The 92,151-nt window shown below is 71.5% G+C and carries 92 protein-coding genes (1 of these 92 running past the window's edge); 66 read left to right on the top strand and 26 right to left on the bottom strand.

What is annotated here, in order from left to right; all coding sequences use genetic code 11:
* The first annotated feature begins 325 nt into the window (after positions 1-325).
* The 3 genes from AB0F04_RS32275 to AB0F04_RS32265 all read left to right on the top strand — a co-directional run bounded on the left by AB0F04_RS32275 (position 326) and on the right by AB0F04_RS32265 (position 3,670).
* Positions 326-1,831 (top strand): site-2 protease family protein, encoded by a 1,506-nt coding sequence (locus tag AB0F04_RS32275; RefSeq protein ID WP_362048117.1) that lies wholly within the window; start codon positions 326-328, stop codon positions 1,829-1,831.
* Positions 1,832-1,870: 39 nt separating this feature from the next.
* Positions 1,871-2,773 (top strand): tRNA (adenine-N1)-methyltransferase, encoded by a 903-nt coding sequence (locus tag AB0F04_RS32270; RefSeq protein WP_031141913.1) that lies wholly within the window; start codon positions 1,871-1,873, stop codon positions 2,771-2,773.
* A 318-nt stretch (positions 2,774-3,091) separates the two neighbouring features.
* Positions 3,092-3,670, top strand: a complete 579-nt coding sequence (locus AB0F04_RS32265) for a hypothetical protein (protein WP_362048083.1) — start codon at positions 3,092-3,094, stop codon at positions 3,668-3,670.
* A 59-nt stretch (positions 3,671-3,729) separates the two neighbouring features.
* On the opposite strand, the gene AB0F04_RS32260 is transcribed toward AB0F04_RS32265, so the two are convergent.
* Complete coding sequence (locus AB0F04_RS32260) at positions 3,730-4,035, bottom strand: ferredoxin (protein ID WP_362048080.1); 306 nt, start codon at positions 4,033-4,035, stop codon at positions 3,730-3,732.
* Between the two features lie 245 nt (positions 4,036-4,280).
* On the opposite strand from AB0F04_RS32260, the gene arc reads away from it, so the two are divergent.
* The 6 genes from arc (at position 4,281) to prcA (ending at position 10,431) form a co-directional block, all read left to right on the top strand.
* Positions 4,281-6,047 (top strand): proteasome ATPase, encoded by a 1,767-nt coding sequence (gene arc, locus AB0F04_RS32255; protein ID WP_053673879.1) that lies wholly within the window; start codon positions 4,281-4,283, stop codon positions 6,045-6,047.
* Between the two features lie 234 nt (positions 6,048-6,281).
* Positions 6,282-7,793: a depupylase/deamidase Dop gene (gene dop / locus AB0F04_RS32250; protein ID WP_362048077.1), complete on the top strand. Its 1,512-nt coding sequence runs from the start codon at positions 6,282-6,284 to the stop codon at positions 7,791-7,793.
* A 178-nt stretch (positions 7,794-7,971) separates the two neighbouring features.
* A complete protein-coding gene (locus tag AB0F04_RS32245) occupies positions 7,972-8,190 on the top strand; it encodes a ubiquitin-like protein Pup (RefSeq protein ID WP_016325855.1) in 219 nt (72 codons plus the stop codon).
* Positions 8,191-8,214: 24 nt separating this feature from the next.
* Entirely contained in the window at positions 8,215-8,817 is a 603-nt protein-coding gene (locus AB0F04_RS32240; protein ID WP_362048074.1) for an endonuclease VII domain-containing protein, read from the top strand.
* Positions 8,769-9,614, top strand: a complete 846-nt coding sequence (prcB, locus tag AB0F04_RS32235; protein WP_362048071.1) for a proteasome subunit beta — start codon at positions 8,769-8,771, stop codon at positions 9,612-9,614. The genes AB0F04_RS32240 and prcB overlap by 49 nt, the downstream gene beginning before the upstream one ends.
* Before the next feature lie 67 nt (positions 9,615-9,681).
* Positions 9,682-10,431 (top strand): proteasome subunit alpha, encoded by a 750-nt coding sequence (gene prcA, locus AB0F04_RS32230; RefSeq protein ID WP_362048068.1) that lies wholly within the window; start codon positions 9,682-9,684, stop codon positions 10,429-10,431.
* A 354-nt stretch (positions 10,432-10,785) separates the two neighbouring features.
* Here the strand turns inward: prcA and AB0F04_RS32225 are convergent, their stop codons facing one another.
* The gene (locus tag AB0F04_RS32225) at positions 10,786-11,838 is read right to left on the bottom strand and encodes a LacI family DNA-binding transcriptional regulator (RefSeq protein ID WP_362048065.1); all 1,053 of its coding nucleotides are present in this window, start codon (positions 11,836-11,838) and stop codon (positions 10,786-10,788) included.
* Between the two features lie 46 nt (positions 11,839-11,884).
* Here AB0F04_RS32225 and AB0F04_RS32220 point away from each other — a divergent pair, with 46 nt between their 5' ends.
* The 17 genes from AB0F04_RS32220 (at position 11,885) to AB0F04_RS32140 (ending at position 29,011) form a co-directional block, all read left to right on the top strand.
* Positions 11,885-13,144, top strand: a complete 1,260-nt coding sequence (locus AB0F04_RS32220; protein WP_362048062.1) for an MFS transporter — start codon at positions 11,885-11,887, stop codon at positions 13,142-13,144.
* 9 nt (positions 13,145-13,153) lie between these two features.
* Positions 13,154-14,515, top strand: coding sequence for a Pup--protein ligase (pafA, locus tag AB0F04_RS32215; protein ID WP_104778656.1), 1,362 nt, complete (start codon positions 13,154-13,156; stop codon positions 14,513-14,515).
* 189 nt (positions 14,516-14,704) lie between these two features.
* Positions 14,705-15,685 (top strand): FKBP-type peptidyl-prolyl cis-trans isomerase, encoded by a 981-nt coding sequence (locus tag AB0F04_RS32210; protein ID WP_362048059.1) that lies wholly within the window; start codon positions 14,705-14,707, stop codon positions 15,683-15,685.
* A gap of 56 nt (positions 15,686-15,741) precedes the next feature.
* Positions 15,742-16,113, top strand: a complete 372-nt coding sequence (locus AB0F04_RS32205; protein WP_030243994.1) for an FKBP-type peptidyl-prolyl cis-trans isomerase — start codon at positions 15,742-15,744, stop codon at positions 16,111-16,113.
* A 129-nt stretch (positions 16,114-16,242) separates the two neighbouring features.
* The gene (locus tag AB0F04_RS32200) at positions 16,243-17,220 is read left to right on the top strand and encodes a WYL domain-containing protein (RefSeq protein ID WP_362048056.1); all 978 of its coding nucleotides are present in this window, start codon (positions 16,243-16,245) and stop codon (positions 17,218-17,220) included.
* A 17-nt stretch (positions 17,221-17,237) separates the two neighbouring features.
* Positions 17,238-18,311, top strand: coding sequence for a WYL domain-containing protein (locus tag AB0F04_RS32195; RefSeq protein WP_362048053.1), 1,074 nt, complete (start codon positions 17,238-17,240; stop codon positions 18,309-18,311).
* A gap of 89 nt (positions 18,312-18,400) precedes the next feature.
* Entirely contained in the window at positions 18,401-18,697 is a 297-nt protein-coding gene (locus AB0F04_RS32190; protein ID WP_199825721.1) for a hypothetical protein, read from the top strand.
* Positions 18,698-18,742: 45 nt separating this feature from the next.
* On the top strand, positions 18,743-18,937 hold the full coding sequence (locus AB0F04_RS32185; RefSeq protein ID WP_362048050.1) for a hypothetical protein: 195 nt from the start codon (positions 18,743-18,745) through the stop codon (positions 18,935-18,937).
* Positions 18,938-19,197: 260 nt separating this feature from the next.
* Positions 19,198-19,479: a Sec-independent protein translocase subunit TatA gene (gene tatA, locus AB0F04_RS32180; protein WP_033311911.1), complete on the top strand. Its 282-nt coding sequence runs from the start codon at positions 19,198-19,200 to the stop codon at positions 19,477-19,479.
* A 47-nt stretch (positions 19,480-19,526) separates the two neighbouring features.
* Positions 19,527-20,480 carry a twin-arginine translocase subunit TatC gene (gene tatC, locus AB0F04_RS32175; protein WP_362048048.1) on the top strand — a complete coding sequence of 318 codons (954 nt, stop codon included), beginning with the start codon at positions 19,527-19,529 and terminating at the stop codon, positions 20,478-20,480.
* Positions 20,481-20,682: 202 nt separating this feature from the next.
* Positions 20,683-21,072: a hypothetical protein gene (locus AB0F04_RS32170; protein ID WP_362048045.1), complete on the top strand. Its 390-nt coding sequence runs from the start codon at positions 20,683-20,685 to the stop codon at positions 21,070-21,072.
* A 120-nt stretch (positions 21,073-21,192) separates the two neighbouring features.
* Positions 21,193-23,997 (top strand): DEAD/DEAH box helicase, encoded by a 2,805-nt coding sequence (locus tag AB0F04_RS32165; RefSeq protein ID WP_362048042.1) that lies wholly within the window; start codon positions 21,193-21,195, stop codon positions 23,995-23,997.
* A 397-nt stretch (positions 23,998-24,394) separates the two neighbouring features.
* Positions 24,395-26,038: an ATP-binding protein gene (locus AB0F04_RS32160; RefSeq protein ID WP_362048039.1), complete on the top strand. Its 1,644-nt coding sequence runs from the start codon at positions 24,395-24,397 to the stop codon at positions 26,036-26,038.
* Positions 26,035-26,442, top strand: coding sequence for a roadblock/LC7 domain-containing protein (locus AB0F04_RS32155; RefSeq protein ID WP_104778667.1), 408 nt, complete (start codon positions 26,035-26,037; stop codon positions 26,440-26,442). Before AB0F04_RS32160 ends, AB0F04_RS32155 begins: the two co-directional genes overlap by 4 nt.
* Positions 26,439-26,837, top strand: a complete 399-nt coding sequence (locus tag AB0F04_RS32150) for a DUF742 domain-containing protein (protein WP_362048037.1) — start codon at positions 26,439-26,441, stop codon at positions 26,835-26,837. Before AB0F04_RS32155 ends, AB0F04_RS32150 begins: the two co-directional genes overlap by 4 nt.
* A complete protein-coding gene (locus AB0F04_RS32145; protein WP_362048035.1) occupies positions 26,818-27,438 on the top strand; it encodes an ATP/GTP-binding protein in 621 nt (206 codons plus the stop codon). Before AB0F04_RS32150 ends, AB0F04_RS32145 begins: the two co-directional genes overlap by 20 nt.
* A gap of 55 nt (positions 27,439-27,493) precedes the next feature.
* On the top strand, positions 27,494-29,011 hold the full coding sequence (locus AB0F04_RS32140; RefSeq protein ID WP_362048033.1) for a cytochrome P450: 1,518 nt from the start codon (positions 27,494-27,496) through the stop codon (positions 29,009-29,011).
* Here AB0F04_RS32140 and AB0F04_RS32135 read toward each other — a convergent pair.
* Positions 29,005-30,006, bottom strand: a complete 1,002-nt coding sequence (locus AB0F04_RS32135; RefSeq protein ID WP_362048030.1) for an RluA family pseudouridine synthase — start codon at positions 30,004-30,006, stop codon at positions 29,005-29,007. The two genes, AB0F04_RS32140 and AB0F04_RS32135, sit on opposite strands and share 7 nt — an antisense overlap.
* 80 nt (positions 30,007-30,086) lie before the next feature.
* On the opposite strand from AB0F04_RS32135, the gene AB0F04_RS32130 reads away from it, so the two are divergent.
* Positions 30,087-30,668 (top strand): GNAT family N-acetyltransferase, encoded by a 582-nt coding sequence (locus tag AB0F04_RS32130; RefSeq protein WP_362048028.1) that lies wholly within the window; start codon positions 30,087-30,089, stop codon positions 30,666-30,668.
* 35 nt (positions 30,669-30,703) lie between these two features.
* Here AB0F04_RS32130 and AB0F04_RS32125 read toward each other — a convergent pair whose 3' ends face one another.
* Positions 30,704-31,546, bottom strand: coding sequence for a siderophore-interacting protein (locus tag AB0F04_RS32125; RefSeq protein ID WP_362048026.1), 843 nt, complete (start codon positions 31,544-31,546; stop codon positions 30,704-30,706).
* A gap of 113 nt (positions 31,547-31,659) precedes the next feature.
* Positions 31,660-32,589 (bottom strand): 5'-3' exonuclease, encoded by a 930-nt coding sequence (locus tag AB0F04_RS32120; protein WP_362048114.1) that lies wholly within the window; start codon positions 32,587-32,589, stop codon positions 31,660-31,662.
* A 98-nt stretch (positions 32,590-32,687) separates the two neighbouring features.
* Here AB0F04_RS32120 and AB0F04_RS32115 point away from each other — a divergent pair, with 98 nt between their 5' ends.
* From AB0F04_RS32115 to AB0F04_RS32105, 3 genes are all read left to right on the top strand, one after another.
* Positions 32,688-32,831 (top strand): hypothetical protein, encoded by a 144-nt coding sequence (locus tag AB0F04_RS32115; RefSeq protein ID WP_362048024.1) that lies wholly within the window; start codon positions 32,688-32,690, stop codon positions 32,829-32,831.
* A 332-nt stretch (positions 32,832-33,163) separates the two neighbouring features.
* Positions 33,164-33,733, top strand: coding sequence for an XRE family transcriptional regulator (locus AB0F04_RS32110; protein ID WP_362048022.1), 570 nt, complete (start codon positions 33,164-33,166; stop codon positions 33,731-33,733).
* A complete protein-coding gene (locus AB0F04_RS32105; protein ID WP_362048020.1) occupies positions 33,730-34,449 on the top strand; it encodes a helical backbone metal receptor in 720 nt (239 codons plus the stop codon). Before AB0F04_RS32110 ends, AB0F04_RS32105 begins: the two co-directional genes overlap by 4 nt.
* On the opposite strand, the gene AB0F04_RS32100 is transcribed toward AB0F04_RS32105, so the two are convergent.
* The gene (locus AB0F04_RS32100; RefSeq protein ID WP_362048017.1) at positions 34,361-35,512 is read right to left on the bottom strand and encodes a TDT family transporter; all 1,152 of its coding nucleotides are present in this window, start codon (positions 35,510-35,512) and stop codon (positions 34,361-34,363) included. The genes AB0F04_RS32105 and AB0F04_RS32100 overlap by 89 nt on opposite strands.
* A 70-nt stretch (positions 35,513-35,582) precedes the next feature.
* On the opposite strand from AB0F04_RS32100, the gene AB0F04_RS32095 reads away from it, so the two are divergent.
* Positions 35,583-36,512 (top strand): LysR family transcriptional regulator, encoded by a 930-nt coding sequence (locus AB0F04_RS32095; protein ID WP_362048014.1) that lies wholly within the window; start codon positions 35,583-35,585, stop codon positions 36,510-36,512.
* Positions 36,513-36,630: 118 nt separating this feature from the next.
* Here the strand turns inward: AB0F04_RS32095 and AB0F04_RS32090 are convergent, their stop codons facing one another.
* The 3 genes from AB0F04_RS32090 to AB0F04_RS32080 form a co-directional block, all read right to left on the bottom strand.
* Complete coding sequence (locus tag AB0F04_RS32090) at positions 36,631-37,305, bottom strand: gamma-glutamyl-gamma-aminobutyrate hydrolase family protein (RefSeq protein ID WP_362048111.1); 675 nt, start codon at positions 37,303-37,305, stop codon at positions 36,631-36,633.
* A 39-nt stretch (positions 37,306-37,344) separates the two neighbouring features.
* A complete protein-coding gene (gene eat, locus AB0F04_RS32085) occupies positions 37,345-38,790 on the bottom strand; it encodes an ethanolamine permease (protein WP_362048011.1) in 1,446 nt (481 codons plus the stop codon).
* Between the two features lie 155 nt (positions 38,791-38,945).
* The gene (locus AB0F04_RS32080) at positions 38,946-39,686 is read right to left on the bottom strand and encodes an FCD domain-containing protein (protein WP_362048008.1); all 741 of its coding nucleotides are present in this window, start codon (positions 39,684-39,686) and stop codon (positions 38,946-38,948) included.
* 98 nt (positions 39,687-39,784) lie between these two features.
* Here AB0F04_RS32080 and AB0F04_RS32075 point away from each other — a divergent pair, with 98 nt between their 5' ends.
* Genes AB0F04_RS32075 through AB0F04_RS32065 form a run of 3 tightly spaced genes read left to right on the top strand, consistent with a single transcriptional unit; the run spans position 39,785 to position 43,313 of the window.
* Positions 39,785-41,149 carry a glutamine synthetase family protein gene (locus AB0F04_RS32075; RefSeq protein ID WP_362048005.1) on the top strand — a complete coding sequence of 455 codons (1,365 nt, stop codon included), beginning with the start codon at positions 39,785-39,787 and terminating at the stop codon, positions 41,147-41,149.
* An 8-nt stretch (positions 41,150-41,157) separates the two neighbouring features.
* Positions 41,158-42,531, top strand: coding sequence for an aldehyde dehydrogenase family protein (locus AB0F04_RS32070; RefSeq protein ID WP_362048002.1), 1,374 nt, complete (start codon positions 41,158-41,160; stop codon positions 42,529-42,531).
* Positions 42,528-43,313, top strand: a complete 786-nt coding sequence (locus AB0F04_RS32065) for a 3-oxoacyl-ACP reductase (RefSeq protein ID WP_362047999.1) — start codon at positions 42,528-42,530, stop codon at positions 43,311-43,313. The genes AB0F04_RS32070 and AB0F04_RS32065 overlap by 4 nt, the downstream gene beginning before the upstream one ends.
* 190 nt (positions 43,314-43,503) lie before the next feature.
* On the opposite strand, the gene AB0F04_RS32060 is transcribed toward AB0F04_RS32065, so the two are convergent.
* Positions 43,504-44,706 carry an amino acid deaminase/aldolase gene (locus tag AB0F04_RS32060; RefSeq protein ID WP_362047996.1) on the bottom strand — a complete coding sequence of 401 codons (1,203 nt, stop codon included), beginning with the start codon at positions 44,704-44,706 and terminating at the stop codon, positions 43,504-43,506.
* 1,275 nt (positions 44,707-45,981) lie between these two features.
* On the opposite strand from AB0F04_RS32060, the gene AB0F04_RS32055 reads away from it, so the two are divergent.
* The 3 genes from AB0F04_RS32055 to AB0F04_RS32045 are packed head-to-tail and all read left to right on the top strand — an operon-like array spanning position 45,982 to position 48,776.
* Positions 45,982-46,794 (top strand): hypothetical protein, encoded by an 813-nt coding sequence (locus AB0F04_RS32055; RefSeq protein ID WP_362047993.1) that lies wholly within the window; start codon positions 45,982-45,984, stop codon positions 46,792-46,794.
* Positions 46,791-48,005, top strand: coding sequence for a type VII secretion-associated serine protease mycosin (mycP, locus tag AB0F04_RS32050; RefSeq protein ID WP_362047990.1), 1,215 nt, complete (start codon positions 46,791-46,793; stop codon positions 48,003-48,005). Before AB0F04_RS32055 ends, mycP begins: the two co-directional genes overlap by 4 nt.
* A gap of 42 nt (positions 48,006-48,047) precedes the next feature.
* Entirely contained in the window at positions 48,048-48,776 is a 729-nt protein-coding gene (locus tag AB0F04_RS32045) for an SseB family protein (RefSeq protein WP_362047987.1), read from the top strand.
* A gap of 8 nt (positions 48,777-48,784) precedes the next feature.
* Here AB0F04_RS32045 and AB0F04_RS32040 read toward each other — a convergent pair whose 3' ends face one another.
* Positions 48,785-49,141 (bottom strand): DUF1844 domain-containing protein, encoded by a 357-nt coding sequence (locus AB0F04_RS32040; RefSeq protein ID WP_062925865.1) that lies wholly within the window; start codon positions 49,139-49,141, stop codon positions 48,785-48,787.
* Positions 49,142-49,537: 396 nt separating this feature from the next.
* Between AB0F04_RS32040 and infC the strand changes: the two genes are divergently transcribed.
* The 10 genes from infC (at position 49,538) to AB0F04_RS31990 (ending at position 60,410) form a co-directional block, all read left to right on the top strand.
* A complete protein-coding gene (gene infC / locus AB0F04_RS32035) occupies positions 49,538-50,176 on the top strand; it encodes a translation initiation factor IF-3 (protein ID WP_218829481.1) in 639 nt (212 codons plus the stop codon).
* A 108-nt stretch (positions 50,177-50,284) separates the two neighbouring features.
* Positions 50,285-50,479 carry a 50S ribosomal protein L35 gene (gene rpmI / locus AB0F04_RS32030; protein ID WP_003977225.1) on the top strand — a complete coding sequence of 65 codons (195 nt, stop codon included), beginning with the start codon at positions 50,285-50,287 and terminating at the stop codon, positions 50,477-50,479.
* A gap of 98 nt (positions 50,480-50,577) precedes the next feature.
* On the top strand, positions 50,578-50,961 hold the full coding sequence (gene rplT, locus AB0F04_RS32025; RefSeq protein ID WP_003989074.1) for a 50S ribosomal protein L20: 384 nt from the start codon (positions 50,578-50,580) through the stop codon (positions 50,959-50,961).
* Positions 50,962-51,048: 87 nt separating this feature from the next.
* Entirely contained in the window at positions 51,049-51,909 is an 861-nt protein-coding gene (locus tag AB0F04_RS32020) for an RNA methyltransferase (protein ID WP_362047983.1), read from the top strand.
* Positions 51,910-51,962: 53 nt separating this feature from the next.
* Entirely contained in the window at positions 51,963-53,105 is a 1,143-nt protein-coding gene (locus AB0F04_RS32015; protein ID WP_362047980.1) for an ATP-binding protein, read from the top strand.
* A gap of 166 nt (positions 53,106-53,271) precedes the next feature.
* A complete protein-coding gene (gene pheS / locus AB0F04_RS32010; RefSeq protein ID WP_362047977.1) occupies positions 53,272-54,399 on the top strand; it encodes a phenylalanine--tRNA ligase subunit alpha in 1,128 nt (375 codons plus the stop codon).
* Positions 54,399-56,912, top strand: coding sequence for a phenylalanine--tRNA ligase subunit beta (pheT, locus tag AB0F04_RS32005; protein WP_362047975.1), 2,514 nt, complete (start codon positions 54,399-54,401; stop codon positions 56,910-56,912). Before pheS ends, pheT begins: the two co-directional genes overlap by 1 nt.
* 341 nt (positions 56,913-57,253) lie before the next feature.
* A complete protein-coding gene (locus AB0F04_RS32000; protein ID WP_362047972.1) occupies positions 57,254-58,150 on the top strand; it encodes a PP2C family protein-serine/threonine phosphatase in 897 nt (298 codons plus the stop codon).
* A 267-nt stretch (positions 58,151-58,417) separates the two neighbouring features.
* A complete protein-coding gene (locus tag AB0F04_RS31995; protein WP_362047969.1) occupies positions 58,418-59,758 on the top strand; it encodes a transcriptional regulator in 1,341 nt (446 codons plus the stop codon).
* A 106-nt stretch (positions 59,759-59,864) separates the two neighbouring features.
* Complete coding sequence (locus AB0F04_RS31990) at positions 59,865-60,410, top strand: NUDIX hydrolase (protein WP_355848794.1); 546 nt, start codon at positions 59,865-59,867, stop codon at positions 60,408-60,410.
* 7 nt (positions 60,411-60,417) lie between these two features.
* On the opposite strand, the gene AB0F04_RS31985 is transcribed toward AB0F04_RS31990, so the two are convergent.
* Positions 60,418-60,675 (bottom strand): hypothetical protein, encoded by a 258-nt coding sequence (locus tag AB0F04_RS31985; protein ID WP_053668213.1) that lies wholly within the window; start codon positions 60,673-60,675, stop codon positions 60,418-60,420.
* A gap of 220 nt (positions 60,676-60,895) precedes the next feature.
* Between AB0F04_RS31985 and AB0F04_RS31980 the strand changes: the two genes are divergently transcribed.
* Positions 60,896-61,123, top strand: coding sequence for a hypothetical protein (locus tag AB0F04_RS31980; RefSeq protein ID WP_362047965.1), 228 nt, complete (start codon positions 60,896-60,898; stop codon positions 61,121-61,123).
* Between the two features lie 22 nt (positions 61,124-61,145).
* Here AB0F04_RS31980 and AB0F04_RS31975 read toward each other — a convergent pair whose 3' ends face one another.
* Positions 61,146-62,021 (bottom strand): 3-hydroxybutyryl-CoA dehydrogenase, encoded by an 876-nt coding sequence (locus AB0F04_RS31975; protein ID WP_078955784.1) that lies wholly within the window; start codon positions 62,019-62,021, stop codon positions 61,146-61,148.
* A gap of 174 nt (positions 62,022-62,195) precedes the next feature.
* Here AB0F04_RS31975 and AB0F04_RS31970 point away from each other — a divergent pair, with 174 nt between their 5' ends.
* Positions 62,196-63,431: a family 10 glycosylhydrolase gene (locus AB0F04_RS31970; RefSeq protein ID WP_362047962.1), complete on the top strand. Its 1,236-nt coding sequence runs from the start codon at positions 62,196-62,198 to the stop codon at positions 63,429-63,431.
* A 120-nt stretch (positions 63,432-63,551) separates the two neighbouring features.
* Here the strand turns inward: AB0F04_RS31970 and AB0F04_RS31965 are convergent, their stop codons facing one another.
* Together AB0F04_RS31965 and AB0F04_RS31960 are read right to left on the bottom strand one after the other, a co-directional pair.
* On the bottom strand, positions 63,552-63,752 hold the full coding sequence (locus AB0F04_RS31965) for a DUF1918 domain-containing protein (RefSeq protein WP_010045242.1): 201 nt from the start codon (positions 63,750-63,752) through the stop codon (positions 63,552-63,554).
* 93 nt (positions 63,753-63,845) lie between these two features.
* Complete coding sequence (locus tag AB0F04_RS31960; RefSeq protein ID WP_362047959.1) at positions 63,846-64,766, bottom strand: DMT family transporter; 921 nt, start codon at positions 64,764-64,766, stop codon at positions 63,846-63,848.
* On the opposite strand from AB0F04_RS31960, the gene AB0F04_RS31955 reads away from it, so the two are divergent.
* The 3 genes from AB0F04_RS31955 to AB0F04_RS31945 all read left to right on the top strand — a co-directional run bounded on the left by AB0F04_RS31955 (position 64,765) and on the right by AB0F04_RS31945 (position 67,352).
* Positions 64,765-66,201: a PLP-dependent aminotransferase family protein gene (locus AB0F04_RS31955; RefSeq protein ID WP_362047956.1), complete on the top strand. Its 1,437-nt coding sequence runs from the start codon at positions 64,765-64,767 to the stop codon at positions 66,199-66,201. The genes AB0F04_RS31960 and AB0F04_RS31955 overlap by 2 nt on opposite strands.
* Before the next feature lie 40 nt (positions 66,202-66,241).
* A complete protein-coding gene (locus AB0F04_RS31950) occupies positions 66,242-66,682 on the top strand; it encodes a GNAT family N-acetyltransferase (RefSeq protein WP_362047953.1) in 441 nt (146 codons plus the stop codon).
* Between the two features lie 73 nt (positions 66,683-66,755).
* Positions 66,756-67,352: a histidine phosphatase family protein gene (locus AB0F04_RS31945; RefSeq protein WP_362047950.1), complete on the top strand. Its 597-nt coding sequence runs from the start codon at positions 66,756-66,758 to the stop codon at positions 67,350-67,352.
* Here AB0F04_RS31945 and AB0F04_RS31940 read toward each other — a convergent pair.
* Positions 67,334-67,780: a DUF6314 family protein gene (locus AB0F04_RS31940; protein WP_362047947.1), complete on the bottom strand. Its 447-nt coding sequence runs from the start codon at positions 67,778-67,780 to the stop codon at positions 67,334-67,336. The two genes, AB0F04_RS31945 and AB0F04_RS31940, sit on opposite strands and share 19 nt — an antisense overlap.
* A 140-nt stretch (positions 67,781-67,920) precedes the next feature.
* On the opposite strand from AB0F04_RS31940, the gene AB0F04_RS31935 reads away from it, so the two are divergent.
* On the top strand, positions 67,921-70,407 hold the full coding sequence (locus AB0F04_RS31935) for an alpha-L-arabinofuranosidase C-terminal domain-containing protein (RefSeq protein ID WP_362047944.1): 2,487 nt from the start codon (positions 67,921-67,923) through the stop codon (positions 70,405-70,407).
* 63 nt (positions 70,408-70,470) lie between these two features.
* On the opposite strand, the gene AB0F04_RS31930 is transcribed toward AB0F04_RS31935, so the two are convergent.
* Positions 70,471-71,148 carry a DUF6215 domain-containing protein gene (locus AB0F04_RS31930; RefSeq protein ID WP_362047941.1) on the bottom strand — a complete coding sequence of 226 codons (678 nt, stop codon included), beginning with the start codon at positions 71,146-71,148 and terminating at the stop codon, positions 70,471-70,473.
* Positions 71,149-71,320: 172 nt separating this feature from the next.
* On the opposite strand from AB0F04_RS31930, the gene argC reads away from it, so the two are divergent.
* From argC to AB0F04_RS31905, 5 genes are read left to right on the top strand one after another with little or no spacing between them, the layout of a single operon-like run.
* Positions 71,321-72,349, top strand: a complete 1,029-nt coding sequence (argC, locus tag AB0F04_RS31925; protein ID WP_362047938.1) for an N-acetyl-gamma-glutamyl-phosphate reductase — start codon at positions 71,321-71,323, stop codon at positions 72,347-72,349.
* Entirely contained in the window at positions 72,346-73,497 is a 1,152-nt protein-coding gene (gene argJ / locus AB0F04_RS31920; protein WP_362047936.1) for a bifunctional glutamate N-acetyltransferase/amino-acid acetyltransferase ArgJ, read from the top strand. The genes argC and argJ overlap by 4 nt, the downstream gene beginning before the upstream one ends.
* Entirely contained in the window at positions 73,494-74,405 is a 912-nt protein-coding gene (gene argB, locus AB0F04_RS31915; protein ID WP_362047933.1) for an acetylglutamate kinase, read from the top strand. The genes argJ and argB overlap by 4 nt, the downstream gene beginning before the upstream one ends.
* Complete coding sequence (locus AB0F04_RS31910; RefSeq protein WP_362047930.1) at positions 74,402-75,601, top strand: acetylornithine transaminase; 1,200 nt, start codon at positions 74,402-74,404, stop codon at positions 75,599-75,601. The genes argB and AB0F04_RS31910 overlap by 4 nt, the downstream gene beginning before the upstream one ends.
* Positions 75,602-75,608: 7 nt before the next feature.
* Entirely contained in the window at positions 75,609-76,154 is a 546-nt protein-coding gene (locus AB0F04_RS31905) for an arginine repressor (protein WP_184561750.1), read from the top strand.
* 156 nt (positions 76,155-76,310) lie between these two features.
* On the opposite strand, the gene AB0F04_RS31900 is transcribed toward AB0F04_RS31905, so the two are convergent.
* From AB0F04_RS31900 to AB0F04_RS31875, 6 genes are all read right to left on the bottom strand, one after another.
* Positions 76,311-77,114, bottom strand: coding sequence for an FAD:protein FMN transferase (locus tag AB0F04_RS31900; RefSeq protein ID WP_362047927.1), 804 nt, complete (start codon positions 77,112-77,114; stop codon positions 76,311-76,313).
* The gene (locus tag AB0F04_RS31895; protein ID WP_362047924.1) at positions 77,107-78,162 is read right to left on the bottom strand and encodes an FMN-binding protein; all 1,056 of its coding nucleotides are present in this window, start codon (positions 78,160-78,162) and stop codon (positions 77,107-77,109) included. The genes AB0F04_RS31900 and AB0F04_RS31895 overlap by 8 nt, the downstream gene beginning before the upstream one ends.
* A gap of 43 nt (positions 78,163-78,205) precedes the next feature.
* Positions 78,206-79,588 carry a ferredoxin reductase family protein gene (locus AB0F04_RS31890; protein WP_362047921.1) on the bottom strand — a complete coding sequence of 461 codons (1,383 nt, stop codon included), beginning with the start codon at positions 79,586-79,588 and terminating at the stop codon, positions 78,206-78,208.
* A 125-nt stretch (positions 79,589-79,713) separates the two neighbouring features.
* Positions 79,714-80,412, bottom strand: coding sequence for a L,D-transpeptidase family protein (locus AB0F04_RS31885; protein WP_362047918.1), 699 nt, complete (start codon positions 80,410-80,412; stop codon positions 79,714-79,716).
* A gap of 3 nt (positions 80,413-80,415) precedes the next feature.
* Positions 80,416-81,003, bottom strand: a complete 588-nt coding sequence (locus AB0F04_RS31880) for a pyridoxamine 5'-phosphate oxidase family protein (RefSeq protein WP_362047915.1) — start codon at positions 81,001-81,003, stop codon at positions 80,416-80,418.
* Between the two features lie 139 nt (positions 81,004-81,142).
* Positions 81,143-82,003 carry a hypothetical protein gene (locus AB0F04_RS31875; RefSeq protein WP_362047912.1) on the bottom strand — a complete coding sequence of 287 codons (861 nt, stop codon included), beginning with the start codon at positions 82,001-82,003 and terminating at the stop codon, positions 81,143-81,145.
* 225 nt (positions 82,004-82,228) lie between these two features.
* Between AB0F04_RS31875 and argH the strand changes: the two genes are divergently transcribed.
* The 4 genes from argH to AB0F04_RS31855 all read left to right on the top strand — a co-directional run bounded on the left by argH (position 82,229) and on the right by AB0F04_RS31855 (position 86,950).
* Positions 82,229-83,665 (top strand): argininosuccinate lyase, encoded by a 1,437-nt coding sequence (argH, locus tag AB0F04_RS31870; protein WP_362047909.1) that lies wholly within the window; start codon positions 82,229-82,231, stop codon positions 83,663-83,665.
* A gap of 144 nt (positions 83,666-83,809) precedes the next feature.
* Positions 83,810-84,781 carry an aldo/keto reductase gene (locus tag AB0F04_RS31865; RefSeq protein WP_362047906.1) on the top strand — a complete coding sequence of 324 codons (972 nt, stop codon included), beginning with the start codon at positions 83,810-83,812 and terminating at the stop codon, positions 84,779-84,781.
* Between the two features lie 88 nt (positions 84,782-84,869).
* On the top strand, positions 84,870-85,421 hold the full coding sequence (locus AB0F04_RS31860; protein ID WP_362047903.1) for a helix-turn-helix domain-containing protein: 552 nt from the start codon (positions 84,870-84,872) through the stop codon (positions 85,419-85,421).
* Positions 85,418-86,950 carry an MFS transporter gene (locus AB0F04_RS31855; protein ID WP_362047900.1) on the top strand — a complete coding sequence of 511 codons (1,533 nt, stop codon included), beginning with the start codon at positions 85,418-85,420 and terminating at the stop codon, positions 86,948-86,950. The genes AB0F04_RS31860 and AB0F04_RS31855 overlap by 4 nt, the downstream gene beginning before the upstream one ends.
* A gap of 369 nt (positions 86,951-87,319) precedes the next feature.
* Here the strand turns inward: AB0F04_RS31855 and AB0F04_RS31850 are convergent, their stop codons facing one another.
* A complete protein-coding gene (locus tag AB0F04_RS31850; RefSeq protein WP_362047897.1) occupies positions 87,320-87,994 on the bottom strand; it encodes a lysophospholipid acyltransferase family protein in 675 nt (224 codons plus the stop codon).
* A gap of 387 nt (positions 87,995-88,381) precedes the next feature.
* Here AB0F04_RS31850 and AB0F04_RS31845 point away from each other — a divergent pair, with 387 nt between their 5' ends.
* From AB0F04_RS31845 to AB0F04_RS31835, 3 genes are all read left to right on the top strand, one after another.
* The gene (locus AB0F04_RS31845) at positions 88,382-89,554 is read left to right on the top strand and encodes a glycerophosphodiester phosphodiesterase (protein WP_362047894.1); all 1,173 of its coding nucleotides are present in this window, start codon (positions 88,382-88,384) and stop codon (positions 89,552-89,554) included.
* Between the two features lie 91 nt (positions 89,555-89,645).
* Positions 89,646-90,140 (top strand): sigma-70 family RNA polymerase sigma factor, encoded by a 495-nt coding sequence (locus AB0F04_RS31840; RefSeq protein WP_362047891.1) that lies wholly within the window; start codon positions 89,646-89,648, stop codon positions 90,138-90,140.
* 56 nt (positions 90,141-90,196) lie between these two features.
* The gene (locus AB0F04_RS31835) at positions 90,197-90,694 is read left to right on the top strand and encodes a GNAT family N-acetyltransferase (protein WP_362048107.1); all 498 of its coding nucleotides are present in this window, start codon (positions 90,197-90,199) and stop codon (positions 90,692-90,694) included.
* Between the two features lie 75 nt (positions 90,695-90,769).
* On the opposite strand, the gene AB0F04_RS31830 is transcribed toward AB0F04_RS31835, so the two are convergent.
* Both AB0F04_RS31830 and AB0F04_RS31825 read right to left on the bottom strand, forming a co-directional pair.
* The gene (locus AB0F04_RS31830; protein WP_362047888.1) at positions 90,770-91,201 is read right to left on the bottom strand and encodes a hypothetical protein; all 432 of its coding nucleotides are present in this window, start codon (positions 91,199-91,201) and stop codon (positions 90,770-90,772) included.
* On the bottom strand, positions 91,182-91,541 hold the full coding sequence (locus AB0F04_RS31825; protein WP_362047885.1) for a hypothetical protein: 360 nt from the start codon (positions 91,539-91,541) through the stop codon (positions 91,182-91,184). Before AB0F04_RS31825 ends, AB0F04_RS31830 begins: the two co-directional genes overlap by 20 nt.
* 69 nt (positions 91,542-91,610) lie before the next feature.
* On the opposite strand from AB0F04_RS31825, the gene AB0F04_RS31820 reads away from it, so the two are divergent.
* Positions 91,611-92,151, top strand: the 5' portion of a protein-coding gene (locus AB0F04_RS31820) for an HAD family hydrolase (protein ID WP_362047882.1). The gene runs 110 nt beyond the window's last position; the window shows 541 of its 651 coding nt (coding positions 1-541); its start codon is at positions 91,611-91,613; the stop codon falls past the right edge of the window.

Raw genomic sequence — 92,151 nt, 5'->3', positions numbered from 1 at the left:
TACGGCACCGGAGCAGCCCGCTGAGGCCCCGGCGACCAGCCCTGTGGCACCGGAGCAGCCCGCAGAGGCCCCGGCGACCAGCCCTGTGGCACCGGAGCAGCCCGCAGAGGCCCCGGCGACCAGCCCTGTGGCACCGGAGCGGCCCGCTGAGGCCCAGAGGCCTGCCCCTGCGGCGTCGGACCAGCCCGCTGAGGCCCCGGCGACCAGCCCCTCGGCAGCGGACCAGCCCGCTGGTGCCACGGGACGGGCCGCTGAGGCCCCGAAGCCGGCCTCCCCGGCGACGCCCGCCGGTACCTCTCCGGCCGACGCGCCGGCGACCCGGCCGATCGCGTCGGACGGCCCTGAGAACGACTCGTGGGAGGACGAGGCCCCCACCGTCGGCCCCGCACCGGACCCGCGGACCCCGGACGCCACCGCCCCCGCCCCCGCGGAACCCGACGCCGGCCGTCCGCACCAGGGCGGCGGCATCCACCCCGACCGCGCCTACGCGAGTGGTCCCCACTCGGCGCCTTCCGCCGGCCGGCCCGAGGCGGACCGGCGGGGCCGGGCCCCGGACGCGGGCGATCAGGACCGTCCGCAGACCGCGGGCCCCGCCCCCGCCCCCGGCCACTCGAGCCACCACGGCGACCGCCCCCTCGCGCACTCCGCCGACGGCAAGGGCCCCGCCCCCCAGCGGCCCGAGCCCCGGGGCGGGCTGCTCATGGGGCGGCCCTTCGGAGTGCCCGTCTACGTCGCGCCGAGCTGGTTCCTCGTCGCCGCGCTGATCACCTGGGTGTTCGGCGGCCAGCTGGAGCGCGTGCTGCCCGAACTCGGCGCCGCCCGCTACCTGGTCTCCCTCTTCTTCGCGGTCGCCTTCTACGCATCCGTACTGGTCCACGAACTGGCCCACACGGTCGCCGCCCTCCGCTTCAAGCTCCCGGTCCGCCGCATCCAGCTCCAGTTCTTCGGCGGCGTCTCCGAGATCGAGAAGGAGGCCGAGACCCCCGGCCGCGAGTTCGTGCTCGCCTTCGTCGGGCCCCTGCTCTCCCTGGCCCTCGCCGGGGTCTTCTACGCCGCCCTGCTGGCCGTGGAACCCGGCACGGTCCCCGGCGTCCTGCTCGCCGGCCTGATGATCTCCAACCTCATCGTGGCCGCGTTCAACCTCCTGCCCGGCCTGCCCCTCGACGGCGGCCGCATGCTCCGGGCCGTGGTCTGGAAGATCACCGGCAAGCCGATGACCGGCACCATCGCCGCCGCCTGGGTCGGCCGCGCCCTCGCCGTCTCCGTCCTGATCGGCCTCCCGCTGCTGACCCAGTCCGGCGCCCTCGGCACCGACGCCGTCGACAACGTCGGCATGGACACCGTCCTCGACGCCCTGCTCGCCGCCATCCTCGCCGCGATCATCTGGACCGGCGCCGGCAACAGCCTGCGCATGGCCCGCCTGCGCGAGCACCTCCCCGAACTGCGCGCCCGGGCCCTCACCCGCCGCGCGGTCCCCGTCGAGACCGACACCCCCCTCTCCGAGGCCCTGCGCCGCGCCAACGCCGCCGGCGCCCGCGCCCTGGTCGTCGTCGACGCCGACGGCAAGCCCCTCTCGCTCGTCCGCGAGGCCGCCATCGTCGGCGTACCCGAGCACCGCCGCCCCTGGGTCGCCGTCGGCGGCCTCGCCCAGGACCTCACCGACGGCATGCGCGTCTCCGCGGAACTGTCGGGCGAGGAACTCCTCGACGCGCTCCGGGCGACCCCCGCGACCGAGTACCTCGTCGTGGAGGAGACGGGCGAGATCTACGGCGTGCTGTCGGCGGCCGACGTGGAACGGGCCTTCGTGAAGGCGATGGCCAGGCCCAGCTGAGTGGTCGGAGCCCCCTCCCGGGACCGGTAGGCTGGTCACATGTCCGAACCGACCGGTGCCGCCCGCAGGCGCGGGCCCTTCAAGGTCGGGGACCAGGTTCAGCTGACCGACCCCAAGGGCCGCCACTACACGTTCACGCTCGAGGCCGGGAAGAACTTCCACACCCACAAGGGTTCCTTCCCGCACGACGAACTGATCGGCGCTCCCGAGGGCAGCGTTGTCCGCACCACGGGGAACGTCGCCTACCTCGCGCTGCGCCCCCTGCTCCCCGACTACGTCCTGTCCATGCCCCGCGGCGCCGCCGTGGTCTACCCCAAGGACGCGGGGCAGATCCTCGCCTTCGCCGACATCTTCCCCGGCGCGCGCGTCGTGGAAGCGGGCGTCGGCTCCGGCTCGCTCAGCAGCTTCCTGCTGCGGGCCATCGGCGACCAGGGCATGCTGCACAGCTACGAGCGCCGCGCCGACTTCGCCGAAATCGCCCAGGCGAACGTGGAGCGCTACTTCGGCGGCCCGCACCCCGCCTGGCAGCTCACCGTCGGCGACCTCCAGGACAACCTGTCCGACGCCGACGTCGACCGCGTCATCCTCGACATGCTCGCCCCCTGGGAGTGCCTGGAGGCCGTCTCCAAGGCGCTCGTCCCCGGCGGCATCCTGTGCTGCTACGTGGCGACCACCACCCAGCTCGCCCGGACCGTGGAGTCCATCCGCGAGATCGGCTGCTTCAACGAGCCGACCTCCTGGGAGACGATGATCCGCAACTGGCACATCGAGGGCCTGGCCGTCCGCCCGGACCACCGGATGATCGGCCACACCGGCTTCCTGCTCACCGCCCGCCGCCTCGCCGACGGCGTCGAGCCGCCCATGCGCCGCCGCCGCCCCGCCAAGGGCGCCTACGGCGAGGACTACGCGGGGCCCAACGCCGACGGCGGCACCGCCCGCTGAAACAGCCCGTCACCGCGTCCAACGCATCGGCGCCGTGGCGGAGTTCCCCGATCCATACCGGAACTCCGCCACGGCGCCCTTTCGTTGCCGCCCCGGGTGAATGCTCCTCCGACGCCGTTGACCTGCCGCAAGAGCCCTCACGGCCCCGGGCGCGCCACAGCGCGGGCGAGGCTGCCGCGGTCCGCTGACACGGCGGCAGGAACCGTAACCCTTCCGACTTCCCCGGCACAGGACACGCACACCCCGCCGTTCCCACGGACTGTGACGTGTGGCACCATGCTGGCCACCCCACCGGCACAGCCTCAGGAGACCCTCCTAGTGCAGTCTTCCGCCGTCCCGGAGCTCGCCCACACCCACACCCGCCCCATCCACTGGCTCGCCACCGCCACGGCCGTCGCCGGCGTCGTGGCCTTCTCGTCGGTCCTGCAGCCCGGCGCGGCGACGGCCGCCCAGCCAGCCGCCCCCGAGACCAAGAGCGCTCCGGCGCACCTGACTCCGCCCGACCCGGCCACGGTGGCGTTCCCGATCGAGTGCGGCCCGGTGAAGGCCGTCGTGAAGAAACGGGCCTCCGCAGACCTCGACGGCGACGGCCGCCCCGAGACGGTGGCCGTGGTGCACTGCGACTCCCCGATGGGCACCCCGCCGGACGGCGTGTACGTCCTGACGCGCGACGCCGACGGCGCCAAGCCGCGCGTCGTGGCCACCCTGCTCGACCCCGAGGACGGCACCACGGTCACCGACTTCGCCGTACGCGACGGCGCCGTCAGGGCCACGCTCCTCGGCTACTCGTCGGCCGACGTGCCGCGTTGCTGCCCCGACGTGAAGACCGACGCGAAATGGCGTTGGCAGAACGGCTCGTTCGTCCGCTCCACGCCGGCCGGAGCGCGCAGCGTGTGAAGCATGGGCGACGGCGTGTGTGAGATATCAGACAGCAGTCACGCAACGTGCAGAAGTAGTCACTGCGCGTCCGGTCCGTACACCTCGGCCCTGTCCGAAACCCGGCGCACATGGATGCACTCGCCCGGACACTCCTTCGCGGAGTCGATCACGTCCGTGAGAAGTGGCAGCGGAACGGGCGTTGTCGCTCCCTTGTCCTGGAGCAACTCGTCGCCGGCGCTCTTCACATAGGCCAGACCGTCGATGTCCAGCTCGAACACCTCGGGCGCGTACTGGGCGCAGATGCCGTCGCCGGTACACAGGTCCTGGTCGATCCAGACCTCCAGCTCCTCGCCTTCCGCCCCGGCCACCTGCTGCACGCTCATCTCTCCTGCCGTTTCTCCGCCGGGCCGGGTCGGGAATCCGGCCAGCTCCGGCGGGTGTTGAACAGTTCGACCCTACCCTCGCCTGGGTTCCAATCATGTTCGCTGGGTATTCCCCTGGCGTGAGGGAGAGCGCAAGGGTGAAGATCGGACACACCCCGACCGTCTTTGTGATCTAGGGGTTTCAATCGACACCCGCCCAGGTAGGGTCTGGAAGCGTCCAGCTCCCCTTGGAGGAGGTGAGGACCGTGGCAGCCCACGACGACGACATGAACCGCGGCATCCGCCCGGGACGCGGGTCCGACGACCCGGCCGGGCAGATTGCCTACCTTGAGCAGGAGATCGCCGTCCTGCGACGCAAGCTCGCCGACTCTCCGCGACACACGAGGATTCTCGAAGAGCGGATCGTCGAGCTGCAGACCAATCTGGCCGGCGTGTCCGCACAGAACGAACGACTCGCCAACACGCTCCGTGAGGCCCGTGACCAGATCGTGGCCCTCAAGGAGGAGGTCGACCGGCTCGCGCAGCCGCCGGCCGGCTTCGGGGTCTTCCTGACGGCGAACGAGGACGGCACCGCCGACATCTTCACCGGCGGCCGCAAGCTCAGGGTGAACGTCAGCCCCAGCGTCGAGCTCGACGAGCTCCGGCGCGGCCAGGAAGTAATGCTCAACGAAGCGCTCAACGTGGTCGAGGCCATGGAGTTCGAGCGCGTCGGTGACATCGTCACCCTCAAGGAGATCCTCGAGGACGGCGAGCGGGCCCTCGTGCTCGGACACACCGACGAGGAGCGGGTGGTACGGCTCGCCGAGCCGCTGCTGGACGTGAACATCCGGCCCGGCGACGCCCTGCTGCTCGAACCCCGCTCGGGCTACGTCTACGAGATCGTCCCGAAGAGCGAGGTCGAGGAACTCGTCCTCGAAGAAGTCCCCGACATCGGCTACGAACAGATCGGCGGCCTCGGCGGCCAGATCGAGGCCATCCGCGACGCGGTCGAGCTGCCGTACCTCTACCCCGACCTGTTCAAGGAGCACGAGCTGAGGCCGCCGAAGGGCGTCCTGCTGTACGGGCCCCCCGGATGCGGCAAGACGCTCATCGCCAAGGCCGTGGCCAACTCACTCGCCAAGAAGGTCGCCGAGGTGACCGGCCAGGCCGCCGGCAAGAGCTTCTTCCTCAACATCAAGGGCCCCGAGCTCCTGAACAAGTACGTCGGTGAGACGGAGCGGCAGATCCGCCTCGTCTTCCAGCGGGCCCGTGAGAAGGCCAGCGAGGGCACGCCCGTCATCGTCTTCTTCGACGAGATGGAGTCCCTCTTCCGCACCCGCGGCTCCGGTGTCAGCTCGGACGTGGAGAACACCATCGTCCCGCAGCTGCTCGCCGAGATCGACGGTGTGGAGGGCCTGCAGAACGTGGTCGTGATCGGCGCCTCCAACCGCGAGGACATGATCGACCCCGCCATCCTGCGGCCCGGTCGGCTCGACGTGAAGATCAAGATCGAGCGTCCGGACGCCGAGGCGGCCAAGGACATCTTCGGCAAGTACCTCACGGAGCGCCTCCCGCTGCACGGCGACGACCTCGGCGAGCACGCCGGCGACAAGGGCGCCACGGTCCAGAACATGATCCAGACGGCCGTGGAGCACATGTACGCCGAATCCGAGGAGAACCGCTTCCTGGAGGTCACCTACGCCAACGGTGACAAGGAAGTCCTCTATTTCAAGGACTTCAACTCCGGCGCCATGATCGAGAACATCGTCGGCCGCGCCAAGAAGATGGCGATCAAGGACTTCCTCGAGAAGAACCAGAAGGGCCTCCGCGTCTCCCACCTCCTCCAGGCCTGCGTGGACGAGTTCAAGGAGAACGAGGACCTGCCGAACACCACCAACCCGGACGACTGGGCCCGCATCTCCGGAAAGAAGGGCGAACGGATCGTGTACATCCGTACGCTCATCACCGGAAAGCAGGGCGCGGACACCGGACGCTCCATCGACACGGTGGCGAATACCGGTCAGTACCTGTAAAAGGCAGGGCGGCTGCGGGTGCCCTCGACGGGTACCCGCAGCCGACTGTTTTTCGGGCCACGGCTGGAGCAACGCAATGACGCAAATGATCTCCCCACCAGCGCAAAGGCGTTCTAGGCTCTTGCGTACCGCCGAGTCGCGCAGTGCGGGGACGGGCACCGCACACGCAACCGAGCGCCAGCGGTATCTGAGCGGCGCCCACGACCGAGGGTGCCGCCGGGCAAGGAGGGCCGCATGACCGTACGGCGAGTAATGGGCATCGAGACGGAGTACGGGATCTCCGTCCCCGGCCACCCCAACGCCAATGCCATGCTCACCTCGTCCCAGATCGTGAACGCCTACGCGGCTGCGATGCACCGGGCCCGCCGGGCTCGCTGGGACTTCGAGGAGGAGAACCCGCTGCGGGACGCGCGAGGCTTCGACCTCGCCCGCGAGGCCGCCGACTCCAGCCAGCTCACCGACGAGGACATCGGCCTGGCCAACGTGATCCTCACCAACGGTGCACGGCTCTACGTCGACCACGCGCACCCCGAGTACAGCTCCCCGGAGGTGACCAACCCCCGGGACGCCGTCCTCTGGGACAAGGCCGGCGAGCGGATCATGGCCGAGGCCGCCGAACGGGCCGCGCAGCTGCCCGGGGCCCAGCCGATCCACCTGTACAAGAACAACACCGACAACAAGGGCGCGTCCTACGGCACGCACGAGAACTACCTGATGAAGCGGGAGACCCCCTTCTCGGACATCGTGCGCCACCTGACGCCCTTCTTCGTCTCCCGCCAGGTCTTCGCCGGAGCAGGGCGCGTCGGCATCGGCCAGGACGGACACGAACACGGCTTCCAGCTCAGCCAGCGGGCCGACTACTTCGAGGTCGAGGTCGGCCTCGAGACGACGCTCAAGCGCCCGATCATCAACACCCGCGACGAGCCGCACGCGGACGCCGAGAAGTACCGGCGCCTGCACGTGATCATCGGCGACGCGAACCTGTCGGAGATCTCGACCTACCTCAAGCTGGGCACGACCGCGCTGGTCCTGTCGATGATCGAGGACGGTTTCATCGCCGTCGACCTGGCCGTCGACCAGCCCGTCCGCACCCTCCACCAGGTCTCGCACGACCCCTCGCTGAAGCGCCTGGTCACCCTCCGCAGCGGCCGCACGCTCACCGCGGTCCAGCTGCAGATGGAGTACTACGAACTGGCGCGCAAGTACGTGGAGGAGCGGTTCGGGGCCGACGCCGACGAACAGACCAAGGACGTCCTGTCCCGCTGGGAGGACACCCTCACCCGTCTGGAGCACGACCCGATGAGTCTGGCCGGAGAGCTCGACTGGGTCGCCAAGCGGGAGCTGATGGAGGGCTACCGGCGCCGGGACAGCCTCGACTGGGACGCGGCGCGCCTGCACCTGGTCGACCTCCAGTACGCCGACGTACGGCCCGAGAAGGGCCTGTACAACCGTCTGGTGGCCCGCGGGCGCATGAAGCGGCTGCTGGCCGACGCGGACGTGGAGCGGGCCCGCACGGTGCCGCCTGAGGACACCCGGGCCTACTTCCGCGGCCGCTGCCTGGAGCAGTACGCGGACGACGTCGCCGCGGCCTCCTGGGACTCGGTGATCTTCGACCTGCCGGGCCGGGACTCGCTGCAGCGCGTCCCAACCCTGGAACCGCTTCGCGGAACGCGTAATCACGTCAAGGAGCTCCTCGACCGCTGCCGCACCGCGGAAGACCTGGTCAGGGTCCTGTCGGGCGGGTGACCCCGATGAACGGGTACTCGTCCGTAACCAGCCGGACAGGGTGGAAAGTCCCTGGTCCGGGAATCATCGAGGTGGTCCCCGTACGTTGGAGCAACTGCGGGGCCATTGTCAGACCCGGCGAGTAGGGTCTGATCTTGACCGAGCAACTGTGTCGGGCGAACCGAGCGGGGTGAGGGATATGGCGACCAAGGACACCGGCGGCGGACAGCAGAAGGCCACCCGGTCCACGGAGGAGGTCGAGGAGCAGGCGCAGGACGCGCAGGCTTCGGAGGACCTCAAGGAGCGTCAGGAGAAGCTGAGCGACGACGTGGACTCGGTTCTGGACGAGATCGACGACGTACTCGAGGAGAACGCAGAGGACTTCGTTCGGAGTTTCGTTCAGAAAGGCGGCCAGTAGCCTTCGAATCGAAGGTTGCGGGGGATGTTCGGCTTGGTGAATGAAGAGGGCGTGAGACGCTGCTCGCGGTGCAAGGAGCAGAAGCCGCGAGCAGCGTTCGCCAAGAACAAGTCCATGCGTGACGGCTTGCAGGCTTACTGCCGGGAATGTGCGGCCGCTTACCACCAGCAGAGGCAGGTGGCCAAGGGGCGCAACATTCGACCCAGGGTGGAGGTGCCCGAAGGGCACAAGTACTGCCGCACCTGTAGTGAGATCAAGCCGCACAGTGAGTGGACGCGGAACAGTAGCGCTTCGGACGGCCTGGCGACCCTCTGTAAGGCCTGCAAGGCGGTGAAGGGTCGTGCAGGTCACCTGAAGCGCCATTACGGCCTCACCGAAGCCGAGCGGGACGAGATGGTCGCCTCCCAGATGGGGCTCTGCGTCATCTGCCTAAAGGCCCCAGCCGCCCATGTGGATCACTGCCACAAGACGGGTAGGGTCCGTGGCGTACTGTGCTTCAACTGCAATTCGGCCATCGGCAAGTTGGGAGACGACCCCGACGCCGTCCGCCGGGCCGCCGCTTACTTGGAAGGAATCGCGTGGAAGCCAACACTCGTAGCACCGGGCGTCTACCGGCTGCCTTCCTGACGCCAGGGTCTTCCTCCTTCATGGACTTCCTGTCGGAACACCAGCCGGAGATCCTGCCGGGCAACCGGCAACTGCCTCCCACCCAGGGCGTGATCGAGGCACCGCACGGGACCACGATCGTCGCCGTGACGTTCCCCGGCGGTGTGGTCCTCGCCGGTGACCGGCGGGCCACCATGGGCAATGTCATCGCGCAGCGGGACATCGAGAAGGTCTTCCCGGCCGACGAGTACTCGGCGGTGGGCATCGCCGGTACGGCGGGCCTGGCCGTGGAGATGGTGAAGCTGTTCCAGCTGGAGCTGGAGCACTTCGAGAAGGTCGAGGGTGCGCAGCTGTCCCTGGAGGGCAAGGCGAACCGGCTGTCGACGATGATCCGCTCCAACCTCGGCATGGCCATGCAGGGCCTGGCCGTGGTGCCGCTGTTCGCGGGGTACGACGTGGACCGTGACAGGGGCCGCATCTTCTCCTACGACGTCACCGGCGGCCGCTCCGAGGAGCACAACTACGCGGCCACCGGTTCCGGGTCGATCTTCGCGCGCGGCGCGATGAAGAAGCTCTTCCGGGACGACCTCAGCGAGGCCGAGGCCACGACGCTCGTGGTGCAGGCGCTCTACGACGCGGCAGACGACGACTCGGCGACCGGTGGTCCCGATGTCGCCCGCCGGATCTATCCCATCGTCACCGTGATCACCGATGACGGCTTCCGCCGGCTGACCGAGGACGAGGCGTCCGAGATCGCGCGCTCGGTCCTTGAGCGGCGGCTGGAGCAGCCCGACGGGCCGCGGGCCGCGCTGCTGTAGCGGCGATCGTCTTCGTGAGGGTGGTCCAGTGAACCGACGGAATCTTCCAGAGAGGGACGGATAACCGGTGTCGACGCCGTTCTATGTCTCACCCCAGCAGCAGATGGCCGACCGGGCGGAGTACGCCCGCAAGGGCATCGCTCGTGGTCGCAGCCTGGTCGTGCTGCAGTTCGCCGACGGCATCGTGTTCGTCGGGGAGAACCCGTCCCGTGCGCTGCACAAGTTCAGCGAGATCTACGACCGGATCGGCTTCGCGGCCGCCGGCAAGTACAACGAGTACGAGAACCTGCGGATCGGGGGCGTGCGGTACGCCGACCTGCGGGGTTACACCTACGACCGGGACGATGTGACGGCCCGGGGCCTGGCGAACGTGTACGCGCAGACGCTGGGCACGATCTTCTCGAGTGTCGGGGAGAAGCCGTACGAGGTGGAGCTGGTCGTGGCCGAGGTCGGGGAGACCACGGAGCAGGACCAGATCTACCGGCTGCCGCACGACGGCTCCATCGTGGACGAGCACGGCTCGGTCGCGGTGGGGGGCAACGCGGAGCAGATCAGCAGCTACCTGGACCAGCGTCACCGGGACGACATGACGTTGGCCGAGGCGCTGAAGCTGGCGGTGCAGTCCCTGTCCCGCGACACCAACGGCAGTGAGCGGGAGATCCCCGCGGAGCGGCTGGAAGTGGCCGTGCTGGACCGTACGCGCCCGCAGAAGCGCAAGTTCAAGCGGATCAGCGGGCGGCAGTTGTCGCGGCTGCTGGGTGCGGACGCGGGCGCGGACGCCGCGCAGGAGGCGACGTCGGAGGACGAGGCCGAGTAGTTCTGACGTGTGTGGCGCGCCCCGGCCGGAGTGATCGTGGCCGGGGCGCGTCGCCGTGCGCGGGTGCGTGGCCGGTTCGCCTTGCGTGGGGTGGTGGGTCGGGGCCGCGCCGGGGGGTGTCCGTCCTCGGAACGTCGCGATGGGGTTGCGTGCCGACTGACTGTGTGTTGACGCGACAACCGCTGCGGGCGGACACCCCCCGACACGGCCCCTTCTCGCCGTACGCGGGTGCGGGAGCGTCTCGGCTCAGCCTGCGGGCAGTCGTGCCGCTGGGGCGGCACGGGTGGGCGCAGGCGGCACCCCGCTCCGCCGGGTTGGGGTCCCACCCGGCTCCAGCCCCCACGACCGGCACGGCTAGCGAGGCGGTGCCGTAGAGCCCCGTACGACCAGCTGGACCGGGATGTCCCCGCTCTCGGGCTCGTGGCCCTCCAGCACGGCCAGGAGGGCCCGCATGCCCCGCTCTCCGAACAGCTCCGCGTCCAGGCGGACCGTCGTCAGCTCCGGGTCGATGGCTGTGGCCAGGGCGAGATCGTCCAGGCCCGTGACCGACAGGTCGTCGGGGATGCGCAGGCCCAGGCGGCGGGCCGCCTTGTAGGCCCCGGCGGCGAGTTTGTCGTCGTCACAGACGACGGCGGTGGGGCGGACGCCCGACTCCGAGAGGGCGGTCTGCGTGGCGGCCTGGGCGCCCTCGATGGAGATGGGGGCCCGGGCCGTGCGCATCGACGTGCCCGGTACCGCCGACAGGCGGGCCGTCAGCTCCCGGGCGCGTACCTCGAAGGTCCAGGAGGGGACGTCCGCCGCCAGGTGGAGGAAGTGGCGGTGGCCCAGGGACAGCAGGTGCTCCGTGGCCTGGCGGACGCCGTCGGCGATGTCCAGGTTCACCGTCGCCGCCCCCAGACTGCCGTGCGGGTCGCTGTCCAGCATCACCAGCGGCAGTGCCTCGCCGCGGATCGCGGTCAGGGCGTCCGCGGCCATGGACGAGGCGATCACGCCGTCCAGTGCGGTCTGCGCGGAGGCGAAGGGGTCGCGGGCCGGGCCGATGCCTTCGGGGGAGGGGTAGAGGACCACGCCGAAGCCGTGCTGGGCGGCGACGCGGGCGGCGCCCGTGTAGACGCCGGCGAAGAATTCCGTGGTGAGGGCGGGGACGACCAGGAGGACCGTGCGGGTGCGGCCCAGGCGCAGGTTGCGGGCGGCCAGGTTCGGGCGGTAGCCCAGGTCGCGGGCGGCCTCCCGGACGCGCTCCGCCGTGGCCTCGGAGACCCGGCCGCGCCATTTGTCGCCGAGGACCAGGGACACGGCCGCCTGGGAGACGCCGGCGGCCTGGGCGACGTCCCGGCTCGTGGGGCGTGTGCTGCCTCGTACCACCGTCGGCCTGCTCCTTCGTCTGGACCCGTGAACAGCGGCCATGGTACGTATGGAGTCCGACGTTATACGTAAAACCTAGGGGCGGGACATGGCCACGGGATACCTGGAAATCCTTCGGGCGCGACATGCCGCCCGGCTGCTCGTCGGCACGCTGGTGGGCAGGCTGCCCAACGCCACGGCCGCCATCGCGATCCTGCTGTTCGTCCGGGCGGAGGGCGGCACCTACAGCCTGGCGGGGGCGCTGGCGGCCGTGTACGGCGTCGCCAACGCCGTCGGGCAGCCCGTGCTGGGCCGGATCGTGGACCTGCGGGGGCAGCCGCGGGTGCAGCTGCCGGCCGCGGTCCTGTCCGGGCTGTCGATGGCCCTCTTCGCCTTCGCCGGTATCGGGTCGCTGCCGCTCGCGTACGCCGCCGTGGCCGGTGCCGGGCTCTTCACGCCGCCGCTGGAGGGCGGGCTGCGGGCGCTGTGGCCCTCCGTGCTGCGCAGGGAGGACCAGGTGCACACGGCGTACGCCATGGACGCCGTGGCCCAGGAGGTGATGTTCACCGTCGGGCCGCTGCTCGTGACGCTGTGCGTGTCCCTGTGGTCCACCCAGGCCGCGTTGCTCGTGATCAACGCCGTCGGCGTGCTCGGGGCGCTGTCCGTGGTGGTCTCGGAGCCCTCGCGCACCTGGCGGTCCGCGCCGCGCGAGGCGCACTGGCTGGGCGCGCTGCGCTCGCCCGGGCTGCTCGCGCTGCTGGCGGCCTTCCTGTTCATCGGGATGGCCCTCGGGTCCATCACGGTGGCCTCCGTGCCCTATGCGGACGAGCACGGCGGGGACGCCGTCTACGGCTGGCTGATGGCGGCCTTGGGCTTCGGCGCGCTGGTCGGCGGCACCGTGTACGGCGCCCGGCAGTGGGCCGGTGAGCCCGCGCGGCGACTGCGGGTGCTGGTGGCCCTTCTGGTGGTGTGTTATCTGCCGCTGATGCTGATGCCGGACGCGGTTCCCATGGTCGCGCTGACCGCGCTCGCCGGGGTCTTCCTCGCGCCCGCCATCGCCTGCGCGTTCGTCCTCGTCGACCGGCACGCCCCGCGCGGCACCGTCACCGAGGCGTTCTCCTGGCTGGTGACGACGTTCACCGTGGGCCACTCGGCCGGAACGGGCGTAGCGGGGCCCGTCGTCGAGCTGGGCGGTGCCCTGTGGGGCTTCGCCGTGCCGGCCGTCGCGGGCGGCGTGTCCCTGCTGGTTTTGGCCGCCACAGGACGGGTAGTCGCAGCTCCCGGCCGGGGAGCGGTTGTTGCGACCGGTTCGGAAAATGATCCGAACCGTGCCGTCGAACCCCGTTTCAGTTCGGGGGATCGGGCGTAATGTTCCCTCATGGACCGCCGCATTTTCGGGCTGGAGAACGAGTACGGCGTCACGTGCACGTTCAGGGGACAGCGCCGCCTGTCTCCTGACGAGGTGGCGCGGTACCTCTTCCGCCGTGTCGTGTCATGGGGCCGAAGCAGCAACGTCTTTCTGCGAAACGGCGCCCGCCTCTATCTCGACGTGGGATCGCATCCGGAATACGCGACACCGGAATGCGACAACGTGACCGAACTGGTCACCCACGACAAAGCGGGCGAGCGCATTCTCGAAGGACTCCTGGTGGACGCCGAACGACGCCTGCACGAGGAGGGAATCGCGGGCGACGTCTACCTCTTCAAGAACAACACCGACTCGGCGGGCAACTCCTACGGCTGCCACGAGAACTATCTGGTGGCGCGGCACGGGGAGTTCTCCCGACTCGCGGACATTCTCATTCCGTTCCTGGTCACCCGCCAGCTGCTGTGCGGTGCGGGCAAGGTGCTGCAGACACCGCGCGGCGCCGTGTACTGCGTCAGCCAGCGCGCCGAGCACATCTGGGAGGGCGTCTCCTCGGCGACGACCCGTTCCCGGCCCATCATCAACACGCGTGACGAGCCGCACGCGGACGCCGAGCGCTACCGTCGCCTGCACGTCATCGTGGGCGACTCCAACATGTCCGAGACGACCATGCTGCTCAAGGTCGGTGCCACCGACCTGGTGCTGCGCATGATCGAGGCGGGCACGGTGATGCGGGACCTGACCCTGGAGAACCCCATCCGGGCGATCCGCGAGGTCAGCCACGACATCACCGGCCGCCGCAAGGTGCGCCTGGCCAGCGGACGCGAGGCCTCCGCCCTGGAGGTGCAGCGCGAGTACTACGAGAAGGCCCTGGACTTCTGCGAGCGCCGGGGCATCCGCACCGGCACCGTCGAGCAGGTCCTGGAGCTGTGGGGCCGCACGCTGGACGCGATCGAGTCCGAGGACCTCGACCGCATCGGCACCGAGATCGACTGGGTCATGAAGTACAAGCTCATCGAGCGGTACCGCGCCAAGCACAACATGACCATGTCGCATCCGAGGGTCGCGCAGATAGACCTCGCCTACCACGACATCCACCGGCGTCGTGGCCTGTACTACCTGCTCGAGAAGAAGGGCCAGGCGGCGCGTATCTGCAACGACCTGAAGATCTTCGAGGGCAAGTCCGTCCCGCCGCAGACCACGCGCGCCCGGCTGCGCGGGGACTTCATCCGGCGGGCCCAGGAACAGCGCCGGGACTTCACGGTCGACTGGGTCCACCTGAAGCTCAACGACCAGGCTCAGCGGACCGTGCTGTGCAAGGACCCGTTCCGTTCGGTGGACGACCGGGTGGAAAAGCTGATCGCCGGAATGTGAGCCGGATCCGGCCCGTCCGGGAAGCCGATGCCCGAGGGTTTTCGTGCCTTCGGGCATCGGTGTTTTTCCGCCGTCTCCGCCTGTGCGGGAGCGGCCGTGGCGGCGTCGTGTCGCGTGATGTGGGGAGTGTGGAGCGGCTACGCCGTAGAGTGGCGGGCATTGCCCCCACCTCCGATCCCAGTTGGACTGATGAACTACAACACGAAACGACTCGTGGCCGCGCTGCTGGCCGTTCCCGCCCTGTTGTTCACCGCCGCGTGCGGATCGGACGACGGCAACAACGGTGATGCGGCGGGAGGCGTCGCCGAGGTCAAGGGGAAGGTCGGGGCGAAGCCCGAGATCTCCGTCCCCAAGGACGGCAAGCCGTCCGACAAGACCGTGGTCAAGACGCTCTCGGCGGGCACCGGAACGCCGATCAAGGGCTCGGACTTCGTCCGTCTGGACTGGACCGTCGAGAAGTGGGGCGGTGACCAGGAGCTCGGCGGCACCTGGGCCGCGGGGTCGACGGGTGACAAGGCGCCCCGGCGGCAGTCCATCGAGCAGGTCGGCAAGCAGAGCCAGCAGCTTCCCGCCAAGGTCCTCGACGCGGTGAAGGGCAAGAAGCCCGGCAGCCGTGTCCTGGTGCAGGGCACCGCGGGTGATCTGATCGGCCAGAGCCTGAACACGTCCTCCGGGATCTCCGCGAAGGACGTGCTGATCTGGGTGGTCGACCCGGTGGGTGCCGCGAGCGTCGACGCCAAGGCCGAGGCCAAGGGCGAGCAGGCGCCTTCAGAGCCGGGCATGCCCGAGGTGAAGTCGCCGTCGCAGAAGGCCGCGGTCATCACCGTCCCCAAGGGTGAGAAGGCTCCCAAGGACCTCAAGGAGCAGGTGCTGATCAAGGGCGACGGCAAGAAGGTCGAGGCCGGCCAGGGCCTCATCGCCCAGTACACCGGGGTCAAGTGGGAGGACGGCAAGAAGTTCGACTCCTCCTGGGACCACGGCGGCGCCACCGCCTTCCAGATCGGCAACGGGTCCGTGGTGGCAGGCTGGGACAAGGGCCTCGTCGGCAAGCACGTGGGCGACCGGGTGCTGCTGGTGATTCCGCCCTCGCTCGGCTACGGCGCCAGCCCGAGCAGCGAGCTGGCCAAGAACACTCTGGTCTTCACGGTGGACATCCTCGGCACGGTCTGACCCGGCCGGTCTGTGAGACTGTTCCCGACGCAGGTCACGTAACAAGGAGAGATGAAGTGAGCATCGACAAGCCCGAGATCGACTTCCCGGGCGGCGAGCCCCCGGCGGACCTCGAGATCAAGGACATCTGGGAGGGCGACGGCCCGGTCGCGCAGGCCGGCCAGACCGTCACCGTGCACTACGTGGGTGTCTCCTTCAGCACCGGCGAGGAGTTCGACGCCAGCTGGAACCGCGGCACCCCGTTCCGCTTCCCGCTGGGTGGCGGCCGGGTCATCAAGGGCTGGGACCAGGGCGTGCAGGGCATGAAGGTCGGCGGCCGCCGCCAGCTGACCATCCCCGCGCACCTCGCCTACGGCAACCAGAGCCCGACCCCGGCGATCAAGCCCGGCGAGACGCTGATCTTCGTGGTCGACCTGCTCGGAGTCTGAGCAGGCTTCGAACAGACTCGATCATGTGGGGCCCATGCCTGCTCGGGCATGGGCCCTCGGCTTTTGCCGTGCCACCGTGTGGCGGTACGGTCATCGCTCGTAAGCACCATAGGGAGGCGAAGCGCGTCGATGGCCATTGCCAAGGCAGAGCGGCTGATGAATCTGGCGCTGTGTCTGCTCGGGACGCGGCGCCCGCTCAGCAAGCGTGAGCTGCGTGACTCCATCGAGGCCTACGTCGAGGCCTTCGGGCCGGGCAGCGGCACGACCGGCTCCGATGATTCCTTCAACCGTATGTTCGAGCGCGACAAGGACGACCTGCGCGAGCTGGGGCTGGTCATCGAGACGGTCGAGAGCCTCGACGGCGAGATCGGCTACATGGCCCGCCGTGACAGCAACCGCCTGCCGCCCATCACCCTGGACGCCGAGGAGGCCGCCGCCCTCGGGCTGGCCGCCAAGGTGTGGCAGCAGGCCCGGCTCGCCGGCGCGGCCAGCGGGGCCCTGCAGAAACTGCGCGCGGCCGGGCTCCCCGAGGACGTCGACCCGTACGGGTCGCACGGCGCGCTGGAGCCGCGCATCCCGGTGCACGAGGCCGCGTTCGAGCCGCTGATGCTGGCCTGCCGGGACCGCAGGCCCGTCGTCTTCGACTACCGCAAGGCCACCGCCGCCCGCCCCGAGCAGCGGCACGTGGAGCCGTGGGCGCTGGAGTGCTGGCGGGGTCACTGGTACCTGGCGGGCTGGGACCGCGACCGGGGTGCCGAGCGGGTCTTCCGGCTGTCCCGGATCACCGGCAAGGTCCGCTCGCGCGGCGGCCGTTACACCGCCGAGGTGCCGGACGTCGTCACCGTCCGGGAGACCGTCGCGAGCTGGGCCGGGGAGGTCGCCGACCGTTCGGCGCGGATCCGGCTGCGTGCCGGGGCGGGGTACCCCCTTCGGGCGAGGGCCACCTCCGTCCGGGAACTCGGCGACGGCTGGGACGAGTTGGAGATTCCGTACGGTCACGGGCTGGACGCCTGGCTGGTGGAGTTCGGGCCGGACGTGGTCGTCCTGGAGCCCGCCGAGCTGCGGGCCGACGTGGTGGACCGGCTGCGGGCCGTGGCCAAGGGCTGAGGGGGAGCGGAAAGACAGTGGCAGGCAAACCGGTCAGGCCCGTGAACGCCATCGACCAGACGCGGCGGATGCTCTCGCTGGTGACGTATCTGAAGGAGCGTCCCGGAGCCCGGGTCGAGGACGTCGCGCGCGCCTTCGGCATCAGCGAGGACGAGCTGGTCTCCGACCTGGACGTGCTGCCCATGTGCGGCACCAGTTTCCGCGGCGGCGACCTGCTCGACATCGACACCGACGGCGAGCGCATCTGGTGGCACAACCCGGCAGCGCTCGCGGCGGAGGCCGCCGAGCCGCTCAGACTCGCCGCCGACGAGGCCACCGCCCTGCTCGTCGCCGCCCGGGCGGTGGCCACGCTGCCCGGACTGCGCGAGAGCGACCGGCAGGCGCTGCTGCGGGCGACGGCCAAGGTGGAGACCGCGGCCGGCGAGGCGGCGGGCGCCAGCTCGCGCCTGTCGGTGACCTTCGAGTCCGAGGGCGGCGTCTTCGCGGACGTCGACCGCGCGATCGCCGAGCGCCGCCGGTTGTGGATCCGCTACTACTCGCCCGCGCGCGACGAGGTCACCGAACGGGAGATCGATCCCATCCGCCTGGTCAGCGTCGGGCACACGTATGTCGAGGCCTGGTGCCGCCGCTCCGAGGCGCGCCGCACCTTCCGGCTCGACCGGGTCGCCGAGATCAAGATCCTGGACGAGCCGTCGGCGCCGCCCGAGATCGAGCTGCGCGACCTCTCGGAGGCGCTGGTGCAGCCGGCTGCCGAGGACCCCGAGGTCGTGATCGAGGTCGGGCCCGGTGGCCGCTGGGTCGCGGAGTACTACCCGCACGACAGTGCGGATGAGCTCCCGGACGGTGGGCTGCGTATCACTCTGCGGACCCCCGACCCGGCGTCGCTGCGGCGCCTGGCCCTGCGGCTCGGGCGGGACGGCCGGATCGTCTCGCCGCCGGAGCTCGCCGACAGCGCCCGGCAGGCGGCCCGGGGGGCGCTGGCGGCGTACGACGGGATCGAGGCGGCGGGGACGGCCGGCGTCCCGGAGGACCTGCGCGGGCGGCACGCGGTGGGGGCGGTTGTGGACGGGCCGGGCGACGGGCCGGAGTGAGTCACGGACGCCCTCCGGGGTCCACGGCCGGACCGCGACACCGGTCGTGCGCCGCGGAGGCGTACGACCCGAGGAAGAGGAGCGAGGGCTTGAGCGAGTCGGTGACGTCCGGTGGTGCCGGGGGCATGACGGTGGAGTCCGCGTTCGCGGGGATGAGAAGCGTGACCCCGGTCGTCTTCCGGGCGGGCTGCCCCGACTGCCGGGAGCACTGCGAGCTCGCCGCGGGCGCGCTGCGCCTGGCCATCGGCGCCACGAGCCGCACCACCTTCTACTCCTTCACCTGCCCGGAGTGCGGCGCGTCCGTCCGCAAGCCCGCGGGGGAGCGGATCGTGGAGCTGCTCACCGGTGGCGGCGTGCGGACCCTGCGCCTGCACTCCACCGTCTAGCGGGCCGGGCGTCGCGGCGGTTCGGGAAGGTCTAGGCTCGGCGTCATGTTCTGGCCGATGTTCGCGGTTGCGGTGGGTTTTGTTGGTCTCGTGGTGCTCGGGGTGCTCGCCGTGCGGGTTTTCGTGGAGACCCAGCGCCTGGGCAGGCAGGTCACGGACTCGGCGCGCCGTATCAGCCGCGCCGCCGAGGACCTGGAGCGGTCGGCGCAGAGCGCGGCCCGTTCCGTCGACGCTCTGTGAGGTGTCCGGTCGGCGGCTGTGAGTTGCGTTTCGGGACACTTCGCCCTGTCACGTCGGCGGTTCGTGCAGGTACGCTGCTGGTCGCGGCCCGGTTAACGAGGCACTGGTCGCGGACGGGAGTGCGCGCAAGGGATGCAGAGGGATTGCCTCACGTTTACCCCCGAGCGTTACGATCGCTGCCAGCACGATCGTTCGGACACATGTCCGACCGGTCGGACAGCACCCCCACCACAGCCGCCTCGGTGAGAAGGTAAAGACTTATGTTCGGAAGGCTCGGAGCCCCCGAGATCATTCTCATCCTCGTCGTCATCATCCTGCTGTTCGGCGCGAAGAAGCTTCCGGACATGGCTCGGTCGCTCGGCAAGTCGGCCCGCATCCTCAAGAGCGAGGCCAAGGCGATGAAGGACGAGAACAAGTCGTCCACGACCCCGGCCGGCCCGCCCAACAACGACGAGCCCTCGCAGCGCACCATCCAGGCAGCGCCCGGAGATGTGACCAGCTCGCGCCCGGTCAACGAGCCCACGGACACGACCAAGCGCTGACGCAGGGCCGGTGACCTCCGGCCCGCCGCACGAGATGGGAACGTGGGTTGCTGAAGTCTGCCCGCAAGCAGGAGAGGGATCCCGAGGGGCGCATGCCCCTCGCGGAGCACCTTCGCGAGCTCCGCAACCGGCTCGCCAAGGCGATGCTGGCGATCGTCCTCGTCACGGTCGTCGCCGCCTTCTTCTATTACGACATCATCAACTTCATCACTGAGCCGATCCTCAGCAAGGTCGGCTGCAACATGACCTTCGAGGAACTGTCGAAGTCCTCGAAGGAGCAGTGCGCGCAGATCACTGTGAACGGCCTGCTGATGCCGTTCACGCTGGCGCTGAAAGTGTCCCTGATGGCCGGCGTTGTGCTCGCCTCACCGGTCTGGCTCTACCAGCTGTGGGCTTTCGTCGCGCCCGGCCTGCACAAGCACGAGAAGAAGTACGCGTACGCCTTTGTCGGGATGGGTGCCCCGCTCTTCCTGGGCGGCGCCTTCTTCGCCTATAAGGTGCTGCCCACCACGGCGAAAGTGCTCCTCGACTTCACGCCGTCCGGTGTCTCCAACCTGTTGCCGCTGGATGACCTGCTCGATCTCGTCACGCGCATGGTCCTTGTGTTCGGCCTCTCCTTCGAACTGCCTCTGCTGCTCATCTTCCTCAATCTCACGGGAATGATCACCGGCAAGCGCATGCTCGGTTGGTGGCGCGCGATGATCATGGGTATCACTCTGTTCGCGGCCTTTGCGACGCCGAGCACGGATCCGCTGAGCATGCTGGCGCTTGCCGGGCCCATCTGGGTGCTGTACTTCGGTGCGGTCGTCTTCTCCCTGCTCAACGACCGTCGGCGCAGCCGCCGTGAGGCGCTGGGCCCCGCCGACGACGAGGCCTCCGAGCTGGATCTCACGCCGGAGGATATCGGCGGGATCGAGCCCGTGGCCGCCAACCGCGTCGCCCTGCCCGAGCAGGCGAGCTCGGACAGCTCGCGAGTGAACGGGTACGACGACTACACGTAACCGCCTCTGTGATCACACGTGCAAGGTGCCTCCCCTGGCCGCAGGGGAGGCACCTTGCACGTGTGCTCCTTGACCGACGGTGCGCGAGGTGATCACGACAAGGTAACGATGAGAAAAAAGCAAAGATCAGTTCACCTGCTTGAATGATAAAGTCGGATCTTGAAAGCTTCCGTCGGTTTTTCTTGAAGTTGGGGGAGAAATGTTGAGACGACCGATCTTGGGTGGGGCGCTGGCCGTGGCATCCGCGGCGGGGATGATCGTCGGATTCTCCGGGTCGGCCCAGGCGGCGACCTGCTACTGCTCGTACAACAGCAACAACACCGTCGTGGGCCAGGTCACGTTCAATGACGACGCTGACCGGTTCTACGTCTGGGACACTCACGCGGACGGCCACGGCGTGCGGGGCTACCTCCTGAACTCGAACTTCAAGGTTCTGGACACCGCATACGACGGTTCGGGTGCGGACTCGACCATCGCGAGCTTCCAGTACGACGTCAAGGAAGGCGTGACGTACTGGATCAAGGTCGGCACGGTCGACGGAGCCTCGGACACCACCACGTCGAACACCTACGAGTACAACTTCTACGAGTGATCGATCGCGCCGCCTCGGTGACCGGAGGCTGTGCCGTCCGGTCACCGAGGCGGTCGCGCCGGAGATGAAGAATAAAGATCGAGTCCACTGTCAGTGCGGCCCGGTACGCTCGAAAGCACGATGACAGAGGACCTCTCCCCGGCCGAGCGGTACGCGGCAGCCCGCAAGCGCGCTGCCGAGCAGGCCACCGCGCTCGCCTCCTTCCGCGAGATGTACGACTTCGGCCTCGACCCTTTCCAGATCGAGTCCTGCCAGGCGCTCGAGGCCGGCAAGGGCGTGCTCGTCGCCGCGCCCACCGGCTCCGGCAAGACGATCGTCGGCGAGTTCGCCGTCCACCTCGCCCTCCAGCAGGGCAAGAAGTGCTTCTACACGACACCCATCAAGGCCCTGTCGAACCAGAAGTACGCCGACCTGTGCCGCCGCTACGGCACGGACAAGGTGGGCCTGCTCACCGGCGACAACAGCGTCAATTCCGAAGCGCCGGTGGTGGTGATGACCACCGAGGTGCTGAGGAACATGCTGTACGCCGGTTCCCAGACCCTCCTCGGTCTCGGCTACGTGGTCATGGACGAGGTGCACTACCTCTCCGACCGGTTCCGCGGAGCCGTGTGGGAAGAGGTGATCATTCACCTCCCCGAGTCGGTCACGCTGGTCTCGCTCTCGGCGACCGTGTCCAACGCCGAGGAGTTCGGCGACTGGCTGGACACGGTCCGCGGCGACACCGAGGTGATCGTCTCCGAGCACCGGCCCGTCCCGCTGTTCCAGCACGTGCTGGCAGGGCGGCGGATGTACGACCTGTTCGAGGAGGGCGAGGGCCACCGGAAGGCCGTCAACCCCGACCTCACGCGCATGGCGCGCATGGAGGCGAGCCGGCCGTCGTACCAGGACCGCCGGCGTGGCCGGGCCATGCGCGAGGCCGACCGTGAGCGCGAGCGCCGTCAGCGGTCCCGGATCTGGACGCCGAGCCGGCCCGAGGTCATCGAGCGGCTCGACGCCGAGGGGCTGTTGCCCGCCATCACCTTCATCTTCAGCCGTGCCGCCTGTGAGGCCGCCGTCCAGCAGTGCCTGTACGCGGGGCTCAGGCTCAACGACGACGAGGCCCGGGAGCGGGTGCGCTCCCTGGTCGAGGAGCGCACGGCGTCGATCCCGACCGAGGACCTGCACGTCCTCGGTTACTACGAGTGGCTGGAGGGCCTGGAGCGCGGCATCGCGGCCCACCACGCGGGCATGCTGCCGACCTTCAAGGAGGTCGTCGAGGAACTCTTCGTACGCGGCCTGGTCAAGGCCGTGTTCGCGACCGAGACCCTCGCCCTCGGCATCAACATGCCCGCCCGCTCGGTGGTGCTGGAGAAGCTCGTCAAGTGGAACGGCGAACAGCACGCGGACATCACCGCGGGCGAGTTCACCCAGCTGACGGGCCGTGCCGGACGGCGCGGCATCGACGTCGAGGGCCACGCCGTGGTGCTCTGGCAGCGCGGCATGAGCCCCGAGCACCTCGCGGGCCTGGCCGGCACGCGCACCTACCCGCTGCGCTCCAGCTTCAAGCCGTCGTACAACATGGCGGTCAACCTGGTCGAGCAGTTCGGGCGGCACCGCTCGCGCGAACTGCTGGAGACGTCGTTCGCGCAGTTCCAGGCGGACAAGTCGGTGGTCGGCATCTCCCGGCAGGTGCAGCGCAACGAGGAGGGTCTCGAGGGCTACAAGGCCTCCATGACCTGTCACCTCGGCGACTTCGAGGAGTACGCACGGCTGCGCCGCGAACTGAAGGACCGGGAGAACGAGATCGCCCGGCAGGGCGTGGCGCAGCGGCGTGCGGAGGCCGCCGTCGCGCTGGAGAAGCTGAAGCCCGGTGACGTCATCCACGTCCCCACCGGCAAGTACGCGGGCCTGGCGCTGGTGCTGGACCCGGGCCTGCCGGCGGGCCGTTCGAACGGTCACCGCGGCTTCGACCACCACGACGGGCCGCGCCCGCTGGTGCTGACCGCCGAGCGGCAGGTGAAGCGGCTGGCGTCGATGGACTTCCCGGTGCCGGTCGAACCGCTGGAGCGGATGCGGATCCCGAAGTCCTTCAACCCCCGCTCCCCGCAGTCCCGTCGGGACCTCGCCTCCGCGCTGCGCACCAAGGCCGGGCACATCCCGGCCGAGCGGCACCGCAAGCGGCGCTCCCAGGCGGCCGACGACCGTGAGATCGCCCGGCTGCGGACCGCGCTGCGCGCGCACCCCTGCCACGGCTGCAACGACCGTGAGGACCATGCCCGCTGGGCCGAGCGGTACCACCGGCTGCTGCGCGACACCTCGCAGCTGGAGCGGCGGATCGAGGGCCGTACGAACACGATCGCCCGGACGTTCGACCGCATCGTCGCGCTGCTGACGGAGCTGGACTACCTGCGCGCCGACGAGGTCACCGAGCACGGCAAGCGGCTCGCGCGGCTGTACGGCGAGCTGGACCTGCTCGCCAGCGAGTGTCTGCGCGAGGGTGTCTGGGAGGGCCTGGGCCCTGCCGAACTGGCGGCGTGTGTCTCGGCGCTGGTGTTCGAGTCCCGGGTCGCGGACGACGCGATGGCGCCGAAGGTGCCGTCCGGCAAGGCCAAGGCCGCGCTGGGCGAGATGGTGCGGATCTGGGGGCGGCTCGACGCGCTGGAGGAGGAGTTCCGGATCACCCAGACCGAGGGGGTCGGGCAGCGCGAGCCCGATCTCGGCTTCGCCTGGGCCGCGTACGAGTGGGCTTCCGGGAAGGGGCTCGACGAGGTGCTGCGTGAGGCGGAGATGCCGGCGGGGGACTTCGTGCGGTGGTGCAAGCAGGTCATCGACGTGCTGGGGCAGATCGCGGCGGCCGCTCCGCAGGGTTCCACCGTGGTGAAGAACGCGCGTAAGGCCGTTGATCTGTTGCTGCGGGGAGTGGTCGCCTACTCGTCTGTGGGGTGATCGTCTGAGGCGCGGGTGCCGCTGGTTCCTGGTTGCTCGCGCCCACGCGGCGGAGCCGCACTTGGACACAGCCCCGCGCCCCTTAGGGGCACTGTTCCGAGGGTCCCTCACCCGTGAAGGTGGGGGACTTTCGTACGCCCGTACGCCGTCACGTTGTGCATTCGAACGATGTCGCAGCGTGTAAACGGGTGAGCGTACTATCCCTTCGCGTCCGGTTTCCGGTAGTCGCTGAATATGACACAGCGATGATCCGGTCGGACTAAGCTCGCCCGCAGCGCACCGGCTTGAGATGAATTCGTGCGCTTGTTCCCCAATGTGCGGAAGATCCCGACAGCTTCATGACATACCCCCCGGCAAGTCCCCCCGAACCTCAGTCGACTCCTGTCAGAAGGCCCACATGGTGAGTGTTCAGTCCCCGCCCGGTCGCCGTGAACTCCCCTACACGCGCGTGCTGTTGCTCCCGGCCATAGTCATGGCCGCGGCAACCGGAGCCGCCGTCGCGCTGGTGACGGAGCCGGCCCGGGGTGCCGTCGGCTGGTGCGGCGGCATCGCCACCGCGCTGGTGCTCGCCACGGCGGCCGAGGCGGTGCGCCGCGGCCGCGCGCTGCGCAACCAGCGTGCCGAGCACGCCCGGCACAGCGCGCATCTGGAACAGCGGATCGCCGCCCACGAGAACGAGATGGTCCGCTTCTCGAGGGAGATCATCCCCGCCGCGCTCGACCTGCTGCGGACCGGAGCATCCCCCAGAGAGGTGATCCGCAAGCTCGGCCTCGCCAGCCCGGAGTTCCGTGATCTCCCCGAGCCGCAGGCGGAGACCCTGCTGAGGGTGCTCAAGATCGTCGACTACGAAGTGACGATGCGCGACGCCGCCGCGCGCTCCTTCGTCAGCGTCGCCCGCCGTGTCCAGGCGATCATCCATCAGCAGGCCGAGGAACTCAGGGAGATGGAGGAGGACCACGGCCGCAACCCCGAGGTCTTCGACGACCTCCTGCGCATCGACCACGGCAACGCCCTGATCGGCCGCCTGGCCGACTCCGTCTCCGTCCTCGGCGGCGGCCGCCCCGGACGGCAGTGGCCCGCTCCGGTGTCCCTCTACAGCACCCTGCGCGGCGCCATGTCCCGCATCCTCGAGTACCGGCGCATCCAGCTGTCCTCCATCGCGAAGATCAGCGTCAAGGGCATCTACGTCGAGCCGGTCATCCACGCCGCCGCCGAACTCCTCGACAACGCCACGCGCTACTCGCCGCCGCAGACCAAGGTGCACGTCACCGCCACCGAGGTGCAGACCGGCGTCTGCATCGAGATCGAGGACGGCGGTGTCAACCTCAACGAGGAGGCACGTGCCCGGATCGAGGGCATGCTGGAGGCCGCCAAGGCGGGCGTCGACCTCCAGGACATCGGCGAACACCCGCGCCTCGGCCTGGCCGTCGTGGGCCGCCTGTGCACGGCGTACAACATGCAGGTCTCGCTGCGCGCCTCCGCGTACGGCGGCGTCCGCGCCATCCTCATCGTGCCGAGCGAGATGATCACCCACGAGCCCGGTGTCGGACTCGCCCACGGCATCGGCGCCACCGGCATCCCCATGACGGTCGGCATCCCCGAGGGCCCCAAGCGGGCGCCCAAGAGGCGACGCCCCACCAGCCCGAAGATCCCCGCCACGGTCTCCCTGGAGGACGACGACGTCCCCGAGGTCACCGAGTGGACCTCGAACGGCCTGCCGCAGCGCCGCAGCAAGGTGAAGATGCCGCTCGCCGAGCGCCTCGCCCAGCAGGCCGCCAACGAGAAGGCCGACCGGGAGGCAGCCGAGCGCGGCGAGTACAACCCCTGGGCGGCCGCGCAGGAGCCCGAGACCAAGCCCTTGCGCGACATGTCGGCGCCCGACGCCCCCGGCAAGGGCCTGGAGGCCTTCTGGGAGGGGCTCAAGCAGGGCATCGAACCCGGCACCCACCCGACCGACTTCATTCGCAACCCGCACAAGTACCTGCACCTGATCAACGATCCGGCTCCCACCGAGGCCGACGACGAGGGGGACCTCAAGTGATTCAGCAGCGAGGCAACTTCGACTGGATGCTCAAGCAGCTCGCCGACGGCGTGCCGGGCATCGAGATGATCGTGGTGCTCTCCGCCGACGGCCTGCGCATCGCCCGCTACGGCGGCGAGCCGGACGCGGCCGACCGGGTCGCCGCGGCCTGCGCCGGCCTGCAGTCCCTCGCGGGCAGCGTGTGTCAGGAACTCACCGTGGGCGACGGCGAGATGAAGCTCGTCATGATCGAGATCGACCAGGGCTACTTCTACCTCATGGACGCCGGTGCCAACGCCTTCCTCGCGGTGCTCTCCGACGTCCGGTGCGAACCCGGCCGGATGAGCGCCATGATGCGCGACCTGGTCGTCCGGATCGGCGGCCACCTCACCAGCCCGCCCCGGCGGAACGGGCAGATCGTATGACGCCTCCGCAACGCCAGAGGCGCGACCTGGTCCCGGAGCCGCCCACGCCGCCTCAGGGCGAGGACAAACCCGGGAACCCGGAGCGGATGTACGTGGTGGCCGGCCCGGACGGCGAACGGGCCGAGCTCGACCTGGTGACGTTAATCGTGGCGCGGGCCACGGACCCGCCGCCCTCCGCCTCCCCCGAGCAGGCGGCGCTGCTCCGGCTCTGCGCCGCCCCCCTGTCCGTGGCCGAACTGTCGGCCTACCTCCACCTGCCGTTCAGCGCGATGGGCGTGCTGCTCACCGAGTTGCTGACGGCGGACCTGGTGCAGGCGCGCGCCCCGATCGTCCGCAAGGCGCGCTCCGACCGTTCCCTCCTCGAAGCGGTGATGAATGGACTTCAACGGCTCTGACACCCTCCCCGGCCCCCGGGCCGAGGACCAGCTGCCCCACACGGCGCAGGCCGCGGCCAAGATCGTGATCGTGGGTGGCTTCGGCGTCGGCAAGACGACCATGGTCGGCTCCGTCAGCGAGATCACACCGCTGACCACCGAGGAGACCATGACGCAGGCCGGCATCGGTGTCGACGACAACTTCGGTTCCGCGTCCAAGACGGCCACCACCGTCGCCATGGACTTCGGCCGGATCAGCATCACCGACCAGCTCGTGCTGTACCTCTTCGGCACGCCCGGCCAGCAACGCTTCTGGTTCCTGTGGAACGGCCTGTTCGAGGGCGCGCTCGGCGCGGTGGTGCTGGTCGACACCCGGCGGCTGGAGGTCAGCTTCGACGTCATGGGACGTCTGGAGGAGCGCGGCGTGCCGTTCGTGGTCGCCGTCAACTCCTTCCCCGACGCCCCCCGTTACGCCATCGACGAACTGCGCACGGCCCTCGACCTCACGCCGGACATCCCGATCATGGAGTGCGACGCGCGGCGCCGGGCCTCCAGCCGCGACGTGCTGATGACCCTCATGCGCTTCCTGCACTCGCTCGCCATGACGGGCTCCCGCGTCTGACCCGTGCGACCCCTCCCCCCCCCGGCCCCCTGGAACCACCTCCGGAGCGATCACTGTGACGCCTGAATCCCACGCCCCGACGACCACGGACGACCTCCCGTCCGGCCCGCCCCCCGGCTGCCCCGCGCACGGGCTCGGGCCCGGGGGACTGCACCGGCTGCACGAGGCGGAGGACCTGGGAGCGCTGTACGAGCAACTGCGGGACCAGCACGGTCCCGTGGCGCCCGTGCTGCTCCACGACGACGTGCCGATGTGGATCGTCCTCGGCCACGCCGAGAACCTGCACATGGTGCGCTCACCCTCCCAGTTCTGCCGGGACAGCCGTATCTGGACCCCGCTCAGGGAGGGCCTCGTCAAGCCCGACCACCCGCTGATGCCGCACATCGCCTGGCAGCCCATCGCCTCGCACGCCGAGGGCGACGAGCACAAGCGGTTGCGCGGCGCGGTCATGGGCGCCATCTCCACCATCGACTTCCGCAGCCTGCGCCGCTACATCAACCGCAGCACGCAGACGATCGTCAACCGGTTCTGCGAGGCGGGCGAGGCGGACCTCGTCGGCCAGTTCACCGAGCACCTGCCGATGGCGGTGATGTGCGAGATCCTCGGCATGCCCGAGGAGTACAGCGACCGGCTCGTCGAGGCCGCCCGCGACGCCCTCAAGGGCACCGACACCTCGCTCGCCAGCCACTCCTACGTCATGGACGCCCTGAGCCGGCTCACCGCCACCCGCCGCGCCCGGCCGGAGGAGGACCTCGCCAGCTACCTGATCACGCACCCGGCGCGACTGAGCGACGACGAGGTCAGGGAGCACCTGCGCCTGGTGCTCTTCGCCGCCTACGAGGCCACCACCAACCTGCTGTCCAACGTGCTGCTGACGGTGCTGATCGACCCGCGCTTCCGGGCCCAGCTCAACGGGGGCCAGATGACGGTGCCGGAGGCGGTGGAGCAGTCCCTGTGGAACGAGCCGCCCTTCAGCACGGTCTTCGCCTACTTCGCCAAGCAGGAGACCGAGCTGGGCGGGCAGCGCATCCGCCGGGGTGACGGGCTGCTCTTCGCGCCGCTGCCGGCCAACGTCGACCCGCGGGTACGGCCGGACCTGAAGGCCAGCATGCAGGGCAACCGTTCCCACCTCGCCTTCGGCGGCGGCCCGCACGAGTGCCCCGGGCAGGACATCGGCCGCTCCATCGCCGACGTGGGCGTCGACGCGCTGCTGATGCGGCTGCCGGACGTGGAACTGGACTGCGATCAGGAGGAGTTGCGCTGGACGGCGTCCATCGCCTCCCGGCACCTGGTGGAGCTGCCGGTGCAGTTCGCGCCCAGGCCGCCGCAGGACGTGCAGGAGGTACCGAACCACAAGCCGGTCGCCGCGCAGCGCTCGGACTGGCAGATCGGCAGCGCGCAGCCCCCGGCCGCCGCTCCGGCCGTGGCGCAGTCGCCGCCGGTCGCCGCGCAGCCGCAGCCGGCCCAGGTGCAGCCCCAGCCCCAGCCGGTGCCGCCGCAGCCGGCCGTCGCAGAAGCGCCCCGTCGCAGGGGTGTGTGGCAGCGGTTCCTGAGCTGGTGGCGCGGTTACTGACCGTCTGACGGGTCGTCGTACGTCCCGTCGGCCCACCGGTCGTACGACGCCCAGGCCGTGAGGGTCCGGCCGCTGCGGAACCGGTGCTCCTCGCCCGTGACCGGGTCGGTGAACTCCAAGGACCGCGCCAGCAGTTGCAGCGGCCGGCGGAAGTCGCCGGCCGGTACGGGGGCGGTCACCTCCGGGTAGAGCGGGTCGCCGAGGATCGGTACCCCCAGCGCGGTCATGTGGACACGCAGCTGGTGCGTCTGCCCGGTGGCGGGCGCGAGCCGGTACCGGGCGAGCCCGCCGGGGCCGTCCTGCCCGCCGGGGCGGTCGCGGTGTTCGACGACCTCGATGCGGCTCACGGCGTTGGGCTCGCCCGCCACCTCCCGGGCGGTGAGCACTCCGCGATCCTTCACGATCCGGCTGCGAACCGTCCGGGGCAGGGCGAGGCCGGCGGCGAAGGGGGCGACGGCTTCGTACTCCTTGCGGACCCGGCGGTCGCGGAACAGCGTCTGGTAGGCGCCGCGCTCCTCGGGGCGCACCGTGAACAGCACGAGTCCCGCGGTGAGCCGGTCGAGCCGGTGTGCGGCGCTGAGCGTCGGAAGGTCCAGCTCGCGGCGGAGCCGGGCCAGCGCCGTCTCGGCGACATGGCCGCCGCGCGGGGTGGTGGCGAGGAAGTGGGGCTTGTCGGCGACGACGATGTGCTCGTCCCGGTGCACGACCTCCAGCGGGAAGGGCACCGGCACCTCGTCGGGCAGGTCCCGGTGGAACCACACGAACATCCCGGGCTCGAAGGGGGCGTCCGCCGCGACGGGCCGTCCGTCCGCCCCGACGATCCGGCCCGCGTCGAACATGCCCTCGACGACTCCGGCGCCGGCTCCGGAGAGCCGCTCCACCAGGTGTTCGCGCACCGTCCCCCAGGTGCCGGTGGCGGGCAGCCGCACCCGCGCCGGATCCACGCCCCGGCGCTGCGGCAGAGGAGAGGGCGGGATGCGGGTCTTGCGTCTCATCGCGGCCCAGCGTACGAGGCCGGTGCGGCGGGGCGGAAAACCACTGGGAGTGTCCTGAGGGCGCTTGCCAGGATGCGGGCATGCCGTTTCTCATCAGCCCTGTTCTGACCGCCGGGACCCTCGCGGGTCGTCCCCAGCCCACTCTCCCCGCCGACGGCGGACTCGTCCTGCGCCCGTGGCGGGAGGGGGACGCGCCCGCGGTGTACGAGGTCTTCCAGGATCCGGTGATGCACCAGTGGCACGCCCGGTCCGCCGATTCCGTCGCGGAGGCCGGTGACTGGATCCGCGCGTGGCACCAGGCGTGGGAGGGCGAGCGGGAGGCGCACTGGGCCGTGGCCGACGCGGATTCCGGTGCGCTGGTGGGCCGGGTGGCGCTGCGTGAGCTCCGGCTCGACGACGGGACGGCGGAGGTGGCGTACTGGACCGTCCCCGAGGCCCGGGGCCGGGGCGTGGCCGGCCGTGCCACGACCGCGCTCACCCGCTGGGCCCTCGACGAGACCGGCTTCCACCGCCTGGAGCTCCTGCACGCGGTGCGCAACGAGGCGTCCTGCCGCGTCGCCGCCAGGACCGGCTTCGGCCTGGAGGGCACCAAGCGCAGTGCGGTCATGCAGCCGGACGGATGGCACGACATGCATCTGCACGCCCGGGTGCGGGGGGACTGAGGCGGCGTCCGCGCCCTTGACCGCAGGTCGGTCGCTCAAGCCGCCGGCACGCTCTCCTGCTCCGCCTCGATCCGGGCGCTCCACTCGCGCTTCGACGCCTGCCAGCCGTCCTCGTTGTGGCCGCGGCGCCAGTAGCCGGAGATCGACAGGGCCTCGCGCGGGACGTGGCGTTCGACGCGGAGGAGATGGCGCAGCTGCTTGACGAAATGGGCCTCGCCGTGGACGAAGGCGTGCACGCGGCCCTCGGGGAACTCCAGGTTCCGCACGGCGTCGACCAGCGTCTCGCCGAGGGGCCGGGCCCCGCGGTGCAGCCAGACGACCTCCACGGCCGCATCGATCTTCAGCTCCTCCTCGGGGCCGGAGATCTCCACGAAGGCGTACGCCCGGGCGCCGCGCGGCAGCGCCTCCAGGGCGCAGGCGATCGCGGGCAGCGCGCTCTCGTCCCCCGCGAGCAGGTGCCAGTCGGCGGCAGGGTCGGGCGCGTACGCCCCACCGGGGCCCATGAAGCGCACGGTCTCGCCCGGCCGGACCCGCACGGCCCACGGGCCGGCGAGGCCCTCGTCGCCGTGGATGACGAAGTCCAGCGTCAGTTCGCGGTGCTCGGCGTCCCACTGACGGACGGTGTAGGTCCGGGTCACCGGCCACTGCTCACGCGGCAGCTCGGCCCGTACGCGTTCCAGGTCGAAGGGCTCGGGATAGGTGACGCCCACCGGCGGGAACAGCAGCTTCACGTAGTGGTCGGTGCAGGTGCCGGCCACGAAGTCGGCGAGGCCCTCGCCGCCGAGCACCACGCGCTGCATGTGCGGGGTCAGCCGCTCGGTGCGGACGACCTGCGCGGAGTGGACCCTGCGCGGCTGGCGTCCCGGTCGCTCTGCCATGAGGACCTCCCTGTCTCACATAGTTAGGGTTACCTAAGTTAGCACCTTGTTCTCACTTCACACCTCTCGTGCGGGAAGGTCCCGGCGTTGTCTTACCAACTCTTAAGGAAAGATCAGCCCGCGAGCGTCGTCAGCAGGCGCTCCAGGGAGCCGCCCAGTCCCCAGCGGGCCGCCAGAGCCTCCAGGGCCGCCGGGTCGCGAGGGGCGCGCGGCAGTGCCGTGGAGACGTCCGGCAGGGGTACGTCGTCCGCGACCCGGACCACCTTCGGAGCGACCGCGAGGTAAGGGCGCGCCTCGTCGAGCCGCCTGCGCTGCGTCGGCGTCAGCTTCGACCCCCGGTCCTCGATCGCCGCCATGATCCCGGCCAGATCCCCGAACTGGGCCAGCAGCTTGGCGGCCGTCTTCTCACCGATGCCCGGCACGCCCGGCAGGCCGTCGCTGGGGTCGCCGCGCAGCAGAGCCAGATCCGCGTACCCGCTGCCGTCGACCCCATACTTCTCCCGCAGCACCGCCTCATCGGTGTGCTGCAGGGTGCCCACGCCCTTCAGCGGGTACAGCACGCGCACCCCGCGTGCGTCGTCCACCAGCTGGTACAGGTCGCGGTCGCCCGTCACGATGTCCACCGGCCCCTTCGCCCGGGCGGTGAACGTGCCGATCACGTCGTCCGCCTCGTACCCGGCGACGCCCACGCGCGCGATGCCCACCGCGTCCAGCACCGCCTCGATCACCGGCACCTGCGGCGACAGCGTGTCGGGCACCTCCTCCTCGTCCGGGCCGACCGCGTGCTCCTCGGCGACGCGGTGGGCCTTGTAGGACGGGATCAGCTCCACCCGCCACTGCGGCCGCCAGTCGGCGTCCATGCACGCCACGAGGAGGTCCGGCCGGTGGTCCCTGACCAGACGGTCGATGAAGTCGAGCAGTCCGCGCACGGCGTTCACCGGCGTGCCGTCCGGGGCCCGGACCGAGTCCGGAACGCCGAAGTAGGCGCGGAAGTACAGGGAAGCGGTGTCGAGGAGCATCAGTCGTCCGGTCACGCCACGCATCATGCCGTACGCCACCGACAGGAACTCGCCTCGAATGTGACGCGCCACACCCGCGATCCCGGCCGGGCCGAAGCGCGCCTACGCCGGCACGGAGCCCGATGGCCGTCACCCCCCGGTCGTCGCCGCACCGGGCGTACAGCGAGAGCGAGATCAAGGACCGCGGCCCGGGGCATGAGGAGGAGGCCGTGGCCGACTGGCTCGAGCAGCACCCGGACATGGTGCGGAGGATGACTCCGCAGTAGGGTTCCGGGGTGGGACGCGCGACACGCCGCGTCCCGCCCCGGCCCCGGTCACACGAGCGGGATCCGGACAACCACAGAGTGCTACGCCACCCCCTGAACTCCCTCCCTCCGCCTGTTCCCGCAGTGGGCGGGCCGCCTGCCCCGTCCCCTTCGGCTGCGGATCGCCTGGCGCGAAGTGTGAGGTGTCGAGGTGTCCCGTATGACAGCGATGTGACGGCCGCCTGAAACGGTTTGCCGAACATGCGTAGGGTGCAGACAACTCAACAGAAGCAGTGCGCGCGGACACCGCCGCACGGGGAGCGGATCGACGGGCGAAGGAGGGAGCCGGAGCGATGGGCGACCACAAAGAGCAACCCCTTCGGGTGGGCGCGGCCGTGCGCCGGCGGCGCCGCGCCCTCGAGCTCACCCTCGCCGTCGTGTCCGCGCGCAGCGGCCTGTCGGTTCCGTTCCTGAGCCAGATCGAGAACGACCGGGCGCGGCCCAGCACCAGTTCCCTGGAGAAGGTCGCCGACGCCCTGCGCACCACGGCCGTGGAGCTCCTCGCCGCGGCCGACCCGGCGTGCAGCGTGGACGTCGTCCGCGCCGACGGCATCGAGCCGCAGCCCTTGCCCCGGGCCCGCTCCCTGGTCCGCGGCCACCACCAGATGCACGCCTCCGAGTTCACCGGCGACCATGACGCCGGCCGTGAATTCCAGTACCGGAACGACCAGTTGATGTACGTCGCCGACGGCGCCGTGGAGATCGAGGCGGAGGGCCGCGCCTACCGCCTGGGCCGTGGCGACACGCTGTACCTGACCGGCGGGGTCCGGCACCGCTGGCGGGCGGCGGAATCGGACACCCGTGTGATCGTCGTCGCCGTGGCGGAGCACATCGAGGCGGTCCGGGCCCGGCCACGCCGGTGAGGGTCGTCTCGCTGGTCCCCTCGCTGACCGAGGCCGTGGCCCGCTCCGCGCCCGGCATCCTGGCCGGCGCCACCGACTGGTGCACACACCCCCCGGACCTGGACGTCGTACGGGTCGGCGGCACCAAGAACCCGAAGACCGACCGGATCCGCTCCCTCGCGCCCGACCTGGTGATCGCCAACGAGGAGGAGAACCGCGCACCCGACCTGGCGGCTCTGCGCGCGGCGGGCGTCGAGGTCCTGGTGACGGAGATCCGCGACGTGCCGCAGGCCTTCCGGGAACTGGCCCGGGTGCTGGACGCCTGCCGGGTGGCGTCCCGTCCGCGCTGGCTGGACGAGGCGGAGGAGGCCTGGGCGGCCCTGCCGGAGCCCGCGACGCGGCTGACGGCCGTGGTACCGATCTGGCGCCGTCCGTGGATGGTCCTCGGCCGGGACACCTTCGCGGGAGACGTCCTCGCCCGTCTCGGCGTGGACCACGTGCACGCGACGCACCCCGAGCGCTACCCGCGCGTCCCGCTGGAGGAACTCCGCGCCGCGGCCCCCGGCGTCGTGGTGCTGCCGGACGAGCCGTACCGCTTCACCGCCGGCGACGGCCCCGAGGCCTTCCCCGGTCTGCCCTGCGCGCTCGTCAGCGGACGGCACCTGACGTGGTACGGACCGTCACTGGCCGAGGCACCGCGGGTGCTGGGGCGGGCGCTGCGAGCAGCTCGCCCCTGAGCAGTCCGCGCACGGTGCCCACGACGGCCGTGCCCCACGCCGGGACCAGCACCGCGTACAGCAGCACCGCCGGGCCCGCGAAGACGACGAGCCCGGTGTGCCGGCCCAGCGCCTCGGTGCCCGTGACACAGGTCCCGACCGGGAAGGTGAACGACCACCAGGTCATCGAGAACCGCATCCCGTGCCGCCGGGCGCGCAGCACATGGGCGGCGGCCAGGCAGGCCCACAGCAGCGCGAACCCCATCACCGGCACGCCGTAGAGCACGGCGAGGATCCCGAAGCCCTCGCTGTACGGCTCCGGGACGACGCCGGGCGCGACGTCCGCGAAGGCGCCGACGGCGGTGGTGGACTGCCCGAGGGGGCCGAGTACCAGGAACAGGGCGGGGGTCAGGGCGAGGGGCAGCGGTCCGCCGGTGAGCGTCCGGGCGAAGACCAGCGGCAGCATGACCAGGGTCGCGAGCAGGCTGAGCCCGAACAGCGCCAAGCAGGCGAGGAGAAGCGTCTCGCGGGCCTGACCGGGCGGCAGATGCGGCACCAGCTGCGGTCCGACGGCGGCCGACACCATGGGCGCGACGAGCGGCAGCAGCCAGACCGGCGTGGCCTGTCCCGGCTCGACCCGGTGGCGTACGGCCATCAGATACGGCACCGCGACGGCCGCTGCGAGGCCGATCAGCGTGCCCGCGGTGAACAGCACCGCGTCGAGCGTCACGGCCGCCCGCAGGCCGATCCAGTCCCGGCCGACGGTGAGGGCGCCGCCGCCCACCGCCAGCAGGGCCATGGCGAGGCAGCCGTAGAAGGGCGCCGTCGCCGGATCGAGGAGATGGGCGCGGGCCTGGTCCCGGTGCCGTGTCCAGTGCACGGCCCGCGCGCCGAGCAGGGTCACGAGCAGCGCGAGCGAGAGCGCCCACACGGCCGCGAGCACGCCGCGCAGCCCCGTGACGTGCGGTGCGAGGGCGGCCCCGGCGGTGGCGACGACGGCGGTGCCCATCACGGTGGCGTACCAGTTGGGTCCGAGATGACGGACGGAGAGCGGGTACACGAGGGGCTGGGCTGCGGTGACCATGACCCCACGATGGGTCCGGGCCGAGCGCACCACCAGGGACCATGCCTCTATGGCGGCATAAGCTGGGTTTATGAGCAACGCGGATGAGCAGGCCGGGCCGGAGGGCGGCGGGTCCCTGGCGCACCGGGTGCCGGATCTGGGCGCCCTGGAGCTGCTGCTGGCGGTGGCGCGGCTCGGCAGTCTCGGCGGGGCGGCGCGGGAACTCGGCATCACCCAGCCCGCGGCCAGCAGCCGCGTCCGGTCGATGGAGCGGCAGCTCGGCGTGGCGCTGGTCGACCGCTCACCCCGCGGGTCCCGGCTCACGGACGCCGGTGCCCTGGTGACGGACTGGGCGCGGCGGATCGTGGAGGCGGCGGAGGCGTTCGACGTGGGGGCGCAGGCGCTGCGCGTCCGCCGCGACTCCCGGCTGCGGGTGGCCGCGAGCATGACGATCGCGGAGTATCTGCTGCCCGGCTGGCTGCTCGCGCTGCGTGCGCAGCGGCCCGACACGGCGGTGTCGCTGCACGCGGGGAACTCGACGGTGGTGGCGGAGCGTCTGCTGTCGGACGAGGCGGATCTGGGGTTCGTGGAGGGGCTGTCGGTGCCGGCCGGACTCGACTCCGCGGTGATCGCCCATGACCGGCTGATCGTGGTGACCGCGCCGGGGCACGCGTGGGCCCGGCGACGGAAGGCGCTGGCAGCGGGGGAGCTGGCGTCGACGCCGTTGATCCTCCGCGAGAAGGGCTCGGGGACACGGCAGGTGCTGGACGCGGCGCTGGGCGGGCTGGCCCGGCCACTGATCGAGTTGTCGTCCACGACGGCGGTCAAAGCGGCGGCGGTGAGCGGTGCGGGCCCGGCGGTGCTGAGCGAACTGGCGGTGGGGGAGGAGCTCGCGATGCGGCGGCTGGTGCCGGTGCCGGTGGAGGGGGTCGCCCTGGCGCGGGACCTGAGGGCGGTGTGGCCGACGGGGCATCGCCCCACCGGTCCGGCGCGGGACCTGCTGTCGCTGACGCGGGGATAGTGGTGCGCCGTAACCAGGGGGCTCCGCCCCCTGGATCCCCGGCCTGTGCCCGCCCACCACCCGAATCGGTGGGCCAGGAGGCCCGGCTCGCGGGCCGTGGGCCGAAGCCCTCCGGAGGTCACCCGCCGGAAGCCGCCTCCACCAACGCCCCCATCACCCGCACGTCCTCTCCCATCTCCGGGTGCCACTGCACCCCCAGCACCCAGTCGGCCGACGGCAGTTCCACCGCCTCCACCGTGCCGTCCGCCGCGTACGCCGACGGGACGAGGCCCTCGCCCAGCCGGTCCACGGCCTGGTGGTGATAGGTCGGCACGAAGGTCTCCTCCGGCACCACACCGGCGTACAGACTGCCCGGCACCGGCTTCACCTCGTGCCCGCCGAAGACGCCCACGACCTCCGCGTGGCCGTCGATGTGCTGCAGGAGCGTCCCCCCGAGCGCCACGTTCAGCAGCTGCATGCCCCGGCAGATCCCCAGCAGCGGCAGCCCCGCCATCAGCGCGGCCTCGATCAGTGCCAGCTCCCACGCGTCCCGCTCGGGGGCCGGCGGGCCCGTCCGCGGCTCGCGCTCGGCCCCGTAGCGCACGGGCTCCACGTCCGGACCGCCCGCGATGACCAGCCCGTCCAGCCGGGCCACGGCAGCCGCGGCGTGCCGCGGGTCGTCCGGCGGCAGCATCGCGGCCAGGCCGCCCGCCCGCTGCACCAGCCGGGGGTAGCCGACCGGCAGCAGCGCGGCCTCCAGCTCCCACACGCCCCAGCGCGCACCGGATTCCAGGTAGGTGCTGACACCGATCAACGGCCTGGTCACGACGACTCCCTCACGCTCTCGGACGACTCAGTCCCTTGCCAACTCTGCCTCGGCGGCCGCCAGCGCCGCGAACTCCTCCTCCGGCGCCTTCGCCACCAGGTGCTTGCGGCTGTACAGGCCGAAGTAGGCGACGGCCACGGCGTACACCAGCAGGGCGATCAGCGCCGCCGTCACGTCCACCAGGAACGTCGCCACCAGCGCGGCGCACGCCAGCACCAGGGCGACCGACGACGTCACGACCCCGCCCGGCGTGCGGTACGGCCGCTCCAGCTCCGGCTCCCTGCGGCGCAGCACGATGTGCGACAGGGACATCAGCGCGTAGGAGATGGTCGCCCCGAAGACCGCGATGTTCAGCATCCGCGCGCCGTTGCCGGAGACCGCCGCCAGCAGGAAGCCGATCGTGCCGGGCACCAGCAGGCCCAGGTAGGGCGCCTTGCGGCGGCTGGTGAGCGACAGGAACCGGGGCAGGTAGCCCGCGCGGGACAGGGCGAACAGCTGGCGCGATCCCGCGTAGATCAGGGAGAAGAACGACGCCACCAGGCCGGCGAGGCCCGCGTAGTTCACGATCCGGCTCAGGGTCGTCGCCTCGCCGTTCGGCTGGAGCGCCTCCACCAGCGGGTTGCCCGCCTCCTGGACCGCTGCGGAGCCGCGCGCCCCGGCCGCCGCGAAGAACGTGACCACCGCCAGCACCACCAGGATGCCCATCGACCAGCGGATCGCCTTCGGCAGCGTACGCGCCGGGTCCCTGGTCTCCTCGGCGGCCAGCGGCACGCCCTCGACACCGAGGAAGAACCACATGCCGAAGGGGAACGCCGCCCAGACGCCCAGCAGACCGAACGGCAGCCAGGAGCTCGACCCCGCCGCGGAGGTGTCGACCGGGATGTCGTCCAGCGACGCGAAGGAGAAGTCGGGCAGCGCCGCCAGCGCGAACACGATCAGGGCCACCACGGCGATGCCGGTGACGACGAAGCTGAAGCGCAGCGCCTCTCCGACGCCCCACAGGTGGATGCCGAGGAAGATCACGAAGCAGACCAGGTACACCGGCCAGCCGGACTCCAGGCCGAACAGCCCCAGCGACTCGACGTAGTCGCCGATGAAGATGACGATGGCGGCGGGCGCGAGGACGTACTCGATCAGGATCGCCGTGCCGGTCAGGAAGCCGCCCCAGGGGCCGAGCGCCCGCCGGGCGAAGCCGTAGCCGCCGCCCGCCGTGGGCAGGATCGAGGACAGCTCGGCGAGGGCGAAGACCATGCACGCGTACATCGCGCCCATGAGCACCATGGCGATCGCCAGGCCCCCGAAGCCGCCCTCGGCCAGGCCGAAGTTCCAGCCGGAGTAGTCGCCGGAGACGACGTAGGCGACGCCGAGGCCGGTCAGCAGCACCCAGCCGGCGCTGCCGCGGCGCAGTGCTCTGCGCTCCAGATAGTCGTCGCCCTCCGGGGCGGCGGGTGTGACGGTGGGTTCCTGGGACATGGGCTGACTCCCGACAGGGCGGCGGCGGTCACGGGACCGAGCAGGCTCCGACTCAATGGAATGGAGCCATACCTTTGCGGGCCGACCGGGGGATGGCAATACCCGTGCGTTAATCGCCCGTAAATCCTCACCGGGCTACGACATCCCCGCCCGGCTCAGCCGAGGAAGCCCCGCAGCAGTGCCGCCGTGCCCCCGCAGTGCTCGCGCATGATCTCCCGCGCCTGATCGGCCTCGCCCTCGATCACCGCCTCCACCAGGGCGGTGTGCTGCCGCTGGGAATGCTCCAGGTTGCGCACCAGCAGCGGGATGCAGTCGAGCAGATCGTTCACCGTCGCGCGGACGGCCGCGTACTGGGCGGTGAGCGTCGGGGAACCGGACAGCTCGGCGAGCGTGAGGTGCAGCAGCGTGTCCAGGCGGCGGTACTCGGCGAGCGGCGCGTCGTGCGTGCGCGCCAGGGCCTCGCGCAGCCGGTCCGCCTGCTTCTCGTCCAGCCCGTGCGCCGCGCACAGCCCGGCCGCGCCCACCTCCAGCACCTCCCGGAACCGCAGCACGTCCTCGATGTCGACCTCGGCCACCCGGCGCCGCAGCTCGTCCTCGCCGACCGCGTCGGCGCGCGGCAGCACGAACGTTCCGCCGTACCGGCCGCGCCGCGACTCGACCAGGCCCTGGTCCTGGAGCACCTTCAGCACCTCGCGCAGCGTGACCCGGCTGATCCCCAGCCGCTCCGCGAGCTCCCGCTCGGCCGGCAGCCGCTCGCCCCCCGGCACCAGACCCAGCCGTACGACCTGCAGGATCTGTTCCAGCGCCTCCTCGAAGCCGTTGCCCGCGCGCACCGGCCGCAGCACCGGCGTCAGCCCGTCGCGCTCCACCTCGCCGCCCCCAGCTTCCTCCGGCATGTGGCCGTACCCCCTTCCCAAGCAATGGTTCTCGGCAATACCTTATGGCTCCCGGCGGATCCAAGGCAGCGGATCCAAGGAGCCTAGGAGGCCTTCCCGTGGCAGACCGCACACCCCCGCTGAGCGTCGAGGAACTGCACGCCCTCGTCGCCGGCGGTGAGATCGACACTGTCGTCCTGGCCTTCCCCGACATGCAAGGGCGACTCCAGGGCAAGCGGTTCGCCGCACGTTTCTTCCTCGACGAGGTCCTCCGGCACGGCACCGAGGGCTGCAACTACCTGCTCGCCGTCGACACCGAGATGAACACCGTCGACGGCTACGCGATGTCCTCCTGGGACCGCGGCTACGGCGACTTCGCCATGCATCCGGACCTGACCACCCTGCGCCGGGTCCCCTGGAACGAGGGCACGGCCATGCTCCACGCCGACCTCGCCTGGAACGACGGCTCCCCGGTCGTCGCGGCCCCCCGCCAGATCCTGCGCCGCCAGCTGGAACGCCTCGCCGAACTCGGCTACACCGCCCAGGTCGGCACCGAGCTGGAGTTCATCGTCTTCAAGGACACCTACGAACAGGCCTGGGACGCCGGCTACCAGGGCCTGACCCCGGCCAACCAGTACAACATCGACTACTCGGTCCTCGGCACCGGCCGCATCGAGCCTCTGCTGCGCCGCATCCGCAACGAGATGGCCGGCGCCGGCCTCACCGTGGAGTCCGCCAAGGGCGAGTGCAACCCCGGCCAGCACGAGATCGCCTTCCGCTACGACGAGGCCCTGGTCACCTGCGACCAGCACTCCGTCTACAAGACCGGCGCCAAGGAGATCGCCGCCCAGGAGGGCATGTCGATCACCTTCATGGCCAAGTACAACGAGCGCGAGGGCAACTCCTGCCACATCCACCTCTCGCTCGCCGACGCCGACGGCACCAACGCCATGGCCGGGGACGGCGAAGGCGGCATGTCGGACGTCATGCGGCACTTCCTCGCCGGCCAGCTCGCCGCCCTGCGCGACTTCTCCCTGCTCTACGCCCCCAACATCAACTCCTACAAGCGGTTCCAGCCCGGCTCCTTCGCCCCGACCGCCGTCGCCTGGGGCCAGGACAACCGCACGTGCGCGCTGCGCGTGGTCGGCCACGGCCGCTCCCTGCGCTTCGAGAACCGCCTGCCCGGCGGTGACGTCAACCCCTACCTCGCCGTCGCCGGACTTGTCGCGGCCGGACTGCACGGCATCGAACAGAAACTGGAACTGCCCGAACCCTGCCCCGGCAACGCCTACGCCGCCGACCTCGACCACGTCCCCACCACCCTGCGCGAGGCCGCCGAGCTCTGGGAGAACAGCCCCATCGCCCGGGCCGCCTTCGGCGACGAGGTCGTCGCGCACTACCGCAACATGGCGCGCGTCGAACTGGACGCCTACGACGCCGCGGTGACCGACTGGGAGCTGCGCCGCTCCTTCGAACGCATGTGAGGTCCTTCGTGTCTTCCGAGCACCTTCTGGAAGTACTGAACCCCGCGACCGAGGAGGTCGTCGCCGCCGTCGCCGGGGCGAGTCCGGCCGACGTCGACGCGGCCGTCACCCACGCCGCCAGGGCACAGCGGATCTGGGCCGCACTGCCCCCCGCGGACCGCGCCCGGCTGCTGCGCCGCTTCGCGGCCACCGTCGAGACACACCTGGAGGAACTGGCCCGCCTGGAGGTCCGCGAGGCAGGCCACCTCATCGGCAACGCCCGCTGGGAGGCCGGAAACGTCCGTGACCTGCTGGACTACGCGGCCGGGGGAGTGGAGCGGCTCACCGGCCGGCAGATCCCGGTGCCCGGCGGCCTGAACGTCACGATCCTCGAACCGCTCGGCGTCGTCGGCGTGATCGCCCCCTGGAACTTCCCCATGCCGATCGCCGCCTGGGGCACCGCCCCCGCCCTCGCGGCCGGCAACGCCGTCATCCTCAAGCCGGCCGAGACCACCCCGCTCACCGCGCTGCGCCTCGCCGAACTCGCCCTGGAGGCCGGGCTGCCGGAGCACCTCTTCCAGGTGCTTCCGGGACGCGGCGACATCACGGGCGACGCCCTGGTCCGCCACCCCGGAGTCGCCAAGATCGTCTTCACCGGCTCCACCCGGACCGGGACGCGCGTCGCCGCCCTCGGCGCCGAGCAGGTCAAGCCCGTCACCCTCGAACTCGGCGGGAAGAGCCCCAACATCGTCTTCGCCGACGCCGACCTCAAGACCGCCGTCGACCCCTTCTCCTTCCTCGACAACTCCGGCCAGGACTGCTGCGCCCGCACCCGCGTGCTGGTCCAGGAGAGCGTCTACGACGAGGTCCGCGAGCTGCTCGCCGAGGCGCTGGACGCCGTGGTGGTGGGCGACCCGGCCGACGAGAAGACCCAGATGGGCCCGCTGATCTCCCGGCAGCAGCTCGACCGGGTCCGCGGCTTCGTGCCCGACGACGCCCCGGCCCTGCGCGGCAGCGCGCCCGAGGGCCCCGGCTTCTGGTTCCCGCCGACCGTCCTCACCGGCGAGAGCCCCGATTCGCCCGCGGCCTGCGAAGAGATCTTCGGCCCCGTCGCCGTCCTCCTGCCCTTCACCGACGAGCAGGACGCGATCCGGCTGGCCAACGACACCCCCTACGGCCTCTCCGGCTCCATCTGGACCCGCGACGTCGGCCGCGCCCTGCGCGTCTCCCAGGGCGTCCGCGCCGGCAACCTGTCCGTCAACTCCCACGCCAGCGTCCGCTACTGGACCCCGTTCGGCGGCTACAAGCAGTCCGGCGTCGGGCGCGAGCTCGGCCCCGACGCCCTGGCCGCCTTCACCGAAACCAAGAACGTCTTCATCAGCACGGAGGGCCCCGCACAGTGACTGCCCAGGAAAACATCTGCCGCCGCCTGGTCGGCCGTACCGCCGTCGTCACCGGAGCAGGCAGCGGCATCGGCCTCGCCGCCGCCCGCCGCCTCGCGTCCGAGGGCGCCCACGTCGTCTGCGGCGACGTCGACGACACCCGCGGCAAGGCCGCCGCCGAGGAGACCGGCGGCACCTTCGTGAAGGTCGACGTCACCGACCCCGACGAGGTCGAGGCCCTCTTCAGGACCGCCTACGACACCTACGGCAGCGTCGACATCGCCTTCAACAACGCCGGCATCTCCCCGCCCGACGACGACTCCATCCTGGAGACCGGCCTGGAGGCCTGGAAGCGGGTCCAGGAGGTCAACCTCACCTCCGTCTACCTGTGCTGCAAGGCCGCCATCCCCTACATGCGGCGCCAGGGCCGGGGCTCGATCATCAACACGGCGTCCTTCGTCGCCCGGATGGGCGCGGCGACCTCCCAGATCTCCTACACGGCCTCCAAGGGCGGCGTCCTCGCCATGTCCCGGGAACTGGGCGTGCAGTTCGCCCGCGAGGGCATCCGCGTGAACGCCCTCTGCCCGGGACCGGTCAACACCCCGCTCCTGCAGGAACTGTTCGCCAAGGACCCCGAGCGCGCCGCACGCCGCCTGGTGCACATCCCGCTGGGCCGGTTCGCCGAGGCCGAGGAGATCGCCGCCGCGGTCGCCTTCCTGGCCAGCGACGACTCCTCCTTCGTGAACGCCACCGACTTCCTGGTCGACGGCGGGATCGCCGGGGCGTACGTCACACCCCTGTAAGCGACCGTCCTCGGGGCCGGGTCGCGCCCTGCGGTGCCGGACGGGCACGAGGCCGCCGCCCGGCCCGTGGGGCGCGGGCCTGTGCCGACGTCGGCCAGGACCGCGTCACCGAGGGCATCCGGTCCGTTCCTTCGGCGACGCGGACACGGGCGGCGGTGCGGGCAGCAGCATCGGCCCGGCCGGCTGACGCCTACAGGAACGTGTGGCCCTCGCCGCGATAGGTCGGCACCGTCGCGGTCACCGCGTCGCCCTCGATGAGGTGCAGCCGGTCGAACCGCTCGCACAGCTCACCGGCCTTGGCGTGCCGGAACCACACCTTGTCACCGATCAGCAGATCGTCGGCGGGCGAGCCGAGCAGCGGCGTCTGCACCTCACCGGCGCCCTCCTGCGGGTCGTAGCGCAGCCCCTCGGGCAGATACGGCACCGGCGACCGGTCGGCACCGGCCGCACCCGAGGCGGGATACCCACCGCCCAGGACCGTCACGACTCCCACGCCCGGCCGCCTCACGACCGGCTGGGCGAAGAGGGCCGACGGACGGCCGCTGAACGACGTGTAGTTGTCGAAGAGGCGCGGCACGTACAGACCCGACCCCGCGGCGATCTCGGTCACCGCCTCCTCGGCCGCGGTGTGCTGCACCGAGCCGGTACCGCCGCCGTTGACGAACTCCAGCCCCGGCACGACGGCCCGCACCGCACGCACCACCTCCGCACGCCGCTCGGCCAGTTCACGCTTGGCGGCGGCCTGCATCAGGCGGATCGCACGCGACCGCAGCGGACGTCCGGCCAGCGAGTCCCCGACCCCGGCGACATGCCCCTCGTAGGCCATGATCCCCACGACCTCGAAGCCGGGCCGCCGGGCCACCGCCCGCGCCATCTCGGCGACTTCGGCGGGGGAGTGCAGCGGCGAACGCCTGGCCCCGACCCGCACCCGCCCGCCCAGCAGCTTCAGGGAGGTGTCCAACTCCAGGCACACCCGCACCACTTCACGCCCGCCACCCCGGGAGGCGTCGATCAGATCCAGCTGGGCGACGTCGTCGACCATGACGGTCACGGCGGCGGCGAGCTTGGGATCACCGGCCAGTTCGGCGTACCCGGAACGGTCGGCGGACGGGTACGCGAGCAGTACGTCGTCGAACCCGGAGCGGGCCAGCCACAGCGACTCGGCCAGGGTGAACGACATGATCCCCGCGAAGCCTTCGCGGGCCAGGACACGCTCCAGCAGCGCCCGGCAGCGCACGGACTTGCTGGCCACCCGGACGGGCTTGCCCCCGGCGCGGCGCACCAGGTCGGCGGCATTGGCGTCGAAGGCTTCGAGGTCCACGATCGCGAGAGGAGCGTCGAGATGGGCGGTGGCCCGGTCGTAACGGGCCCGGTCGGAGGCGCGCGCAGTCATGAGCGCAGCCTGCCAGACCCGATTACCGCAGGGTAGGGGGACGTTCCGGGCAGATGCCCCGCCGTCGTGGACTGGTTCCCGTTCGCACAAGAACTAGCCGTAGAGTGACGCGCACGTACGGCGGATGACGCCGGCCGGGGATCCGCGCCGGGATGACGCTCCCTCCGTACGGGTAGGTGTGCCCGGGACGACTGTGTGCCGGGCTCGGGCAGGACGACACCGGCCCGCGCAGGACGAGCGGCCCGGGCATGCGGAAACGGGGGGTGCATGAGCACGGAAGCGCAACGCGCCTCTTTCCCCCCACGCCCCACCGCCCCGCCACGTCCGTCACACCCTCCGGTCGCGCCGGAGGGCTCGGCGAGGGACTCGCTGAAGGAATCACCGAAGGATGCGCCGGGAGGCGGGCGGAAGGCCCCGGCCACATCCTCCGACGCCCGCACAGGACCGGAAGCCGGGGCCGCGGCCGGGGCGGAACCGTCCGACGGCGGCCGCCCGCGCTTCCCGAGCCTCGGTGCCCCGGGCTCCGGCGCCACCGCACCCCGGCGCACCGGGCCCGCTCCGCTGCCTCCGCCCCGCGCCTCCTCGCGCTTCCCGGACGAGCCGCCCAGCGTCGGCCGCGAGACACGCACCGAATCCGGAGCACCTCGGCCCCCCTCACGGCCGCGCCACCTCCCCGCGCCGGACTCCTCCGGCCGGGCCACGACGTCGGGCACCCAGGACGGGATCCCGTCGCAGTCCTCCGGTCGGCCAGGGAGTTCGTCCGCCCAGGACGGCAGGCCCCTCGCACAGCCCTCCGGCCGGGCCACGACGTCGGGCACCCAGGACGGCGCCTCGTCGCAGTCCTCCGGCCGGCCCTTCCGTCTCTCCGAATCCGGCCGTCCGGACGCTGCGGCCGGGGCGGCGCCGGACACGGCCGCACGGCCGTTCCGTCTGCCCCCGCCCCGGCGTCCCGGCGACCACGCGTCCGAGACGACCGCGCGCCTGCGCCCCGTCCCCGCGGACCAGGCACCGGAGGAGCCCGCCGCCCTCTCCGGCCGCCCTGCCGCGCAGAGGCCGACGGCGGACCGCCCCCGATCCGCGCGCCCCACCACCCCGCCGCGCCCCGTCCACCAGCCGCAGGCACCGGCCGGTACCGGCACCGGTGCCGCCTCGGGGCGTGACCCGCGCGTGCCCCCGGCGCCCGCCCGACGGCCCGCCCCCGCCGTACCGGCGCCACGCAACCCCGCCCCCGTCTCTCCCGACCCCGCCCTCTCCTGGAGCGCCACACGCCCCGTGGTGTCCTTCGCCGAGCCCGAGGGATACGACGGCGACGCACAGCCCCGCCCCCTCGGCCGGCGCGGAGCGTCCCGGGCCGCCGCGGCCGCCGCCTGCCTCGTCCTCGGACTGGGCCTCATCTCGGGAGCGGCCACCGGCAGCTGGCTCGTCGGGGGCTCCGGCGACGAGGGCTCACCCGGCACCTACGCCACGGCCCGCAGCCTCTGGCACAGCGTCCCGGTCGACCAGCTGTTCCCGCCCACCGTGCAGGGCCGGGGCGCCGGCCCCGGCGGAGCGGACCGCACCTGGACCCGGATCGCCGTCGCCCCGGACAGCGGCTGCAAGGACGCCTTCGACCCGCTGCTGCGCAAGGCCCTCGCCCCCGTCGGCTGCGAGCGCCTCCTGCGCGCCACCTACACCGACGCCACCGAGAGCTACGTGACCACCGTCGGCCTGCTCTTCACCACGGCCGACGCCCCTGGCATGACCGCCCTCGCGAACCGTTTCCGCAAGGAACGCCTGGACCGCCGCACCGACCTGATGCCCGTGCCGTACGCCGCGCAGGGCACGCCCGCCGCCGGCTTCGGCGTCCGGCAGCGCGCCTCCTGGACCGTCTCCGTGCTCACCGAGGCCCCCGTCGTCGTCTACGCCGTCTCCGGCTGGGCCGACGGCCGCACCGTCGACGACCCGCAGCCGGCGGGGGACGCCATGGAGGCCGACGCCACCACCGCCGCCGCCCAGGCCGGCCTCGGCAACGAGGCGCAGGGCCTCGCCGACCGTGTCGAGCGAGATCTCCGCCGAGACGTCCGCTCGGCCGCGGAGCAGCCGTCATGACCGCCGCGCACACCCCGGCCGGGAGACACCCGCGCAGCCCGTCCCGCAGGGCCAGGACCGCCGCCCTCGGCGCCCTGCTCACCGCCGGTCTCGTCCTCCTGCCCGCCGCCACCGCCCACGCCGACGGCATCCGCGCCCAGCAGTGGGCCCTTGCGGCCATGCACACCGAAGAGGCCTGGCAGACCACGAAGGGCCGGGGCATCACCGTCGCCGTCCTGGACACCGGCGTCGAGGCCGACCACCCCGACCTGGTCGGCAACGTCCTGCCCGGCAAGGATCTGGTCCGCTTCGGCGCCGAGCCCGGTGACCGCGCCTGGGCCCGGCACGGCACCGCCATGGCCGGGATCATCGCCGGCCACGGGCACGGCCCGGGCAACGCCGACGGCGTCATCGGCATCGCCCCCGAGGCGAAGATCCTCCCCGTCCGCGTGATCCTGGAAGACGGTGACCCCTCCCGCGCCAAGGCCCGCAGCACCCGCGGCAACGCCCTCGCCGAGGGCATCCGCTGGGCCGCCGACCACGGCGCCGACGTCATCAACCTCTCCCTCGGCGACGACTCGGCCTCCGCGCACCCCGAACCCGCCGAGGACCAGGCCATCCAGTACGCCCTGCGCAAAGGCGTGGTCGTCGTCGCCTCCGCGGGCAACGGCGGCGAGAAGGGCGACCACATCTCCTACCCGGCCGCCTACCCGGGCGTCATCGCCGCCACCGCCGTCGACCGCGCCGGAACCCGCGCCTCGTTCTCCACCCGGCGCTGGTACGCCACGGTCAGCGCCCCGGGCGTCGACGTCGTCATCGCCGACCCCGACCACAAGTACTACGAGGGCTGGGGCACCAGCGCCGCCGCCGCGTTCGTCTCCGGCGCCGCCGCCCTGGTCAAGGCGGCCCACCCCGGCCTCACCCCGGCCCAGATCAAGTCGCTCCTGGAGGACACCGCCCGCAACGCCCCCACCGGCGGCCGGGACGACTCCCGGGGCTACGGCTTCGTCGACCCGGCGGCCGCCATCGAGGCGGCCGGCCGGCTCAGGCCCGAGGACCTGCAGTCCGCGTCCCACGGGACGAAGTACTTCGGCAGCGGACCGGACGACGACGCCTCCGGCGAGGGCACCGCCGCCTGGGCCGCACCCCTCGCGGGCGGCGCCGGCGGCGTCCTGCTGGTCGCGGCGGTCGTGCTGTGGCGCGGCAGCCGCAGGAGCCGCGAGAACTTCTGAGCCCCTGCCGGGAGCGCGCCGCCCGGCGGATAGGGTCGACGCGTGGCGAACAAGAACATCCCGGACTCCGGCTTCTCCGACGACGACGGCTCCGCCGACCCCCGGCTGAGCGCGGCACTCGCCGCCTGGGCCGAGGACCGGAGCGCGGTGGGTCCGGTCCTCGCCGCCCTCAAGGACGCCCGGCTGCTCGTGCCCGTCGTGGCGGTGCTCGGCGAGGTCGAGGAGGACGAGAGCGGGCTGCGCCGCGAGAAGACCAGCGACATGGCGGTTCCCACCCTCAAGGCCGGGAACCGCACCGCCCTGCCCGCCTTCACCTCCACGGACTCCCTCGCCCGCTGGGACCCGCAGGCCCGACCCGTCGCCGTACCGCTGCACCAGGCCCTGCAGGCCGCCGCGCACGAGAAGGCGGACACGGTCGTGCTCGACCTGGCCGGACCGGTGCCCTTCGAGCTGACAGGCCCCGCCCTGCTCGCCCTCGCCGAGGGCCGCGCGAGCACCGATCCGCTCGCCGACCCGGCCGTCGTCGGGGCCGTACGGGAGGCCGTCGCGGCCGAGCCCGCCGTCGTGCGCGCCCACCTCGGCCCCGGGCAGGCCGACGGCACGCTCGCCCTGGTCCTCGACCCGTCCGCGGTACCGGCCGAAGCCGCCCGGGCGGTCGCCCGGCGGCTCGCGGCCGACGAAACACTGAGGGCCCGCCTGGTGCGCGGTCTCGACCTGGCACTGCTGCCGGCCGAGGCGGCGCCGCCCGGCGAGCCCCTCTTCGTACGCTGAGGTCCCGGCTAGCCGTAGACCGGACCGGTGTACTTCTCGCCCGGCCCCTGGCCCGGCTCGTCGGGGACCAGCGAGGCCTCGCGGAACGCCAGCTGCAGCGACTTGAGGCCGTCGCGCAGGGGGGCCGCGTGGAAGGAGCTGATCTCGGTCGCCGTCGCGTCCAGCAGACCGGCCAGGGCGTGCACCAGCTTGCGGGCCTCGTCCAGGTCCTTGTGCTTCTCGCCCTCCTCGGTCAGACCGAGCTTCACGGCTGCGGCGCTCATCAGGTTGACGGCGACCGTGACGATCACCTCGACCGCCGGAACCTCGGCGATGTCACGGGCCATGGCGTCGAAGTCGGGGGACTCAGGAGGGGTCTCACTCATGTTCCACACGATAGGCGCAGTCAGCAGCCGGCCCGCACGTGACCCCGGTACGCGCCGATTGGCCGTTCCTGGCCACTGCTGGTAATCTCGTGTAACGACCGGTCGGACACGTGTGCCTCACAGCCCGCGAGACCGACCCACAAGTGGAGGCTTCCGAACTCCCACCCGATCACCCTCAGGGCGGCGGGTCACCGGTCAGGCGGTCCCGTCCCAGCGGCGGCGATCCGTCCGAAAGCGCGCCCCGCGGTCCCCCCGCGGCGGTGCTCCGGTAGTTCGAGGAGCCCCGCCTGGGATCGTCCGGGGCATTTTTCTTGCTTCGGCGCGGTTAGGTCTGTCGATACAAGACGTTACGCGGCCGTCCGCCAGACCGTCGCGTGGTGCTACCGAGGAGGATCCATCAGCGCCGAGCCCCGCATCAACGACCGGATTCGCGTTCCCGAGGTGCGACTTGTCGGTCCCAGTGGCGAGCAGGTGGGCATCGTCCCCCTGGCCAAGGCACTGGAGCTTGCGCAGGAGTACGACCTGGACCTGGTCGAGGTCGCGGCGAACGCCCGTCCGCCCGTGTGCAAGCTCATGGACTACGGGAAGTTCAAGTACGAGTCGGCCATGAAGGCCCGTGAGGCGCGCAAGAACCAGGCGCACACGGTCATCAAGGAGATGAAGCTCCGGCCGAAGATCGACCCGCACGACTATGACACCAAGAAGGGTCACGTCGTCCGGTTCCTCAAGCAGGGCGACAAGGTCAAGATCACGATCATGTTCCGTGGTCGCGAGCAGTCCCGTCCCGAGCTGGGCTACCGACTGCTGCAGCGTCTCGCGGAGGACGTCCAAGACCTCGGTTTCGTCGAGTCGAACCCGAAGCAGGACGGCCGGAACATGATCATGGTTCTCGGTCCGCACAAGAAGAAGACCGAGGCGATGGCCGAGGCTCGCCAGGCGCAGGAAGCCCGCAAGGCGGACGCGAAGGCCAACCCCGGCAAGTCGCAGAACGCCGCGGAGACCGAGGCGCCGGCTGAGGAGCCCGCCGAGGCGTGACTCCCCGGGACGCCAGTCCCAGGAAGCAACCGATACAAGACGACGCTCCACCGTGCCCGGTTTCGCGACCGGGCACCGGAGCGCCACCGACGAGGAGAGAACGGCGCTATGCCGAAGAACAAGTCGCACAGCGGTGCCAGCAAGCGCTTCAAGATCACCGGCTCCGGCAAGGTGCTGCGCGAGCGCGCCGGCAAGCGCCACCTGCTCGAGCACAAGTCGTCCCGCGTGACGCGTCGCCTCACCGGCAACGCCGAGATGGCCCCGGGCGACGCCGCGAAGATCAAGAAGCTTCTCGGCAAGTGACGTCCGGGCGCGTGAGCGCCGGACGTACGTCAGACCGGGACCCAATCGATTTCGGGTCGTGTGAGCACCCCCACGACCCCGCTACAAGGAGTTAACAAGTGGCACGCGTCAAGCGGGCAGTCAACGCCCACAAGAAGCGCCGGGCGATCCTCGAGCAGGCCTCCGGCTACCGCGGTCAGCGCTCGCGCCTGTACCGCAAGGCCAAGGAGCAGGTCACCCACTCGCTGGTCTACAACTACAACGACCGCAAGAAGCGCAAGGGCGACTTCCGTCAGCTGTGGATCCAGCGCATCAACGCCGCTGCCCGCGCCAACGGCATGACCTACAACCGCTTCATCCAGGGTCTGAAGGCCGCCAACGTCGAGGTCGACCGCAAGATCCTGGCCGAGCTGGCCGTCAACGACGCCGGTGCGTTCGCCGCCCTCGTCGAGGTCGCCCAGAAGGCGCTGCCGAGCGACGTGAACGCGCCCAAGGCTGCGTGACGCCGGCTCCGAGCCGATGTGACTGAAGGACCCGCAGGCCGGATGGTCTGCGGGTCCTGCTGTGCAGCTACCGAGAAAGCGAACCGGATGCCTCCCGCCACCCCCGAGCTCATCTCCCCCCGCTCTCCCCGCGTCCTGGCCGCGCGGCGGCTGGCCAAGCGGAACTTCCGGGGGAAGGACCGGCTGTTCCTCGCGGAGGGACCGCAGGCCGTGCGGGAAGCCGCCGGGCACCGGGCCGGGGACGCGGCCACGCTCGTGGAGCTGTTCGCCACGCTCGAGGCCGCCGAGCGCTACGCCGACATCGTGGGAGCGGCCCGGGACGCCGGAGCCCGGGTGCACCTCGCCGCCGAGCAGGTCATCGCCGACATCTCCACCACCGTCACCCCGCAGGGCCTCGTCGGCGTCTGCCGGTTCCTGGACACGCCCTTCGAGCAGGTTCTCGCGGCCCGCCCGCGGCTCGTCGCCCTCCTCGCCAACGTCCGCGACCCAGGCAACGCCGGGACCGTACTGCGCTGCGCCGACGCCGCCGGCGCCGAGGCCGTCGTCCTGACCGACGCCTCCGTGGACGTGTACAACCCCAAGGCCGTCCGCGCCTCCGTCGGCTCCCTGTTCCACCTGCCGGTCGCCGTCGGCGTGCCCGTGGAGCACGCCGTCGAAGCGCTGCGGGACGCCGGTGTCCGGGTCCTGGCCGCCGACGGGGCGGGCGACCGCGATCTGGACGACGAGCTCGACCAGGGCACCATGGGCGGGCCCACCGCCTGGGTCTTCGGCAACGAGGCCTGGGGCCTGCCCGAGGAGACCCGCGCCCTCACGGACGCCGTCGTGCGCGTTCCGATCCACGGGAAGGCCGAGAGCCTGAACCTCGCCACCGCCGCCGCCGTATGTCTCTATGCGTCGGCGCGTGCACAGCGCGCCTCCGGAGGGTGCCGCTCCGTCACCGGGAACTAGTAGGGTGACCAGCTCAGGGACCCCTCTGCGAGCCTTGGAGGTGGGGTACGGGGATGACCGTCGGCACGAGCAGCGCACCGGGAGCCCAGGACGCCGGGAGCCCGCCCGCCGAGTCCCGGCCACCCGGTGACCACGCCGGCCTCGGCATCGACCCCGACCAGCTGCCCGACGGGCTCGTCGTCGCCGACGAGCAGGGCAGCGTGATCTGCTTCAACGCCGCCGCCGAGCGCATCACCGCCGTCCGCGCCCGGGACGCCCTCGGGCAGCGCCTGGAGAAAGCCCTGCCGTTAGAGGACCTGGAGGGCCGGCGTTGGTGGCAGCTGACCGACCCCTACGGCGGCCTCGCCATCCGCGTCGGACAGCCCGAGCGCAACCTGCTCCTGCCCGGCGGCCGCGAGGTGCTGGTCTCCGCGCGCTACGTCCGCAGCCGGCCCACGGGGCCCGTCCGGCGTCTGGTCGTCACCCTGCGCGACACCGAGGCCCGGCGTCGCACCGAGCGCAGCCACGCCGAGCTGATCGCCACCGTCGCCCACGAGCTGCGCTCCCCGCTCACCTCGGTCAAGGGCTTCACCGCCACGCTGCTCGCCAAGTGGGAACGCTTCACCGACGATCAGAAGCGCCTGATGCTGGAGACCGTCGACGCCGACGCCGACCGGGTCACCCGGCTCATCGCCGAGCTGCTCGACATCTCCCGGATCGACTCCGGCCGCCTGGAGGTGCGCCGCCAGCCCGTCGACATCGGCGCCGCCGTCGGACGGCACATCCAGGCCTACGTCGCCGCCGGGCAGCCCGCCGACCGGTTCCTGCTGCGCGTCCAGCAGCCGCTGCCCGACCTGTGGGCCGACCCCGACAAGATCGACCAGGTGCTCAGCAACCTGCTCGAAAATGCCGTGCGGCACGGCGAGGGAACTGTCACGATCGACGTCACGGCCACGGCGTCCCCCCGCGAGGGTGAGGACACCGGTACGTCGGTCACCGTGAGCGACGAGGGGCCCGGCATCCCGGAGGAGTCCATGAACCGCGTCTTCACCCGCTTCTGGCGGGGCAGCAAGCGCGGCGGGACGGGCCTCGGGCTCTACATCGTCAAGGGCATCGTCGAAGCCCACGGCGGCACCATCACGGTCGGCCGCGCCCCCGGCGCCGGCGCCGAGTTCCGATTTACGTTGCCCGTGAGCGCTCCGGCCTATCTCGCCTGAGCCCCGCGGGCGCTTTCGCATACCTGAGGGCCCCTCCCGGACCGGGCGTCCGAGAGGGACCCTCCACCCCGTTAGACTCGGCCATTGGCACCTTTGTGTCCCTTCAGACAGCCGTCCGAGTCGGTGACGGGGACCTTCAGCCAGCCAATCGGAAGCACGGGAAGAGATGTCGGCACCGAATAAGTCGTACGACCCGGTCGAGGTCGAGACGTTGAAACCGGAAGAGATCGAGCGCATGCGGGACGAGGCGCTCGCCGCCTTCGCCGCCGCGGACTCCCTCGACGCGCTCCACGAGGCCAAGGTCGCCCAGACCGGCCCCACCTCCCCGCTGGCCCTCGCCAACCGCGAGATCGGCGCCCTGCCCCCGCACGCCAAGGCCGAGGCCGGCAAGCGCGTCGGCCAGGCCCGCGGTGCCGTGAACAAGGCCCTCGCCGCCCGCCAGGTGGAACTCGAGGCCGAGCGGGACGCGCGCGTGCTCGTCGAGGAGGCGGTGGACGTCACGCTGCCCTACGACCGCGTCCCGGCCGGCGCCCGGCACCCGCTCACCACCATGATGGAGCGGGTCGCGGACGTCTTCGTGGCCATGGGCTACGAGGTCGCAGAGGGCCCGGAGGCCGAGGCGGAGTGGTTCAACTTCGACGCCCTGAACTTTCTGCCCGACCACCCGGCCCGCCAGATGCAGGACACGTTCTTCGTGCAGGGCCCCAAGGGCACCGACGAGTCCGGGTCCGGTGTCGTGCTGCGCACCCACACCTCCCCGGTGCAGGCCCGCGCGCTGCTCGACCGTGAGCTGCCGGTCTACATCGTCTGCCCCGGCCGGGTGTTCCGCACCGACGAACTCGACGCCACGCACACGCCCGTCTTCCACCAGATCGAGCTGCTGGCGGTCGACGAGGGCCTGACGATGGCCGACCTCAAGGGCACCCTGGACCACATGGTCCAGGCCCTGTTCGGTGCGGACATGAAGACCCGGCTGCGGCCGAACTACTTCCCGTTCACCGAGCCCAGCGCCGAGATGGACATGCTCTGCTACGTCTGCAAGGGCGAGTCCATCGGCAACCCCGACCGCCCCTGCCGCACCTGCTCCTCCGAGGGCTGGATCGAGCTCGGCGGCTGCGGCATGGTCAACCCGCGGGTGCTCACCGCCTGCGGCGTCGACCCCGCGAAGTACAGCGGGTTCGCCTTCGGGTTCGGCATCGAGCGGATGCTGATGTTCCGCCACAACGTCGAAGACATGCGAGACATGGTCGAGGGTGACGTCCGGTTCACCCGGCCGTTCGGGATGGAGATCTGATGCGGGTCCCGCTTTCTTGGCTGCGGGAGTACGTCGACCTGCCGGAGACGGAGACCGGTCGTGACGTGCAGGCCAAGCTCATTTCGGCCGGTCTGGAGGTCGAGACCGTCGAGCAGCTCGGCGCCGACCTCAAGGGTCCGCTGGTCGTCGGCCAGGTGGCGACGATCGAGGAGCTGACGGACTTCAAGAAGCCCATCCGCTTCTGCACCGTCGACGTCGGCCAAGCCAACGGCACCGGCGAGCCCCAGGAGATCATCTGCGGCGCCCGCAACTTCGCCGTCGGCGACAAGGTCGTCGTGGCCCTGCCCGGCGCCGTCCTGCCCGGTGACTTCCAGATCGCCGAGCGCAAGACCTACGGCCGGATGTCGCGCGGCATGATCTGCTCCAGCGACGAGCTGAACATGGGCGACGACGGCACCAAGGGCATCATCGTCCTGCCCCCGGAGACCGAGATCGGCAAGGACGCCGTCGAGCTGCTGGAACTGGTCGACGAGGTCCTCGACATCGCCGTCACGCCCGACCGCGGCTACTGCCTGTCGCTGCGCGGCGTGGCGCGTGAGACCGCCATCGCCTACGGTCTGCCGCTGCGCGACCCGGCCCTGATCGACGTGCCCGCCCCGAACGCCTACGGCTACTCGGTGCAGATCTCCGACCCCACCGGATGCGACCGCTTCACCGCCCGCACGGTGACCGGTCTGAGCGCCGAGGCCCGCTCCCCGATCTGGCTCCAGCGCCGGCTGCAGAAGGTCGGCATGCGCCCGATCTCCCTCGCCGTCGACGTCACCAACTACGTGATGATGGAGCTCGGCCAGCCCCTGCACGCCTACGACCGCGGCCTGGTCCAGGGCACGATCGGCGTGCGCCGGGCCGAGGCGGGCGAGAAGCTCACCACCCTCGACGGTGTCGAGCGCACGCTGGACGCCGAGGACCTGGTCATCACCGACGACCGCGGCCCGATCGGACTCGCCGGCGTCATGGGCGGCGCCAACACGGAGATCGCCGACCACGACGACCTGGAGAACGCCACGGCGGACGTCGTCATCGAGGCCGCGCACTTCGACGCGGTGTCGATCGCTCGGACGGCCCGCCGGCACAAGCTGTCCTCCGAGGCGTCCCGGCGCTTCGAGCGGGGCGTGGACCCGCAGGCCGCCGCTGCCGCCGCGCAGCGCACCGTCGACCTGCTGGTGCTGCTCGCGGGCGGCACCGCCGAGGCCGGTGTCACCGAGGTCATCGCTCCCTCCGCGCCGCGCACCATCACCATCCCCGCGGACCACCCGGACAAGGTCGCGGGCGTGGCCTACGGCCGCGAGACCGTCGTACGCCGCCTCCAGGAGGTCGGCTGCGACGTGTACGGGCAGGACGAGCTGGTCGTCACGGTGCCGTCCTGGCGGCCCGACCTCACCGACCCGAACGACCTGGCCGAAGAGGTCATCCGGCTGGAGGGCTACGAGAACCTGCCCTCCACGCTGCCCAAGCCGCCGGCCGGCCTCGGCCTGACGGACCGGCAGCGGCTGCACCGCCGCGTCGGCCGGGCCCTGGCCGGTGCCGGATACGTCGAGGCGCTGAACTCCCCGTTCATCGGCGAGCAGGTCTTCGACCAGCTCGGCCTGGAGAAGGACGACCCGGCCCGCCGCGTCGTGAAGCTCAGCAACCCGCTGAGCGACGAGGAGCCCGCGCTGCGCACCTCGCTGCTGCCGGGTCTGCTCGCCGCCCTGCGCCGCAACGACGGCCGCGGCTCGCACGACCTCGCGCTGTTCGAGACCGGTCTGGTCTTCCGCCCGCGCGAGGAGCAGCGGATCGCGGCCGTGCTGCCCGTCGGCCGCCGCCCGACCGACGAGGAGCTCGCCGAGCTGAACGCGGCGCTGCCCGAGCAGCCGCGGCGCGTGGCCGTGGTCCTCGCCGGTGCCCGCGAGCAGGCCGGCTGGTGGGGCAAGGGCCGTCCGGCCGACTGGGCCGACGCGGTCGAGGCCGCCCGGTCCGTCGCGCGGGAGGCCGGAGCCCGGCTCGTCATCCGCAAGGGACAGTACGGCCCGTGGCACCCGGGGCGGTGCGCCGAACTGGCGGTCACCGTGGACGGTGCCGAGCGGATCGTGGGGCACGCGGGCGAGCTGCACCCGCGGGTCGTGAAGGCCCTCGGGCTGCCCGCGCGCACCTGCGCGATGGAGATCGACCTGGACGCGGTGGAGACTGCCGGTGACGCCACGGCCGCGGCGCCCCGGATCTCCACGTTCCCCGTCGCCACGCAGGACGTCGCGCTGGTCGTCGACGCGTTCGTGCCGGCCGCGGACGTCGAGGCGGCGCTGCGGGACGGTGCCGGAGAGCTGCTGGAGTCCATCCGGCTGTTCGACGTGTACGAGAACGCCGAGCAGCTGGGGGAGGGGCGCAAGTCGCTGGCGTACGCGCTGCGGTTCCGCGCCACCGACCGGACGCTGACCGTGGACGAGGCGTCCGCGGCCCGGGACGCGGCGGTGGCCCTCGCGGGCGAGCGCGTGGGGGCGGAGCTGCGGAGCTGAGCGCCCATGGGGCGGGGAGCTGCGGTGTGTTGGCGGTCGCGGGCTCGTCGTGGTCGTTCGCGCAGTTCCCCGCGCCCCCAGGACAGGGGCGGGTCACCTCACTCGTTTGAGTGGTAAAGGTGGGTGATCTCCCCCTTTCCCGGCGTCTGTCGACAGAATCGGACCGGCCTTCTCGGGCCGGTCCGATTCTGTGTGTCAGGGCCTATTGGGGGGCCATCGGCATGATCCGCATCAGGGGTCGGGTGCGCAGCCTCGGTCTGCCCACGGTGTAGGGCGCGGCGGCCGTCGGGTACAAGCTGGCCTGTCCGCTCGCTCAGGAGACCGATCTCCAGGCGCGGCTCGTGACCAGTGCCGTGTTCTTCTTCGTCGGGACCGCGCTGATCCTTCATGTGCGGCACTCGCTGATGCGGGAGCTGCGACAGGTGCGCCGGATCGCCGGCGCAGCGCAGCGCGCGCTGCTGCGGCCGTTGCCCGCGCGGGTCGACGGGCTGGACGTGGCGGCCGTCCAGGTGTCGGCGGAGCGTGGGGCGGCGGTCGGGGGCGACCTGTACGAGGTCGTGGCCACCGAGCACGGGGTCCGGGTCGTGATGGGCGACGTACGCGGGCACGGGATCGGCGCGTTCGGGACCGTCGCCGCCGTGCTCGGCTGTTTCCGCGAGGCGGCGCACGACGAGGAGGACCTCGGCGGGGTGCTGCGCCGGCTGGAACGGGCCCTGGACCGCCATCTGCGCCAGGAGCGTCCCGCGAGCGCGGCCGAGGAGTTCGTGACGCTGCTGCTCGTGGAGATCCGGCCCGACGGGGAGCTGTTCGCCCTGAACTGCGGCCATCCCTGGCCCTACCGGCTGAGCCGTGGCCGGGTGGAGCAGCTGGCCCCCGACGACCCGCACCCGCCACTGGGTCTGTTCCCGCTGCCTGCCGTCCTGCCGACCGTGGACCTCGGGTACCTGGCACCCGAAGACGCCCTGTTCCTCTACACGGACGGCGCCCAGGACGCCCGGGACGCCCGTGGCCGGTTCTTCCCGTTGGGAAGCGCGCTGACGAGCGTCGCGGGGGACGGCCCGCTCTCCTCGCAGGGTGTCGTCGGCAGGATCTCGGCAGCCCTCCTGCAGCACACACGCGGCGAACCGCCGGACGACATCGCGCTGCTCGTGCTCACGAACAGCGCGGGGACGCCGTCAGGGGCGCGGGGAACTGCGCGCACAACCACAACGCACCCGCAGACCACGACGGCACCTTAGACACCGCGGCGCACGATGCACCGCCGGCGATGCCGTCCGCCCCGCCACGGAGTGTCGGGCAGGCAGCCGGGCGGACGGCGGGAGCGGGCCGCCGCACTGTACGAGGGGGAGCCGGCGGCCCGGCCGGCCTCTTTCGAGGCAGTTCAGTCAACCGGCCCGCGACACAGAGCGACAGCGCGCACACCCTGCGGATTCGAGCACTCCGTTCACACCCCGTGTGAAGGCGGAACCACTACTCTGTCCGCACCGAGCCACCGGGGGGCCCACATGCAGCCCAACACTCTGCTCGACGCGATCCTGGACGAGGCCGGGATCTCGCACGCGGGGCTGGCCGCACACGTCAACCAGGCGGGACGGGCCCGTGGCCTGTCCCTGAGGTACGAACACACCGCCGTAGCCCGGTGGTTGAAGGGGCAGCGCCCCCGGGGCCAAGTGCCCGACCTGATCTGCGAAGTGCTCGCCGCCCGGCTGCAACGGCACGTCACCCTCGACGACATCGGCCTCGGCGTGCCCGGCGAGCCGTCCGCCCCGCACACCGGCACGCTGTCCGGGTTCGTCGAACGGGCCACCGCCCTGTGGCGCTCCGATCAGCAGCAGCGCCCGCACATCCTGGGCGCGCCCGCCCTCACCGGCACGCCCGCGGTGATGCCGGTGTGGGAGTGGGAGAACCCGCCCGAGGACGTGGACGTCTCACGGGGCGGCAGACACCGGGTCACCGCGGGCGACCTGGAGATGCTGCGGGCGGCCCGAACGCATTACGAGCAGATGTACCGCAAGGCCGGCGGCATCGCCACACGGGCCCGGATCGTCGGCTTCCTCAACGCCGAGGCCGCCCCGCTGCTGCGCGGCAGTTACACCGACGAGACCGGCCGCCAACTGCACCGGGCCACCGGCGGGCTGGTGGCGGTCGCCGGCATCTGCGCCTACGACTCCGACGCGCACGGGCTGGCCCAGCGCTACTTCCACCAGGCGCTGCGGCTGGCGAAGGCCAGCGGCGACCGGGGACTCGGGGCGTACGTCATCGCGCTGCTGGTCAACCAGTCGCTGTTCATGCGGGAGTACCGGCAGGCCGTCGCCTTCGCGGAGGCCGCGCTGCGGGCCGCCGGCAAGCACATCACGCCGGCGCTCTCCTCCGACCTGTACGCGATGCAGGCCAAGGCGTACGCGCATCTCGGCGACGGCACGAGCGCCCTGTCCCGCATCCGGCGGGCCGAGCAGGCGGCCGAGCGCATCCGGCGCGGCTACGAGCCGGACGAGACGGGCTATGTCCAGCCCGGTCTCGTGAACGTCCAGGTGGCGGAGGCGCTGCTGAGCCTGGGCGAGATCGCGGCCGCCGGGGAGCACGCCGCGGCCGCCGTGGACAACCCGGCGCACGACCGCGGCCGGGTGCACCGGCTGGCCATGCTCAGCACCATCGAACTGCGGCAGGGCAACGCCGACAGGGCGGTGGCCATCGCCGTGCAGATGGCCGAGCAGGCCCGGGGCATGGAGTCCCAGCGGCTGCGCGACCGGTTGCGCGCCGTGCGGGAGCACTTGGTGCGCAGTGGCTGCGCGGGCACCGCCGAGGCCGCCGAACTCATCGACGGAGCACTGCGCGTACCGTTGTAGATCCGGGCCAGGGTGCCCGTATCGCTCCGAGGTGCTTCCCGTGCGCCTGCTGCCCATCCGTCCCTGCTGCGATATTGCCACTTACTCGACGGAAGGTGGCAGAACCGTGCAGTGGACGAAACACAACGAGCAGAATGTGTACTCAAACCGCTGGTTCAGCGTCAATCTCGCGGATGTCGAACTGCCGGACGGCAGGCATCTGGACCACTTCCTCATACGGCTGCGGCCCGTTGCGGTGGCCACGGTCGTGAACGAGGCCAACGAGGTGCTGCTGCTCTGGCGGCACCGCTTCATCACCGACAGCTGGGGGTGGGAACTCGCGGCGGGAGTGGTCGAGGACGGTGAGGACGTCGCCCGCGCGGCCGCCAGGGAACTGGAGGAGGAGACCGGCTGGCGGCCGGGACCCCTGCGCCACCTCATGAGCGTGGAGCCGTCCAACGGGCTCACCGACGCCCGGCACCACGTGTACTGGGCCGACGAGGGCGAGTACGTCGGGCACCCCGTGGACGACTTCGAGTCGGACCGCCGGGAATGGGTCCCCCTCAAGCTCGTCCCCGACATGGTCGCCCGCGGCGAGGTCCCGGCCGCCAACATGGCCGCCGCGTTACTCCTGCTGCACCATCTCAGGCTCGGCCAGGACACGTTGCCCTGATCCTGCCCTAGCGGCCCAGCGCCTGCCAGATCGTCACGACGAGGGCACCCACGGCGGTGAGGGCGGCGACCGCGGGCAGCGGCCAGCGCGCGTGTTCCAGCGAGTTGATCCGGGTGTTGAGCTCGTCGAGTTCCTTGGCGGTCTCCTCGGTGCGATGGCTGAGCAGAGCCAGCCCGCCCTCGACGCGGGCGTAGGCCACATCGAGGCGGCGCCGTAACTCTGCGAGTTCTCCATGAACGACGGGATGCTCGGGCTCGGCGGTCACGAGTCCGCTCCTTTCCGTAGTCGTTTCACATCCCTTGCATGCGCATGAGGAGTCAACTCGCCTGGTGGGCGCCTGGGGAGAGTGTGCGTAGGGCATATGCGAGCCCGGCGCGCACACGGTGTGTGAATGCCGCGTGCCCGGCACCACATCCGGTGCCGGGCACGCTGCCTGGCCGAAATCTGACCGTCCGTAATCGGCCTTCCTGGGTATCCGGGACGTCATGACGAAGTGGCAGAAGAACGCGGCGTACACGCTGGCGCTCTACGGGCTGACCGTTGCCATGCTCCGGTTCTCCTCCGGGGAGGGGTGGGGCCGGGCCCTGCTGATCGCGCTCGTGATCACGCCGGTCGCCTTCTGGATGGGCTGGCTGCGCCGGCGTATGAACGAGCAGGCGGCGGAATGGGGACGCCGCCGGTTCCGGCCGTGGCCGGAGGAGCGGCGGCGTTGAGGTGGCTGCGCAGGCGGGGCGGTCAGGCGTACGTGTAGAAGCCCGAGCCCGTCTTGCGGCCCAGCCGGCCCGCGTCGACCATGCGCTGCAGGAGCGGGGGAGCGGCGTACAGGGGCTCCTTGAACTCCTCGTACATGGACTGCGCCACCGAGGCGACCGTGTCCAGGCCGATCAGGTCGGACAGCTTCAGGGGGCCCATCGGGTGGGCGCAGCCCATCTCCATGCCGTTGTCGATGTCCTCGCGGCTGGCGATGCCCGTCTCGAACATCCGGATCGCGGAGAGCAGGTACGGGATCAGCAGCGCGTTGACCACGAAGCCGGAGCGGTCCTGGGCGCGGATCGCGTGCTTGCCGAGCAGCTTCTCGGTGAAGAGCTGGGCGCGGCTGATCGTGCCCTCGGACGTGGTGAGCGCCGGGATCAGCTCCACGAGCTTCTGCACCGGGGCCGGGTTGAAGAAGTGGATGCCGATGACCTGGTCGGGGCGCGACGTCGCGACCGCCAGCTTCACCAGCGGGATCGAAGAGGTGTTGGACGCCAGGATCGCGTCCGGCCGGGTCACGACCTGGTCGAGCACCTGGAAGATCTCGGTCTTGACCTGCTCGTTCTCCACGACGGCCTCGATCACCAGGTCACGGTCGGCGAACTCGCCGAGATCCGTGGTGAAGCTCAGGCGGGCCAGCGTGGCCTCCTTCTCCTCCTCGGTGATCTTGCCGCGCTCGGCTGCCTTGGCCAGGGAGGTGAACAGCCGGGTGCGGCCGATCTCCAGGGCCTCGCCGGTGGTCTCGGCGACCATGACGTCCAGGCCGGCCCGGGCGCACACCTCGGCGATGCCCGCGCCCATCTGACCGCAGCCCACGACTCCGACGCGTGCAATGTCTCCCGCTGGGATGTCCGTCACATCGTCCCTTTCGCTGCTGATCTACGTCCGGGCAGACCGGCCGGGTCCCGGCGCCTGCTCCGTTCGTGCACGTTACTCCGAAGTATCGATGATCGATCGCGGGGGGCGGGTCCGCATCGGGCATGCTGGCCCCGGAGCGATCCGCGACCGTGCGGATCCGCGGCTTTTTGGAGCATGCGGATGGGACGAGTCTCACGCAGGGCGTTCGCGGTCGCGGCGCTGTCGGCTTTCACCATGATGCCTCAGGCGTCGGCCGCGAGCGGACGTGGGGGCGGGGCGCAGGGCTCCGAGATGCGAGGCGTCTGGATCGCGTCCGTGGCCAACCGCGACTGGCCGTCCAAGCCGGGGCTGACCGCCTCGCAGCAGCGCGCCGAACTGCTCACCCACCTCGACACGGCGGTCCGCAACCGGCTCAACACCGTGTTCTTCCAGGTCCGGCCCACGGCGGACGCCCTGTGGCCGTCACCGTACGAGCCGTGGTCGCAGTACCTCACCGGCACCCAGGGCAAGGAGCCCGGCTGGGATCCGCTGGGCACGGCCGTCCGGGAGGCGCATGCCCGCGGTCTTCGGCTGCACGCGTGGTTCAACCCGTACCGGATCGCCGTCCACGCCGACCCGGCCCGGCTCGCCGCCTCCCACCCGGCGCGCGAGAACCCCGACTGGGTGGTGACGTACGGCGGGAAGCTCTTCTACAACCCCGGGCTGCCCGAGGTCCGCGCCTTCGTGCAGGACGCGATGCTCGACGCGGTGGCGAAGTACCCCGTGGACGGCGTCCACTTCGACGACTACTTCTACCCCTACCCCGTGGCGGGGCAGACCTTCGACGACGACGACGCCTACGACGAGCACGGCGGCGCGTTCCCGGACCGGGCCGCCTGGCGGCGGGACAACATCGACCGGCTGGTGCGCGAGACCGCGGACCGGGTGAAGGAGGTCCGGCCGGGCGCCCGCTTCGGCATCAGCCCGTTCGGCGTGTGGCGCAACGCCTCGACGGACCCGGCCGGTTCGGACACCCGGGCCGGTGTGCAGACGTACGACGACCTGCACGCGGACACCAGGAAGTGGGTGCGCGAGGGCTGGATCGACTACGTCGTCCCGCAGTTGTACTGGAACATCGGCTTCCCCGCCGCCGACTACGCGAAGCTGGTGCCCTGGTGGGCGAAGGTCGCGCGGGACAGCCCGACGCAGCTGTACGTGGGGGAGGCGCTGTACAAGGCCGGTGACCCGGCACAGCCCGCGGCCTGGCAGGAGACGGCTGAACTGTCCCGGCATCTGACCCTGGCCCGGGAGTACCCGCAGGTGCGCGGACACGTCTACTTCGCCGCCCGGGACGTTGCGGCCGACCGGATCGGGGCGATGGCGCGGGTGGTCGCCGACCACTACGGGCAGCCCGCGCCGCCCCCGCGCTGAGCCGCCTGGCGCAGGTGCCGACGGCGGGGAAGGGCACGCTGCGCGGAGTCGCAGAGGCGGGGGCCCGCCCCGCGCCGGGGCGAGCCCGCTACGGACAGCCCGCGTCGGCCGTACGCCGGGTCACGGCCCGGTCGTGGTCTCCCTGTGCCTGATCTCCGTGTCCGGCCCCGGGGAGCAGACGCCCTCGTGTCCGTCCTCGAACCGGACGCGGTACGGGGGGTTGCCCTCCTGGCCGAGCACTTCGACGATCTCGCCGACCTTGTCGTGCTGACCGACCACCCTGCCGTGCTGGACAAGCTGGTCGCCCACGGTTGCGCGCATCTGGGGCCTCCTCACGATGTGCGGAGCAGCGGTCCGTGGCCTTGAGTCTACGGTGGGGTGCGCCCCTCGGCACTGGCCGTGCGCGCTCCCCGCTCAGCCGCGTGATCGCTGTGTGACGGCGATGCAGACCAGCACCGCCACGGCCGTCAGCGGGGCGGCGACCGTGAGGTGTTCGCCCAGCAGCAGCACCGACCACACCAGTGTGAGCAGCGGCTGGGCGAGCTGCAACTGGCTCGCCTTGGGGATGCCGATGGCGGCCATGCCGCGGTACCAGACGACCAGCCCGGCGAACTGCGAGCCCGCCGCGACCCACAGCAGGCCCGTGACGCTGTGCGCGGTCAGCGCCACGGATTCGTGTGCCAGGGCGACCGAGGCGACCGGCACGGTCAGGGGCAGGCACAGCGCCAGCGCCCAGCCGATCACCTGCCACCCGGGCATGACCCGGGCCAGCCGGCCGCCCTCGGTGTAGCCGGCCGCGCAGACCAGCAGCGCGGCGAACAGGTACAGGTCGGCGGTGGTCAGGGCGCCGCCGCTCTGCTGCGCGGTGAAGGCCAGCACCGCCGCCGCGCCCGTGAGGGCTGCGACCCAGAAGGTGCGCGAGGGCCGGGTGCCGACGCGCAGGGCCGAGAAGAGCGCCGTGGTCAGGGGGAGCAGGCCGACCACGACGGCGGCGTGCGCGGTGGTGGACGTCTCCAGCGCCAGCGTGGTCAGCAGCGGGAAGCCGAGGACGACGCCGGCCCCGACGACCGCCAGGCCCGGCCAGTGCCGCCGGGCGGGCAGCGGCACCCGCAGCGCCAGCAGAGCGATGCCCGCGATCACCGCGGCCAGGACGCTCCGCACGGCGACGAGCGACCAGGGACCGAAGCCCTCCAGTCCCCAGGCGGTCGCGGGGAACGTGAGGGAGAACGCCACGACTCCGAGGGCCGCCTGGAGGGTGCCGAAGCCGTGACCCTCCCGGACCGGGGTGGCGACTGCTATCGCGGGCGGCGCAGTAGCGCTACTGTCTGCTCTCATGCAAGAGCGTAGCAGCGTGGGTGAGCTGGCGGAACAGCTGCGTCGGGAGCTCCACCGCTACTCACCGGGTGAGAAGCTGCCGTCGAGCCGGGCCCTGGTCGAGCGGTTCCGGGTGAGCCCGGTGACGGTGTCGCGGGCCTTGGCTCAGCTCGCCGCCGAGGGCCTCGTGGTCACCCGGCCCGGCGCGGGCGCGTTCCTCGCACCGGCCCGGACGGCACCAGCCCCCACCGGTGACACCTCCTGGCAGGAGGTCGCGCTGAGCGCCGACGGCGCCGCCGACCTCGTGCCGCGCTCCGTGGACGCCTCCGGGGTGCTGGCGTCGCTGGCCGCGCCGCCGCCCGGCGTGATCGAGTTCAACGGCGGTTATCTGCACCCGTCCCTGCAGCCCGAACGTGCGATGGCCGCCGCCCTCTCGCGCGCCGGGCGCCGCCCCGGTGCCTGGGGGCGACCGCCCATGGAGGGGCTGCCGGAGCTGCGCGAGTGGTTCGCGCGGAGCATCGGCGGCCCGGTCACGGCCGCCGAGGTGCTGGTCACCGCCGGCGGGCAGTCCGCGCTCACCACCGCACTGCGCGCCCTCGCCCCGCCCGGGGCACCCGTCCTGGTCGAGTCGCCCACCTACCCCGGCATGCTCGCCATCGCCCGCGCCGCCGGCCTGCGCCCGGTGCCCGTCCCGGTGGACGCCGACGGCGTGCGTCCGGCGCTGCTGGCGGACGCCTTCCGGGTCACCGGCGCCCCGGCCTTCGTCTGCCAGCCGCTCTTCCAGAACCCCACGGGCGCGGTCCTCGCGCCCGAGCGGCGCGCCGAGGTCCTGCGCATCGCCCGGGAGGCGGGTGCGTTCGTCGTCGAGGACGACTTCGTGCGGCGGCTCGTCCACGAGGACGCGGGGCCGCTGCCGCGCCCGCTGGCCGCCGACGACCCCGACGGCGTCGTCGTCCACGTCTCCTCGCTCACCAAGGCGACCTCGCCGAGCTTCCGGGTCAGTGCCCTGGCCGCCCGCGGTCCGGTCCTGGAAAGGCTGCGCGCGATCCAGGTCGTCGACACGTTCTTCGTGCCGCGCCCCCTCCAGGAGGCCGCCCTCGAACTCGTCGGCTCGCCCGCCTGGCCCCGTCATCTGCGGGCCGTCTCCGCGGAGCTGAAGGCCCGCCGGGACGCGATGACCGGCGCCCTCGCCCTCCACCTGCCGGAGCTCGCCCTGCCGCACGTCCCCTCCGGCGGCTACCACCTGTGGCCACGCCTGCCCGACGGCACGGACGAGACGGCCCTGACCTCCGCGGCCCTGCGCGCCGGCGTCGCCCTCGCGCCAGGCCGCCCCTACTTCAGCGCCGAACCCCCGGCCGCGCACGTCCGGCTGAGCTTCGCGGCGGTCGCCGGGACCGGGGAGATCGCGGAGGGCGTACGGAGGCTGCGCAAAGCCTGTGACGAGGTGCTGGGATAACCGCTCGACGCACCGTCGGCCTCCTGCGAGCATCGCGGACATGACCGACACCCCGAGCCTGCCCGAGGGCTACGAGATATCCACCGACCCCGCCCGTGTCGACCGCGAGCGCGTGCACCGGTGGCTTTCCACCGACGCCTACTGGGCCCTGGGACGCAGCCGGGAGAAGCAGGACCGGGCGATCGAGGAGTCGCTCAACTTCGGGGCGTTCGACACGGTGTCGGGCGAGCAGGTCGCCTACGCCCGGGTGATCACCGACCGGGCGACGTTCGGTTGGCTGTGCGACGTGTACGTCGATCCCTCCGTGCGCGGCAAGGGCGTCGGGAGCGCGCTCGTGGCCGCCGTGCGGGAAGAGCTCCGCTCGTTCGGGGTGCGGCGGGTACTGCTCGCCACGCAGGACGCGCACGGGGTGTACGAGAAGCTCGGGTTCGCCCCGCTGGAACGGCCTGAGCAGTGGATGGCGCTCATCTTCGCCCCGTGAGGACCGGGACACCCCGGGTAACTCGTAGGTAACAGCTCTTGACCTGCGCACTTGCTGCGCCGACGATCGCCGCATGCCACTTCGGGTCACCTTCGTCGCCGCCGCGCGCAGCTCCCCGCTGCTCGCCGAGCGTTTCGAGGACGAGCGGCCGCTGGACCAGGCCGGCTGGGGCGAGGTGGAGCGCGCCGCCCGGGATCTGCTGCCGCTCGCCGCGGCCGACCTGCGCTACTGCTCGCCGACTCCGCGCAGCCGGGCGACGGGGGAGGGACTCGGGTACGCGCCGCTCGTGCAGCTCGGCCTGCGCGACTGCGACATGGGCCGCTGGCGCGGGCTGACCCTGGGCGAGGCGATGGCCAGGGAGCCGGATGCCGTGGACGCCTGGCTCGCCGACCCCCGCGCCACACCGCACGGGGGTGAGTCACTGGTCGACTTCATCACCCGCGTCGGCGGCTGGCTCGACACCCGGCCCGTCGAGGACGGCTGCCGGGTCGTGGCGGTGGCCGAGCCCTCCGTGATCCGGGCGGCCCTGGTGTACGCCCTGAAGGCACCGCCGTCGACGTACTGGAACATCGACGTCCGCCCGCTGTCGACGACCGCCGTGACGGGCCGGGCGGGCCGCTGGAACCTGCGCTTGGACGGCGGGGCGCCGGCTCAGCCCTCGCGCGCGTAGTCGGTCGTCAGGACCAGGTCCTTGGCGGGGCCGCGGACGCGCCACACCGTCCGCCAGCGGTCGCTGTCCCGGACGGAGAACTCGCCTCGGTAGAGGTCCGCCGCGCAGGGATGGTCGGCGACATGCCGGCCGGACGTCAGGTCCAGGTCGTGGAACGGCCGCCCGTCGGCGAACCGCACGTCCGCCGTGCCGCCCGGGCCGGGCAGGAACCGCAGGGTCCGCTCGGCGGGCCGGGCGACGCCCTGCCAGACGAAGGTGCCGGACTCGTGGTGCAGGAGGCCGCCGGGCCGCTCCCCGTCCGCACGGAACTCGGTGGTTCCGGTGAACTCCCCTTCCTCGCCGCTCGCGAGATCCCGCACCGACCGCGACACCTTCCAGCGCCCGGCCAGAAACGCCAGTACGTCCGGCACTGGCCAGAACTCGCCCATCCTGCTCCGCTCTTCGTCCCGGCACTGTCGTATGCCCCATTGACGCGCATCCGCCCCCTCCCTATCTTGCCGTTCGAAGTGCTGATCATTGTCTGATATTTCGAACACCTCTACCTCTAGCAGAGAGCCGCGGAGTATCCATGCCACGCACCGACGCCCGCACCCGAAGGAGAATCGGTCTCACGACCACCGCCCTCCTGACGGCAGCAGCCCTCCTACCGGCCCCCGCGCACGCCGAGGACGTGACCGACTACGCGATCACCGTCGACCCGTCCGCCCAGGGCGCGAAGATCGACGACACGATGTACGGCGTCTTCTTCGAGGACATCAACCGCGCCGCCGACGGCGGCCTGTACGCAGAGCTCGTGCAGAACCGGTCGTTCGAGTACTCGACCGCCGACAACGGCTCCTACACGCCCCTGACCTCGTGGACGGCCGGGGGCACGGCCGAGGTCGTGAACGACTCGGGCCGCCTCAACGAGCGCAACCGCAACTACCTCTCCCTGGGCTCCGGTTCGTCCGTCACGAACGCCGGCTACAACACCGGCATCCGCGTCGAGCAGGGCAAGCGGTACGACTTCTCCGTGTGGGCCCGCGCCGAGCACGGCAGTACACTCACCGTCTCCCTGAAGGACGCCGCGGGCAGCCTGGCCGCCGCCCGCCAGGTCGCCGTGCAGGGCGGCTGGGCCAAGTACAAGGCCACGTTCACCGCGACCCGCACCAGCAACCGCGGCCGGCTCGCCGTCGCCGCGACGCACGCCGCCGCGCTCGACGAGATCTCGCTGTTCCCGCGCGAGACGTACAAGAACCAGCCCAATGGTCTCCGCAAGGACCTCGCCGAGAAGATCGCCGCCCTGAAGCCGGGCTTCGTGCGCTTCCCGGGCGGCTGCCTGGTCAACACCGGCTCCATGGAGGACTACAGCGCGGCCTCGAACTGGCAGCGCAAGCGCAGCTACCAGTGGAAGGACACCATCGGACCCGTAGAGCAGCGCGCCACCAACGCCAACTTCTGGGGCTACAACCAGAGCTACGGCCTCGGCTACTACGAGTACTTCCGCTTCTCCGAGGACATCGGCGCCATGCCGCTGCCCGTCGTCCCCGCCCTGGTGACCGGCTGCGGCCAGAACAAGGCCACCGACGACGAGGCGCTGCTCGAGCGGCACATCCAGGACACCCTCGACCTCATCGAGTTCGCCAACGGCCCGGCGGCCTCCAAGTGGGGCAAGGTACGCGCGCAGATGGGCCACCCCGAGCCCTTCCACCTCACCCACCTCGGGGTCGGCAACGAGGAGAACCTCCCGAAGGAGTTCTTCGCCCGCTTCGAGCGGTTCCGGACGGCCATCAAGGCGAAGTACCCGGACATCACCGTCATCTCCAACTCGGGCCCCGACGACGCCGGCACGACCTTCGACACCGCCTGGCAGCTCAACCGCGAGGGCAAGGTCGACATGGTCGACGAGCACTACTACAACAGCCCGAACTGGTTCCTGCAGAACAACGACCGCTACGACTCCTACGACCGCGGCGGCCCCAAGGTCTTCCTCGGCGAGTACGCCTCCCAGGGCAACGCCTGGAGAAACGGCCTGGCCGAAGCCGCGTACATGACGGGCCTGGAGCGCAACGCGGACGTCGTCAAACTCGCCTCGTACGCCCCGCTGCTCGCCAACGAGGACTACGTGCAGTGGCGCCCGGACATGATCTGGTTCAACAACCGGGCCTCCTGGAACTCGGCCAACTACGAGGTCCAGAAGCTGTTCATGAACAACGTCGGGGACCGTGTCGTGCCGTCCAGGGCCACCACCACGCCGACCGTCAGCGGCCCCATCACCGGTGCCGTGGGCCTGTCGACGTGGGCGACCAGCGCCGCCTACGACGACGTGAAGGTCACCTCCGCGGACGGCTCGACCCTGCTCAGTGACGACTTCTCCGGCGGCGCCTCGAAGTGGACCTCCAGCGGCCGGGGCAGCTGGAGCATCCAGGGCGGGGCCTACGTCCAGACCGACACCGCCGCCGAGAACACCATGGTCACGGCCGGCGACCCGGCCTGGAAGGACTACGACCTGCATGTGAAGGCGACCAAGAAGTCCGGCAAGGAGGGCTTCCTCGTCGCCTTCGGCGTCAAGGACACCGGGAACTACTACTGGTGGAACCTGGGCGGCTGGAACAACACCCAATCGGCCATCGAGCAGGCCGTGGACGGCGGCAAGAGCACCCTGCTGAGCAAGCCGGGATCGGTAGAGACCGGCCGTGCCTACGACATCGACATCAAGGTCCGCGGCCGCCAGGTCACCCTCTTCCTCGACGGCAAGGAGTGGGGCAGCTTCGAGGACGACAAGCCGGCCGAGCCGTTCCGCCAGGTCGTCACCAGGGACGCGAAGACCGGTGACCTGATCGTCAAGGTCGTCAACGCCCAGCCGGACGAGGCCCGTACGGCCGTCGACCTCGGTGACGCCAGGGTCGCCTCCACGGCCCGGGTCACCACGCTGGCCGCCGACGAGGACGCCGTGAACACGGAGACGGACACCCCGGTGACGCCGGTGACGTCCACGTTCCGGGGTGTGGCGAAGCAGTTCACCTACACCTTCCCCGCGAACTCCGTGACGTTCCTGAGGATCAAGCAGAGGTGACATCCCGCTGTGCGGCCGCCGTCCCCGGGGCGGCGGCCGCACAGCGCCGTCACCGCGTGAGATTCACGCGCCGGACTTCCATCCGGGGACCGTCGGCAACACCTTCTCGGCGACGCGCAGCAGCACAGCGTCGTCCGGTACCACTCCGTCCGCCCGCCACAGGGTGACGTCGAGGGAGCCGCCGCGGTCCTTGGTGTCCTGGGCCACGGTCAGGGCCCGGGCCGGAACGCCGGGCCCGCTGTCGGCGTCCCCGCCGTCGAGCCGGAAGCTGATGCTGATGGTGCGGGTCGAGTAGAGGACACCCGGGCGGCCCAGTGTCTTCCGCGGGCGGGCGTCGGGTCCGAGGAGAGCCTCCGACCCGGCCACCGGCAGGCCGTCGTAGGTCGCCGAGAGCGTCACGGTGTACGTCTCGAACTCCACCTGCGCCTGCGGGGTGGCGATCTTCCCGATGGAACTGTCGCTGCCGGAGGCGCTCTTCGCGATCTCCGTCGGCGTGCCCAGCAGCCCGGCCAGGTCGGACCGGTTCAGCGCCTGGCACAACCGCGCCCCGGAGAGGTGCTTGCCCTTGGCGGCCGGGGTCTCCCCGTCGGAGCAGGTGGCCGGCTTCGGCTCGCTCTCAGCGGCCGACGTGTTGGCGAGCCCCCAGAAACCGGCGCCGAGCGCCCCCACCAGCACCACCGCGGCGAGCGCCTGCCCCCACGCGTTCACGCTCTTCTCGGGCGCGTCGATGTCCTCGGCCATGTTCCCCCGTCTGCCGTGATCCCCTGAGATGTGCCCGCGGACCTTAACCTGTCGTCATGGTCAGGACAAAACCGGTTTCGGGAGGCATCGTCACGGCGACCGTGCGGCCCGTGCATGGGATTGCATAAACGTGCAGAGAAACGTATAGTCATGCCCTCTAGGAGGAGGTTCCATGGCGGTACGTGCGGCAGTGGCCGGAGCGAGTGGGTACGCGGGCGGAGAACTGCTGCGTCTGCTCCTGGCACACCCCGAGGTCGAGATCGGCGCTCTGACCGGCAACTCCAACGCGGGGCAGAAGCTCGGTGCGCTCCAGCCGCACCTGCTGCCCCTGGCCGGCCGAGTGCTCCAGGAGACCACGCCGGAGGTCCTCGCCGGCCACGACGTCGTCTTCCTCGCGTTGCCGCACGGCCAGTCCGCCGCCGTCGCCGAGCGGCTCGGCCCGGACGTGCTCGTCGTCGACATGGGCGCCGACTTCCGACTGACGGACGCCGCCGCCTGGGAGCAGTTCTACGGCTCGCCCCACGCCGGAACCTGGCCCTACGGCCTTCCCGAACTGCCGGGCGCCCGCGCTGCGCTGGAGGGGTCCAAGCGCATCGCGGTGCCCGGTTGCTACCCCACCGCCGTCACCCTGGCCCTGTTCCCGGCGTACACGGCCGGTCTGGCGGAGCCCGAGGCCGTGATCGTCGCCGCGTCCGGCACGTCCGGTGCGGGCAAGGCGCCCAAGCCGCACCTGCTCGGCAGCGAGGTCATGGGGTCGATGTCCCCGTACGGCGTCGGCGGCGGGCACCGGCACACCCCCGAGATCACCCAGAACCTCAGCGCGGCCGCCGGCGCGCCGGTCTCCGTGTCCTTCACCCCGACCCTCGCGCCGATGCCCCGCGGCATTCTCGCCACGTGCAGCGCCAAGGCCGCCGACGGCGTCACGGGCGAGTCCCTGCGCGCCGCCTACGAGAAGGCCTTCGCCGACGAGCCGTTCGTGCACCTGCTGCCCGAGGGCCAGTGGCCCGCCACGGCGTCCGTCCACGGTTCGAACGCCGTTCAGGTACAGGTCGCGTACGACGCGGCCGCCGGACGGATCATCGTGATCAGCGCCATCGACAACCTCACCAAGGGCACCGCGGGCGGTGCCGTCCAGAGCATGAACATCGCCCTGGGTCTCGACGAGACCACCGGGCTGACGACGATCGGAGTTGCGCCGTGAGTGTGACGGCAGCAAAGGGATTCACGGCGGCGGGCATCGCTGCGGGGATCAAGGAGAACGGCAACCCCGACCTGGCCCTCGTGGTCAACACCGGCCCCCGCCGCGCCGCCGCCGGCGTCTTCACCTCCAACCGTGTGAAGGCCGCGCCGGTCCTGTGGTCCGAGCAGGTGCTCAAGAGCGGCCAGGTGTCCGCCGTCGTCCTCAACTCCGGTGGCGCCAACGCCTGCACGGGCCCCAAGGGCTTCCAGGACACCCACGCGACGGCCGAGAAGGCCGCGGAGGTCCTCGGCCGGGGCGCCATCGAGGTGGCCGTCTGCTCCACCGGCCTCATCGGCGTGCTGCTGCCGATGGACAAGCTGCTGCCGGGCGTCGAGACGGCCGCCGCCCAGCTCTCCGAGCACGGTGGTGAGAAGGCCGCCATCGCCATCAAGACCACCGACACCGTCCACAAGACGGCCGTCGTCACCAAGGACGGCTGGACCGTCGGCGGCATGGCCAAGGGCGCGGGCATGCTCGCCCCCGGCCTCGCCACCATGCTCGTCGTCCTCACCACCGACGCCGCCCTCGACGACGAGGTCCTGGACAAGGCGCTGCGGGCCGCCACCCGCACGACCTTCGACCGGGTCGACTCCGACGGCTGCATGTCCACCAACGACACCGTCCTGCTGCTCGCCTCCGGCTCCGCCGAAGTCACCCCGGAGTACGAGGAGTTCGCCGAGGCCGTACGGCAGGTCTGCGACGACCTCGGGCAGCAGCTCATCCGCGACGCCGAGGGCGCCAGCAAGGACATCAAGGTCGAGGTGGTGGGCGCCGCGACCGAGGACGACGCCGTCGAGGTGGGCCGCTCCATCGCCCGTAACAACCTCCTGAAGTGCGCCCTGCACGGCGAGGACCCCAACTGGGGCCGGGTGCTCTCCGCCATCGGCACCACGCAGGCCGCCTTCGAGCCCGACCGGCTGAACGTCGCCATCAACGGCGTCTGGGTCTGCAAGAACGGCGGGGTCGGCGAGGACCGCGACAAGGTCGACATGCGCTACCGCGAGGTGCACATCGTCGCCGACCTCGCCGCCGGGTCGGAGACCGCCACGATCTGGACCAACGACCTCACCGCCGACTACGTCCACGAGAACAGCGCGTACTCCTCATGAGCAGTCCCACGCGGAAACACACCGCTCTTCCCAAGGCCGAGATCCTCATCGAGGCGCTGCCCTGGCTGGTCCGGCACAACGGCAAGACGGTCGTCATCAAGTTCGGCGGCAACGCCATGATCGACGAGGACCTCAAGGCCGCCTTCGCCCAGGACGTGGTGTTCCTGCACCACGCCGGCCTCAAGCCCGTCGTCGTGCACGGCGGCGGCCCGCAGATCAGTCGGGCGCTCGATCAGCACGGCATCGTCAGCGAGTTCAAGGCCGGCCTCAGGGTCACCACCGAGGACGCCATGGACGTCGTCCGCATGGTGCTGGCCGGGCAGGTCCAGCGCGAACTGGTCGGGCTCCTCAACCAGCACGGGCCACTCGCCGTCGGTCTGACCGGCGAGGACGCCCACACCATCACCGCCACCAAGCACCAGCCCGAGATCGACGGCGAGCTGGTCGACATCGGGCGGGTCGGCGAGATCACCGCGATCGACACGGGCGCGATCGAGGCCCTGCTCGCCGACGGCCGCATCCCGGTCGTCTCCTCGATCGCCCGCTCCCAGGACGACGGACATGTCTACAACGTCAATGCTGATACGGCGGCTGCGGCACTCGCTGCTGCACTGGACGCCGAAACCCTCATGGTCCTCACCGACGTCGAGGGCCTCTACGAGGACTGGCCGCACAGCGACGAGGTGATCAGCCGCCTCACCGCGACCGAGCTGGAGCGGCTGCTGCCGGACCTGTCGTCCGGCATGGTGCCGAAGATGGAGGGCTGCCTGCACGCCGTGCGCAACGGTGTCACCACCGCCCGCGTCATCGACGGCCGGGTCCAGCACTCGATCCTGCTGGAGATCTTCACCGACGAGGGCATCGGCACGATGGTCGTGCCCGACGAGCACGAGGGGGACGCCGCATGACCGCGCAGCAGGAGTACGCCGGGCGGTGGCAGGGCGCGCTCATGAACAACTACGGCACCCCGCTGCTGCCCCTGGAGCGCGGCGCGGGCACCAAGGTGTGGGACGCCGACGGCCACGCGTACCTCGACTTCGTCGGCGGCATCGCCACCAACGCCCTCGGCCACGCCCACCCGGCGGTCGTCGAGGCCGTCAGCCGGCAGATCGGCTCCCTCGGCCACATCTCCAACTTCTTCATGGCCGAGCCGACCGTCGCCCTCGCCGAGCGGCTGCTGCGCCTCTTCGGCCGGGACGGCAAGGTCTTCTTCTGCAACTCCGGCGCCGAGGCGAACGAGGCCGCGTTCAAGATCGGCCGGCTGACCGGGCGGACCCACATCGTGGCCACCGAGGGCGCCTTCCACGGGCGGACCATGGGCGCCCTGGCACTGACCGGCCAACAGGGCAAGCGCGAGCCGTTCCTGCCGCTGCCGGGCGATGTCACGCACGTGCCGTTCGGTGACGCGCAGGCCCTGGCCGCCGCCGTCACCGAGGAGACCGCGCTCGTCATCCTCGAACCGATCCAGGGCGAGCTCGGCGTCGTCGTGCCGCCCGCCGGCTACCTCAAGGCGGCCCGGGCCATCACGGCCGCGACCGGGGCCCTGCTCGTCCTCGACGAGGTGCAGACCGGCATCGGCCGGACCGGGCACTGGTTCGAGTACCAGGCCCACGAGGGCGTCCTGCCCGACGTCGTCACCCTCGCCAAGCAGCTGGGCGGCGGCCTGCCGCTCGGCGCGACCGTCGCCTTCGGGCGCGCGGCCGACCTGCTCCAGCCCGGCCAGCACGGTACGACCTTCGGTGGCAACCCGGTCGCCTGCGCCGCGGGGCTCGCGGTCCTCGACACGATCGAGAACGAGGGGTTGCTGGAGAACGTCAAGCGGCAGAGCGAGAGGCTGCGGGACGGAATCGAGGGCCTCGGCCACCAGTTGATCGATTTCGTCCGGGGTACGGGACTCCTCCTGGGTATCGTGCTCACCGAGCCGCTCGCGCCCCAGGTGCGTCAGGCGGCTCAGGAGGCCGGATTCCTGGTGAACGCGCCCGCCCCCGACGTCGTCCGGCTGATGCCGCCGCTGAACCTCGGCGACGACGAGGTGGACGCGTTCCTCGGGGCGCTGCCCGGCATCCTCCAGGCAGTCAGCGGGGACGGACGATCCGGGGAATGAGACGACGATGAGCCAGGCGCAGGACCACGAGCAGCCGGGGGCGAACGGGCCCGCCGTGCCGCAGACCCGCACCGCCCGCCACCGCCGGATCGTGGACATCCTCAACCGGCAGCCGGTCCGGTCGCAGAGCCAGCTGGCGAAGCTGCTCGCCGACGACGGGCTGAGCGTCACGCAGGCCACGCTCAGCCGGGACCTGGACGAACTGAACGCGGTGAAGATCCGCAACGCCGACGGTGACCTGATCTACGCGGTGCCCAGCGAGGGCGGGTTCCGCACGCCCAGGGCGCCGCTGGGCGGGTCGGCGAAGGAGGAGCGGATGCGGCGGCTCTCGCAGGAGCTGCTGATCTCCGCGGAGGCTTCGGCGAACCTCGTGGTCCTGCGGACCCCTCCGGGGGCCGCGCAGTTCCTGGCCTCGGCCATCGACCAGGCCGAACTGCACGACATCCTGGGGACGATCGCCGGTGACGACACGTTGCTGCTGATCAGCCGGGAGCCGGCGGGTGGGCAGGCGCTGGCCGACCATCTGCTGAGGCTGGCCCAGAACGGGCACTGAGCGCCGTAGGGGTGCCGGTGGTGGGTGCGTGCGGGTGCGCTGCGGCTGGTCGCGCAGTTCCCCGCGCCCCTGGGTCGGCCTGGTTGCGGGCATGCGTGCCGCCGGGGGAGGCACCCCGCTGCGCCGGGCTGCGGAACCCCCCGCCCCAGCCCCGGCTCACCCCAGCCTCGCCGCCAACCCCCCGGTGCACCGCACCTCGTCCCCGGCCGTGATCAGCAGCGCTTCCACCCCCGGCAGCGACTCCAGCCACGCGAGGCCCTCCCGCGACCCCATCGCGAACGCCGCCGTCGCCCAGCAGTCCACCCACGTCAGCCGCGGGCCCACCACCGTCACGGCGACCAGGTCGGTCACCGCGGAGCGCCCCGTCCGGGGGTCGACGATGTGGTCCCCCCGCTCCGCCGTCCCGGACGTGGCCACGGACAACTCGTCCACCCCGGCCGCGGAGACGACCGCCGCGAGACCCCCCGGACGCAACGGGTCGGCCACGCCCACGCGCCACGGCCGCTGCCCACCCGGCGTCCCGAGCAACTGCACATCGCCGCCGCCGTTCAGGTTCACCCCGCACACCCCGGGCACGTCCGCCAGCAGGCGCGCCGCCCGCTCGACGGCCCAGCCCTTCACGATGCCCGTCGGATCGAGGCGGCCCTGGTACGACGTGCTGAACCAGCCGTCGCTCAGCCGCTCCGCCTCGGCGGCCAGTCCCAGCACCTCGGCGACCTCGGGATCGCACTCCGCGACGGTCACCTCACCGCGCTGCAACCGCGAGACCTGGCTGTCCTCGCGGTACGTGCTGAACACCTCGTCGACCCGGTGCAACCAGGCCACGGCCTCGTCCAGGGCCGCGCGCACGGCGGCCGGTTCCCCGCCGCGGACGTCGAAGGAGAAGACGGTCCCCATCGTCTCCTCGGCATGACGTACCGCGGCGGGAGCCTGTGCGGAGTCGGCCACCGTGTCAGCCACCGGCCTGGTCCAGCGCGGACTGCAGGGACTGCTTGTAGCCGGCGCTGGTGTACGTGGCGCCCGACACCGCGTCGATCTGCGCGGTACCGGCCGCCACGGCCGCCTGGTTGAGACGGGGGACGGACGAGGAGGTGATCTGGTCGCTGCGGCCGCCCTTGGGGGCCTGGACCGCCTCGGCCTTGGTGATCTTCCCGCCGGCCACCGTCACCCGGACCTGCACCGGCCCGTACTGCGTCTGCGCCGCCTTGCCGGTGAGAGTCCGAGTCGTGGCCTGGCCGCCTCCCGAGCCCGCGGCCTGCGAGGAACCGCTCTGAGCCGGCGCCTTGTCGAGTGCCGACTGGAGGGACTTCTTGTAGCCGGCGCTGGTGTACGTGGCACCCGACACCGCGTCGATGTCCGCGGTACCGGCCGCCACGGCCGCCTGGTTGAGGCGGGGGACCGAGCTGGCGGTGATCTGGTCGCTGCGGCCGCCCTTGGGGGCCTGGACCGCCTCGGCCTTGGTGACCTTCCCGCCGGCCACCGTCACCCGCACCTGCACCGGCCCGTACTGCGTCTGCGCGACATCGCCGGTCAGCGTCTGCGCCCCGCCCGAGCCCTGCTGGGCCCCGGCCGACGCCTTCGCCTTGTCCAGGGCCGACTGGAGGGACTTCTTGTAGCCGGCGCTGGTGTACGTGGCGCCCGACACCGCGTCGATCTCCGCGCTCTGCGCTGCGACAGCCGCCTGGTTGAGGCGGGGGACCGAGCCTGCGGTGATCTGGTCGCTGCGGCCGCCCTTGGGAGCCTGGACCGCCTCCGCCTGGGTGATCTTGCCGTTGCTCATGGTCAGGCGGACCTGCACCGCGCCGTACTGCGTCTGCGCCGCGTCACCGGTGACAGCGCCGTTCACGCCGCCCTGCGGGGCCTGCCCGGCAGCCGCGGGCGGGGCCTGTCCCGCCGCCTGGGCGGAGCCCGGGTCGGAGGCAGGCTTCAGGGACAGCAGCAGCACGATCCCGGAGACGGTGGCTGCGCCGGCGAGCACGGCACGCCGGACGGGGTGAGACTTCCTCATCGTTTCCCAAACTCCTGAAAAAGGGCCGTTGGTGTCCCGTCGCTCACATCTCGAACGACTCGTGATGGATGCGGCGGGCGGGTACTCCCGCTCCGCGCAGTGCCTCGTAGACCGACTGCGCGAAACCGGGCGGCCCGCACATGAAGACGTCGTGGTCGCCGATGTCCGGGATCTTCCGCTGGAGGGACTCCGCGGAGATGTCCGGGCGTTCCCCTTCCGGGCTGTTGACCGCGTACATCAGCCGGGCGCCGCGCTCGTCGGCGATCTTGGCGAGTTCGCCCCACAGCGCCAGGTCCTGGGTGGTGTTGGCCCGGTAGAGAAGGGTGATGTCACCGGACGCGCCGGGCAGCGTCTCGAACAGCGCCCGCATCGGCGTGATGCCGACCCCGCCCGCGACCAGCAGGACCTTGCCGCGGCTGCGGCGCTGCGCGGTCATCGCCCCGTACGGGCCCTCGGCCCAGACCTTGGTGCCGGGTTCGAGGTCCCGCAGCCGGGAGGTGTGGTCACCGATCGCCTTGACCGTGATGCGCAGCATGTCCGGGCGGGGGGCCGCCGACAGCGAGTACGGGTGCGAACTGAAGCGCATGCCCGGCGCCTTGAACCGCCAGCGGAAGAAGTGCCCGGCCTCCGCCCCCATCCGGTGCAGCTTGCGCCCGCTGATCAGCACGGACACGATCCCCGGGGTCTCCTCGATGACCGCCGCGACGCGCATGCGGTGCCGCAGGTTCAGCCGGATGGGGGTGAGGATCCGGTACCAGACGACCAGCGCGGTCACCACGCCGTACAGCCCGTACCAGAAGGTCTTCGCGGCCGGCTCGACGGCGAACTCGTTGCCGGTCGTGATCTGGTGCCAGAACGTCATGTACACCGAGGCGTACGTGAGCAGGTGCACGTGGTACCAGGTGTCGTAGCCGATCAGCCGGCGCACCCCGCCGATCGACAGGATCCCGATGAGGAACAGCAGGCCCGTGCCGATGGCGGCCTTGCCCATGTCCGGCAGCTGGTTGACGGAGTCCACCGTCTGCTGGACGACGTCACCGAGCCCCTTGCCCGCCTGGAGCGCGTAGCCCCACATGGTGAGGAAGACGTGGGCCAGCACCAGACAGAGCGTGTAACGGCCGGTCATGGCGTGCCAGCGCGCCACCCGGTCGGTGCCCACCCGGCGCTCCAGCGCGGGCACCCGGGCCATCTGGAGCACCACCAGCGCCATGAGGTAGCCGGCGAGCAGACCGGTGATCCGGCCCGCAGCAAGGATCTTGCTCGCGTTGTCGGCGAGGGACGGTGTGTTGTCCCACCACAGCCACAGCACGGCCGCCGCACCGGCCCACAGGGCGATCAGCAGCGGAACGGCCGGGGAGCGGCGCGGGCGGATGCGGCGCATCGTCTGGCGGCGGGCGGCACGTCCGCCTGCGAGCGTGGTGGTCACGGTTCCTCCGTGGGGACTTGACCCTTGGCCCACAGATACGGACCGCGACACGGGAGTGTTCAGTCGTGCACCGAGTCGCGTCCGGGCAGGAGTGAGCGCTGGTCACGCTCACGCGGCTTTCCCCGTCACAGGCGGGTGACGGCCGTGCTCCCGCTCCGGGTGCCCACGGCGATGTGCGGCCGCCGCGCGGGGTCGGCCCACATGAGGATCCGCCGCATCGCCTTCCCGGGCACGGAGACGCAACCGGCCGTCGCCCCCCGCCCGTGGACGTGGAGGAAGATGCCCGCACCGCGCCCCCGCACGGGCCGCTCGTAGTTGAAGCCGATGACGAGCGCGTGCGCGTACTGCGCTGAGTAGGTGATCAGGTGCTCGGACTCGGCGGCCCGGCAGTCGGCCGCACGCGGCTCGCTCCAGCGGTTGTAGGACCGGGAGTCGTTGTCCTGGCACCACCAGGAATCCTGGCGCACCCGGCGGTAGGTGTACGCCGTCCCGCGCGGCGCGGCCTTGATGCCGAAGGCGTACGGCAGGCCGTAGAGGCCGGTGGGCGTGGTGTTCGTGCCCTGCTTGCGGGTGGCGCCCGCGGCGAGTCCGTTCGCTCCGAAACGGGCGGGGGCGGAGCCCCTCTTCACCCAGCGCCCGTCCTCGCGGTCCCACCAGGTGACCGTGCCCGTCGTCGAGGCCCGCTTCGGGGCCACCGCGGTGATCAGCTGCGTGCCGCCGCCGGTGTCCGCCATCCGGGCCGGCAGCGGCGGCGCGGGGGCGGCCGGCCCGGTGCCGGGCACGAGCAGGGAGGAGACGACGAGGGCGACGGCACCGGGACGCATGCCTCAGACGGTAGAGGGGGGCAGCGGCAACGGCAGCCCGGGTAGTCCGTCCAGGCTGGTGGCGATGTGTTCCTTCTTGCCGAAGTACGCGTTGAGCGAGGCGTCGTCCTCCCGGGCGAACCGCTTGCCGTGCAGGTCCCGGTCCTCCTCGTACGCCATGAAGGGCACGCCGTAGCCGCAGGTGTCGCGGACGAGTTCGGCGGTGACCACGATGATCGCGCGCAGGCCGTGCTGCGCCGGGTCGATGTCCGGGAAGTGCGCGAGCAGTTCCCGGAAGCGGGGGTCGTCACGGAAGACCGGTTCGCCCCTGCCGTGCACGCGGACGATGTTCGGCGGGCCCTGGAAGGCGCACCACATCAGCGTGATCCGCCCGTTCTCCCGCAGATGGGCGATGGTCTCGGCGTTGGAACCGGCGAAGTCGAGGTAGGCCACCGTGAGCTCGTCGAGCACCGCGAAGGAGCCCGTGAGGCCCTTGGGGGAGAGGTTGACGGTGCCGTCGGCGGCCAGGGGCGCGGTGGCGGTGAAGAAGACCGGCTGTGCCTCGATGAAGGTGCGGAGCCGGCCGTCTATGCGCTCGTAGGTCTTTCCCATGTCGAACGATTATGGCCGCATATCTTTCGACCGTCTAAGGAATTGCGGGGTCCGGTCACCTCTGCCGGACCCCGCGGCGGACGTCTGCCGCGGCCGCCCCGGCCGGCGCTCCCACGGGGCGGCCACAGCGCCTGTCACCTCACTTGTTGAGGGTGCAGGCGGCCAGGGAGTCCAGACCCTGGGGCTTGGCGGCGGTCCGGCCGATGGCGGTGGCGATGCGGTTGACGGTCGCGACGCGCTTGTCCTTGAGGGGGCCGAGGATGGCGTTCTGGACGAAGTTGGGGCCGCCCTGGCCGACGGTGTTCACCAGACGGGTGTTGGCTTCCCGGATCTGCGTGTTGAGCAGGTCGAGGTTGCGGTCGACCTCGGCCTTGGCGGAGGCGGGGACCGCCGGGAGCTTGGAGCGGACGTCCGGGCAGGTGATGGTGCCGGCGGCGCCGTTGCCGGCATTGCCCGCGTTCCCGGCGTTGCCCGCATTGCCGGCGTTACCCGCGTTGCCCTTGTTGCCGCCGGCCTGCGGCTTGCCGGCCGCGCCGCCGCCCGCGTTGGTGCCCGCGCCGTTCAGCGTGCAGGTGGCCAGGGAGTCCAGACCCTGGGGCTTGGCGGCGGTCCGGCCGATGGCGGTGGCGATGCGGTTGACGGTCGCGACGCGCTTGTCCTTGAGGGGGCCGAGGATGGCGTTCTGGACGAAGTTGGGGCCGCCCTGGCCGACGGTGTCGACCAGGCGCTTGTTGGCCTCCTGGATCTGCGTGTTGAGCAGGGCGAGGTTGCGGTCGACCTCGGCCTTGGCGGAGGCGGGGACCGCCGGGAGCTTGGAGCGGACGTCCGGGCACGTGATGGTGCCGGGGCCCGCCAGCGTCCGGGCGTTCTTGGCGCCGCTGTCGGGCGACTCCCCGGCGAGGGCGAAGCCGGCGATGACCGTGCCGGACAGAGCCACCGCGGCGGCGCCGCCGATGAACGTGACGCGACGCTTGTTGTACTTCGGAAGAGCCCTGGACATGCGGATGCCTCACTAGGGAGTCGGAGTGTCGTCGGTGTCGTAACGCGGCGCCTGCGTTCGGCGAGAGGTACGGGTAAGCGGTTTCCCGCGTTCAATGGATCTTCAAATTCCTCTCACGTGACCGGAAACCGACCCCCGGCCCCACCGAATTGACGAATCATGCAGCGGTCTGCATACTCATGCATGACGGTGAGGCACATCCACACCCCCTTGAGGAGCGCGCAGGTGAGCAGCAACAGCGGTGACGTCCGGCTCTGGGGCGGCCGTTTCGCCGACGGTCCCGCCGAGGCGCTGGCGAAGCTGTCCGCGTCCGTCCACTTCGACTGGCGGCTCGCGCCGTACGACATCGCCGGTTCGCGTGCCCACGCGCGCGTGCTGCACAAGGCGGGTCTGCTCACCGAGGACGAGCTGACCCGCATGATCGCCGGCCTCGACCAGCTCGAGGCGGACGTCGCCGACGGCACCTTCGTGGGCACGATCGCCGACGAGGACGTCCACACCGCCTTGGAGCGCGGCCTCCTGGAGCGCCTCGGCCCCGACCTCGGCGGCAAGCTGCGCGCGGGCCGCTCCCGCAACGACCAGGTCGCGACCCTCTTCCGCATGTACCTGCGGGACCACGCCCGGATCGTCGGCGGTCTGATCGCCGAGCTCCAGGACGCGCTGATCGGCCTCGCCGAGGCCCACCCCGACGTGGCGATGCCCGGCCGCACGCACCTCCAGCACGCCCAGCCCGTCCTGTTCGCCCATCATGTGCTGGCCCACGTCCAGTCCCTTTCCCGGGACGCGGAGCGGCTGCGCCAGTGGGACGCCCGCACGGCGGTCTCCCCCTACGGCTCGGGCGCCCTGGCCGGCTCCTCCCTCGGGCTGGACCCGGAGGCGGTGGCGAAGGATCTCGGCTTCGAGCACGGCTCGGCCGGCAACTCCATCGACGGCACGGCCTCCCGGGACTTCGTCGCCGAGTTCGCCTTCATCACGGCGATGATCGGCGTCAACCTCTCCCGGATCGCCGAGGAGGTCATCATCTGGAACACGAAGGAGTTCTCCTTCGTGACCCTGCACGACGCGTTCTCGACGGGCTCGTCGATCATGCCCCAGAAGAAGAACCCGGACATCGCCGAGCTGGCCCGTGGCAAGTCGGGCCGCCTCATCGGCAACCTCACGGGCCTGATGGCCACGCTCAAGGCTCTCCCGCTCGCGTACAACCGCGATCTCCAGGAGGACAAGGAGCCGGTCTTCGACTCCATCGACCAGCTGGAGGTCCTGCTCCCGGCCTTCACCGGCATGATGGCCACCCTCACGGTCCACCGCGAGCGCATGGAGGAACTGGCGCCGGCCGGCTTCTCCCTCGCCACGGACATCGCCGAGTGGCTGGTGAAGCAGGGCGTGCCGTTCCGCGTGGCCCACGAGGTGGCGGGCGAGTGCGTGAAGGCCGCCGAGTCCGAGGGCAAGGAACTGGACGCCCTGACGGACGAACAGTTCGCCAAGATCTCCGCCCACCTCACCCCCGAGGTGCGCACGGTCCTGAACGTCCCCGGCGCCCTGGCCTCCCGCAACGGCAGGGGCGGCACGGCGCCGAGCGCGGTGGCCGTCCAGCTGGCCGAGGTGAAGGCGGATGTGGCGATCCAGCACGAGTGGGCGGTGGAGAAGGGAAGCGCCCTCTAGGGGCGCGGGGAACTGCGCGACAAGCCACGACCAACCCGCACTCGCCGAACCACCGCTCGAACCGAGCTCTGATCGCGAGCGCCGAAGGTCATCGCGGGTACGTTGGTCGGAAGCCGTACCGGACCCGACCGAACGGAGCCCGCGATGCCCTTCGCTCGACTGGCAACCGCAACGACCCCCACCTGCCACATCGGACTGGGCCTCGCCGCCGTAGGACGCCCCGGCTACATCAACCTGGGCCGGGACGAAGATCTCGGAGAGGACCGCAGCGTCGAAACGCTGCGGGGCCGCACCCATGAGCTCCTCGACGCCGCCTACGCCCAGGGCGTCCGCTACTTCGACGCGGCCCGCTCCTACGGCCGCTCCGAGGAGTTCCTCGCCGGCTGGCTGAAGGACAGGCCCGGCCTCGACGACATCGTCGTGGGCAGCAAGTGGGGCTACACCTACACCGCCGACTGGTCCACCGACGCCGAGAAGCACGAGGTCAAGGACCACACCCTCGCCACCTACGAACGGCAGCGCGCGGAGAGCGACGCCCTGCTCGGCGACCGGCTCGACCTCTACCAGGTCCACTCGGTGACCCCGGACAGCCCGGCCCTGACCGACAAGGAACTGCACGCACGGCTCGCGGAAGCCGCCGCACAGGGCCTCACCGTCGGGTTCTCCACCAGTGGCCCCGCCCAGGCGGACGCGATCCGCGCCGCTCTCGCCGTGATGGTCGACGGCGAACCCCTCTTCCGTACCGTGCAGTCCACGTACAACGTGCTGGAGACCTCCGCCGCGCCCGCCCTCGCCGAGGCCCACGACGCCGGACTGACCGTGATCGTGAAGGAGGGCATGGCCAACGGCCGGCTCGCCGGGCCGCACGCCCCGGACCTCGTACGGGAGATCGCCGAGCGGTCGGGGCTCGGCTGCGACGCCGTCGCCCTGGCCGTCATCCTGCGACAGCCCTGGGCCGGTGTCGTCCTGTCCGGCGCGGCCACCACCAACCAGCTCGCCTCGAACCTGCACGCGGCGGTCGTCGACCTCGACGACGAGCAGCTGAACCGCCTCGCCACGCTGGTGGAGGAGCCGCACGCGTACTGGCAGCGGCGCGCGCAACTGCCCTGGCACTGATCACTCCATCACCCGCAGAGTACGGCCACCGTGAGTCGCGCATGCACCGGATGAGACATTCATGTCTCATCCGGGTTATGGTTGTCTCATGGCTGTCGACCCCGAGCACGTGCTGCGCGCCGCCGCTGCCCTGCTGACCCGCAAATCCACCGCGACCATGGACGAGGTCGCCAAGGCCGCCGGAATCAGCCGGGCCACACTGCACCGGCACTTCGCGGGACGTGACGCCCTCGTCCGGGCGCTGGAGGCGCTCGGCATCGCGGAGTGCGAGGCCGCCCTGGACGCGGCCCGCCTCGACGAGGGCTCGGCGAGTGACGCCGTGCGCCGACTGGTCGGGGCCATGGAGCCCGCCGCGGGACTGCTCGCGTTCCTCTACACCGAGAACCAGCTGTTCGAGGGCGAGGAGCAGAACGCCGGCTGGGCCACGATCGACGACCGGATCTCCGCTTTGTTCCGGCGCGGCCAGCTCGGCGGTGAATTCCGCATCGACCTCACGCCCGCCTGGCTCACCGAGGCGCTGTACGGCCTGATGGCCTCCGGCGCCTGGATGGTGCACAGCGGCAAGGGCGCCCCCAAGGACTTCCAGCACATGATCGTCGAGCTGTTGCTCGGCGGCGCAGTCAGAAGAGAGGAATCATGACCAGCACCCTGCGGCCGGCGAAGACCACCGAGGCGGTGGAGCGCCCGGGCCGCTGGCTCGCGCTCGGTGTCCTCGTGCTCGCCGTGCTGCTGGTGGCCGTCGACGCGACCGTCCTCGGTCTCGCGACCCCCTACATCAGTGAGGACCTGGAGCCCTCCGGCACCCAGCTGCTGTGGATCGGCGATGTCTACTCGTTCGTCATCGCCGGTCTGCTAGTCTCCATGGGCAGCCTCGGCGACCGGATCGGCCGCAAGCGGATCCTGCTGATCGGAGCCACGGCGTTCGGCGCGATATCCGTCGTCAACGCCTACGCCACCACGCCCGAGATGATGATCCTCGCGCGGGCGCTGCTCGGCGTCGCCGGAGCGACTCTGATGCCGGCCACCCTCGCCCTGATCCGCAATCTCTTCCACGACCCGCGCGAACGCAGTCTCGCCGTCGGCATCTGGGGCGCCACCGCTTCCGCCGGCACGGCGGTCGGCCCGATCGCCGGAGGGTTCCTGCTGGAGCACTTCTGGTGGGGCTCCGTCTTCCTGATCAATCTGCCCGTGATGGCCGTCCTGGTCCTCGTCGGGATCAAGCTGCTGCCCGAGTCGCGCACCGCGAACCCCGGGCCCTGGGACCTGGTCAGTGTCGTGCTGTCGCTGGTCGGCATGATCGGCGTGGTGTACGCGGTCAAGGAGGTTGCCACCCACGGCCTCGGGTGGAGCACCCTGGCCGCGGGGCTGCTGGGCGCGGCCGCCCTGTACGGTTTCGTCCACCGTCAGCTCAGGCTGCCGACGCCGCTGCTGGACATGCGGCTGTTCCGCCACCGGGGCTTCAGCGGGGCGGTGCTGGCCGATCTGCTGACCATCCTCGGCCTGTCCGGACTGGTGTTCTTCCTGTCCCAGTATCTGCAACTCGTCCAGGGCAGGCGCCCGTTGGAGGCCGGGCTGGCCGAGCTGCCCGCGGCCGTCGGCGCGGTGGCGGCCGGACTGGTCGCGGGGCGTGCGGCACGGCGTTTCTCGGTGCGGGCCGTGGTCTCCGGGGGCCTCGCGGCGATCGGCCTCGCGCTGGCCGTGCTCACGGTGCTCGACCGTTCCACCGGCTACCCGCTGCTCGGGACCGCTCTGCTGGTGGTCGGCGTCGGCGCCGGCCTGTCGTTCACGGTGACCGCCGACGTGATCCTCTCCAGCGTGCCCAAGGAGCACGCGGGCTCCGCGTCCGCCGTGTCCGAGACGGCGTACGAACTCGGTGCCGCGCTCGGTATCGCCGCGCTGGGCTCCATCGTGACCGGCGTCTACCGCGACTTCACCGGGCCAGCGGGCACACCGGCCGCGGCCCACGAGTCGCTGGGCGGCGCCGTCGAGGCGGCGGCGCACATGCCCGCCCGCACCGCCGCCCCGATGCTGGACGCGGCCCGCACGTCGTTCGTGGACGGCCTGGCCCTGGCAGCGGGCGCGGGCGCGGCGGTCCTGCTGGCAGCGGCGGTGGCGGCGTGGTTCCTGCTACGGAGCCAGCAACTGGAAACCTCCCCGGACCACGCGTAACCCGCCCGGACGGCACAACGCCCCTGAGGACATACCCTCAGGGGCGCGGGGAACTGCGCGAAATGGACACGGGACGGCACGTAGCCACGCCCTGTAGGTCATGCCCTCAGGGGCGCGGGGAACTGCGCGAAATGGACACGGGACGGCACGTAGCCACGCCCCGGAGTTCACGCCCTAAGGGGCGCGGGGAACTGCGCGAAAACGGGCACGGGGCGGCACGTAACCACGCCCTGTAGGTCATGCCCTCAGGGGCGCGGGGAACTGCGCGACCAACCCCCACAACCCGCAGCCGCCCACGGCCCCCGGCAGCCCGAGCCCACCCACGCCCGAGCCCGCTCACATCCGAGCCCGCTCACGCCCGCACAGGAACTACGCCGCTTCCTTCGCCTTGCTCGCGTACATGTCCACGTACTCCTGCCCGGACAGCCGCATGACCTCGGCCATCACCGAGTCGGTCACGGCCCGCAGCACATAGCGGTCCCGGTCCATCCCCTCGTACCGGGAGAACTCCATCGCCTCACCGAACCGCACCGTGACCTTGCCCGGCCGCGGCAGCCCGGCCCCGCCCGGCTGCAACTTGTCCGTGCCGATCATGGCGAAGGGAACCACGGGCGCACCCGTCATCAGGGTCAGCCGGGCGATCCCCGTCCGCCCCCTGTACAGCCGCCCGTCGGGAGACCGCGTCCCCTCCGGGTAGATACCGAAGACCCGGCCCTCCTCCAGCACGCGACGCCCCGTCATCAGCGCGGCGACACCGCCCCGGCCGCCGTCGCGGTCGACGGGGATCATGCCGACGCCGGTGAAGAACCAGGCCATCAGCCGGCCCTTGAGTCCCTTGCCGGTCACGTACTCGTCCTTGCCGATGAAGAAGACCTGCCGGTCGCAGACCAGCGGCAGGATCATCGAGTCGATGAACGTCAGGTGGTTGCCGGCCAGGATGACCGGGCCATCACCCGGAATGCGCTCCGCACCCTCCACCTGTAGGCGGAACATCAGGCGCATGATCGGGCCGAGCACTGCCTTGATGAGCACGAAGCGGGACAACGGACCCTCCGGTGTCAAGGGGTTCTGTATGAGTCTGTGCAGGTGAGGACGATACTCGTGGCCCCGGCCATCGCGCACATCGGGCACGGCGACTTCACCGAGGCCTTACGCACTGTTGACGCACGTTTACCTGCGGTGGCGCACCGCCGACGACACGAAACGTCACCGACATGCTGTGACGCACATCGCCCCGGTGGCCCCCCGCACGCGTTCCCAGAACGGCCGAGCCGAATCGAACAGACCCGACGAGCCGTCACATCATCCTCCCCACCAGCCACTACGACATCCGACATCACCCGCGTGTTCCGCCCGGGGTCTCCCACTCGTCATGTACGCGCCCCTACGATCGGCGCGCACGGACGAGCCGAACCGGCGGAGAGGGCGCTCATGGGAACGCGGGAGTCGAACGAAGAAACGAGTGGTACCGGACGGCGGGCCCTGCTCGGCGCGGCGGTGCTCGGCGCGGGCGGAGCCGTCCTCGGCATGGCCGGCACGGCGCGCGCCGACGGCGCCCGGCACGGTGGCGGAGGCGGCGGCGGCGTCAACAGCCTGCCCAGGCCGACCATCATCGGCCACCGGGGCGCCAGCGGATACCGCCCCGAGCACACCTTCGGTTCGTACCAGCTGGCCCTCGACCTCGGTGCCGACGTCGTCGAGGCGGGCGACCTGGTCCCGACCAGGGACGGGCATCTGGTCTGCCGTCACGAGCCGGAGATCGGCGGCACCACGGACGTCGCCGACCACCCCGAGTTCGCCGGCCGCAAGAAGACCAAGCTGCTCGACGGCGTCTCCACCACCGGCTGGTTCACCGAGGACTTCACGCTCGCCGAGCTGAAGACGCTGCGCGCGGTCGAGCGCATCCCGGCCAACCGCCCGCACAACACGCTCTACGACGGCCGCTGGGAGATCCCCACCTTCGAAGAGGTCCTCAGGTGGCAGGACGAGCAGACCCGCAGGCGCGGCAAGCAGGTGTGGATCTATCCCGAGCTCAAGCACCCCACCTATTTCCGCAAGCAGGGTCTGCCCCTGGAGGAGCGGGTCGCCAAGCTGCTGGGCAAGTACCGCAAGGACCGGCGCACCTCCCCGGTCATCCTCCAGTCCTTCGAGCCGACCAGCGTCCAGCGCCTGCACAAGCTCGTCGACAACCCGCTGGTCGTCCTGCTGTCCTCGGCGGGCTCCCGGCCCTGGGACTTCGTCGAGACCGGCGACCCGCGCACGGTCGCCGACCTGGTCAAGCCGGCCGGCCTCAGGGAGATCGCGTCCTACGCGCAGGGCATCGGCCCGACCCTGGACCTGGTGATCCCGCGCGATGCCCAGGGCAGGCTCACCGAGCCGACGACGCTCGTCTCCGACGCGCACAGGGTGGGCCTGATCCTGCACCCGTACACCATGCGCAACGAAAACCCCTTCCTGCCCGCCGACTTCCGCAAGGGCACGGACCCGGACGCCTACGGTGACGTCTTCGGTGCCTACGAGGCGTACTTCGCGACGGGTATCGACGGCGTCTTCACCGACCAGCCCGACACGGGTCGGCTGGCCCGCGAGGACTTCACCGGCTGAGCCGGGTCAACGTCCGGGCCCGCACCCCCCGGTCGAGTGAGCTTCGGCCGCCCGGGCAACCCGCCACCCGGGCGGCCGCGTCGCTCCGCATATGACGCACGACCTGGTCGCCGCCCTGGGCCCGCTGCTCACCGCCGAGGCCTCCGCCGAGGCATATTCCACCGGGACCGAGCCCGGTGACCTGGAACAGGCGGTCTGGCTCCGTCTGCTGGAGCGGCTCGACGCCGAAGGGCCGCCGCTCGACCCCGCGCAGTGGCTCCGCCGAGCCGTCCGCTCCGAGGTGCGCCGCGCCCGCCGGACCAGCCGCCTCGAACGGCCGTACTCGGGTGAACCGGTCGACGACGGGGGCCGCGACCCCGAACAGCTCGCCCTCACCGCGGCCCGCGGCCGGGCCCTGCGCGAGGCCGTGCGCCGTCTCCCGGGCCGCTGCCCCCGGCTGATGGAGGCACTGCTCTCGCCTGAGGACCTGACATACCGGGAAATCGCAGGGGAGTTGGGTATCTCACAGGGGAGTCTTGGACCGGAACGTTCCAGATGCCTGGGATGTCTCAGGAGATTACTGACGCCGGAGGTTGCGGCCCGCTGAGGACGGGGATAGGAGTGGGGACACCAGGTGATCAGATGAGCGGGAGGCGTGCGCACATGGGCATGAGCGTGACCATCTCTGCGGCGACCGAGCAGGACGCGGAGCAGATCTTCAGACTGCAGTACCTGTGCTTCCAGTCGGAGGCGGCCCTGTACGGGAACTACCGCATCGACCCGCTCGTCCAAACCCTCGACTCGGTCCGCGAGGAGGTCACCCGCGACTGCGTCTTCGTGGCCCGGCTCGGCGACGAGGTCGTCGGCTCGGTCCGGGGTTCGGTCACCGAGGACGGCGCCGCCGCGATCGGCAAGCTCTGCGTCCACCCCCGCCTCCAGGGCCACGGCATCGGCGCCCGTCTTCTCAGGGCGGCCGAAGCGGCCCTCGCCGGCGACCACGGCGCCACCCGCTTCCGCCTCCACACAGGCCACCGCAGCGAGGGAAACCTCCGCCTCTACCGCAAGGTCGGCTACGAAACGGTTGGCACGTCCCAGGGCACGGACGGTGTCCCGATGATCGTCCTGGAGAAGCCGGCGAGTACGTACGCGGCGACGGCGTGATGATCGCCCTTCGTTCTTGAGGGCGCGGGGAACTGCGCGACAGGCCCCACACGGCGCGCGGCCGCCTGACGAACCTCAGGCGGCATCCTCGTCCCGCGAACGCGAAGCCCGCAGCCAGTAGATGGCGGACACCGGCAGGATCACGGGAATGAAGAGATACCCCATCCCGAAGTCCGACCACACGGTCGCGTCCGGGAAGGCGGACGGCTCGACGAGGGTCCAGGTGCCCACCGTCAGCACACCCACCAACTCGGCGACACAGCACGCCAGCGCGGCTTTCCGCGCCGTCTCCCCACCCCGCACCAGTGAGTACGTGATGAACCCGTACACGACACCGGCCACGGCCGAGAGCGAGTAGGCCAGCGGCGCCCGGTCGAACTCCGTCGCGATCTGGAACGCGGAGCGCGACACCGCCCCCACGACCATCACGCCGTACAACCACACCAGCAGCGTGCCCGGTCCGCTGACCAGCCGGCGCCGGCTCACCTCAGCCTCCCCAGATGTCATAGAGACGCACCTCCAGCACCGCCAGCACCACACCGCCGGCGGCCACCGTCACCGAACCCCACCGGGTCCGCTCGGCCAGCGACATGAACCCCGCCGCCGGGACACACGCGAATGCCCCCAGCAGATACGCCACGAAGATCGTCGTACCCTGCTCCGGCTTCTCGCCCTGCGCGAGCAGCACGATCCCCACGATCAGCTGGACCAGCGACAGCAGCGTGACCACGGCCATCCCGATGAAGTGCCAGTCCTTCGTCGGCTGGTCGCGGTAGGCCGCCCAGCCGCACCAGGCGGCGAGCAGCAGCGCGGCGACGCCGGTCACCAGCGTCAGGGCATTCAGCATGCAGCGACCTTATTACGGCCGAAAAGGCCCCCTGCTTCCGGCCCTGGCCTGCACCGTAGGGTCGAGGGCATGACGATCCACGCGCAGGCCCTGCTGTTCGACAACGACGGAACCCTCGTCTCCTCCCTCGCCTCGGTGGACCGCTGCTGGACGCGGTGGGCCGCGGAGTACGGGATCACGGCCGAGGAGTTCGCCCGCGTCGAACTGCACGGCCGGCCGGCCGCCGAGATAGCAGCCGACCTGCTGCCCGCCGAGATCGTGCCGGCCGCCGTCGCGCGGATCGAGGACCTGGAGGTGGAGGACGTGCCCAACGGCGGGGTGCACCTGCTGCCGGGCACCCGGGCCGTCCTCGACGTGCTGCCCGCCGAACGCTGGGCCGTCGTCACCTCGGCCACCCGGCGCCTGGCCGAGGCCCGGCTCGACGCCGTCGGCATCCTGCCCAAGACCCTCGTGGCGGCCGACGACATCACCCGCGGCAAGCCCGACCCCGAGCCCTACCTGCTCGCCGCCCGCGCGCTCGGCATCGACCCGGAGCACTGCGTCGTCTTCGAGGACGCCCCGGCCGGCCTGACGGCCGGCCGCGCCGCGGGCATGACGACCGTGGCGTTGA

Origin of the sequence: Streptomyces sp. NPDC029041 (genome assembly GCF_040637515.1) — a bacterium.
Classification (GTDB): domain Bacteria; phylum Actinomycetota; class Actinomycetes; order Streptomycetales; family Streptomycetaceae; genus Streptomyces.
This window is presented reverse-complemented; position numbering and strand designations above follow the sequence as displayed.

Excerpts from the sequence above, each read along its gene's own strand:
- AB0F04_RS32270 (WP_031141913.1), top strand. The coding sequence starts at position 1,871 with ATGTCCGAACCGACCGGTGCCGCCCGCAGGCGCGGGCCCTTCAAGGTC.
- AB0F04_RS32260 (WP_362048080.1), bottom strand. The coding sequence starts at position 4,035 with ATGAGCGTGCAGCAGGTGGCCGGGGCGGAAGGCGAGGAGCTGGAGGTC.
- dop (WP_362048077.1), top strand. The coding sequence starts at position 6,282 with ATGACCGTACGGCGAGTAATGGGCATCGAGACGGAGTACGGGATCTCC.
- AB0F04_RS32245 (WP_016325855.1), top strand. The coding sequence starts at position 7,972 with ATGGCGACCAAGGACACCGGCGGCGGACAGCAGAAGGCCACCCGGTCC.
- AB0F04_RS32240 (WP_362048074.1), top strand. The coding sequence starts at position 8,215 with ATGTTCGGCTTGGTGAATGAAGAGGGCGTGAGACGCTGCTCGCGGTGC.
- AB0F04_RS32225 (WP_362048065.1), bottom strand. The coding sequence starts at position 11,838 with ATGGCCGCTGTTCACGGGTCCAGACGAAGGAGCAGGCCGACGGTGGTA.
- AB0F04_RS32220 (WP_362048062.1), top strand. The coding sequence starts at position 11,885 with ATGGCCACGGGATACCTGGAAATCCTTCGGGCGCGACATGCCGCCCGG.
- pafA (WP_104778656.1), top strand. The coding sequence starts at position 13,154 with ATGGACCGCCGCATTTTCGGGCTGGAGAACGAGTACGGCGTCACGTGC.
- AB0F04_RS32210 (WP_362048059.1), top strand. The coding sequence starts at position 14,705 with ATGAACTACAACACGAAACGACTCGTGGCCGCGCTGCTGGCCGTTCCC.
- AB0F04_RS32200 (WP_362048056.1), top strand. The coding sequence starts at position 16,243 with ATGGCCATTGCCAAGGCAGAGCGGCTGATGAATCTGGCGCTGTGTCTG.
- AB0F04_RS32185 (WP_362048050.1), top strand. The coding sequence starts at position 18,743 with ATGTTCTGGCCGATGTTCGCGGTTGCGGTGGGTTTTGTTGGTCTCGTG.
- tatA (WP_033311911.1), top strand. The coding sequence starts at position 19,198 with ATGTTCGGAAGGCTCGGAGCCCCCGAGATCATTCTCATCCTCGTCGTC.
- AB0F04_RS32165 (WP_362048042.1), top strand. The coding sequence starts at position 21,193 with ATGACAGAGGACCTCTCCCCGGCCGAGCGGTACGCGGCAGCCCGCAAG.
- AB0F04_RS32160 (WP_362048039.1), top strand. The coding sequence starts at position 24,395 with ATGGTGAGTGTTCAGTCCCCGCCCGGTCGCCGTGAACTCCCCTACACG.
- AB0F04_RS32150 (WP_362048037.1), top strand. The coding sequence starts at position 26,439 with ATGACGCCTCCGCAACGCCAGAGGCGCGACCTGGTCCCGGAGCCGCCC.
- AB0F04_RS32145 (WP_362048035.1), top strand. The coding sequence starts at position 26,818 with ATGGACTTCAACGGCTCTGACACCCTCCCCGGCCCCCGGGCCGAGGAC.
- AB0F04_RS32135 (WP_362048030.1), bottom strand. The coding sequence starts at position 30,006 with ATGAGACGCAAGACCCGCATCCCGCCCTCTCCTCTGCCGCAGCGCCGG.
- AB0F04_RS32130 (WP_362048028.1), top strand. The coding sequence starts at position 30,087 with ATGCCGTTTCTCATCAGCCCTGTTCTGACCGCCGGGACCCTCGCGGGT.
- AB0F04_RS32125 (WP_362048026.1), bottom strand. The coding sequence starts at position 31,546 with ATGGCAGAGCGACCGGGACGCCAGCCGCGCAGGGTCCACTCCGCGCAG.
- AB0F04_RS32120 (WP_362048114.1), bottom strand. The coding sequence starts at position 32,589 with ATGCGTGGCGTGACCGGACGACTGATGCTCCTCGACACCGCTTCCCTG.
- AB0F04_RS32115 (WP_362048024.1), top strand. The coding sequence starts at position 32,688 with ATGGCCGTCACCCCCCGGTCGTCGCCGCACCGGGCGTACAGCGAGAGC.
- AB0F04_RS32110 (WP_362048022.1), top strand. The coding sequence starts at position 33,164 with ATGGGCGACCACAAAGAGCAACCCCTTCGGGTGGGCGCGGCCGTGCGC.
- AB0F04_RS32100 (WP_362048017.1), bottom strand. The coding sequence starts at position 35,512 with ATGGTCACCGCAGCCCAGCCCCTCGTGTACCCGCTCTCCGTCCGTCAT.
- AB0F04_RS32095 (WP_362048014.1), top strand. The coding sequence starts at position 35,583 with ATGAGCAACGCGGATGAGCAGGCCGGGCCGGAGGGCGGCGGGTCCCTG.
- eat (WP_362048011.1), bottom strand. The coding sequence starts at position 38,790 with ATGTCCCAGGAACCCACCGTCACACCCGCCGCCCCGGAGGGCGACGAC.
- AB0F04_RS32080 (WP_362048008.1), bottom strand. The coding sequence starts at position 39,686 with ATGCCGGAGGAAGCTGGGGGCGGCGAGGTGGAGCGCGACGGGCTGACG.
- AB0F04_RS32060 (WP_362047996.1), bottom strand. The coding sequence starts at position 44,706 with ATGACTGCGCGCGCCTCCGACCGGGCCCGTTACGACCGGGCCACCGCC.
- mycP (WP_362047990.1), top strand. The coding sequence starts at position 46,791 with ATGACCGCCGCGCACACCCCGGCCGGGAGACACCCGCGCAGCCCGTCC.
- AB0F04_RS32040 (WP_062925865.1), bottom strand. The coding sequence starts at position 49,141 with ATGAGTGAGACCCCTCCTGAGTCCCCCGACTTCGACGCCATGGCCCGT.
- rpmI (WP_003977225.1), top strand. The coding sequence starts at position 50,285 with ATGCCGAAGAACAAGTCGCACAGCGGTGCCAGCAAGCGCTTCAAGATC.
- AB0F04_RS32020 (WP_362047983.1), top strand. The coding sequence starts at position 51,049 with ATGCCTCCCGCCACCCCCGAGCTCATCTCCCCCCGCTCTCCCCGCGTC.
- AB0F04_RS32015 (WP_362047980.1), top strand. The coding sequence starts at position 51,963 with ATGACCGTCGGCACGAGCAGCGCACCGGGAGCCCAGGACGCCGGGAGC.
- pheS (WP_362047977.1), top strand. The coding sequence starts at position 53,272 with ATGTCGGCACCGAATAAGTCGTACGACCCGGTCGAGGTCGAGACGTTG.
- pheT (WP_362047975.1), top strand. The coding sequence starts at position 54,399 with ATGCGGGTCCCGCTTTCTTGGCTGCGGGAGTACGTCGACCTGCCGGAG.
- AB0F04_RS31995 (WP_362047969.1), top strand. The coding sequence starts at position 58,418 with ATGCAGCCCAACACTCTGCTCGACGCGATCCTGGACGAGGCCGGGATC.
- AB0F04_RS31980 (WP_362047965.1), top strand. The coding sequence starts at position 60,896 with ATGACGAAGTGGCAGAAGAACGCGGCGTACACGCTGGCGCTCTACGGG.
- AB0F04_RS31970 (WP_362047962.1), top strand. The coding sequence starts at position 62,196 with ATGCGGATGGGACGAGTCTCACGCAGGGCGTTCGCGGTCGCGGCGCTG.
- AB0F04_RS31965 (WP_010045242.1), bottom strand. The coding sequence starts at position 63,752 with ATGCGCGCAACCGTGGGCGACCAGCTTGTCCAGCACGGCAGGGTGGTC.
- AB0F04_RS31955 (WP_362047956.1), top strand. The coding sequence starts at position 64,765 with ATGCAAGAGCGTAGCAGCGTGGGTGAGCTGGCGGAACAGCTGCGTCGG.
- AB0F04_RS31960 (WP_362047959.1), bottom strand. The coding sequence starts at position 64,766 with ATGAGAGCAGACAGTAGCGCTACTGCGCCGCCCGCGATAGCAGTCGCC.
- AB0F04_RS31950 (WP_362047953.1), top strand. The coding sequence starts at position 66,242 with ATGACCGACACCCCGAGCCTGCCCGAGGGCTACGAGATATCCACCGAC.
- AB0F04_RS31945 (WP_362047950.1), top strand. The coding sequence starts at position 66,756 with ATGCCACTTCGGGTCACCTTCGTCGCCGCCGCGCGCAGCTCCCCGCTG.
- AB0F04_RS31940 (WP_362047947.1), bottom strand. The coding sequence starts at position 67,780 with ATGGGCGAGTTCTGGCCAGTGCCGGACGTACTGGCGTTTCTGGCCGGG.
- AB0F04_RS31935 (WP_362047944.1), top strand. The coding sequence starts at position 67,921 with ATGCCACGCACCGACGCCCGCACCCGAAGGAGAATCGGTCTCACGACC.
- AB0F04_RS31930 (WP_362047941.1), bottom strand. The coding sequence starts at position 71,148 with ATGGCCGAGGACATCGACGCGCCCGAGAAGAGCGTGAACGCGTGGGGG.
- argC (WP_362047938.1), top strand. The coding sequence starts at position 71,321 with ATGGCGGTACGTGCGGCAGTGGCCGGAGCGAGTGGGTACGCGGGCGGA.
- argB (WP_362047933.1), top strand. The coding sequence starts at position 73,494 with ATGAGCAGTCCCACGCGGAAACACACCGCTCTTCCCAAGGCCGAGATC.
- AB0F04_RS31910 (WP_362047930.1), top strand. The coding sequence starts at position 74,402 with ATGACCGCGCAGCAGGAGTACGCCGGGCGGTGGCAGGGCGCGCTCATG.
- AB0F04_RS31905 (WP_184561750.1), top strand. The coding sequence starts at position 75,609 with ATGAGCCAGGCGCAGGACCACGAGCAGCCGGGGGCGAACGGGCCCGCC.
- AB0F04_RS31895 (WP_362047924.1), bottom strand. The coding sequence starts at position 78,162 with ATGAGGAAGTCTCACCCCGTCCGGCGTGCCGTGCTCGCCGGCGCAGCC.
- AB0F04_RS31885 (WP_362047918.1), bottom strand. The coding sequence starts at position 80,412 with ATGCGTCCCGGTGCCGTCGCCCTCGTCGTCTCCTCCCTGCTCGTGCCC.
- AB0F04_RS31880 (WP_362047915.1), bottom strand. The coding sequence starts at position 81,003 with ATGGGAAAGACCTACGAGCGCATAGACGGCCGGCTCCGCACCTTCATC.
- AB0F04_RS31875 (WP_362047912.1), bottom strand. The coding sequence starts at position 82,003 with ATGTCCAGGGCTCTTCCGAAGTACAACAAGCGTCGCGTCACGTTCATC.
- AB0F04_RS31865 (WP_362047906.1), top strand. The coding sequence starts at position 83,810 with ATGCCCTTCGCTCGACTGGCAACCGCAACGACCCCCACCTGCCACATC.
- AB0F04_RS31860 (WP_362047903.1), top strand. The coding sequence starts at position 84,870 with ATGGCTGTCGACCCCGAGCACGTGCTGCGCGCCGCCGCTGCCCTGCTG.
- AB0F04_RS31855 (WP_362047900.1), top strand. The coding sequence starts at position 85,418 with ATGACCAGCACCCTGCGGCCGGCGAAGACCACCGAGGCGGTGGAGCGC.
- AB0F04_RS31845 (WP_362047894.1), top strand. The coding sequence starts at position 88,382 with ATGGGAACGCGGGAGTCGAACGAAGAAACGAGTGGTACCGGACGGCGG.
- AB0F04_RS31840 (WP_362047891.1), top strand. The coding sequence starts at position 89,646 with ATGACGCACGACCTGGTCGCCGCCCTGGGCCCGCTGCTCACCGCCGAG.
- AB0F04_RS31835 (WP_362048107.1), top strand. The coding sequence starts at position 90,197 with ATGGGCATGAGCGTGACCATCTCTGCGGCGACCGAGCAGGACGCGGAG.
- AB0F04_RS31830 (WP_362047888.1), bottom strand. The coding sequence starts at position 91,201 with ATGACATCTGGGGAGGCTGAGGTGAGCCGGCGCCGGCTGGTCAGCGGA.
- AB0F04_RS31825 (WP_362047885.1), bottom strand. The coding sequence starts at position 91,541 with ATGCTGAATGCCCTGACGCTGGTGACCGGCGTCGCCGCGCTGCTGCTC.